This window comes from Pseudodesulfovibrio aespoeensis Aspo-2, assembly GCF_000176915.2.
GTDB lineage: Bacteria > Desulfobacterota > Desulfovibrionia > Desulfovibrionales > Desulfovibrionaceae > Pseudodesulfovibrio > Pseudodesulfovibrio aespoeensis.
Genome location: NC_014844.1, coordinates 2,000,158 through 2,115,500 on the forward strand (window position 1 = coordinate 2,000,158; position 115,343 = coordinate 2,115,500).

Sequence of the window (115,343 nt, forward strand, 5' to 3'; positions counted from 1 at the left end):
TGCAGCACGCGGCGCACGCCCAGGGTCTGGATGACCTCGGTCTCGGTGTTCTCGGGCAGGGATTCCATGTTCTCGACAAAGAACCTCCCGAGCTGATCGCGCAGCTTGTCCATCTCCGCGCCGCAGGCTTCGAGAATAGCCTCTCCCTGCTCGCCCGTGGATATGGCGTAGAGCAGGTGTTCCAGCGTCAGGAATTCATGATTGCGCCGCTTGACCTCGTTGACCGCAGCCGTCAATGCGCCTTCGAGCTCCTTGCTCAGCATCGTCATAGCTATTCACCTTCCATGCTGCACTTGAGCGGAAAACCCGCGCTCCTCGCCAGCCTGTGGACCATGTCTACCTTGGTTTCCGCCACTTCCGCGGTGTATGTCCCGCAGACGCCGTAGCCCTCGTTGTGCACCGCCAGCATGATCGCCATGGCCTGGGCCTCGCTCTTGCGAAAGACCCGCACAAGCACCTCAATCACGAAATCCATGGTCGTATAGTCGTCGTTATGCAAAAGAACCTTGTACTTCCGGGGTTCCCTGACCTCGCGTTCGTCAAACAACTCCGGGCTGGTCCGGTCACCGGTAAAAGGGTCGCTCATGGTGTCGCTCTCCGCGGGTCCTCGGTATTCTTCAGAGTCCAATATAAATTCGTTTCCACCGCCTGTCGAGGGACGAATCCTAAACTTTCCCGATTTTCACATCAAGAGAGGCCCGCTGCGCCTCGGAAAAGACGAAACTCTCCTCCGACGCGAGCCCCTGCCCGGCCCGGTGCTCCAGATTCAGGGCGTGGTAGGTGGCCTTGGTCGAGGTGGCGGGATCAAGCCCCAAGGCCGCCGCACAACCGGGCACTGTCCCCTCGCTCCCCTCTATCTCCACATAGTCGCCGAACGGCAGATGGTCGAGACATACCGTGCAGCCCAGGTGTTTCCACTTCTCCCGCACCTTCTCATAGGCAAAGGCCACGGAAAAACCCAGGGCCTCAAGGGCCGCGCGCATGGCGGCGAAATCGCCCACCGTGGTCTCAAGCTCCTCAGAGACCTTGAGGGACGAGACGATCTCCCCTGCGGGCGGGCGCTTGACCGTGAGCACGGCCTGGCCCTGCCGCCAGCGCAGCCGGAGCAGAATCCCGGCGACCTTGAGCGAGCGGTCGGGCCGGTCGAAGACCAGGTTGGACTCGAAGTACCGGCCCGATGTGTCGCCCCCGCCCGCCTCAAGCCGACGGCGCATCTCCCCGAGGTCGGCGTGCGCATATTTCAATTCGCATTCAAGGACCATTGGCTTTCTTCCTTTGACTTGCTATGACCACACCAGGACAATGCACATGGGTATGAAAATTCTCTATCTCTCGCTGGGCGGCGCAGCCGGAACCCTGTCCCGCTACTGGCTCTCCGGCGTGGCCCAGCGGCTGGCGGGCACCGCCTTTCCCCTGGGCACGTTCATGGTCAACATGGCCGGCTGCCTGTTCTTTGGCGCGGTGTGGGGATATTTCGAGAACCGCCTGCTGCCGGGGAGCGGGCTGCGCATCCTTGCCCTGAGCGGCTTCATGGGCGCGTTCACCACCTTCTCCACATACATGTTCGAGACAGCCGAGTTGGTCAAGTTCGGCCAGTACGCCCTGGCCCTGCTCAACGTGGTCGGCCAGAGCCTGGCCGGGCTGGCCCTGGTCCTGCTCGGCATCGCGCTGGGCAGGCTGCTCTAGCCTGTAACCAGACCGCACCGATAGGAGTAACGCCATGAAACTGCTGGAAAAAGCAGAGCGCATCAGGATCTACATCGGCGAAGACGACAAGCACAACGGGCGGCCCCTGGCCGATGCCATCGTGGAGCGGGCGCGGGCCATGGGGCTGGCCGGGGCCACGGTCTTTCGCGGCCAAAGCGGCTTCGGGGCCAACAGCCTGATCCACACCACCAAGATATTGCGCCTGTCCGAGGACCTGCCCGTGGTCGTGGAGATCGTCGATCATCCGGAGCGGCTCGCGCCCCTGATGGAGGCCCTGGACACCATGATGAACGAGGGCATGATCACCACCGAGCCTGTGCAGGTGGTGGCCTACCGCCACGCCGGGAAGACCGCCCGGTAAAACGTCTGCCCTAGCCGCAGGTGCGCACGATCTCGGCGGCGATATTTTGCAGCGGCATGACCTTGCGCACCCCGCCCAGCTTGATGGCCTCCTGGGGCATGCCGAAGACCACGCAGGTGGCCTCGTCCTGGGCAATGGTGTAGGCACCCGCGTCGAACAGTTCCTTCATCCCCTTGGCCCCGTCGTCGCCCATGCCAGTCATGATGGCGGCCACCACGTTGCTGCCCCCATACTGCGCGCCGGAGCGAAAGAGCACGTCCACCGAGGGCCGGTGGCGCGAGACAAGTGGCCCGGCCTTGACCTCCACATAATACCGCGCCCCGCTGCGCTTGAGCAGCATGTGCCGGTCTCCCGGCGCGATGAGGGCCTGGCCGCGCAACATGGAGTCGCCGTCCTCGGCCTCCTTGACCTTGATCCCGCAGATGGTGTCGAGCCGCCTGGCAAAGGCCGCGGTGAAATGCTCCGGCATGTGCTGGACGATGGCGATGGGCGGGCAGCCGGGCGGCTGGGCTTCGAGAAAGACGCGCAAGGCCTCGGTGCCACCAGTGGACGCACCCACCAGACATATTTTTTCCGTGGTGGTCAGGGTTTGCGGGCGGGTCATGGGCAGCATCGCGTCGGCATTGAGCTTGGGGCTGACCTTGATGGGCTGAACCGTCTTGAACTTTCTGGGGCGTGCAATGGCAGCGGCCTTGACCTTGTCGATGAGGAGGATGCTCGATTCTTCCAGGAACTTCTTGGTGCCAATCTTCGGCTTGGAGATAATTTCCACCGCGCCGTATTCCAGGGCCTTGAGGGCGTTGTCCGTGCCGTGCTCGGCCACCGAGGAGCAGATGACCACCGGGATGGGGTGCTGCTTCATGAGTTTTTGCAGAAAAGTCAGCCCGTCCATGCGCGGCATCTCGATATCCAGGGTGATGACGTCCGGCACCTCGACCTTCAGCCGTTCGGCGGCCACATAGGGGTCCACCGCCGTTCCGATGACCTCGATGCCCGGATCCGATGAAAGGATTTCCTCAAGGGTCTTGCGGACGACCGCCGAGTCGTCAACGATGAGCACGCGTATCTTTTTAGCCATGTGCACGCCTCTTGGTGTTTGATTCCGACAGCTAGCTGGACTCGACAATGATCCGGCGGACCAGGCTCGGAATATCCAGAATGAGCGCGATGGAGCCGTCGCCCTTGATGGTGGCGCCCGATATCCCCTCCACATCCTTGTAGACGCGGCTCAGGCTTTTGATGACCGTCTGATGCTCGCCGATGACCGTGTCCACCACGATGCCCACCCGGCTGCCCTCCACCCCGGTGATGACGATCTGCTCGATGGGCGGGCTGTCGCCCTCCACCCCAAACCAGTCACGCAGGTGGACGTAGGGGACGATCTCGCCCCGCAGATGGAGGATGCGCTGTCTGGAGCTCTCGTCCATGTCGCTGGCGGCCAGCTCCACGCACTCTTCCACCAGGGACAGGGGGATGACGTAGTACCCGTCGCCCACCCGCACCTGGAGACCATCGATGATGGCCAGGGTCAGGGGCAGCCTGATGGTGATGAACGTGCCCTTGCCCAGGGTGGAGTCGATCTCGATGGAACCGCGCAGTGAATCGATGGCCCGCTTGACCACATCCATGCCCACGCCCCGGCCCGACACGTTGGTGACTTCCTTGGCCGTGGAAAATCCCGGCTCGAAGATGAGCTTGAGCAGATCCTTTTTGGTCAGCTCGGCATCGGCGGCTATCAGCCCGCGCTCAATCCCCTTCTCGCGGATGATGGTCGGGTCCATGCCGCGCCCGTCGTCCTTGATGCGCACGAGCACTTCGCCGCCGGAATGCTCTGCCGAAAGGTATATGGTCCCCTGGGCCGGCTTGCCCTGCGCCTTGCGTTCATCGGGCAGCTCGATGCCGTGGCCGATGCTGTTGCGCAGCAGGTGGACCAGCGGGTCGCCCAGCCGCTCGATGACGGTCTTGTCCAATTCGGTGTCCGCACCCACGGTGACCAGATTGATCTCCTTGCCGAGACTGCCGGAAAGATCACGCACCAGCCGCCTGAACTTGCTGTAGGAGGTGCCGATGGGCAGCATGCGGATACCCAGGGTGGAATCGCGCAACTCGTCGCTCAGGCGCTCCAGCTCCTCGGCCAGCGCGGTCATGGTCGGATCGTTGCGCTCGCTGACCACCTGGGTGATCTGGGCCTGGACAATGACCAGCTCCCCCACGAGGTCCACGAGATAGTCAAGCTTGTCCGCCGCCACGCGAATGCTGGACAGGGCCTCCTGCTGCTTCCGGCTGGCGTCCTGCTCTTTGGCCTCGGCCTGCCGCCGCACGGCCTGCTCGACCTTCTCCGGCGCGACCTTGCCCTCCTCGGCCAGTATCTGTCCCAGCGGCTTCTGCTTGCTGAGGGCATCCCGGATGTCCGCCTCGGTCACGTCGCCGCTCTGGATGAGGATTTCGCCGAGCCTCGGCGCCTCCAAATCCTCGTCTTCATTAAAGGCGGCTTCATCCGCCTTGAGACGAGCCGGCCCAGCCGGGAGGGAGACGTCCAGCGCGCCGGTGACCAGCACGGGCATGCCTTCCGAGTCCGATATGTCCACAGCGAGGTCGGCATCGACAAAAAAGAAGACATCCCTGACGTTGTCCGCGGTGATGTCGGTTTTCAGGGACAGGTTCCAGCCGCCAGCCGCCGTGTCTCCCGGTCGGCCAAGGATCTGGAAGTCGCCGAGACCGCCCAACTCCACAAACAGGGACTCCAGACTGGATTCGTCCGTTTTCGTCCCGGCCTTGGGGGTCAGGGTGATCCTGTATTCGCAGAATTCCCCGGCCAAGGGTTCGTCGGACACATATGATGCCTGCACAGCCTCGGGGGGGGCTGGCGCGTCAGCCGGATCTGGTGTTACCGCCCCGGCCACGGGTTCTCCTGCGCACAGAGCCTGAAGCCCCTGCAAAATGGCCTGCCGTTCTGTGGAATCGACCTCGTCGCCCTCGGTCGCGCCGAGCAGGAGCTTGATGTAGTCGCGCGAACGCAAGGCCAGCCCGCACAGCTCCGGGGTCACGCCGAGCGCGTTGTTGCGGACCATGTCAAAGGTGGACTCCACCTCGTGAGTGAACGCGGCGATATCGTCGAACCCGAACATGGACCCGGAGCCTTTGATGGTGTGCAAGGCCCTAAAAATCTGGTTGACCAGGGCCATGTCGTCCGGGGACTCCTCCAGTTCGAGCAGCGCCCCCTCCAGTTCGCCCAGGAGGTCGTAAGCCTCTTCCTTGAATATCTGCCTGTTGAGATCGTCGGACATTCGTCTCGCTCCTCAAGAATCGTCGCTGCAAGGTGCCTTCTGGCCGGAGGAGCGCGTGAGCGCGCCCATCCCTGCGTACAGTATCACAGGAAGCGCCCTGCAAAGCCCATTATAAAGTGCGCCCATGCAAAAGAAATATCGGTTACTCCTTGCCAAGGAAGACGATTTCCGCCCTGGTCGAGGTCTGATCAAAGGGTTTGATCTTGATGGAGACCTTCTCGCCCTTGAACTCCGCTGCGCCGAGCAGGATGCCCTCGAAGTAGTCGAAGAGGCCGCGGGCTGACTTGTAGTTCATGAATAATTCCCGCCCCTTGTCCTCGTAGGTGAAGACCGGCGGCTTGATGCCAGGCTGGTCCTTGGTCAGTTGGGCATGCACGTCGTTCATGCGCATGTAAAACTCCTTGAGTGACTCCTTCTTGAAGAGGCGGGGGTACATCTCGTTGAACTGCCTGATGGAGAACTTCCCGAACTCGATGAAGAAATCACGCACCTTGATGTTGCTTTTGGCCGCAGCGATCTCGGCCATCTGGAGCAGCGCCTTGTCCGAGTAGCTTTCCGTGGGCAGGAAGACTGGATTTCCCAGCTCCTTTTGCATGAAATCATACACCGAATTGCCATATTTCTTCTTCACGAACGCCTGGGCCAGCTTGGGCAGGATGCCCTTCATCCGTTCCGCGGATTCGCGCACCTTGGAGCCGGTGCCGCCGTCCCTGAATTCGTTGGATACGTTGAGCAGTTCCTGGGCCAGTCCGGCCAGTTCGCGGGTGGCGCTGGCGGCCTGTCCGGCTGCCTCGTCCGCCTCGCCCGCGATCTCGGCGATATCCTCGATGTTGCGGCTGATGTCCTCTGCGGCAGAGGACTGCTGGTCCGCCGCCGTGGCGATCTGGGTCACCCTGCCGACCATGTCCCGGATGCTCTCCATGATGTGCTTGAGCGCCTCACCCGCCTGATTGGACAGACTGGTGCTTTCGCCGACCTGCTTCTCCGTCCTGCGCATGGCCTCGGTAGCGTGCCGCGAGCGGGCCTGGATGGTGCCGATGGCTTCCTCCACCTCCTTGGTGGCGGCCACGGTCTTTTCGGCCAGCTTGCGCACCTCGTCGGCCACCACGGCAAATCCCCGGCCAGCCTCGCCCGCCCGCGCCGCTTCGATGGCCGCGTTCAGCGCCAGCAGGTTGGTCTGGTCGGCGATATCGTTGATGACGCCGATGATCCGGCCAATCTCCCCGGCCTGGGAATCAAGCTCGCCGATCTCGTGTCCCAGCTGCTTGGCCGACTCGGAGACCTCCTTGATGGCCTCCACGGCCTTGGAAACCATGGACACGCCCTCGGCGGCTGAATCCTGCGCCCGGTCGGCGGCCTCGCTGGTGCCGCTCGCGTTTCGGGCCACCTCAATGACCGTGGCCGTCATCTCATCCATGGCCGTGGCCACGGAGGAGGTCTGGGTGCGCTGTTTCTGCGCGCCCTGGGCCTGTTCGTCGGCAGATGCCGAGAGCAGTTCCGTGGCCGAGGCCACATGCTCGGCCAGGGTGCTGATCTGCTGTCCGGCCTGGCTCATGCGCTCACGCTGGCGCTCCACCTCAAGCCGCTGGCCCACAACCTCGGCCAGATCGACAAAGGACGTGACCGCGCCGACCAATTCCCCGCCATCGTCGTGCACGGGCGCGGCAAAGCACTTGGCAGGCACCTGTCGCCCATCCCACAACGTCAGCTCGGCATCCTGCTCGCTGGCAGCCCTGGCCTTGAGCGCCTTGTCGGTCAGGGACTGCACGTCCCTGCCGTACACGGCCTGCCCGACCGAAAACCCGATCACCTGGGCGGAGGGCTTTTTCAGCAGATCAAGCAGGGCCTTGTTGGCCACAAGTATGCGCCCCTCCCGATTGCAAAGGAAGGCCGGGTTGCCAAGCCCCTTGATTGCGCGCTCGTAGAGGGATCTCTCCGCCCTGACCTTGCCGATGGACTCCGCCAGGGAGCGCAGACCGTCTCCGAGCGCATTGCGGCCAGGTCCACCGGACGCGACATCCAGGCCTTCACCCCTGGCCAGGGCATCCATGGCCTCGCGCAGCCTGCGCTCGTTGCGACACAGCCATCCCGACGCAGCCGCGGTGCAGAGGCCGACCACGGCAACTCCCGCGCCATAGGCCGCCCATCCGCCCACAGCCACAGCTCCGGCAAAGACAACGCAGGCCACACCTCCCAAAAACACAATGATGCCGCGAGGACCGGTTAGCATTGAACGCACTCCGTTTGCACGACGCCAGCACAGCGACGGATTGGGGTCATAAAAACCATGGATTACCGCGTAATTAGTACTCGCTCTCGGAACAAAAGGCAATTGCGGCGGTGGAAATGAGGGAAAAATACACAGAACGCCGGGCAGACGGATCGGCGCAATCGCGCGCGTCAGCCCAGGGTCTTCTTGCGCAGAAGCCGGATGGCACGGCCCTGGCGGTATCGCCTGATGATGATCAGGGACAGGAAGTACGTGGCCGCAGTGGCGGGGATGCCAAAGACCAACCCCCCGGCGAACATGACCATGAAGAGTTCCCAGCCCGCGTTGACGAGCTGCTCCATCTCCAGCTTGCCCGGATCAAAGATCACGCCCTCGAACGGGGTGACCGCCTTGCCGATGACAAAAAGGAAATAGTAGAACGGCACAAGGGTGGCCGCGTTGGAATAGCAGGTGGCCAGCCATGCGGCGAGCTTGTTCACCTTGAAGGCAAAGGCCAGGGCGATGACCACCACGGACTGGAACGGCATGATGGGCATGGCGCCTATGAACATGCCAAGCGCAAGGGCCGCGGCCAGGTTCTTGGGCGAGGAATTCTGCCGCATCAGACGCAGATACCAGAGCCGGGTCCAGCGCTTGGTGCCTGTCCACCAGTCCGCCTTGCGCTCCCGCAGCCGGTCGAGCCTGGTGTTCCGATCAATCCCGTTGTTTCGACGAAGTCTGGTCAATGCCTACTCCAGCACGTCGAAACGGGAAAATTTCATGACGAACCCGGCCCGGCCCTGGGTGGCGGACCGCAGGTCGGTGGAAAAACCGAACAGCCTGCCCAGCGGAGCCAGCCCCTGGACGACCTTTTGCCCCGCCCGGTCGAGCATGTTCTCGATCTTGGCCCCCTTGGAGCCGAGCAGGCCGACCACGTCGCCCACGAAATCCTCGGGCACGGTAACCTCCATCCACATGACAGGCTCAAGCAGCCGGGGCGTGGCGGCTGCCAGCGCGTCCTTGAGGGCCATCATGGCGGCCATGCGGTAGCCCACCGGGCCGGACTCGCCCTCCCTGCGCTCAAGGCCGAGCACCCGGACACGGATATCCTGCACCGGATACCCCTTGATCACGCCGCTTTGCAGACAATCGACGATGCCCTCCTCCACGGCCTGGAGCCAGGCGGCGGGCCACAGGTCGGGATCGACCGCAAAGGAGATGTCTCGCCCCTCGCCCCGTTGCAGCGGCTCCACGGACAGGCTGACCTCGCCAAAATGCGTCTCGTCCCCAAGCTCGCGCCGGAACTGGGCCGCGCCCCGCGCCTTGGCCGTCACGGTCTCCTGGTAGACCACCTGGGGTTTTCCCGCCCTGGGATCAAGCTTGTACTCGCGCTTGATCCGCTCCAGGACAACCTCCAGGTGCAACTCGCCCATGCCTGACAGGATGATCTGCCCGGTTTCCTCGTCGTGTCTGAGGTCCAGAGTGGGATCTTCGAGCAGATATTTTTCAAGCACCTCGTCGAGTTTCTCTCCTTCCTCGGAATTGCGCGGCTCGATGGCCAGCGAGATGACCGGCTTGTAGTCGGCGATCTGCTCCAGCAGGATCGGGGCGCTGCGCAGACACAGGGTGTCGCCGGTGCGGGCGTATTTCATGCCCGCCGCGCCGACCATGTCGCCGGCAAAGGCGGTCTCGATCTTCTCCCGGCGGCCCGCGTGCAGCCTGAAGAGCCGGGCCACGCGCTCATCCTGGCCCTGGGTGATGTTGAAGACGGTGTCGCCGCTGCCGAGCTGGCCGGAATACAGACGCATCATGGCCAGCTTGCGCCCAGAATCCATGGTCACCTTGAAGACCAGGGCCGAGAGCGGCTCCTTGTGGGAGACAGGGAACGCCTTGCGGCTCCCGGTTTCGGGATCAATGCCCGTGGCCGGGGGCACGTCGAGCGGGCTTGGCAGGTAGTCGCAGATGGCGTCCATGACCTGCTGGATGCCGATGTTGCGCAGGGCCGAGCCCACCAGCACGGGCACGATCTTGCGGCCAAGGGTGGCCTGCCGCAGGGCCGCTCGGATGCGCCCAGCGTCCACCTCCTCGCCGGAAAGATACAGGTCGAGAATCTCCTCGTCCTCCTCGGCGGCGGCCTCGATGAGCCTGTCGCGCCAGGGGGCGATGCGCACCTTCTCCTCGTCGGTGAGGTCGAACCGGGTGAACTCGAAACCGCTCGACTCCTGGTCGAACCGGATCCGTTTGAGCCCCACCAGATCAAACACGCCTTGAAACTCTGGCCCCTCGCCGTCGGGACACTCCACGGGCAGCGGGTTGGCGCGCAGCCTGGTCCTGATGGATTCGACCACGGCCTGGAAGTCCGCGCCGGGCCGGTCCATCTTGTTGACAAAAGCCAGCTTGGGCACCTGATAGGATTCACTCTGCCGCCACACGGTCTCGGACTGCGGCTGCACACCGCTGACGCCGCAGAACACGCCCACGGCCCCGTCGAGCACGCGCAGGGACCGCTCCACCTCGATGGTGAAGTCCACATGCCCGGGCGTGTCAATGATGTTGATCATGCAATCCCCCCACTGGCAGGAGGTCACAGCCGAGGTGATGGTGATGCCCCGCTCCTGCTCCTCGGGCATGTAATCCATGGTGGCGGTGCCTTCATGGACCTCGCCGAGGCGATGTATCACGCCTGAATAGTAGAGGATTCGCTCCGTCAGGGTCGTCTTGCCCGCGTCGATGTGGGCAATGATGCCGATGTTGCGCAGGTTGGCGAGCGTTTTGGCTGAAGGGGCATTGGATTTGCTCACGTCAGTCTCCGGTGGTCCAGGCGATGGATTGAAACTGGAAATGCTCCGGATGCAGATCGGGCCATATCCAGCACCCCTCCTGCCCCGGACCGAGGACGATCCGGGCCCTGCCCAGGGTCTGTCCGACACGCGCCGCAGGGACATAGGCCACATCCATGATGGCGTCCAGAAAACTGTCAAAGCCCTCCCCTTCATAGGAGAAGTTCTCGGCAGGCAGTTCCGGCTCGGCACCGAACACGCTGAAAACGATGTCCGGATGGATGAAGGCCAGGGCGTCGAGGTCGAAGGTGGACTCGTCGTCCATCCAGATGGCTGCGGCCCTGGTATACCGTGGCCGCCAGAAGGAAATGCGCGACGCGGCCTGCAACTCGTTGGTCTTGATGACCGCGGCCCTGGGACCGAGCACGGCCACCGCGCCGGGCCGATTGGATTCGCGAAGTTCGTTGAAGAGCCGCCGGGCCTGAAGCTCGGACATGTCCACGACCAGCTCCTGCCCGGCCAGCTCAAGCCCGGTCAGGATGGCCTTGCGCCAGGGGGTGCCGCTGCTCACGCGCACGGCCAGGACGCTGCCGACTCCGCCTGCTATGGCCGGGACCAGGGCGGCCAGCAGCCGCGATGGCGAGAGCAGGCTGCCGTCAAAGAGGACAACGGCGAAATCAACGGCATCGTGGGCCGACCGGGAGTCAAAGCCCGCGCGCCAGCGCAGCGCCGTCTCGCCGCCGGTGACCTTGCGCGGCCCGTACCAGTCGTGGAGCCGGGCGATGGCGGTCTTCATCCACGCCCGGTTGCGGTCCGAGATGTCGCTGTAGGCGCGCGCGAAGAGTTCGTCGCCGGGGACGAACTCCCTGATCCAGTCGGGAAAGGAAAATGATGGACTTCGCATACGCCGGGATGCGGCCCGCGAGGCCGCCCGTTTAGCTCGTTACAGCCACTTCTTGAGCCACAGCTTCCAGCTTCCCTGGATACGCAGCCGCTCCTCTTCGGAGAGGGTCTTCTGGTACTCGAAATAGGAATACTCCGCCCGCTTCCTGGCGTAGTCACGCAGGTCCGGCACGTCCGAAAAGTTCTCGACCACATACTGGTAGCGGTTCCAGGCCGGGCCGTATTGCTCGGTGCGCCAGAAGAAGTCGGCCACATAGACCTCGTGCTCGGCCAGAATCCTTCGTCCCTTGGTGATCATGTCCTCCGAGGCTGTGGCATACTCCGAATCGGGATAGGTCTCCCGGAGCCGGTAGAAATACTCGAGCCCCTCCTGGATGTTCTCCTGCCTGCGGTCGATGGATCTGAAGAGATTGAAGTCAGCGGAGCCTATCTGATAGAGGACATAGGGGATGGATTCATGACTTGGATGCAGCGCCTCGAACTCCTTGTAGGAGTCCAGAGCCATGAGGTAATCCGCATCGAGAAAATATGCGTCGCCCAGTGCCAGCTCGGCCCTGAGGGCAAAGGGGCTGAAGGGGAAGCGGTCCTTGAGTTTGGAGAAGTATTGCTGCGCGTCGCCGTATTCCTTGTTGCCCATGGCGTCCATGCCCGCCTCGTACAGTTCCTGAGCGGTGTCTTCGGGAGGCGGCAGAAAATAACTGTCTATCAGGGCGCAGCCCGAAGCCAGCCAAAGAAAAAGAAAAGAAGCGACAAGACGGGACGAGCGCATTCGGGCTCCTAGAGGCCAATCTGTTCGAGATATGAAAAGGCGGCGGTGGCAGCGGTGGCTCCGTCGCCAACGGCGGAGGCGACCTGTCGGCACATCTTGGAACGGATGTCACCCGCGGCGAACACGCCGGGGATGTTGGTGCGCATCTCCACGTCGGTGATGACGCCGTTGCGGTCCTTGTTCACGGCATCGGGAACAAAATCCATGATGGGCTCGAACCCCACGAAGATGAAGGCTCCGTCCACCTTGAGCAGACTCTTCTCGCCAGTGATCATGTTGCGCAGGGCCAGGGACTCGACCCCGGCGTCACCCACGATCTCTTCAATGACCGTGCTGCGCATGACCTCGATCTTCTCGTGGCGGAAGCACTTTTCCTGATAGCAGACAAGGCCGCGAAAATCCTCGCGCCGGTGGATGAGGTATATCTTGTTGACCAGCCGGGCAAGATAGAGCGCCTCCTCCAAAGCGGAGTTGCCGCCGCCGATGACGGCCACGTCGCGGTCGCGAAAGAAATTGCCGTCGCACAGGGCGCAGTAGGACACGCCCTTGCCCAGCAGCCGTTCCTCGCCGGGAACGCCGAGCTTGCGATAGCGTGAGCCGGTGGCGAGGATGATGGCCTTGGCCCGCACCCTCTCCTCCCCCACCACCACGGTGTGGTAGGGCTCGCCGAGTTCAATCCCCCGGACCTCGTCGTTGATGCGCTCAAGGGGGTAGCTCTCCAGATGCGCGGCGAACTTGTCCGCCAGCTCCCACCCCTGCAGGCCGGTGGGAAATCCCGGATAGTTCTCTATCTCGGAGGTCATGAGCACCTGCCCGCCAGGAGACAGCTTCTCCAGCATGGCGGTCTTCACGCCCGCGCGCAAAAGATAAAGGGCAGCCGTCATCCCTGCCGGGCCGCCCCCTATGACAACGGCGTCATACTCCTTCATGAACTAGAGCGCCTTCTTGGTGATCATTTCCTTGATGCTGCTTTTGGAGACAGCGCCAGTGCTCTGATCAACGACTTCGCCGCCCTTGAACAGGATCAGGGTCGGAATGGCGCGGATGCCGTATTTGCCGGGGGTCGCCGAGTTTTCGTCAACGTTCATTTTGACGATCTTGACCTGACCCTCGTATTCGACGGCCAACTCATCGATGACCGGTCCCATGGCCCGGCACGGACCGCACCAGGGAGCCCAGAAATCAATAAGAACCGGGACATCGCTCTGCAGGACTTCCTGATCGAAATTGCCGTCAGTGATCTGATTGGCCATGGAATTCTCCTTCTTTTTTCCAACTTCCGTCATCCGGAACAGACCGCGCTGGCGGGGGTGCCGGATTCGGAAGCGGCTTGGGTTCAAGCTATTTTCCTAAAATAGGTTTCCAAACGCCCCGCTGTCAAGGCGCACCCTCGCTAATTATCACTCCTTGGCGCGTTTGTCACCGCAAACAGCCCAGTCGAGGGGGACCACATGCCCTCGTGGCACCGCCTCCAGGTCGAGGGAGTGGCTGTAGCCCTCGCGGGTCAGAAGCCATCCGGCATAGGCGATCATGGCCCCGTTGTCCGTACACAGACCCGGACTGGGCAGGGTCAGGCGCACTCCGGCGGCAGACGCCACCCCGGCCATGGTCTCGCGCACCATGGAGTTGGCGGCCACGCCGCCCGCCACGATCAGGCTGCGCACCGCCCCGACCCGGGCCAGGGCGCGCTCCACCTTGATCTTCAGTGTCTGGGCCACGCTCCAGTTGAAGGAGGCGCAGACCCTGGCCAGACGTTCCCGGCGCGGTCCGGAGAGTCCAGCCACCTCCTTGGCCCCGGCCAACTCGTCAAGGACCAGGTCGGGATGCGCCGCGATATGCTTGGCCACCGCCGTCTTCAACCCGCTGAAGCTGAAGTCGAGGCTCTGGTTGTCCACATAGGGGCGCGGAAACAGGGTCGTGTCCGGCTCGCCTTCGGCCCCCAGCATGTCGATGAAGCGACCGCCGGGATAGGCGATGTTGAGCAGCTTGGCCACTTTGTCAAAGGCCTCCCCGGCCGCGTCGTCCAGTGTCCGGCCCAGCAGCTCGAACTCGACCGGCGACCGGACAAGATAGGTGTGGGTGTGCCCGCCCGACACGAGCAGCCCCAGGGCCGGAAACAGCAGTTCTTCGACCAGGCCAGGGGCCAGCAGGTGCGCCCAGAGGTGGTTGACCCCGACCAGCGGCACTCCGGTGGACAGACTCAACCCCTTGGCAAAGCTGACGCCGACGAGCAGGCTGCCGAGCAGGCCCGGCCCGCGAGCTACGGCAATGGCGTCCAGATCTCCCGCCCGCAGCCCGGTTTCGGCCATGAGTTCGTCGAACAGGCGCGGCAGCACGCGCAAATGCTCGCGCGAGGCGATCTCCGGCACCACACCGCCAAAGAGGGCGTGCACGTCGATCTGGGTGGCGAGCCGCTCGGCCACCAGCCGCCCGTCCGTGACCAGGGCCACGGCGGTTTCGTCGCAGGAAGTCTCGATGCCAAGGATGCGCATCAGCGGGATTTCTTTCCCCGGCTCTCGGCCCTGAAGATATCCTGCACCACCTTGACATCGTTGAGCGAGCCGCAAAAGAACGGGACGCGCTGATGCAGATGGTCCGGCTCGATGTCCAGGATGCGGTTGAGCCCGTCGGTGGCCATGCCGCCCGCCTGCTCCACGATGAAGGCCATGGGATTGCATTCGCAGGTCAGGCGCAGCTTGCCGCTGGGCTTCTTGGGATCGCGCAGGTCGGCGGGATACATGAAGATGCCGCCGTAGAGCAGGTTCCGGTGGATGTCCGCCACCAGGGAGCCGATGTAGCGCCCGCTGTAGGGCTTGTGCAGCGCGTTCTTGGGCGATTTGAAATAATCCAGCGCCTTCTTGGTGCCCCTGTCCCAGTACCGCTCGTATCCCTCGTTGACCGAGTAAACCTTGCCCTGTTCCGGGATGCGGATGTTGGGATGCGACAGGAGGAACTCGCCCACGCTCGGGTCCAGGGTGAACCCGTGGACGCCTTCGCCCGAGCTGAAGACGAGCATGGTCGAGGAGCCGTAGAGGATGTATCCGGCGGCCACCTGTTCGCTGCCCTTCTGGAGGACATCGCTCGACATGAGCGGACCCTGCGGCTCGCTCTTGCGCTTGAATATGGAGAAGATCGTCCCGATGCTGACGTTGACATCGATGTTGGACGAGCCGTCCAGAGGATCGAAAATGATGATGTATTCGCCGCGTGGCAAGGAATCTGGCACCTCAATGATGTCCGCGTTCTCCTCGGACGCCATGGCGCACAGGACGCCGGAGCGCGCCAGCCGGTGGATGAGGATGCGGTTGGCGTAGTCGTCGAGCTTCTTGACCTCTTCGCCCTGGACGTTGACATCGCCGGTAAAGCCGAGGATGTCTACCAGCCCGGCCTTGCTGACCGCGCGGGTGATGATCTTGGCAGAGAGGACCAGCTCATTGAACAGCCGGGTGAACTGGCCCGTTGCACCGGGTATCAGCTTCTGATGCAAGAGTATGTGCTCGGTAACTGTGACCTGCTGGGGCATCGCCATTTCCTTTGACCTGGGGTTCATCATATACTCGTTACGCCATGCGTTCATGTTAGAAGAACCACCAGGACTTGTTCCCGGCCTTGGGATCAACGCTTTCCGTGGCGTAGATGTAGCTGCTGTCGCCGATGTAGCGCACAATCCAGGTGTAGAATCTGCCGCCCGCCTCGACCTGCCCGTCCACATGATCGTGCAGCAGGCTCTCCCAGGGCAGGGCGAGCAGCGCGGCCTCGTCCACGTCCGCCCCGCGCGACCAGACGCCGCCGCCGGGGTGGATGATGATCAATTGTTCCGGCTCGGGGCTGAGGCCGAGCAGCGTCCGGGGATCGAAGCCCACACCGATGAGCCCCCGAAACTCAATGTCCTTGAAATAGGGGCGACCAATGTACAATTCCGGCCCGAGATCGGAGTAGTCCACCACGGTCAGGAGCTGGATGTCACGCCAGACGCCCTCAAAGACGAGGGGGCTCTCGATCTTCTTCACCGGGGTTTCCGGCTGCATCATGATGATGGTGCCCTCGACATCCGTGACCAGGACGCGGTGCGCCCAGGGGAACCGGGCCAGCAGCAGGTCCATCCAGTCCGCATCCGGCATGGTGTCCATGTCGTCAACAAACCGGCCCAGCGAGGTCAGCGGACCGTCCACCGGGGTGAACAGTCTGGCCAGCTTCTCCTGGTTGGGGTTGCTGAACTGGTAGCTGTCGGTGTCGATCTGCGGCGGGGGGTCGATGTAGTCCTTGGTCGAATCCCACGACTTCTTGACGTATTTGGTGGTCGATCCCCACGTGGAACAACCGACCGAAGACAGGGCCAGAGAAACGAGCAATAACAAGCAGGTATACTTCATCTATTCCCGATCATCCCGCACAGCGTCGCGCGGCAGGACGGCAGCGCGCAACGGCATGGCCGAAGGTTAATTCTGGACTCTGGCCTCGAACCGGGCGGCCAGGGTTTCAAGGGTGCTGATGAGGCGGTTCTTGGCATGCACACCAAAGGCGTCCTCGCGCTTGTGCGGCTCCGGGGCCTCTGCCCGCCGCGCCTCAAACTCCGCGATGCGGGCCGACAACTCGGTCCGCCGCTCGTCAGATACGGTTGAATGCAGCAATTCGCGGTAGATTTCAAGGGCACCTTCCACGTCACCCTGAGAGGCGAGCAGGTCGGCCATGGTCTTGGTACGGAATGAGGCCATGCCGGGCCGGGCTGATTCGCTGGCCCCGCGGCTGGTCCGGGAGGCCTCTGTCCAGGACGTTTCCAACCGCGATGTTTCTGGCCGCGATGTTTCTGACCTGGGCAGATACGATGGGGTCGGGCAGTCCGAAGGCGGCGGCAACGGCGCGCCCACCAGCCTGTCGGCCAGGGTGCCGATGCCCTCGAAGACCACATCGGTCCACTTGATGATGTTGCCGGAAAGATTCGACGACACGAGCATCAAAAAAACAGCCAGGTCGCGCTGCTGCGGCGGCAGGCTCCTGGCCCATCCCCGCCAGAAGGCGGGATAGTCGCGCAACGAGTTCGTGACCCGCTCGAGCTGGTCGTGCACCTCGTCCTCGCGCCCCAGTTCGGTCAGAAGCTCGACCAGGAGCATGCGCGCCTCAAGGTAGTCTGGGTGCCGGTCCAGCCCGCGCTTCAAGGTGATGACGGCGTCTTCGGGATTGCCATTCTCCACAAACAGTTTGGCCAGGGCAAAGAATATCCTCGACCCCGGCTCCAAGGAGAGAACTTCCTGATACCACTCAATTTTCTTGCACATCGGTTCTTTCTCCGGGCTGGTTGGCAGTCTCGTCAGGAAATATGTAAAGGATTTCGTCCTTTTTGACAAAGTTCATCCGCTCGCGAATGATTTTCTCCTGATAGGTCGTGTCGGACTTCAACCGGCGGATTTCCTGGCTCAGGTCCAGACTCTTGCCGTCCACCGCGTCGATCCTCGTCTGCAGCAGTTCGTACCGGCTCTTCAATTCGAGATAGGCGAAAACGCCCTGATCGCTCCAGATCAGCCTGAACAGCAGAAACAGATTGATGAAGACAAGCAGTGCGACAATGAGAATGCGCCCGTGCATAACCCTACTGGAGCCTGCGCCCCGGTTTCGCCACCGATCCCAGCCTCACCAGCGGCCCCTGAAGCTCCCGGAGGAAGTTGGCCGTCGCGCTCTCGATGCGCACCACGTCCTCCTCGCTCAGCTCCACCTTGTCGATCTTTTCGAGAAAGGACTTGAGCACGGTGAATTCGTCGAGCAGGGAATTGCCGTGCTCCAGCTTTTCCAGCTGGGGCTCCAGGTCCAGAATGGTCTGGAGGCAGTTCGTGATCCGAACAAGATGGTTCACTGAATTGTGATCGGTCATGATGGACACCGTCTTACTGTTCAATTCTCTTCAGTTTTTAACCACTTTTTATAGAAATTGTACAGATAATTTCCGCCGGAAAAAACCGTCAGCCCCAAGGCCGCCCAAAGCAGGCCGTGGCCCAGGGGGCGCGGATCCCATCCGAACAGGGGATAATGGAAGACCAGAAGCCCGGTGGCCAGGCTCTGGAGCAGGGTCTTGGCCTTGCCGAAATTGTCGGCGGCCACGACTTCGCCCATCTCGGCGGCCACGGCGCGCATGCCGGTGACCGCCATCTCGCGCCCGATGATGATGATCACCATCCAGGCCGGAACGCCCCACTCCGGGCCGAGCCGGACCAGCATGATCAGCACCGACCCGATGAGCAGCTTGTCGGCCAGGGGGTCGAGAAACTTGCCCAGATTGGTGATGAGGTTGTTCTGGCGGGCTATCTTGCCGTCAAAATAATCGGTCACTGAGGCGATGAAAAAGACCCCGAAAGCGCAATACGCTCCGAACCTGAACCCGAACCACATCTCCAGATACAGGAGCATGACGACCACTGGCGCGGCGAGAATCCGGGCCATGGTCAGGCAGTTGGGCAGGTTGCATACGTCCTTGTTCATTGCACCACCTAGGCGTTTGTCGAGGCGGCTTCGAAGCTCTTCTGCGCTGCCTCGGCAATGGTGTCCGCCAGTTGGATGAAGGCGCGCTTGGCAAAGGAATCCTCATCAATCAGTACCACAGGCTTGCCCATATCACCAGCCACAACCGTGGCCGGATCCAGCGGGATGGCGCCGAGGAAGGCCAGACCGTATTTTTCGGCCAGGTCCCTGCCGCCGCCCTTCTTGAACAGGTCGATGGACTCGTGGCAGTGCGGACAGACCAGCCCGCTCATGTTCTCGACCACGCCGAGCACATTGGCCCTGGCATACTGAAGGAAATTGATGGACTTGCGCACGTCGGACAGGGAGACCTCCTGGGGCGTCGTGACCACCACGCACAGGGCCTCGGGCACGGTCTTGAGCACGGTCATGGGCTCGTCGCCGGTGCCGGGCGGGGAATCGACCACCAGAAAATCCAGCTCGCCCCACTGCACGTCCGAGATGAACTGGCGAATGGCTGCGGTCTTCATGGGACCACGCCACAGCACGGCTTGATCCGGATCCTTGAGCAGCGACTCCATGGACACCACGTGCAGGTTTTCATTGTATTCCTTGGGCAGGATCAGCGAACCTCGGTCGATGTCGAGGGTCCCGGAGATGCCAAGCAGGGTCGGCACGCTGGGGCCGTGGATGTCCACGTCCAGAAGGCCCACCTTGTACCCCTTGGCGGCCAGGGCCGCAGCCACGTTGACCGAGACCGAGCTCTTGCCCACGCCGCCCTTGCCGCTCATGATGAAGAGCTTGTATTTGATCTTCTGCAGGGTGGACCTGATCATCTCGTCCTGGATCTGCATCTTGGCGCTAGGCGCGCCCTTTTCTCCGCCGCTGCCGCAGGAGGTACCGGAACTGCATCCGCTCATCTTTCTTCTCGCTTTATCTTGCTTTCGCCGCCTGGGAGCGGCCTCATACACGCATGTTGCCACGGGACACACGATCCAGCAGCAAAACGGCCATCGCTCCGGCCAGGGCCAGACCGATTGCCAGGAAAAGTTCAGCATCCACACCGCCCGGCAGGATGTTCTGCTCGCGCAGCACATGGACCTTGCCGCCGATGACCGAGGTTTCGAGCGCTTCCTTCCAGGGCCAGACCTTTCTGAGCGCCCCGATCATGAAGCCCGTGAGCACGCTCACCGTGGCCGCGTGCCATCTGTACAGAAGATAGTGCAGGACGCGCGAAAAGACAATTATCCCTGCTGCGGCCCCGCCGGCAAAGACGACAATGACCAGGAAGTTGTCCAACACGAAGGGATTCCTGAGGGTTCTCGTGACATACTCGTATTTGCCGAGCATCAGGAGCAGGAAGGCCCCGCTGATGCCGGGCAGGATCATGGCACAGATGGCAATGGCCCCGCACAGAAAGATGAACGGCAGGGTTTCGGGCGTGGACACGGGGATCATGCCCACCAACGCATAGCTGCCCGCCGTGCCGAGCGCCACCAGCCCCAGGTTGGCCGGACCAAGGGGCCTGATTTCGCGCCCGACCACATACACCGAAGCCGCGATGAGTCCGAAGAAAAGTGACCATATCTCAATGGGATGAACGTGCAGCATGTGGTTCATGAGCCGGGCCATGCCGACCACCGCCGTGAGGATGCCACACAGCAGGCAGGCCAGGAAGCGCAGGTGGACCGAGGCCAGCGCGCCAGAAAAATCCAGGGTGACAACACGGCGGACAAAGGCGAAATCAAAGGAACGGATGGCGTCCACGAGCTGGGTATAGATGCCGGTGATGAAGGCGATGGTGCCGCCCGACACGCCGGGGATGATATCCGCCACACCCATGCACAAGCCCTTGCCCCAGAGCAGGACCGCCTCCCGCATGTCGCGCGGGCCGGGGCCGGCCATGAAGGCCTTGGTCAGGGTCATCTTCGTATCGGACATCGCGCCTACCATCCGTGCTGGCCGACAAGGTCCACAAAGGCCACGTCGCCGTGTTCGGAGCGGATCACCTGCCCGCCCGCCTTCTCAAGCAGGACCAGCCGCTGCACCCGTTTCGAGTCGCCCACCGGGATGACCATACGGCCCGGATCGGCCAGTTGCTCCAGCAGCGGTTCAGGCACTTCTGGGCCGCCCGCCGTGACGATGATGCGGTCATAGGGGGCGTGTTCGGGCCAGCCCATGGTCCCGTCGTCGAGCTTGAGCTTGACCGAGAACAGGCGCATGTCCATGAACCTCTTGCGGGCGGCGAAAAAAAGATTCCTGATGCGCTCGACGGTATAGACATCCACGCCCATGTGGGCAAGCACGGCGGCCTGATAGCCGGAGCCTGTGCCGATTTCGAGCACGGTCATGCCCGGCTCCACCTGCAACAGCTCGGACATGCGAGCCACGATGAAGGGCTGCGAGATGGTCTGCCCCTCGCCGATGGGCAGGGGGCCGTCGGAGTACGCCTTGCATGCGAACGCCTCCTCGACGAAGAGGTGCCTGGGAAGCGACCGCATGGCGTCGAGGACAGCCGGGTTCGACACGCCGCGCGCCTCGATCTGTTCTCGCACCATGCGCTCTCGCGATCTCACCGGGTCAACCATGCATTCTCCTGAAAAAAGAACTCGGCGTCCCGCCCGGAACGCCTGCGGGATGCTGAACAGATTCCGCCGCCAAAGTCAACCGGACCACCGGGAACGATGCTGGCACGGCACTCCTCCTTGACACGCTCCCGGCTTTGATGTTGACTGGCGACACTCACGAACCGGAGGATATTCATGCTCAAAGTCAAGGATCTCATGACCACCCCTGTCTTCTCCCTCAAGGAGGCGGACTCCCTGCAAAGCGCCCGCGCGCTGATGGATCTCCAACGCATCCGCCACATCCCCATCGTGACTGTGGACAACATCTTCACGGGCCTCCTGACCCACCGGGACATTCTCTCCGCGACCATATCCCAGCTGGCCGAGATGGACCCGGAAACCCAGAAGGAAATCGATGCCGGCATCCCAATCCGGGAGATCATGCGCACGGATATCAGGACCGTAGACGAGGATACGTCCCTCAAGCTCGCGGCCCAGACACTGCTCAACCACAAATACGGCTGTCTGCCCGTGGTCCACGACGGCCAGCTCATGGGCATCCTGACCGAGGCGGATTTCCTGCGCCTGACCATCGACCTGATGGACGCCCTGGACAAACAGTAGACCGTTTCCCGACACTCAGCCCCCTTAAGGCCGCGCCGCGAGGCTCGGCCTTTTTGCCTCTGCGGACTCCTGCGGATTTCGTATCCACCACCCTTGTCTCCTGGCCCGGATATGTATAGAGTAACTCTAGAATTTCGCACAACGGACTGAGACCCGAACAAAGAGAGCACCAATCCAATGAAGAAAGAAGGAAGCAGGGGTTTTCCCCTGGCCCTGACGGCGGTCATAGTCATTCTTGCACTCATCGCCGGCGCTGTGATGCTTTTCAAGGACACGGCCCCGCCGGTCGTGACCATCAGCCCGGACGGGCCTGAGCTTGGTAAGGCCACGCAGGTGACGGTGGCTGCCGAAGACTCCGGCAGCGGCCTGAAGTCCCTTGACGTGGCAATCATCCAGAAAGGCAAGCGGACCGTGATCGCGACCCAAACCTTCCCTGACGGGACCATGCAGGCCGGGGAAACCATCGACCCCGCCAAGGGCGAGATCGCCGAGGGCGAATTCACGGTCGAGATCACCGCGCGCGACGCCTCCATCTACCCCTTTGGCGCGGCAGGCGTGACCACCGTCCAGAAGAACTACGTCCTCGACGCCACCCCCCCGCGCATCTCGGTCCAGTCACACACCATCAACCTCAACCAGGGCGGCAGCGGGCTGATGGTCTACACCCTGTCCGAACCGGTTGCGCAGACCGGCATCCGGGTTGGCGAGCGGTTCTTCCCTGGCTACCTGCAACCTGCGGGCGACAACACTTATTACTGCATGTTCGCCATGCCCTGGGACACCCCGCCCGCCAGCTTCAAACCGCTCATCGAAGCCACCGACAAGGCGGGCAACAGTGCCACGCGCGCCTTCAGCTACCACGCCAACGCGCGCCAGTTCCGCAAGGACCGCATCAATCTGTCCGACTCGTTCTTCGAGACCACCATTCCCGAATTCCAGGGACTGGTGCCGAACACGGGCTCGCTTCTGGACCAGTACCTCTACATCAACCGTGAAGTCCGCAAGCAGAACCGGGACAAGCTGATAGAACTCGGCAGGCAGACCTCGGCGGTCATGCTCTGGAGCGGCGTCTTCGCCCGGCTGCCCAACGCGGCCAACAGGGCGCGCTTCGCCGACTCGCGCGACTACTACTACCAGGGCAAGATCGTCGATCAGCAGACCCACCTGGGCCTTGATCTGGCCAGCCTCAAGCACGCCCCAGTCCCGGCGGGCAATACCGGCACCATCGTCTTTGCCGACTTCCTCGGTATCTACGGCAACGTGGTCGTCATCGACCACGGCCTTGGTCTGCAATCCGTCTACGCCCACCTCAGTTCCATGGAGGTCACCGCGGGCCAGTCCGTGTCCAGGGGCGACATCGTCGGACACACCGGCATCACCGGGCTCGCGGGAGGCGACCACCTCCACTACGAGATCAACGTGTCGGGCACCCCGGTCCAGCCCATCGAATGGTGGGATCCGAGCTGGATACAAAACAACATCGCCTCCAAGCTGCAATAGCCGCAAGAGACATCAAAAAAACCCCTCCCGCGAGGGGTTTTTTTCATATCCCCCTTCCCCCGCTCCCTGTTCAGGACTGATTCTTGCTGCGTTTTCCGGCAGGCAATCTTTTCCCACCCCAGGAGCGAGCATGAGCATGACCATAGATTCGACCAGCCTGTTCCCATCCGGCACGACGACCGTGCACAAAGCGCGCGGTCTGATCCGCACCGTGTCCGAAAGAGCCCTGACCATGAAGCCGGAAAAGACCGAGGAAGAACTGCAACTTGAGACCAGTTCCATTCCGACCCAGCGCCAGCTCACCCACGAGGAGGAGCTGCGCGCGCAATACCTCAAGAATCTGCTGGCGCAGATCATGTCCATGAGCGAAGCCCAGCCCACGGAAGAGCAGAAGACCCGCATCAGGGACATCGAAAAAGAGCTTGAGAAGATCACTGGCGTCAAGATGCGCTCCAGCCTTTCCAACGCCACAGAGGCCATGCCTGCCAAGACCCGGCAGGCGGAAAAGGCTGAAGAGGAGGAAGAGAAGCGCAAGCGCGAACGCCAGATGCAGGGCATCGACCCGCTGGAACTCAAACACATGTACAGACCGGATTTTTCTGGGGCCAAGGACTCCGAGTCGGGCACGCCCATGAAGATGATCCGCAACGCGGGCGCAGCCGCCTACCAGAACGCCCTGGATTCTTCGTCCGCAGGCGCGTTGCTCGGGGATTCCCCCGCAACCGGGCTGTCGCTCCTGGCCTGACCGGGCCAGGTCCGCCGCGCCCCTCTCCTGTCGGAAAGAGAGCCTTCGAACATCACTCGCAACAGCCCAAGACCACGGACACGGGGTCTTGGGGCGCACCCTCTTCAGACATGGGATCAATGACGGCAGCGGCCAGCACCCTGTCCCGCACCGCCTCGGCCATGGCGGGCGACGCGGCATGGACCACGGCCAGCACGTCTTTGGCCCGCACGCACTGCCCGGTCCGGGCGATATCGGTCAGCCCGACCGAATGATCCACGCCCTGCCCGGCTGCGGTCCGTCCGCCCCCTAGTTCCACCACGGCCAGCCCCAGGGCGCGCGTGTCCCAGGCCGCGAGACGCCCGCCGCGCGTGGCCAGGACGGGCAACGTTGTCCGCGCCCTGGGCAGGTACCGATCACAGGCCTCGATGAAGTCCACTGGGCCGCCCAGGGCAGCGACCATGCGCGAAAACCGCTCTGCAGCCGCGCCGCTGTCCAGGGCGCGCTCCAGCATGGCCCTGGCCGCGGCCTCGTCTCCGGCCAGCCCGCCCAGCGTCAGCATCCGCCCGCCCAGGGCCATGGTCACGGCATGCAGCCGGGGGTCGCGCGCCGCACAGGTCAGGTAGCGCACGGCCTCGCGCACCTCCACCGCATTGCCTGCGCACGGGGCCAACGGCTCGTCCATGGACGTGATCAGCGCGACGGTGGGCAGCCCGGCCCCGGCGGCCACGCTGACGATGCTGCGGGCCAGCGCCTCAGCCTGTTCAAAGGTGGGCATGAACGCCCCGCACCCGGCCTTGATGTCCATGACCAGCCCGTGGAGCCCGGCGGCCAGTTTTTTCGAGAGGATGGAGGCGGTGATAAGCGGGATCGACTCCACCGTGGCCGTGACATCGCGGACCGCGTAGAATATCCTGTCCGCCGGAGCCAGATCGTCGGTCTGGCCGATGATGGCCACCCCGGCTCCCAGGACCGCCCGCCGGAATTCCTCGCGACCCGGCATGGTCCGATAGCCCGGAATGGATTCAAGCTTGTCCAGGGTGCCGCCCGTGTGGCCCAGCCCCCGGCCAGAGACCATGGGCACATAGCCGCCGCAGGCCGCCACCATGGGGCCAAGCGCCAGGCTGACCAGATCGCCCACCCCGCCGCTGGAATGCTTGTCGAGCACCGGGCCGTCCACGTCCCAGGACAGCATCGCCCCGGAACGGGCCATGGCCAGGGTCAGGGCCGCGCTCTCCCGCCCGGTCATGCCCTGAAAATACACGGCCATGCCCAGGGCGGCCACCTGTCCCTCGGTGATGGTGCCATCGGTCATGCCCGCGACAAACTGGGTTATTTCCTCGTCGGACAGCGGACGGCCATCGCGCTTGGCCCGGATGATCTCCTGGGGCAGCATGGCTACTCCGGCTGGCTCGCCACCGGGAGCTCAAAGGAGTCCGGCAGCAGTTCATCCATGGTCCAGGCCACGATCTCGCCCGTGTCGCAGGCCGAGTAGACCGGAGTGTCGGGCAGCAGGAACTCGCTGAGCACCTGGCGACACGCCCCGCACGGCGAGTGGCACGTCTCGCCCGGCACATAGATGAGCAGTGCGGAGAGATCGCCCCGCCCGCGCCCGTCGGACACGGCGGCATGCACTGCGCATCGCTCGGCGCAGACCGTCAGGCCGAATGACGCGTTCTCCACGTTGCAGCCCACATACACCTCGCCGTCCTCGGCCAACAGTGCGGCCCCGACCGGAAACTCGCTATAGGGCGCGTAGGCGTTGCGCGAGGCCTCCCTGGCCTCGTCTTCCATGATTTCCAGCGTTTCCCTGGGTATGGTGATCATGTCCCCCTCCTGATGTGATGTCCGCAAACTGCGCAAAGCCGTATTGTGCCAAGGCCCGCTCACGCCGTGCCGGCGGAGTCGGACAACCGCCCGGTTCTCGCGTCGCGCTTTTTCGTTTGAATCATATTCGAGGACGCGACACCAGCATGCAAAAGGGCCGGACGGCAAAACCGTCCGGCCCTTGAATCGATATCGCAATCAATCAGACACGCGGACCGCCCTACTGGTGGGCGGGTTTGCGCTGATCTTCCTTGAGCAGTTCGTTGGCCACGGGCGGCTCGCCGTGGTGGGGACACAGGATGGTCTCCACGCCGCTCTCCAGGGCGCGGTCGATGACCTCGTCCATGGTCTTGACCGGGATGATCTCAAGGTCCTTGAGGATGTCCTTGGGCACGTCCTTCAAGTTCTTCTCGTTCTCCGACGGGATGATCACGGTCTTGATCAGCCCGCGATGGGCGGCCAGCAGCTTCTCGCGCAGGCCGCCGATGGGCAGCACGCGCCCGCGCAGGGTGATCTCGCCGGTCATGGCCAGATCGTGGCGCACCGGGATATTCAGCAGCGCGGAGATGAGCGCGGTGGTCAGGGTGATGCCCGCGCTGGGACCGTCCTTGGGCGTGGCACCGTCGGGCACATGGATGTGGATGTCCACCCGCTTGTAAAAGTCGGGCTTGAGGCCGAGCAGATCGGAGCGGGCGCGGATGTAGGAGAGCGCCGCGCGGGCCGACTCCTGCATGACATCGCCGAGCTTGCCGGTGATCTCCACCTTGCCCTTGCCGGGCATGAGCGCCACCTCGACCAGCAGCATCTCGCCGCCGAGCTGGGTCCAGGCCAGACCGTTGCACACGCCCACCTGGGCCTCGCTCTCGCACTCGCCGTAGGAGAACTTGGTCACGCCCAGGAACTTCTCCAGACCCTGCTTGGTGACATGGACAACCTTGTCGCGGTCGTTCTCCTCCACCACCTTCATGGCCGTCTTGCGGCAGATGGAGGCGATCTCGCGCTCCATGTTGCGCACGCCCGACTCGCGCGTGTAGTAACGGACGATGTCGAGGATGGCGTTGTCCGAGAACTTGATGTTCTCGGTCTTCAGCCCGTGCTGCTCAAGCTGCTTGGGCACGAGGAACCCCTTTGCGATCTCCACCTTCTCATTTTCGAGGTAGCCGGGCAGCCGGATGATCTCCATGCGGTCCTGCAGGGGCAGCGGAATGCCGTCGAGGTTATTGGCCGTGGTGATGAAGAACACCTTGGACAGATCATAGTCCAGATCCAGGTAATGGTCGTTGAAGGCGTAGTTCTGCTCCGGGTCGAGCACCTCCAGCAGGGCCGCCGAGGGGTCGCCGCGAAAATCCGCGCTCATCTTGTCCACTTCGTCCAGGCAGATGACCGGGTTGTTGTGCTTGACCCGCTTGAGCGACTGGATGATCTTGCCGGGCATGGCGCCCACATAGGTGCGCCGGTGACCCCGGATTTCGGCCTCGTCGCGCACGCCGCCAAGGGAGAGCCGCAGGAATTCGCGGTCCATGGACCGGGCGATGGACTTGGCAATGGAGGTCTTGCCCACGCCGGGCGGGCCGACAAAACAGAGGATCGGCCCCTTCATGGACTCGACCAGGGACTGCACGGCCAGATATTCGAGAATGCGTTCCTTGGGCTTTTCCAGGCCGAAGTGGTCTTCGTCAAGGATCTTGCGCGCTTCCTTGATGTTGACACCCGTGTCGTCCTTGATGTTGCCCCAGGGAAGGTCGAGCACCCAGTCCACGTAGTTGCGGACCACGGTGTATTCCGCGCTGCTCGGCTGCATGGTGCGCAGCTTCTTGATCTCCTTGCGCACGCGCTCGCGGTTCTCGTCGGACATGATCTTGGCTTCCAGCTGGGAATCAAGCTCCTGCGCCTCGGCCTGCGGATCGTCCTCGCGCCCCATCTCCTTGTTGATGGCCTTGACCTGCTCGTTGAGATAGTACTCGCGCTGGTTTTTCTCCATCTGCTCCTTGACGCGTCCCTTGACGCGCTTCTCGATGGAGACGATCTCGATCTCGCCAAGCAGCAGCTCAAAGACCCGCTCAAGCCGCCTGGACGGGTCCAGCTCCTCAAGAATCTGCTGCTTGCGCGCAAAATCTATCTTGAGATGGGGCATGACCTGATCGGCCAGCGGGCCGGGATCCTTGAGGGTGGACATGGCCAGGATGGCCTCGGGGGCCACCTTCTTGTTGACCTTGCCGAACTCGTCGAGGGACTCGTGCACTGCGCGCACCAGGGCGCTGGCCTCGGCGGTGACCGCCGCCGGTTCCTGAATGATGCTCACACGCGCGCTGGGGTATCCGCCCTCCTGGTCCACCTCATGGGCAGACCGCTTGGAGGCGGGCTCCCAGGTGGCGCGGGATACGCCCTCGAACAACACCTTTATGGTGCCGTCAGGCAGGCGAAGCATCTGCAATATCTTGCTGACCGTACCGATGGCGTACAGGTCGTCCGGTTCGGGGTGTTCTTTTTCTGGGGATTTCTGGGTTACCAGGAAAATCTGCTTGCCGAAATCGGCAACCGCAGTCTCTATCGCCTTGATCGAGGCCTCGCGGCCAACGAACAGCGGGACGATGGACCGGGGAAACATGACCACTTCCCGCAGCGACATCATGGGCAGGGTCAAGGATTCAGGGGACTTCTTGCCGTCAAAACCGAAGGTCGGCATGGATTCCTCCGAGGGTTGGACATAGGGGCCGCGTCCCCGATCAGGCGGGCTGCGGCCATTGACAGGAGTGAGGTAAGGCCCGGAGAGGGATTGTCAACCAACCCCTCTCCGCGCTCATGCCGACTTCACTTCCTGGTGGTAGAGAAGCAGCGGCTCCATGCCGTTCTCGACAACGGCCTGGTTGATCACGCACTCGCGCACGCCGGAAAGCGACGGCAGCTTGTACATGATCTCAAGCATGGACTTCTCAAGCACGTTGCGCAGGCCGCGCGCACCGGTCTTGCGCTGGATGGCCTGTTTGGCGATGGAGGTCAGGGCATTCTCGGTGAAGCGCAACTCGACCTTGTCGAGCTCGAACAGCTTGCGATACTGCTTGATCAGGGCGTTCTTGGGCTCCTGGAGGATACGCATGAGGTCGTCCTCGGTCAGATCCTGCAGAGCGGTCTGGATGGGGATACGGCCCACGAATTCGGGGATGAGGCCGAACTTGATCAGGTCCATGGGCTCGGCCAGCCCCATCATCTCCCCAAGGTCCGTTTCCCTCTTGGCCTCCACCTTGGCCCCGAAGCCCATGCCCGATCCCTGCTTGCGCTGCTGGACGATCTTGTCCAGGCCGATGAACGCGCCGCCGAGGATGAACAGAATGTTCGAGGTGTCCATGCGGATGAACTCCTGCTGCGGGTGCTTGCGGCCCCCCTTGGGCGGGATGTTGGCCTCGGTGCCTTCGATGATCTTGAGCAGGGCCTGCTGCACGCCCTCGCCGGACACGTCGCGGGTGATGGACGGGCTGTCGCCCTTGCGCGCCACCTTGTCGATCTCGTCGATATAGATGATGCCGCGGCTGGCCGCGTCGATGTCGTAGTCGGCATTCTGCAGGAGCTGGACAAGGATGTTCTCCACATCCTCGCCCACATAGCCCGCCTCGGTCAGGGTGGTGGCGTCGGCAATGGCGAACGGCACCTTGAGCACCCTGGCCAGGGTCTGGGCCAGCAGTGTCTTGCCCGAACCGGTGGGACCGATGAGCAGGATGTTGCTCTTGTCTATTTCCACCTCGTCGGGGCCCGTGTTGGCCGCGGCGTAGAAGACACGCTTGTAGTGGTTGTGCACGGCCACGGACAGGATCTTCTTGGCCTGCTCCTGGCCGATGACATACTCGTCGAGCAGTGCCTTGATCTCCTGCGGCGGCAGCAGACGGCCATCCTCGAATTCCTCGCTGACGGTCTCCTGGGCCATGATGTCGTTGCACAGGCTGACGCATTCATCGCAGATGTATACGTCAGGCCCGGCGATCAGCCGCTGCACGTCGACCTGGGTCTTGCCGCAGAATGAGCAGCTCAGGTCTGATGATTTCTTGATATCGGGCATGAAAAACCTATCCTTTGCGTCCTTCTTGCGCATCCGCTCTGGAGTGCATGACCTTGTCGATCAGGCCATACTTGACAGCCTCCTCGGACGACATGAAATAGTCGCGCTCGGTGTCATCGCGGATCTTGTCCAGTTTCTGGCCGGTGTGCCCGGCCAGGATTCCGTTGAGTTCGTCCCGCAACCGCAGGATTTCCTTGGCGTGGATGTGAATGTCCGACGCCTGCCCCTGAGTGCCGCCAAGGGGCTGGTGAATCATGATCCGGCTGTGCGGGAGCGCGTAGCGCATTCCCTGCGCGCCAGCGGCGAGCAACAGCGCTCCCATGCTGGCGGCCTGGCCGAGGCACAGGGTGGACACCGGAGCCGAAATGTACTGCATGGTGTCATAGATGGCCATGCCCGCCGAGACCACTCCGCCCGGAGAGTTGATGTACATGTAGATTTCCTTCTCCGGATCCTCGGACTCCAGAAAAAGCAACTGGGCGCAGATCAGGCTCGCCACGTGGTCGTCTATGGCGCTGCTGAGCAGGATGATGCGGTCCTTGAGCAGCCGGGAGTAGATGTCGTACGCGCGTTCGGTGCGACCGGTCGTTTCAATGACCATCGGTATGGCGACCATGAGCGTCTCCTTGGGAGCATTTTGTTGTTTATCGGCTGGCGGCATGCAAAACCTTACACGCGTTCCCGCCTGAGGGACACTTGCAAGACCGATTCCGCTCGATGTCAGGCGGATACAGTATGCGGCAATTCCCCTTGAACGACAAGGGGAAACTTCTTTCCACAGCCTGGAGTAAATAGGCATGAACCGGCTGCGGTCAAGAGGAATGTGACAAAAAAACGGCGACCCGGAGACTCCGGGTCGCCGCATGTCATCGACGATCCTGTCGGCTATTTGTCGCCCGACTTGGCAGCGGCCTTCTTGGCAGGCGCCTTCTTGGCTGCGGGCTTGGCTTCATCTTTCTTGGCGGCGGGCTTCTTGGCCGGTGCCTTCTTGGCCGGTGCCTCCTTGTCTGTCTCGCCGGTGGGCGGATCGATCTCCTTGATCTCGGCGGCGTCGTAGATCAGTTCAGAGGCCTTGTCGCACAGCAGACGGTCCTTGAGAGGCACGACGAGGTTGTTGTCCTCGTAGTATTTCTTCAACTCGTGCAGGGGCTGCCTGGTCTGCATGGCCAGCTGGGTCAGGGTGGATTCGATCTCCTCGGGGGTGATCTCCAGCCCTTCCTCGGCGGCCACGGCCAGCAGGAATATCTCGGTCTTGACGGTGTTCTCAGCCTCGGCCTTGAACTCGTCGCGGATCTGCTGCGGGGTCTTGCCCAGGATCTGCAACCCCTTGCCCTGGCGGTCGAGCCGGTACTCCAGGTCCTGCACCAGCCGGTCGATGCGATCTTCGACCATGGCGGGCGGCAGCGGGAACTCGGCAATGCCCTCGATGATGGTCGAGAGCAGCTGGCTCTGGGCCGCGGACTTGTGCATCTGCTTGCGCTGGGATGCATAGGATTCGCGGATGCCGGCCCGCATGGTCTCGACATCCTTGAATCCGGCCTTCATGGCCACGGAGTCGCTCATCTCGGGCGTGATGCGCTCCTTGACGGCGTGCAGCTTGACCTTCATGGTCACGGTCTGCCCGGCCAGATTCTGGTTGATGAAATCCTCGGGGAAGGTGATGTCGGTCTCGCCGGATTCCCCGGTGGTCATGGTCTTGAGCAGTTCCTCAAACTCCGGCAGGGCCTGCTTCTGGCCCATCACCAAGTCGAAATTCTCTGCCTTGATGCCTTCGACGATCTCGCCGTCACGGTAGGCCCCGAAGCTGACCGAGGCGACCTCGCCATCCTTGGGCGGACGGACATCCTCAATGACCTTGACCTCGGCGTTGTTCTCCAGGATGCGCTTCTCGACCTCGGCTACCTCGGCGTCATCGACAACGGCCTTGACCTCTTCGACGGAAAGCCCCTTGTACTTGGGCAGGTCGAGCTTGGGAGCCACCTCGAACGTGATGGAATAGGTGAAATCCTCTTCGCGGACCAACTCCTTGGCATCAACATCGATGCGTGACATGGGCTGCAGGCTCAGGCCGCTCATGATCTCGTTGATCTGGTAGTTGATCAAATCGGTCGTGGCTTCGCCGTACACCTGTTTGCGGTATTTGGACTCCACCACGGAAGAAGGCACCTTGCCCTTGCGGAATCCCTTGACGTCCGCCTGCATCCGATACATGGCGATCGTAGCCGTCAAGGCGGCGTTGACCTCTTCGGCAGGCACCTGAACCATGATTTTCCGTTTTACCGGAGAGATTTCTTCCACATTGTATTCCATCGCGACGTATCCTCCTGGAGCGCCCGGCGGGCGCATAATATTGCATGACATGGTGCGGGCGGAGGGACTCGAACCCCCAAACCGTGAGGTACCAGATCCTAAATCTGACGCGTTTACCAATTCCGCCACGCCCGCGAAAAGAAGGTGCTTATTAAGCAAGCATTGCCGAATATGTCAACCATCCACGCGCCGCACAACGCGCGGGCGGTCAGACTTCGATCAGTAATCGTCCCCTGACCGGATGCAGTCGATGACCCGGCACAGCTTGGCGCTCAACGACGCGACATCCTCCGCCAGCAGGCGGACCAGCGGCTCGCACCCAAATCCGCCGGGGTCGGCCACAGCCTCCACCGTCGCGGACGCCGGATGATTCCGCACCGCCTCGAACGCACCCCAGGCCTCGAACCGCCCGCCGGTCTCCCCGACATACTGCGGCCTGCCCTCCCGGTCCATCCACACGACCGTCATGTCGAGATGGTCGAGGGCGCTGCGCACCTGCGGGGTCAGGGCCAGGGTCATGGCGCAGCCCAGCTCAGGGTTCAGGCGGCGGCAGGCCAGGAGCGTGGCCGAAGTATGCGCCGATGCCCCGAACTCCGGGAATCCCGCGACCACGAGATCGCCCCGGCGCGACCCGACAATGCCGCACGAAAACGCGGCCACTTCGGAATCGTCCTCGGCATGGGGCAGGGCCACGGCCACGTTCGCCCCCACTCGCGGCACAAGGGCGTGCAGGCCGGGCATGGCGGCCAGCCGTCTGCCCAAACGGTCGAGATCGCGCAGTATGCCGGCCCGGGCGCGCTCCTTGATCCAGGGGGCCAGATGGTTGGGCGGCCCTCCGCCCTCGCCCAGACGGTAGGCGGCCCTGAGCGCCAGGTTGAGATATTTCTGGGCCCGGAGAATGGCTGCGTCCATCTCCATGCCCTGCCCCAGGCCAGTGGCGATGGCTGCCGAAAGGGTGCAGCCCGTGCCGTGGGTGCAGGCGGTATCCACCCGCTGCTGCATGAACGGCACAGGCTCGGCCCCGGCGGCCACAAACCAGTCGGTGACGGCCAGGGAATCGGCATGTCCGCCCTTGATCAGCACCGCCCGCGGCCCCATGTCGAGCAGAATCCGGGCCGCCCGGAACACGTCGTCGCGATCCCGGATCTCGACACCGGTGAAGAGTTCGGCCTCGGGCCGGTTGGGCGTGACCAGATCGGCAAGGGGAAAAATCAGATCGACCATGGCGTCAACCGCCTCGGCCTTGAGCAACTTGGCTCCGGAGGTGGCCACGCAGACAGGGTCCACCACAAGCGGAAACCGCCGTGCCGAGAGAATCGGGGCGATGGCCCTGATGATGGGTTCAGAGAAAAGCATGCCGGTCTTGGCGCCATCCACCTGAATATCATCGAGCACCGTTTGCAGCTGCCGGGCCACGAATTTGGCCGTGGGGGCCTGGATGCCGGTGACGGCCCTGGTGTTCTGGGCGGTGAGCGCGGTGATGACACTGGCCCCATAGCCGCCGAGCATGGCGATGGTCTTGAGATCGGCCTGAATCCCGGCTCCGCCCCCGGAATCGGACCCGGCGATGGTCAGGATGCACGGAAGTCTGGTCACTGTGAGCCTCCACCCCGAAAGAACGCGCACCCGTCGACACGGGCCGACGCGGCACAGGGAGAGAACCGGCGGGAAACGACCCTCAAGGAACGACGGGGCTAACCGCAGGAGAGCTTGACGTAATCTTCAATGGAAACGCCATTCCAGGCCCTGCTGACCCAATAGGCCGTGGCCCAGATCATCAGCGCCGTGGCATGAAGATCGCTGAGCCGCCGGAGTTTAACCTCAAGGTTGCTCTTGCTCGCCCCGTGCTGGATGTGCACCTTGTGCTCCTCGCACGCCTCCTCGACCCGCAGGAGCAGATAGGCCTGCTTCGACTGGTTGGGGAGCAGCTTCACCTCGCGGTGCGATTCGAGAATGGTCTTGAGCTCAGCGACGGAAAAATCGCTGGAGACGGTGCGGATGGACTTAAAGAAGACATCCACAGCCCACGGCAGGATGAATTCGGCCCCGGCACTCTTGGTCTTGAAGTAGTCCTTGAGCCATTTTTCCTGATCATGAGTAATTCTAGCAGCGACCTGGGGCATACCATCTCCTCCATCAATCCGGCGACCAACAACCTGGCAATCCGGCAAAACTTCCACCTGTGGAACCTTTAGCAGTTGCTATATATGCGAAACAAGCAAAGGAATCAAGATTTTTTCTAGAGTTGCGACGATGAAAAAAAATTTACCCGTTGAAGACTGCCCGGAGCTGACGGAACAAGGTCAGCAACAAGGCGTCAGGGGCGTCGTTGCCATCGATGTTGAGCCGGATGATCTCGGTCACAGTGTTGGCGCTCGGAGTCACGGTCTTCTTGGCCACGAGCACGACGTTCTGCTCGCGCTTCCTGCCCGTGTCCTCGGTCCTGACCACAAGCACCCAGTGCCCGTCCTGCTGCCGCCAAGAGGTCTCGACAGCCATGGACTCCGACATCTTCCGCTCGATGAGCCGAACAAAATCCTTGAGGGAAAACGACCTGCCCCCCTTGCCCTGGACGCCCAGATATTCACCCTCCGAGCAGATGACCAGCGGACTGGCCAGAAACTCGGTCGGCGGGAAATTGATGCTCTCCCCTCCCGCGCGCGAGGCCATCCTGCGCCGCAAGGCCGCAAGCTCGGCCTCAAGGGCGGAAACCTTGGTCGCATAGTCCCGCTCGACATCCCGGCGCTCTCTGCGCAACGACTCGACCTCGTCCCGCAAAGCGCGAATCTCGTTCCGGAACAGAGACTGGTTCTCCATCGCGTCAGCCATCTTCGCAAGGATGTCGCCCACCTCGCGCGAAAACCCAGGCGAACCGCCAAAGGTTTCGTGTTGATCATTTGATTGATCAGATTGCTGATCAAAACGTAACCTTCCAAATTTCAATGACAATTCTTTTTCAATTTGATCAACTGACCAGTTTTCAGTGAACATCTCGCGAATCCTCCTGAATATATCGACGACTTCCACCGGATATCGGCGACGGCGTCCATCACCACCACTTGACGGTATAAACTGTTGGAACTTATCCTTATAATAGACAACCGTAGAAGGAGGTATCTCTAACTGCCTCCCCACTTCGCGTAAACTGATGAATCTCTTGCTCATAACAAACACAGCTTTGTTGATCATTAATCTTCATGCTGTTCATAATCAAAATTTTTATTTGTTGTCAACATTTTTTTGATCAACAGTGATCAATTTTACCACAAAAAAAAGCGTGCCGAACATATCGGCACGCCTGATCATCACAGCGAAATGAATGGAAGCGCTACTGTTCCAACTCCACCCGCACAGCCTGCAATTCCTTGAGAACGGATCGCATGGCGTCCTGTTGGGCCTCGGAATCCAGTACATCGGCCAGGTAGGCGGCCTTCATGGCCATCTCGTTGACCATGTCGTGGGCAATCATCCGCTTCATCCGAACAGGGATATCCGCCTGCAGCTGGACCATGCGCTGATCCAGGCTGGAAACGTCCTCCCTAAGAGCGCCGAGGCTCTTCACCTCGTCCGTGAGCCCTGCGATGTTGCGATTCATGCCAAAAAAGAAAATCACCAGCAGCAACACGGCCAGGAGCGAAACGATCATCGCGACCTTGCTCATGTCCCTTTGCGCCTCCATTGCGCCGGAGGTCTGGTCATGGGCAGCATTTTGCGCAGAACCAGGCACTTCGCTCCTGACAGTCTCCAACTTGTGAATCTTGCCGTTCTCGGAACCCATCTCTGTCTCCATTGCGTGAATTATGGCTCAACCAAGCCCCGGAATAAACAGTCTACGACAGGCTCGCAGGCATGGCAAGGGCTTATGCCCGTCACGATATGGCTCAGTGACCAACATACGCACTTGCAGCCATGCACCTTCACATCGTGAGCTGTTGTGTTTGCGAAATCCCTGTTGACAAACAACTCTCGAATCATGCTATATAGAATCAAGTGGGCAGACCGCTTCCGATTTGAAGTGGTCTGCCACGCTGAAAGCGTCAGCAGCGCATACTGCATCCACCCCGTAACCGGACATCATGCATAAATGCATCACAGCAAAAGGAGCCCGCGCATGGAAGATCATTTGAAGGAAGCGTTGGAAATCGTCAAGGCACAGGCCAGCGTCAGGACCATGACGGAAGAAGAGATCACTTCCATGGTCCAGAAGCTTGCGGCTGGAATCAAGGCTATCGCAGAAGGCGGCGGCATCGAGATTGAGCCGGACGCGTCACTGGACCCCAAGAAGGCGATCCGCGAAAAGACCATCATCTGTTGCGTCTGCGGAAAATCCTTCAAGATTCTGACCAAGAAGCACCTGTCCAGCCACGACCTCACCCCAGAGGAATACCGCGAGAAATTTGGCTACAAGAAAAAACTCCCCTTGGTCTGCAAGTCTCTGCAGCGCGAACGCCGCAAGAAGATGAAAGAAATGAAACTCTGGACCAAGCGCGGCAAATGACCCCTCTCACGAAGCCCGGCACTGCCGGGCTTCGTCTTTCCGGGGGCAAGGGTGCGTTCCATGCCCCTGTCAGCGACCTGATCGAAGCCCCCTCTGTTTTGATGCCCCTCTTTCGCGTACTGGCATAGCCGCTCTCTGTACGCAGGCCCTGGCGAGTGTGACGGTCGGGCCGGACGGCAAGCCGGCCATTGCCATCTCGTATCTGGGGTAGTCGCCCTCTGGGGCGGCCTTTGGCCAAGGCGGCGGGGTCATGGCGCACAAACGCACAAAGCCCCGATTCTTGCGAATCGGGGCTTTGGAAAGATTTCTTGGCAACGACCTACTTTCCCACACGCTACCATGCAGTATCATCGGCGATGGAGGGCTTAACTACCGGGTTCGGAATGGGACCGGGTGTACCCCCTCCTCCTTGGTCACCAAGAAAAAGGCAGTGAGTTATTACTCGAATATATCAGTAATAGGGGGAAGAGAGAATTCCTATAATTGTCAAATAAGCCGCACGATCTATTAGTACCGGTAAGCTGAACAACTCGCGCTGCTTACACCTCCGGCCTATCAACCTTGTGGTCTTCAAGGGATCTTCAGGGACTAATGTCCAGGGAGAACTTATCTTGAGGCTGGCTTCCCGCTTAGATGCTTTCAGCGGTTATCCTATCCGAACATAGCTACCCTGCAGTGCCACTGGCGTGACAACAGGAACACCATAGGTTCGTCCACCCCGGTCCTCTCGTACTAGGGGCAGACCCTCTTCAATTCTCCTACGCCCACGGAGGATAGGGACCAAACTGTCTCACGACGTTTTAAACCCAGCTCGCGTACCACTTTAAACGGCGAACAGCCGTACCCTTGGGACCTGCTTCAGCCCCAGGATGTGATGAGCCGACATCGAGGTGCCAAACCGCGTCGTCGATGTGAACTCTTGGACGCGATCAGCCTGTTATCCCCGGCGTACCTTTTATCCTATGAGCGATGGCCCTTCCATGCGGAACCACCGGATCACTAAGACCAACTTTCGTTCCTGCTCGACATGTCTGTCTCACAGTCAAGCTCCCTTATGCCTTTGCACTCAACGGCTGGTTTCCAATCAGCCTGAGGGAACCTTTGCAAGCCTCCGTTACTTTTTAGGAGGCGACCGCCCCAGTCAAACTACCCACCAGACACTGTTTCCAAGCCGGATGACGGCATTGGATTAGATATCTAAGTAATCAAGGGTGGTATTTCAAGGTTGACTCCACGCACTCTGGCGAGCACGCTTCAAAGTCTCCCACCTATCCTACACATGATTAATCAAATACCAATGTCAAGCTGCAGTAAAGGTGCACAGGGTCTTTCCGTCCTTCCGCGGGTACCCAGCATTTTCACTGGGAATTCAATTTCACTGAGTCTCTGGTTGAGACAGTGGGGAGATCGTTACGCCATTCGTGCAGGTCGGAACTTACCCGACAAGGAATTTCGCTACCTTAGGACCGTTATAGTTACGGCCGCCGTTTACCGGGGCTTCAATTTAGAGCTTTGACCGAAGTCTAACCCCACCTCTTAACCTTCCGGCACCGGGCAGGCGTCAGTCCCTATACATCGTCTTACGACTTAGCAGAGACCTATGTTTTTAGTAAACAGTCGCCCCCCCGATTATCTGCGTCTCAAAACCGCTCATTTAGTAAATAAAATCACGGTTCTGAGCACCCCTTATTGCGAACGTACGGGGTCATTTTGCCGAGTTCCTTAACCAGAGTTCTCTCAAGCGCCTTGGTCTGCTCGACCCACCTACCTGTGTTGGTTTGCGGTACGGTACGCATGTGCTAAACTTAGAAGCTTTTCTTGGCAGCATGGAATCAACGGCTTCAGTCGGTTTAATGACACGGCATCACATCTCGGCCTTAGAGAAGAGCGGATTTGCCTGCTCCTCAAGCCTACCTGCTTGCACCGGGATATCCAACACCCGGACCGTCTATCCTTCTGCGTCCCTCCATCGCACACACATGCATGTACAGGAATATTAACCTGTTTCCCATCGACTACGCATTTCTGCCTCGCCTTAGGGGCCGACTTACCCTGGGAAGATTAACTTTACCCAGGAAACCTTAGGTTTACGGCGAATATGTTTCTCACATATTTTATCGTTACTCATGCCAGCATAATCACTTCTCATTAGTCCAGCAAACCTCACGGTTCACCTTCATCCCATCTGAGAACGCTCCCCTACCGCTCATAGTAAACTATGAACCCAAAGCTTCGGTACAATGCTTAGCCCCGTTACATTTTCGGCGCAGAATCGCTAGGCCAGTGAGCTATTACGCTTTCTTTAAAGGATGGCTGCTTCTAAGCCAACCTCCTGGATGTATCAGCAACTCCACCACCTTTCCCACTTAGCATTGATTTCGAGACCTTAGCTGTTGGTCTGGGCTGTTCCCTTTTGGCCATGGACCTTCGCACCCATAGCCTGACTGCATGACATCATCTTACGGCATTCGGAGTTTGATAGGGGTTGGTAACCTGGTGGGGCCCCTAGCCCTTTCAGTGCTCTACCTCCGCAAGACTAATCACACGCTATACCTCAATATATTTCGGGGAGAACCAGCTATCACCGGGTTTGATTGGCCTTTCACCCCTATCCACAAGTCATCCAAATCGTTTTCAACCGATACTGGTTCGGTCCTCCACTTGATTTTACTCAAGCTTCAACCTGCTCATGGATAGATCACCCGGCTTCGGGTCTACTCCGCAGTACTTGACGCCCTATTCAGACTCGCTTTCGCTACGGCTACACTTACGCTTAACCTCGCACTACAGAGTAACTCGCTGGCCCGTTATGCAAAAAGCACGCGGTCACGGAACAAGTCCGCTCCCACAGCTTGTAGGCACAAGGTTTCAGGTTCTATTTCACTCCCCTAACAGGGGTTCTTTTCACCTTTCCCTCACGGTACTGGTTCGCTATCGGTCACTAGGGAGTATTTAGGCTTGGGAGATGGTCCTCCCGGATTCCCACGGGGTTTCTCGTGTCCCGCAGTACTCAGGTACCGGCTACGCCGATTTCGATTTAAGGTACGAGGCTTTCACTCTCTATGACCAGGTTTCCCAACCTGTTCCCTTATCTAATCACGGATCGATTATGCCGGCCCTACAACCCCGCAAGGACGAATCCTCACGGTTTGGCCTCTTCCAGGTTCGCTCGCCGCTACTACCGGAATCTCTTTTGATTTCTTCTCCTGGAGGTACTGAGATGTTTCACTTCCCTCCGTTCGCCTCTCAAGGCCTATGTATTCAGCCAAGAGATACATGGATATGACTCCATGTGGGTTTCCCCATTCGGAAATCCCCGGGTCAAAGGATATTTGGCTCCTCACCGAGGCATATCGCAGCCTATCACGTCCTTCATCGCCTCCTAGTGCCAAGGCATCCACCTTGTGCCCTTAGTAACTTATTCAACTAGGAATTCTCTCTTCTTACCCTATTTAACTGTCAAAGATCTTGCGGCCTGGCTGGTGCCGACTCCCGCCTGCCCTCCTGGTGGAGGTGGAGGGGATCGAACCCACGACCCTCGGCTTGCAAAGCCGATGCTCTCCCAGCTGAGCTACACCCCCTTTTGGAGGACAAGCGTGGTGGGCCTAGATAGATTTGAACTATCGACCTCACGCTTATCAGGCGTGCGCTCTAACCAACTGAGCTATAGGCCCCTTGGCCGCGCAAGAAACAAATCGTCCTTGCAATTAAATAGCGAGTTGAGCTTACTCTATAAAGGAGGTGATCCAGCCGCAGGTTCCCCTACGGCTACCTTGTTACGACTTCACCCCAATTACCAGCCCTACCGTAGACGACTACCTCCCGAGGGTTAGTCTGCCGTTGTCGGGTAGAACCAGCTTTCGTGGTGTGACGGGCGGTGTGTACAAGGCCCGGGAACGTATTCACCCCGGCATGCTGATCCGGAATTACTAGCGATTCCAACTTCATGCAGTCGAGTTGCAGACTGCAATCCGGACTGGGATGCATTTTTTGGGATTGGCTCCACCTCGCGGTCTCGCTGCCCTTTGTGTGCACCATTGTAGTACGTGTGTAGCCCTAGGCGTAAGGGCCATGATGACTTGACGTCGTCCCCACCTTCCTCCCGGTTGACCCGGGCAGTCTCACTAGAGTGCCCACCATTACGTGATGGCAACTAGCAATAGGGGTTGCGCTCGTTGCGGGACTTAACCCAACACCTCACGGCACGAGCTGACGACAGCCATGCAGCACCTGTCACTGAATTCTCCGAAGAGCACTCCTCCGTTTCGGGAAGATTCTCAGGATGTCAAGCCTAGGTAAGGTTCTTCGCGTTGCATCGAATTAAACCACATACTCCACCGCTTGTGCGGGCCCCCGTCAATTCCTTTGAGTTTCAGCCTTGCGACCGTACTCCCCAGGCGGGATATTTAACGCGTTAACTGCGGCACCGAAGGTAACCCCCGACACCTAATATCCATCGTTTACAGCGTGGACTACCAGGGTATCTAATCCTGTTTGCTACCCACGCTTTCGCACCTCAGCGTCAGTTCTCGTCCAGTTGGCCGCCTTCGCCACCGGTGTTCCTCCAGATATCTACGGATTTCACTCCTACACCTGGAATTCCGCCAACCTCTCCGAGACTCCAGCGCACCAGTTTCAAACGCAATTCCCCGGTTGAGCCGAGGGCTTTCACGCCTGACTTGATGCGCCGCCTACGTGCGCTTTACGCCCAGTGATTCCGATTAACGCTCGCACCCTCCGTATTACCGCGGCTGCTGGCACGGAGTTAGCCGGTGCTTCCTTTGGAGGTACCGTCAGTGAAAGGGCGTATTATACCCTAACAGTTTCTTCCCTCCTGACAGCGGTTTACGACCCGAAGGCCTTCTTCCCGCACGCGGCGTCGCTGCGTCAGGGTTTCCCCCATTGCGCAATATTCCCCACTGCTGCCTCCCGTAGGAGTCTGGGCCGTGTTTCAGTCCCAGTGTGGCTGATCATCCTCTCAGACCAGCTACTCATCGTAGCCTTGGTAGGCCATTACCCCACCAACAAGCTAATGAGACGCGGACTCATCCCAAAGCGGCAGCTTATAAATAGAGGCCGCCTTTACCACATAAAGCTAAATATGCAGGATATCCGGTATTAGCAGTCGTTTCCAACTGTTATCCCGATCTTCAGGGTAGATTATCCACGCGTTACTCACCCGTGCGCCGCTCTACTCATTCTCCGAAGAGAACTTTCTCGCTCGACTTGCATGTGTTAAGCACGCCGCCAGCGTTCAATCTGAGCCAGGATCAAACTCTCCAGTTGATAAACTTGGAGAATGTGATCACTCATCTACTCGTTATTAAACGGGCTGTGATTTCGTGATCTTATTTGCTCAACTCGCTATTTAATTGTCAAAGACCATTTATTCTCGCGTCTCTATGAACGCCCTGCGCGATGCAGGAAAGTACAATCTAGATTTTTCCAGATCGCCCGTCAACCCTTTTTATCATTTTATTTAAAACGACTTTTGAGGTCAACCATTCAATTTAACTTGAGAAAGAACAAGCCGCCGGGTCATCCTGTCGGGCTTTCCCGTGCGGCGAAAGAGGTTCTAGGTGAAACGCTTCCAGAGGTCAAGCGGTTTTTTCCAGGAAAAGACGCCTTTTCTTTTCAAAGTTCTCAACATATTGATTTTAAAATGTATTTTTAACGATCTAAATCCGATTTTTTTGCACCGACGCGGTTGCTCCCCCCTTCAATTCGCTCTTTTGACCAAAGGAACCAAGTCCGATGCCCACCAACGGGTCGTCCCCTCCCCTCTCGACTCCTCGGCATTCCCAGAGAGTGCATATTATAGTAATGCACACACCAAAAACAAAGGCCCGGCTTGGCAGCCGGGCCTTGTCGTGCAAAACGGGCACTGCCGCTAGAACTCAAGGCTGTTGGGCGTCCTGGGGAACGGCATGACATCGCGGATGTTGGCCACGCCCGTGACCAGCATGAGCATGCGCTCAAAGCCCATGCCGAACCCGGCGTGCGGGGCCGTGCCAAACCGACGCGAATCCAGATACCACCAGTAGTCTTCCTCGTGAAGGCGCATCTCCTGCATCCGGGCCAGGAGCATGTCCAGGCGTTCCTCGCGCTGGCTGCCGCCGATGAGCTCGCCGATGCGCGGCACGAGGCAGTCCATGGCCGCCACGGTCCTGCCGTCATCGTTGAGCCGCATATAGAACGGCTTGATGACTTTGGGGTAGTCATGGACATAGACCGGCTTTTTGAACTGTTCCTCACACAGGAACCGCTCGTGCTCGGTCTGGAGGTCCATGCCCCACTCCACCGGATACTCGAACTCCTTTTTGGCGTTCTTGAGGATGTCGATGGCCTCGGTGTAGGGCAGCCGCTTGAAAGGCTCCTTCAGGATGTTCTCCAGGGTCGGCATGAGGTCCTTGTCCACCCATTTGGCGAAAAGATCCACGTCGTCGGGGCAGTTGTCCAGAATGTGGGTGACGAGGTACTTGATCATCTCCTCGCCCAGGTCCATGTTGTCGGCCAGATCGGCAAAGGCCATCTCCGGCTCGATCATCCAAAACTCGGCCACGTGGCGCGGCGTGTTGGAGTTCTCGGCCCGGAAGGTCGGCCCGAAGGTGTAGACATCGCCCAGGGACAGGGCGAACATCTCAGCCGAAAGCTGGCCCGAGACCGTGAGCTGCGCGGGTTTGCCGAAGAAGTCCTTGTCCGCCGATTCTGTCGAACCGGGCTCCAGGCTGGTGACGCGGAACATCTCGCCCGCGCCCTCGCAGTCCGAGCCGGTGATGATGGGCGTGTGGATGTAGAAGAATCCCTTGTCCGCAAAGAATTTGTGGATGGCCTGGGCCAGCTCGGAGCGGATGCGAAACATGGCCCCGTATTTGTTGGTGCGCGGCCTCAGATGGGCTATGGTGCGCAGAAACTCGTCGCTGTGGCGCTTCTTCTGCAAGGGGAAGGTCTCCTGGTCGGCCTCGCCCAGCACTTCCAGACCGCGGCCCCGGATCTCCCACTTCTGCCCCTTGCCCGGGGACTCCACCAGCGCGCCGGTGACGCAGACCGAGGCCCCGGTGCCGATCCGGGCCAGGGCAGCCTCGATTTCGGGCGTGTGATCGACCACCGCCTGGATGTTGAGCAGGCCCGACCCGTCGTTGAGTTCCAGAAAGGAGAACCCCTTGCTGTCTCGCTTGGTGCGCACCCACCCCTTGATGACGATCTCGTCCATGGGGCCGGTGGCGGCCAGCGCCGCTTTGATCTTTGTTCGTTTCATGGTGCACTGTCCTTGGAAGTTTTTCCCGGTTCTAGCCGGTTCAACCCGGCTTGGCAACGGTCCGCGCGGATCATTTCATCTATTGCCACCCGGTGGCAGGTAAGCTATGAGAAACCCCCGAGCGACAACGACAATCACCCTATGAGGAGCGGATGGGATTCTTCAGCAAACTGAAAAAGGTCTGGCAAAGCCCCGAGGACATAGCGCAACAGGCCCTGGACGACTACAAGCGGGAGCGCGGCCTTGACGCGCTGCCCGAACCCGTAGCGCCAGAAGCCGCGCCAGATTCGTCCGTCAAGACAGGATCGCTCCCAACCGCGCCTGCCGGGCAGGACTGGCAGACCGGCCTGACCCTGGCCCTGCGCCAGGCCGAGCCCAGACTCTCCCAGTGGCTGACCATCATCACCGAGGGCGTTGACGAAAAAAGCCCCCTGCTGTGGGAGCGGCTGGCCTTTCTCTTCAAGGCGCTCGGCGCGCCCGAAACCGAAGCGCGCGAATTCATCAGCCGTTTCGAGACTTGGCTCGACGAGATGGGCTACCAGTCCGTGGCCGACTTCAAGTCCGAATTGCAGTTCCGGCTGGCCCTGGCCCTGGAACTGGAAGACGAGGAGGACGAGCGCGACCGCCTCTTCCTCAAGCTCTCCGACGGCATCGCCAAGACCCGCGAGCAGATCACCAAACGCATCGACGGCCTGCTCTCGGCCCACTCCAGCCTGAACGACGACTTCTGGGACGAATTCGAGGAAATCCTGATCATGGCCGACGTGGGCATGGAGGCTGCGGGGCAGCTCATGGACAACCTCAAGGCGCGCGCCCGCAAGGCCGGAACCGACGACCCCGAAGACTTCAAGGAAATCCTGCGCCAGGAGCTTGAGGAGATATTCAGGTTGCCGCCGCGCATCGAGGCCGTGAACCCGCCCGAGGTGCTGATGATGGTCGGCGTCAACGGCGTGGGCAAGACCACCACCATCGCCAAGCTGGCCTACCGGGCACAGTTGCAGGGCCGCAAGGTGCTCATCGCGGCGGGTGACACCTTCCGCGCTGCGGCCATCGAACAGCTCGAAGTCTGGGCGGGCCGCATCGGCGCTGGATTCTTCGCCAAGGCCGAGGGATCGGACCCGGCAGCCGTGGCCTACGAGGCCATGGACAAGGCCGTGAGCGAAGGGTATGATCTCTTGTTGCTCGACACCGCCGGGCGGCTCCATACCAAGGTCAACCTGATGGAGGAGCTGAAAAAGGTGCAGCGCGTCCTGGGCAAGAAACACCCCGGCGCGCCCCATCGCTGCATCCTGGTCATCGACGCCACAACGGGCCAGAATGCCCTGGCGCAGACAAAACTTTTCAACGAAGCCGTGGGCTTGGACGAAATCATCCTGACCAAGCTCGACGGCACGGCCAAGGGCGGCGTCGTGGTGGCCGTGACGCTCCAGAACAAGCTCCCCATCACCTTTGTGGGCCTGGGGGAAAAGATGGAAGACCTTCGCCCGTTCAACGGCAAGGACTTTGCCAAGGCCCTGCTCACCTAACCATTTTACAAGACGGTTGAAAACGTGTCCGAAGAATTCAAGGATCGAAACGGCGTGGAAGAGGGCGAGGCGAGCTTCGCCGAACTGTTCGAGCAGTACAGCGACGGCGGCGGCGACAGCCTGAACGTCGGGGACAAGGTGTCCGGCACCATCATCCAGGTGGGCGAGAACGCCATCTTCGTCGATACCGGCACCAAGCTGGACGGCATTGTGGAGCGCGAGGAGATGCTGGACGAGGAAGGCAACTGCACCGTCAAGGAAGGCGATGTGGTCGAGCTCTACGTCGTGGGCAGCGACTCCGGCAGCATCAAGCTCTCGCGCGCCCTGTCGGGCATCGGCGGGCTGAACATGCTCGAAGAGGCCAAGTCGGGCGGCCTGCCCGTTGAGGGCAAGGTCGAGTCCACCTGCAAGGGCGGCTTCAACGTCGCCCTGATGCAGCGGCGCGCCTTCTGCCCGGTCAGCCAGATCGACAACCGCTTTGTCGAGGACGCCGAGACCTATGTGGGCAAAACCCTGGAATTTCTCATCACCAAGCTGGAGCAGCATGGCCGCAACATCGTGGTCTCGCGCCGCGCCCTGCTGGAGCGCGAAACCGCGGCGGCCACCGAGTCCTTTGTCGCCGGGACCAAGGTCGGCGACGAGGTGGAAGGCACCGTCACCCGGCTGGCCCCATTCGGCGCGTTCGTGGAGATCATGCCCGGCCTTGACGGTCTGGTCCACGTCTCCCAGATATCCCACGCCCGGATCGGCCACCCTGAGGAGGCTGTCACCGTGGGCCAGAAGATCAAGGCCAAGATCGTGGGTATCGAGCAGACGGACAAGCCGGGCCGCCTGAAGATTTCCCTGTCCATGAAGGAACTGGCCCAGGACCCCTGGGACACCATCGCCTCCACCTTTGCCGAGGGCGACAAGGTCACGGGCAAGGTGGTCCGCCTGGCCGACTTCGGCGCGTTCGTGGAGATCGCTCCCGGCGTGGACGGCCTGGTCCACGTCTCGGAGATGAGCTACACCAAGCGCGTCAACAAGCCCGCCGACTTCGTGTCCGAGGGCCAGCAGGTGGCCGTCAAGATCAAGTCCATTGATCCGCAGACCCGGCGCATCGGCCTGTCCATGAAGGACGCCGAGGGCGACCCGTGGATGGACGTGGCGGACAAGTACCGCCCCGGCCAGAAGGTGCAGGGAATCGTGGAGAAGCAGGAACAGTTCGGCATCTTCATCCAGCTTGAGCCGGGCATCACCGGCCTGCTGCCCAAGTCCGTCATCGCCCGCAGCGAAAAGCCCGCCGTGTTCGAAAAGCTCCACTCCGGCGACACCGTGGAAGTCTTCATCGGCGAGGTCAAGGCAGCCGAGCGCAAGATATCCCTGACCACGGGCGACGCGCAGGAAAACGGCGACTGGAAGCAGTTCGCGCCCAAGAAGCAGGCCGCCTCGGCCCCGTCCGGCATGGGCATGCTCGGCGCAAAGCTCCAGGAAGCCCTGGATAAAAAGAAATAGCCGCCCGATCACCTTGAGCACAAAGGCCCGGCCCGCACCATGCGGACCGGGCCTTTTCGTTTCTCAAGCCCGTCATCTGTCCGCCGTGATCACCAGGGCGGATCGGCCTGGGCGCAGAAGCCCGGCAGTTCGATGCGCTGGTGATGGAGGTGCAGGAGCGGCCCACTGCCGATTTCCTCGCCGCCCGTGGCGGCATCCGGGACGCCGTACAGGGTGTCCCCGACAATGGGATGGTCCAGGCTGGCCAGATGCGCCCGGATCTGATGGCGCGCCCCTTTCATGATCAGACAGCGGACCAGGGTGGTGTCGCGGTCGTGATCGTGGGCCAGGGCATTGACGCTGGTCCAGCGGCGGGCGTCCGCGTCCTCTTCGGCCAGCGCGCGCGTCCTGGGGCGGTCATCGGTGTCGAGCCGGTTGCGCACGCTGATCATGCCGTCGAGCCGCCCGTGCACCACGGCGAGGTAGAACTTTCTGACCCCGCCCGCCTCCTCGCTGGCGCGGTACGTCTCGGCCCCGTCAGGCCCAAGGGCCACGAGAAGCAGGCCGGAGGTGGGAAAATCGAGCCTGTTGAGCAGCACAGGGGCCGCATCCGGGAAAAGCGCGGGCAACGCAGCTTCCACACTCAAACCGTCCTTTCCGGCAATGGCTGCGGAGTGGACCCCGCCGGGCTTGTACACGGCGGCAAAAAGATCGGTACGCTCGACGACACGCAGTTCCGGGATGTCTTGGGGCATGAGGTCCGCCATCCTGTCGGTTGGAGGTGCGAGAAGGGCAAGAACCTGACCGGACCGGACCTTGTAGCCCGGCCCTCTGGCCCGGCCATCCACCGTGACCTGCCCGGCCTCGCACAGGCGACGCCGCAGCCGCAGGCCGGAACCGGGTATCAGCCCGGTCATGGCCCGGTCCAGGCGCACCCCGGCAAGTCCGGGTGCAACAATGCATGTCTCACGCTGGGGCATGCCGTTACACTACCCTCACAAGCGATTGACACGCAAGGAATTATCTCCCCTTTGACGGGGGCGCGGAAAACCCCTAAACCAGGATGGCGAAGCGCCACACACCCCGCTCACAAGGAGTCCCCATGCACGCCAGCACCCTGCCCGCCACTGTCACGACGGATCGCAACTGATGGACATTCGCGGCCTTTTCTACGTCCTTGCTGCGGCCCTGATGTGGGGCGTCATCGGCATCTTCGCCAAGGAGATCCTGGCCGAAGGCGTCTCGGCCCTGGAGATTGCCTTCTGGCGCGCCACCTTCGGCTGGCTGCTGTTCCTGGTCCACGCCCTGATCATGAGGCAGACCAGGGTCACACGCAGCGACCTGCCCGCCCTGTTCGGATTCGGCTTCATCTGTGTAACCCTCTTCTACGGCGCCTACCAGATCGCCATCCGCGACGTGGGCATGGCCCTGGCCGCCGTGCTCCTGTACACGGCCCCGGCCTGGGTGGCCTTCCTGTCATGGCTGGTGCTCAAGGAAGGGATGACGCCCGTCAAGATGGTCTGCGTGCTCATGACCATCGTCGGCGTGGCCAGCATCAGCCTCGGCCCAAAACTCATGAGCGGCGGCACGCTGGACATCAATCTCGTCGGCCTGGGCGCGGGGCTGCTGTCCGGGTTCACCTACGCCCTCTACTACATCTTCGGCAAAAAATACCTCTACCGCTACCATACCCCGACCATCTTCGTGTACGCCCTGCCCTTTGGCGCGGCCCTGCTCTTTCCATTCGTGGATTTCCAGCCCAAGTCAGGGTATGCCTGGATCATGCTCTTCCTCATGGCCGCGGTCACCGCCTATGGGGCCTTCCTGGCCTATTATGCGGGTCTCAGGCGGCTGGAGGCCACAAGAGCCTCGGTCATAGCCACCTTCGAGCCGGTGGTGGCGGCGGTCTTTGCCTACTTCCTCTTCGGCGAGACCTTCTCCCTGCCCGGCTACCTGGGCAGCTGCCTGATCATCGGGGCCGTGATCCTGGTGGTCGTGTCCGGCTCAAGACCCAGCCGGACCGTGTCGGAAGACAGCTGAGCGCGAAACCGGGGATCAATCCGTCTGCTGACGGCGCGCGCCCAGCCGCGCGCCCAATACTACAAGGTAAGGCCATGTCGGAACTCAAGCAGGTCAAGGCGTCCGCCGGATCGGGCAAGACTTTTCAGCTCACGCGCCGTTTCCTGTCCCTGCTCGACAGGGCGGACCAGAACGCCCGCCCCTTTGCCTGCGCTGGCAGACCGCACCGTGGCTATGCCTGGCCCGAGATCATGGCCGTGACCTTCACCAACAAGGCCGCCGCCGAGATGAAGGAGCGCGTGGTCAAGGGGTTGAAACTCGCCGCCCTTGACCTGGACAACGCCGGACAGCGGGCCGAGTGTTCGCCCGAGGCCGCGTCCAGGGCCATCGACGCCATCCTGCGCCGCTACCACCGGCTGAACATCAGGACCATCGATTCCCTGCTGGCCTTGCTCCTGCGCCTGTTCGCACTCGAATTCGGCATCCGCCCGGACTTCAGGATCGCCTTTGACGAGACAGACCTTTTCGACACGGTCTACGAACACTTCACCAGCCTGTGCGACACCGACTGCCCGGAGCGCGAGCTGCTTTTCGACGCCATGGAGACCATGCTCCGGGCCGAGGGGCGCAAGAGCTTCTGGCTCCAGGACAGCGTGCGCGACCGGCTGGGCAGGCTGACCACCTTCCTGCGCGATCAGTCCGGCCCCATCGAGACAGACCAGGAGACCATCAAGGGGATGCTCGCCGTTGCCCACGCCGGGTTCCAGCGCTCCGTGGCGGCCATGCGCGGGCATATCGCCGAATCAGGAATGCCTGCTCACGCCAATTTCATGAAATTCCTCATGAAGTGTGAAAGCATGGCCCTTTTTGACGAGGTGCCGGACTCCACCCTGATCCAAAAGCCCACCTTTGCCGACTGCGTGCTGGCCAAGGGCAAGGGGCTGGTGGATGCCCGGTCCGAATCCTTCTATTTCCATCTTCAGGAGGCATGGAAAACGTTTGGCGCGGACCATGCCGTGCTCTCGGGCGCGTATTTCCTGGCCCCGGCCATCGCCATTGCCCAGCGGCTGCTCAATGGGCTGGCAACCCTGCAAAAGCAGCGCGGGCTGGTCCTCGGCTCGGCCCTGGCCGGGTTTGTCAATGACCTGCTCCAGCACGGGGACGCCGTGTCAGAGGCATATTGCCGCATGGGGTGCAGGCTCCATCACCTGCTGGTGGACGAGTTCCAGGACACCAGCCGCGAGCAGTGGCAGGCGGTCACCCCCCTGGCCCAGGAGTGCCTGGCCAAGGGCGGCTCACTCTTCTATGTGGGCGACATCAAGCAGGCCATCTACGGCTGGCGCGGCGGCGACAGCGCCCTCTTCGGCGAGGTCATGACCCAGCCCGACCTCGCTTCCCTGGCCCTGACCACGGCCAGCGACACCCTGCCCGACAACTGGCGCAGCTTCGAGAACGTGGTCGCGTTCAACAACGCGTTCTTCGGCAACCTCCAAGACCCCGACCTGACACGGGAGCTGGCCGACACCATCTTCACCGCCGCCCCCGACGACTTCCGGGCCGACTTTGCCACGGACCTGACGCGCACCTTTGACGGCTGCGCCCAGTCGGTGCCGCAGAAGAATGCGGGCACCGGCGGCTATGTCCGCATGGAGCGACTGGAGGGCGGCAAGGCGGACGAAGTGGAGGAGCAGACCCTGGACGCCCTGGGTACACTCATGGACCAATTGACGGCCCGCCGCCGCTTCGGCGAGATCGCCGTGCTGGTGCGCTCCCACGATCACGCCGGGCTGGTCTGCGACCTGCTCGTGTCCAAGGGAATCCCGGTGATCACCGAGAAGAGCCTCCAGCTCGACCGCCACCCTCTGGTGCGCCAACTGGCCGCCTTCCTCGCCTTCCTCGATTTCCCGCGCGACGACGTGGCCTTCCTCACCTTTGCCTCGGGCGAGGAACTCTTCCTGGCCGAAGCGGGCATCACTCAGGCCGAATTCCACGACTGGCTCATGCGCCCGCGCAAACGCCCCCTGGGCGTCCAGTTCCGCGAGGACTTCCCGGAACATTGGCAACGGTTCATCGAGCCCTTCTACAACCAGTCCGGGCTGATGACCCCCTACGACCTGACCCGCGAGGCCATGCGCGTCTTCCGCGCCTTGGAGCGGCACCCACAGGCCGAGCTGTACCTGCGCCGTTTCCTCGAAGTGGTCCATCTGGCCGAAGAGAACGGCTACGGCTCCCTGTCCGCCTTCCTCGAATACTGGAGCGGGAAATCCGCCGAGGAGAAGGTTCCCCTGCCGGAGAACATCGACGCCGTGCGCATCATGACCATCTACAAAGCCAAAGGACTTGAATTCCCTGTGGTCATCGTCCCCTTCCACAACTGGACCGCCGACACGGACAAAGACTACGAGATTCGCCAATTCAAGGGCGCGCGCCTGCTCACCCCGCTCAAGAAGGGGCTGGGCAAGCCTTACCACGCCAGCCTGGGCCGCACCGTGCGCGAGCAGCTCAACCTGCTCTATGTGGCCTGGACCCGCGCCCGCGAGGAGCTCTACGGCTTTTTCACCGAGAAACCAGCCACGTCGCCTGCCCTGGCAGCCATGCATCTCTTTCTCGACCTGGACGGCTCCGGGCTTTTCGAGCGCGGCCAACGGCCCGCCGAGGTGACCACGACGCGCACCCATGCGCCAGCGGCCCTGCCCGCCAGTCCCCTCGCGGCCAGAACGGATCAGGATGGAGTCCGGCTCATGGGCTGGCTGCCCCGGCTGCGCGTCTACCGCCACCACCTCGACGAATACTTCTATAATGAGCGCATGCGCGGCGAGGTGGCGCACCGGGCCATGGAGCACCTGCGCGTCACCGGCCACCAGGAAGCGGACAGCGACCGGGCCGTGCGGCTGGCCATGCGCGACTTCCCGGCCCTGGACGCGCTGCCTCCGGACGAACTCGTCCGGCTTGAGACGGATCTGCGGGCCATGACCCTGTGGGCCCTCGGCCAGGACAACCTGTGCCAATGGCTGGCAACGGGGCAACGCGAACCGGAAGTGATGGACACGGACGGCAGCTTCAAGCGGCTCGACCTGCTCCACCGGGGCGAATCCACCGTTGTCGCGGACTTCAAGACCGGGCAGCCCTCGCCCAAGAACCGGGAACAGGTGTTCGACTACATGCGGATTCTCGAAGAGATGCCCGGCACGGCCAGACCGGTCCACGGCTACCTCGTCTATCTCGACCTGCGGGAAATCCACCGCGTGGAAAAGGGGGCCTAGATGCGCCACGTCACCCTCATCCCCTGGCAGGCGGACTTCATCCCGGCTCTGGGCCGGTTGCTGGCCGGGCGCGACGACTTCAGCGACCTGACCGTGCTCTTTCCCCACAACCGCCCCCGCCGCTATCTCAAGGCGTTCCTGCGCGACCACACCGCCCTGCCGCGCCCGGTCTTCCTGCCGCGCATGGTCTCCATCGCCGATTTCGTGGCCGGGCTGCGGCGCGACCTCTCGGACCAGCCCGTGGTCCAGGCCAGACAGCTCGATCTGGTGGAGATGCTGCGCACGGTGGTGGCCGACCTGCGCCGTGACGGACGCGGCCTGCTGGCCCGGCTGCCCGAGATGGACCGGGAGGCGTTCCTTCCCTGGGGCATCCGGCTGGCCCGGCTGGCCGACGACATCCTGCGCCAGGACACGGACCCGGACGACCTTGCCTACATGGACGGCGAGGTGTCGCCCTACGCCGCGGCCCTGCTCGAACAGCTCTCGGCCATTCACCATGCATACGTCACCCGGCTCTTTGCGCGCGGCTGGACCACCCCCGGCCTGGACTGGCGGTTCGCCACCAGGAACATCGCCCAGGTGGCCGGACACCTCGCGGACACGCCCATGGTGGCCGCCGGGTTCTACGCCCTGAGCGGGGCCGAGGACACCCTGTTCCGGCGACTGTGGGAAGACGATATCCTGCACCCGGTCATCCACTCGGACCCGGCCCTGGCCACGGGCGAAGAACCCCACTGGTCCACCGCCGAACACACGGCCTGGCTGCACCGCTGGCGGGTCAAGGCCGTGATCCCGCCCGGCGAGGACGTGCCCCTTTCCGGCCCGGTCATCCGTTTCTGCGAAGGGTTCGACCGCCATTCGCAGTTGGCCGCCATGGCCGATGACATGCGCGAAGCCATGGCCGCCGGGAGCGGGTTGGACGACACCGCCGTGATCCTGCCCGACGAGGGCGCGCTCATGCCCGTGCTCCACCACCTGCCCGAGGACGATCCCAACATCTCCATGGGCTACCCGCTGGAGCGCACGGCCCTGGCCCGGCTGGTGGAGACCATCCTGACCTTGCAGGAGAACCGGCTGGGGGACGGACGCTACCACTGGCGCGACGTGGTCGCCCTCATCCGCCACCCCTACCTGCGACTGCTCGGACCGGAACACAAGCCCCTGCGCACCCTGTTCCAGGTCTGGGAGGCCGCCATCCGCAGGGGCGAACGACACATCGACCCCCTGGCCTGGGAGCCGCCCTACGCGGACGAGATTCTGGATAGCGTGGACCAATCCGTGGCCGAACCGCTGCGCCGGGCCGTACTCCATCACTGCCTGACCGCCTTTGAGCCAGTGGCCTCCCTCGACGACCTGGGCGACGCCCTGGCCGGGCTGGCGGCCATGCTCCACGCCCACGGCGAGCGGCTGTGGCACACCTATCTGGTGGACGCCGAATGCCTCTTCCGCCTGACCACCTCGGTGGTGCCGCAATTGCGCGGGGCCGAGGCCAGCCCGCTGCCTCTGAGCCAACCGGTCCTGTTCTCCATGCTGCGCAGCATGATCGGCCAGGAGCGCGTCTCCTTCGAGCCCGAGCCGCTGGCCGGGCTCCAAGTGCTCGGCGTGCTCGAAACCCGGCTGCTCCATTTCCGCCGCCTCTTCATCCTCGACGCCGTGGAGGAGCGGCTGCCCGGAACCAACCCCTTTGATCCGCTCCTGCCCGACCCGCTCCGGCGGCTGCTCGGCCTGCCCGACGCCCGCCAGCGCGACCATGTGTCCGGCTACAACTTCCACCGGCTGCTCATGGGCGCGCGCGAGGCGGTCGTCTACTACCAAAGCGGCATCCAGCCCGGCCTGCTGGACCAGAAGAGCGTGCGCAGCCGATTCGTGGAGCAACTCCTGTGGGAGCGGGAAAAACGCGAGGGCAGACTCACAGAGCCGGGCGACCCGCGCATCCGGATTGTCACCTTCCCGGCAGGGACCGTGCCGACCGGGCCTGCTCCGATCCCGGCCACCCAGGCAGTCCGCGAGGCGTTGTTGCGCACCCTGGAGACACGCGGCCTGTCGCCCTCCAGCCTTGATCGCTACCTGAACTGCCCCAAGCTGTTCTATTACGCATCCTTAAGCGGCGTGCGCCCGGTCGATGAGATCGCCGAAGAGGGCGACCGCAGCGAGTTCGGCTCCCTCATCCACGACGTGCTGCGCGAATTCCTGACCCCGCACATCGGCGTCGGGACGGACCTCGGCAGCCTCGACCCCGCACCGCTTGTTGCCCTCTACGAGGAACGGCTCAAGACGAGCGAACTGTTCCGCCAGCTTCCCGTGGACACCCGCATGGCCCTGCTCATGACAGGCCGCCACCGGCTCCGGGCCTTTGTCGAGTCCCAGGAACCGGCCACCCTGACCGGCCTGGAGCAACGGCTCGAAACCACTCTGGAAACGGACGGAATGACCATCGGGTTCACCGGGTTCCTCGACCGCATCGAGCGGCGCAGCGAGGGGATCATGATCCTCGATTACAAGACCGGGGGCGTGACCGTGCCCAAAAAAACCTTCTGGGGCGACGACCCCCTGTGGGCGCGGGTGGCGCACTACGATCCTGCCGCGCCGGACCCGCTGCTGCTGACCGACCTTTCGGCCAGCCTGCGCAGCGTGCAACTGCCCGCCTATCTCTACCTCTACAGCCGCGTCCACGGAGAAATCCCGCACGACGCGGGCTTGATCAAACTGGCAGAAGACGGCAGGATCGAACGCCTCTTCGGTCCCAAATGGCCCGACGACCACCGCAGCGAGATCGTGGAGGAGATGATTCCGCACCTCCTCGCCACCCTGGTGCGGCACATGACAGGCGCCGCGGAGTTCCCTGCCCAGCCGGGCAGACAGTGCGACTGGTGCGCCTTCAAGACCCCGTGCGGACGATAGGAGAAACCATGCAATACAGTCAGGGCACCCTTGGCCGGGTCTTCACCCTGCGTCTGGAGGACGGCGAGCGAATCCCGGACACCATAGAGACCTTTGCCCGCGAGCAGGCCATCGCCTGCGGCCTGTGCCTCATGATCGGCGGCGCGGACAACGGCAACCTCGTGGTCGGTCCCAGGAACGGCGATTCGCCGGTCATCGACCCCATCCTCCACGCCATCGGCGCACCCCACGAGGTGGCGGCGGTGGGCACTCTCTTCCCCGGCGAGGACGGCGCGCCGACGCTGCACATGCACGCCGCCCTGGGGCGCGAAGGCAGGACCGCCACCGGCTGCATCAGGCCCGGTCTCGATGTCTGGCTGGTGGGCGAAGTGGTCATCATCGAGATTTCAGGAACCGACATGATCAGGCGCAGGGAACCCAAAAGCGGCCTTGCGCTGCTGTGCAAAAAATAAGGAACAGCCAATGTATTCAGCCGACGTTGTCATATGCGGGGCCGGGATTCTCGGCCTGACCATCGGCCGCGAGCTGGTCAGGGCCGGGTATCGGGACATCATCATCTTCGACAAGGAGGACGCTCCGGGCCGCCACGCCTCGGGCCGCAACAGCGGCGTGCTCCACGCGGGCATCTACTACGACCCCGGCACCATGAAGGCCAAGATGTGCCTTGAGGGCAACCGCCGCATGCAGGCTTACTGCGAGGAGCGCAAGCTGCCGCTCTTCAAGTCGGGCAAGGTCATCGTGGCCCGCGAGGCGGACGAACTGGCCACCCTGGACGAACTCAAGCGGCGCGCCGAGGCCAACGGGGCCACCGTGGAGATGCTCGATCAGGCCGGGCTGGCCGAAATCGAACCCAACGCCAGGACCGTGGAACGCGCCCTGTACTCGCCCCTGACAGCCGTGGTCGATCCCAAGGCCATCCTGGCGGCCATGCGCGACGAACTGGAGCACAGCGGCAGGGTCCGCTTCTTCTTCGACACCCGGTTCCTCGCCCCCAGGCTCGACTCGGTGCGCACCACTCAGGGCGACATAGGCTACGGGCTGTTCATCAACGCCGCCGGGGCCTACAGCGACAAGGTGGCCCATAGCTTCGGCATCGCCAAAAACCACCGTTTGCTCCCCTTCAAGGGCATCTACCGCAAGCTCAAGAAGCCCGCGGCGGACAAGATCCGCGGGAGCATCTACCCGGTGCCCAACATCAAAAACCCCTTTCTGGGCGTCCACTTCACCCGCAGCGTCCACGGCGATGTCTATGTCGGCCCCACGGCCATCCCGGCCTTCGGACGCGAGAACTACGGCGTGCTCAGCGGCATTGACAGCGAGTTCGCGGCCATTCTCCTGCGCGACCTGCGCATGTTCATGGAGAACGAGAAATTCCGGGCCGTGGCCCTGGAAGAGCCGCGCAAATACTTCTTCAAGCACTTTTTCCGCGATGCCGAGAGACTGGTCCGGCACATCGCACCGGGCGACTTCCTGTCCAGCCCCAAGGTGGGCATCAGGCCGCAGCTGGTGGACATGGAGACAAGCCAGCTGGTCATGGATTTCATGATCGAGCGGCACGGCAACACCGTGCACATCCTCAACTCCATCTCGCCCGCCTTCACCAGCTCCATGTACTTTGCCGAGCTGGTAGTCAGGGAACACATCGGGAAGGGACGGGCATCGTGAGGCCCTCGGAGCGGGGCATGAGGCGCACACCGCACCGGGCCTCCTTGACTTATGGCTGAAAGATGCACATACTTTCCTTCTATTCTCTACACGCGAGACAATGAGGTACTCCAATGAAACTTCCGAATCTCAAATTCGGTGAGTTGACTGCCAAGCTGCCCATCATTCAGGGCGGCATGGGAGTCGGCATATCCCTCTCGGGCCTGGCGAGCGCCGTGGCCAACGAGGGCGGGGTGGGCGTCATCGCCTCCTCCATGATCGGCATGCGCGACCCGCACCGGGCCAAGGATCCCGAGGGCGCGGACCGGCGCGGACTCATCGAGGAAATACGAAAAGCCAGAGCCATGATGACCGACGGTCTGCTGGGCGTGAACATCATGTGCGCCCTGACCAACTACGGCGATATGGTCCGCACCTCCATCCGCGAGCATGTGGATGTCATCATCTCCGGCGCTGGCCTGCCGCTCGACCTGCCCGGCTATCTGCGCGAAATGTCGCTGGAGCTCAAGGAAGACGTGCGCACCAAGCTGGTGCCCATCGTCTCTTCGGGCCGCGCCGCCGGCATCCTGTGCCGCAAATGGCTCAACAAGTTCGACTATCTGCCCGACGGCTTCGTTGTCGAAGGCCCCAGGGCGGGCGGCCACCTCGGCTTCAAGGCCGAGCAGTTGGAAGACCCCGACTACCAGCTCGAAAAACTCGTCTCCGAAGTCATCGAGGCGGTGACCCCCTACCGCGAGCAGCACCACAAGGACATCCCGGTCATCGCCGCAGGCGGCGTGTACACCGGCGAGGACATAGCCAAATTCCTAGAACTGGGCGCTGCGGGCGTCCAGATGGGCACCCGGTTCGTGGCCACCCACGAATGCGATGCGGACGAGCGCTTCAAGCTCGCCTACATCGAGGCTAGGCAGGAGGACGTGACCATCATCAAGAGCCCGGTCGGCATGCCGGGGCGCGCCCTGCGCAACAGCTTCCTCGACGCCGTTTCCACCGGGCTCAAGCACCCCAAGAAGTGCGTCCACAAATGCCTGCACAGCTGCGCGGAGGACAAGTCCCCCTACTGCATCGCCCAGGCCCTGGTGAACGCCTACAAGGGCAGGCTCAAGAACGGCTTCGTCTTTGCCGGGGCCAACGCCTATCTCGTGGACAAGATCGTCTCGGTCAAGGAGCTCATGAACTCCCTCAAGGACGAATTCGAGCGGTTCCGCAAGTAGACCACCGACAATGCAAACAAAAAGACCTCCGCTAACGGAGGTCTTTTTTTGCGCCCCAAGGCCCGGCCTACTCGAAGCGGCGGGCCGTGATGATGGAGATGGGGTCCACGGGCACGTCGTCAAAGCCCTGGTAGGTCTTGGTCCGGGCCTTGCTGATCTTGGTGGCCACGTTCATGCCGTCCACCACCTCGCCGAACACGCAGTAGCCGTAGTTCTCGTCCTCGGTGCCGGCGTGGTCCAGATCCGGGTTGTCGGCCACGTTGATGAAGAACTGGGAGGTGCCGCTGTGCGGGTCCGCTGTCCGGGCCACGGCCACGGTGCCGGCCACGTTCTTCAGGCCGTTGGTGGCCTCGTTGGCGATTGCGTCGCGCGTGGGCTTGGCGGCCATGGAAAAGGTCAGCCCGCCCGCCTGGATCATGAATCCCTTGATGACGCGGTGGAACAGGGTGCCGTCGTAGAATTTGTCGTCCACATAGGCGAGAAAGTTCTCCACGGTCCTGGGTGCCTTGTCGGCAAACAGCTCTATCAGAATCTCCCCTTCCGGCGTTTCCAGAAGGACCATCGGGTTTTCCATCGTCTTCTCCGTGCTGGTGTTTTCTATTTTTCCCCTTTGCCGTCCTCTTTGGCCCTGGGGTGCGCCTGGTCGTATACCTGCATGAGGTGCTGCATGTCCAGATGCGTGTAGCGCTGGGTCGTGGTCAGCCGCTCGTGGCCGAGCAGCTCCTGCACGCTGCGCAGGTCTGCCCCGGCCTCCAGCATGTGGGTGGCGAAGCTGTGCCGGAGCATGTGCGGATGCACATCCTTGGGCAGCCCGGCCAGCCCGCCGAGTTTGGCCACGATGCGGTTGGCCTGCCGCCGGTTGAGCCGCTTGCCGCTGCGCACGCTCAGGAACAGGGCCTGCTCGGCGTAGTTGTCCCCAATGAGCGCGTGGCGCTGCTCCATGTACCGCCGGATGCGCTTCACCGCCGCATCGCTCAAGGGCACGATGCGCTCCTTGGAGCCCTTGCCGGTGACGCGGATGACGTCGGAATCCACATCGTTGAGGTCCAGGCCCACGGCCTCGCTGATGCGCAGCCCGGAGCCGTAGAGCACCTCGGCCAGGGCCAGATCGCGCAGCCCTTCGGGATCGGGCTCGATCATGGCCTCCATCATGGCCACGGCCTGATCCACGTTGAGCACCTGGGGGTGCCGCTTCTCCTGCTTGGGGTTGCGGATCGTGGCCGTGGGGTCCGTGGTGATCATCCGATGGCGCAGCAGGTAGCGGAAATAGGCGCGCAGACTGGAGAGCTTGCGGCCCATGGTCGCCTTGCCCAGGCGTAGCCGGTGCATCTCGGCCAAAAAGGAGCGCACATGGTCGCGGGTGACGCGCTCCGGGTGCTCCAGCGACCGCTTGGACCGCTTCAGAAAGCCGTCGAACTGCTCAAGATCGGTCCCGTAGGAGCGGATGGTGGCCTCGGAGTAGCCCTTTTCCACCGCGAGATGGGCCAGGAAGCCGCGCAGCATCTCGCCGCCCTTATATCTGGCGTCGGTCGAGGACATAGCTGCTCTTCGGGTTTTCCTTGGCCTTTTTCTTGAGGCCCATGGCGATGGACGAGACCTCGCCGTAGTGCCTGAGCCTCCCCTCGGTATTGATGACCACGGCAATGGACACGGCCATGAGCGGGAAGACCTTGGTCTTGCCCTCGCGGTCCACAGAGGTGATGTTGCCCCGCTTGCGGTCGTCTGGGTCGTAAAAATGGGGGACAATGTCGTCAAACGCCTTGATGATCCGCTGGCAGGCGTCCTCAACCCTGTCGGGCGGCAGGATGAAGACAAAGTCGTCTCCGCCCACGTGACCGACAAAACTCATGATGCCCAGGTAGCTGCGGATGGTGTTGACGATGAGCCGGGCCGTCATCATCAGCACCTCGTCACCGCGTGAGAACCCGTACTTGTCGTTGTAGGACTTGAAATAGTCGAGATCGCAATAGGCCAGGGCGAAATCCTCCCCGGCGTCGATGAGCTGCTGGATGCGCTGGATGATGGAGGTGTTGCCGGGCAGCTTGGAGAGCGGATTGGCGTCCAGGGCGCGCATGGCCCGGCACAGGGTCAGGTTGATGCGGTCGCGCACCTCGGAGGGGTTGAACGGCCTGACCAGGAAGTCGTCCACCTCGATGACGTTCCAGTTCCACGGCGTCTCCACGTCTACCGGGTCCACGCACATGACCACGGGCAGCTGGCGGTAGACATTTTCGCTCTTGACCAGGTTGGCCACCTCCCTGGCCGGAATGTCGGCCAGCCGGTTGTCCACGACAAGCAGGTCCGGCGGATCGTTGAACAGGTGCTCGATGGCTCCGCCGCCCCGCTCGAAGACGGTAAATTCCAGCACCTCCGGCGACCACAGGGAGCGGAGCATGGCCGCCAGCGACGCGTCGGGCGAGAGCAGGAACGCGGTCTGCTTGCGCTGGAACAGAGAGTGTTCGAGGGTCTGATTCATGGGGGCAAACCTAGCACCGGTCACCCGTCCCGTCAAAGGAAGACACCCGATTGCGCCCTCCTGCCAGGGCCACGGCTAGAAGGTCACGTCCGAAACCTCAAGGAACTGGTCGGCCATCTCGTCCATGACCTTGTCGAGATCGGACATGCGGAACTTCAGCTCCATCAGGGCCTCGGGGCGCAGATAGGCAGTCTGGTCGTCGCCGGAGTTGCCGAACTCGAACAGGCGCACCAGGAAATCGCCCAGGTGGACCACGCAGGCCATGGGCTTGTAGAACTCGGCCAGATGGGGCGAGTGGTGCCGGGCCATGGCCTCGCGGATGTTGGGCGGCAGCCCCCAGTGGCGGGCCAGCCAGGCGTTGATGCGGTCGTGGCCAAAGCCCATGACGTCCTTTTCGGCCTGGAAATAGGTCATGTCCTTGTCGCGCACGGTCTTGAGAATGGCCGAGTGCAGGTCGGGCAGCTGGACAGCCGTGACCACCTTGCCCAGATCGTGCAGCAGCCCGGCCACGGCGTATTCCTCCGGATCCTCGAATCCGGCCCGGCGGGCGATGATGTTGCAGGCCGTGGCGCAGCCCAGGCTGTGCTCCCACAGCCCCTTCATGTTCAGGACCATCATGTCGAAGACCGAGGTGGAGATGATGATGCCCCGGATGACGTTGAAGCCGAGCAGGACCAAGGCGTGCTGGATGGAGCTGATGCGGCCCGGAAAGCCGTAGATGGGCGAGTTGACCATCTTGAGGACCTTGGCCGAAAGAACCTGATCGCGCGAGATGACCTTGGCGATGGCTTCGCTCGACGCGTCCGGGTCCTCCACGAGCCGGGTCACCTCCTCCAGGACATCGGGCAGGGTCGGCAGGTCCGCCACCTGAAGGATCCTGCCCTTGACGCTGGTTTTCAGATCCTGGTCCATACTATGCCTCGTCTCCGTTCTCCCCGTTGCCGTCCTGCCCCGCTTCGAGCTCCATCTCCTGCACGGCCTTGGCCTTGGCCTCCTGGGCCGCGGCCTTGATCCGAAAATACTGGGCCATGCGGTCCCTGACCCGGACCATCCACTTGTCCTGCCCGTAACGGCGGAACAGGACATCGAGCCGCTCCATGCGCTCGGCGTACTTGGTGCCGGAACCGGCCCCGCCCATGTCCACCGGATGCCCCTGCACGGTGATGCGGTCGATCTTCATGTTGGTCAGGCGCACAATGAGGCTGTCCGTCAGCTCCATGCCCTCGGCCATGATGATCATGCCGCCGTCCTTGAGCACGGGACGGGCCAGCTTCATGCCCGGACGGGCGAGGTCTATGGGGATCTTCTGCATGGGATACCGACCCTGTTATGCGTCTTGTCCCGTTTTCACGGCTGGCCCACTGTACACGGCCCGACACGCGGGCTCAAGCCCGGAGCGGGTTAAGTCTTCTACGGACAGAAACGCGAGCCCCGACGGGAAAAGTGACGGCAAAGAGGCTCACGCCCCGCCCGATGCCCCACCCTGCGCCTCTCTGGCCATGTACCACATGCCGGGCAGCTGATGGACTGCGCCGCCCACCTCAAGCATGAGCAGCACGCGGCTCACCCGCGACGACTCCCAGCCCAGGGTCCGGCCCAGGGTATCGATATGCACCCGGTCTGTCCCGTCGAGCACGGCCAGGAGCTGACGCTCCTCGTCGTTCAGCGTCATCTCAGACCGTCTGGCCGCGCCTGGGCGCTTTCTTGTCCGGCTCTCTCCGGCGTCCGCCCCGCCCGTGGCCTCTGATTCATGCGTGGTCTCCGGTGTCTTGTTGGCCGGTCGCTTGCTGCGCTTCTTCTCGGCCCGGCTCGCCCTGGCCTTGCCCCCGGGCTCCACGGCGTCCACCCTGTTGTCCGCCTCGGCCACTGGTTCGGGATCGGGAATATGGGCCAGCTCCCTGGCAAAATCGTAACGCAGGATCTCGACAATGTCCTCCGCGCTCTCGACCAGGGCCGCGCCCTGCTTGATGAGCCGGTGGCAGCCGGTGAAGGTGGGCTGGCCGAGCGGGCCGGGCAGGGCAAAGACCTCGCGCCCTTGCTCCCCGGCCAGCCGGGCCGTGATCAGGCTGCCGCTGTTGTGCGCGGCCTCGGCCACGAGCACGCCCAGCGACAGCGCGCTGATGATCCGGTTCCTGAACGGAAAATTCCCAGCCCGTGGCGTGACGCCCGGCCCGAACTCCGTGACCACCAGCCCCCTGGTTTCCAGGGCGCGCCTGACATCGTGGTTGTCATGGGGGTAATCCACGTCGAGCCCGCAGCCGAGCACCGCGATGGAGCCGCCGATGCCGGACAGGCCGCCCAGGTGCGCCTGACGGTCGATGCCCATGGCCAACCCGGATATGACGGTGATGCCGATGCGGGAGAGCTGGGAGCTGATGCGCCCTGCGGCGTCGAGGCCCAGGGCCGTGCATTCGCGCGCGCCCACCACGGCCACGCCCGGATTCTTGAGCAGGGTCAGGTCGCCGCTGGCGTAGAGCAGACACGGCGGGTCTTCGATCTCCCGAAGCGCATCGGGAAAACGGACATCGAACCAGGTGATGACCGTCATGCCCGCACGGATTGCGGCGCGGTACTCCTCCTCGGCCTTGTCGCGCCAGACCTCGGCCTTACAGGCCCGGGCCATGGACCGGGGAGCGACATCGGCAGGCCAGGATGCGGCCTCGCGCACCGCCTCGAAGGCAGACCCGTAATGTGAAAGCAGCGGCTTCCAGACCTTGGGACCAAGGCGCGGGGTGTGCCTCAGGGCAAGGCAGGCGAAGAACTCTTTTTGCAGATCCATGGGGCCACGCACCGCTTGGTGAAACAACAAGGCCGGAACCGCATGACAATGCTGAATCCCGGCCAGATGAGATGAAAAATAATCCGGGGTCAACCTCCCAGACGGGTCAGCTCCTTGCGGGCCAGGGTGGCCGGGGCGGACTTGGGAAAGTCCTCGACCAGCGCCCTGAGGTAGAACACGGCGTTGTCCGGATCGCCCACGCGGTCATAGGACATCCCTATCTTGAGCAGGGCCGAGGCCGACTTGGCGTGCTTGGGGTACCGGCTGGTGACCTCCTTGAAGGTCAGGATGGCCTGGGCGTAATCCTTTTGGGAATAATAGGTCTCCCCCTTCCAGTACAGCGCGTTGGGGGTCAGCCCGTCACTGGAGTACTTCTTGAGAAATTCATCGAACGCGCCGCGCGCACCCTCGAAATCACCGCCGTTGTATTTGGCCAGCCCGGCGTCATACGTGGCCTGCGCTCCCATTGCGGAGACCTTGGCCGGGGCGGGAGCTGCCTTGGCCGGGGCCGGGACTGGCGACCGGCTGATCACCGTGGGTTCTGGAATGGTCACCGGCGCTCCGGGAACCTCGGCCCACGGCTTTTCCTCGCCGCTTTCGGCGGCAGGTCCAGGGGTGCCAGAATCGCTGCTCACCCACCCACCCTCTTCGGGCTTGAGGTCGTCGGGTCCGGATTCGTCCGACACCCACCCCTCGCTCCTGGGTTCGTCGCCAGGGGCGGCCACCACAACCTCGCCGCCCCTGAGCACGGCCAGATCAGACTCAATGCCAGCCAACCGTCTGTCCAGAGCCTCGGCAGCGGCAACGCTCTGGTCCGCCTGCTTGCGCTGCTCCTCGCGAAAGTTGAGAAAGTTCTCTTCGAGGTTCTTGATGCGCCATTCGGTGCTCGCCTCGGTAGTGGCCGCCGTCTGTCTGGTGGCGGTACAGCCGACCGCCAGCAGGCTGAACACGGCGAGCAGGCAGAGCGTCATGTATTTCATAAAGGAATTCTCCCGTCTGGCACGTTGAATCGTTCCATGAGAGATAGGCGATCAATGGATTTTTTGCAAGGTGTCCATGCAGAGGCACCACACCCTTGCCCGGCGCGCACCTTGCGGACACGACGATTTTCAGGCAAATATGCCACGCGGCCAGCGCACGGCCCAGACCGACAAGCACCCGGAGAAGATCATGAGCATTCAAGAAAGCCTGACCCTTGTGGCCATCATGCTGGCACCGGCCTTTTTTAGCCTGCTGGGCATGGCCGCCCTGGGCAGCCCGGCGGTCGCCGTTTCCAACGAATTTCTGGCCAAGGCCAAGGGTCGGGTATTCCACGACAAATACGGCCAGCAGACAGCGGCCATGGGGCTGATTCTGCTGCTGCTTTTCCTGGTCATCCAGGCCGCGGCCCTCGGCCTGCTCCTGGTCCGGTTCCCGCAGATGGCCAGTCGCGTCTTCGAGCCGGGCTCGCTGTTCATGATCTCGTTTGCGTCCATGGGCGCGTTCTTCGTCCTTGGCCTGGCCTATTGCCTCACCTGGAGAAAAATGCGCGACGCCAAGGGCGCGCACATGCTCCTGGGCGCAGGCGCTGCTCTGGCCGCGCTGGTCGGCGTAGCCGTGACAGTTCCGGCCAAGCTGCTGATCGGCCTGCCCGCCGAGGCCATGCAGGCTCCCCTGGGCCCCCAGTCCATGCTCTGGCCCATGGCGGCCATGTATATGGTCCTCTGCGTCGCGGCAGCCGCCGGACTGAGCTGCGTCCATCTCGTTCTCAGGCGCAACAGGGACGATTACGGGCGCGACTACTACCGCTTCGCCCTCAACCTGGCCTCGCGCTGGGCGCTGGGCGCCATGCTCGTCTTTCTCACCTGCCAGGGATGGCTCTTCGCCGTGCTGCCCGACATGTTCAGGACCATGACCCTGGGCACGCCGCTCGGACTTGTCTGGGCTGCGGGCTGCGGCCTGGGCCTTGCCTGCGCCGCCCTCTGGCTGATCACGGCCAGGAGCGACACCCCGCTGCGATTCAAGGGGCTGACCATGCTCGCCGCCTGCCTGCTGTGGCTCATGCACGCCATGAATGCCACCCTGTTCGTGAACTTCATGTCCATGCTCTAGCTCATCTCCACACTCTAGATCATCTCCACGACACGCAAAAAAGGCCGGGAAGCACGCTTCCCGGCCCTCAGAACATGACAAAACCCACTCTGACAGGCGGCTGAGAAAGGTTCGAGTGCTAGCAGGCTGTTGAAAAACGGCGATCTGCTGCGTTGCTGCAAATAGATCAAATCCTCGCGTACAGGAAGTACGCTTCGGCCTTGATCTTTTTTTGCGCCTTGCATCTCACCATTTTTGAAAAGCCTGCTGTTTTGAGATTCTCAACGACCTGCTAGGCTCGAAAATAATTAGGCAGGTGTCCCCATCATAATTCTAATTGTGAAGAGCCGAAAAGAAACTGTATTTCAATGCTTATCCATTATTTTTGGTTCAATGGTCAGGTTTGCCCCAGGCAGTTCGGTTTCAAATGCCTGCCGGATGGGGCTCAACCGTGTTTCAATTTGTTCAAGAGTATATGTAGAGAAAAAGCATAGATTTAACAGTATGAATAAGTCTTTGCCTGATCTTCGGGCCTTGTAGCCACTGAATCCATCGTATTGGTCAACGTTTTCCGCCAGTATTCGGAGTATTTGATAATGCTCAGGTTCAGGAATCGTGCGATCAAGTATTTCAGGCAGACTTTCTTTGATCAGGCCATAGGCGATGACAATCATGTAGCCTGTTATGAATAATGAACCCCACCGATCAACAATACGGGCAGATATTGGATCAGGCAACCATAACGCAACCAAGAAAACACCCAAGACAACAGCTGATGCGACTGTTTTTGCGATTCGGGAAGCGATTTGAGAGGAAATGATTACAGAACTCTCCGTTTGATTGGAGCGAATAAATGCTATTGAGAAGTAGTAATTTAAAATAAGGTTAATGGTGGTTGCAATCATTGTAAGCATTAGAGTATTGGTCGACATAGGTGAACTATCATCCATGGAAATAACTTTCGAGAAAATATACATGCTGCTCAGTATAAGTCCAAAAGCCACCAGCAGGTTCGTAATTCGTTCAATTTTTCCTGTCCCATATTCAAATTCACTAAACATCCCTCTGTGAGTACGTCTTAATACCACATAAGTGATGTATTCTATCGCGAGCAAAAGTGTATATCTGATTATTTCTGACAGCGCAGTCATTGAACCGGACATCAAGCCGGCACTCGTTATAAAAAATAAAAGGATCGTGTCCAGAACAGTCGCCCAGAGTACAGCGTTCTCTTTTTCACGTTGCTGAGTGGTCAGTGTACTTGTGGAGTGACTCATCGCAAAAAGACTCCAAAATATTGCTCCAAAAGACCGATTCCCTCAAATTCTGCATAGACTGTCCGACCTACGCCGCAGAATTTTTCCACTTCATTATAGAGTTGTCCGTCCTCAATTCGCACAAGAACTCGCCCATCCCGAGGCGATTTACCCGAGATTTCAGCCGCAAAATGGTTGGAGTGCCAGATGCCTGCTGAGCCCATGACCCGGATCACCTTGCCATTCATGAAGTCTTTTCTACCGAACAAACGCATCCGAACAGGATGGTCATACTCAATCAGTTCAAGGGTTGCATCATCAACAGCGACTATAACCATGAGTTGACTTCGGTCGATGTACGATAAAAGTCGTTCCCCTTTGGTTACTTCCATACCGTTTTGAACGTCGACTTCCCATATGACGGATGTTTCCGGAAGTACCACGGTTGCTTGGGATGACCCGCTGTTAATTCCTCCTTCCTGAAGAAGAGCGGAGGGTGTCTGGGGGCTGGAAGCCGTTTCAGTTTCGCTCATGCGCCTTTTGCAGGCAAGAATATCCAATTGTAGTGTGTCGATTTGTTTCTGAACATGCAGGATGCCATCTGACAAATCACTTGGGACCATTCCCTGGACTAACATGCGTTTACGGTGTTTGAGTTGTTCAATCTCAAGTTGGGTAGTTCGTACCAGCGCTTCGCCCTTTTGGTATTCGGCCTCAACCCGGTCAGCATCCTCACCTGTTGCCACAGTCGCCTCAACAAGTTGCAGAGTGCGTTTGCGACGTTGTCTAACTTCCTTCAGAGTGGCCCTTTCTCCGATTAAGCGAGCTTCCAGAATATTAATACTTTGTTCCAAATCGCGTATAATTCTATCGAGGTATTGCGCGAGGCTGCTTTGACTTTGCTTCAGGCTCTCCTCGAGTGAAGTGAGTTCCCTTTCGAGTGTCGTATATCGCCCCATGTTGCGCTTGTTGCCGAGTATCAATGCTGGTTTATCCCCGAGGATTGAACCTGGTTCAGCTGAAAGCGAGTTCACCACACCGTCAATGGGTGCTTTTACTTCATACAGAAAAGCGGTCACTACGCCGTTGCGAACCACGAAACGGTGCATATAGTTGATGATGGATGGCAACGGAAGTAAAGAAATGAGTAAGATTACTATCCATGTCGTTTGCTTCTTGAGGATCAATGCCTTCATTTGTGCGGGGCTCCATCTGGGATGGGTGACATCTTCGTTTCTTGTCTTCCAGGATAGAAGAAGGTCATACTCTTTTAATGAGTTTTGGTTTCATGCATCGGTTGAGAAAAAGCCATCCACCGGGTCCGATGTTCATTGACGGTTAGGCCTGAATGAACACCGGCCATCGCGAAGAGTCTCCAGAGTCCCTGGCCAATCTTCGACTATAAAATTCGTCTGAATACCCGTTTGTTCGCCCCAAAGACACCATATTTCAACAAAGAGCCCGTCGGTTCACCAATGGAAGGAACAATAGTCAATGGAGGGTACGCCTTGTCTATTGCCATTTTTTAAAACCGCCGATGATTCGGCTTGCGCCGTGCCGAATGAAGCCGTCATAAACAATGCACAAGTATGAAACATAAAAGAAAAGTGGGGGCTGTGGTCATGCATTGAATCGAAAAACAAGGTATCATATCTGAGCCTTTATAGATACGGGGGTGCTGACGAACCTCTTTTTGATTGACTCAATGGAGAGGGTTTCGCGGATGTTTGGAAATTTTGGCGGTAAAAGGATGTGTGCACCAGTATTTGTTGTACTGCCGCACAGGCGTTCGCGGCCAAAATCCGAGATCCAAAAATTTCATAATCTATTACAAGAGGCTGCGAGTGTGTCAAAAACATTTTTTCGTTTCTTCAATGTTCCTTGTGGAATTGGTCAATAGGGGAAACTCAGGTAGCCCTTCCAGCAAGAGGGTTGCCATGCTTGCGGACGAAGTTTTTGCTTTGGGCTTGGGGCTCACGCTACCACGGCATGATCGCTTGGATTTCGGCTCAAAAATGGTCGCGACGCGGTACCTTTTTCTTGTTTGCATATTCCAAATTAGAAAAACCTACAGGCCGAGCCATCCTTTCCCCCTTGCCGGTTGCTTGGAAGAGGTTTTTTGAAGCAACGATACAATCGGGCCTTTATCAGCCGCCAGCGCCTTACTTGCCGAGGGCCAGGGATGCGGCGGAAGGCTCCTTTCGGCCAAGCTGGGTCGAAAGGCTGTATATCTCGTGCGGGTCCAGGATCAGGACCACCGAGCCGTCGCCCATGATGGTCGCGCCGGACAGCCCCTTGAGGTTGAAATCGTTGAGATACTGCCCCAGGGGCTTGATGACGATCTCCTGACGTTCCAGGAGCCGGTCCACCACCAGCCCGAGCCGCCTGTCGTTGTCGTGGATGACGACCATGGGCAGCACGTCGCGTTCGTCCATGGATTGAGGCAGGTCGAGCAGCTCGGCCAGCTCGATGACGCCGAGCACCTCGCCGCGCAGGGTCACTGCCTTGCGGTTGTTGACATCCGAGAGCTTCACCGTCTCGATCTTGGTGGTCTCGGAGACCGCATCCAGCGGGATGGCAAAGGTCTCGCCCGCCACCTGGACCATGAGGGCGTCGATGATGGCCAGGGTCAGGGGCAGGGTCAGGGTCAGCTTGGTGCCCTTGCCCACTTCGGACTGGGTGTTCACGCTGCCCTTGAGATTCTTGATGTTGGTCTTGACCACGTCCATGCCCACGCCGCGACCAGAGATGTCCGTGACCTTCTCCGCCGAGGAGAAGCCCGGGGCAAAGATCAGGTCCAAGGCCTCGCGGTCGTCCATGGCATTGGCTTCCTCCTGCGAGATGACGCCCTTGCGCACCGCCACCTGCCTGAGCTTTTCGGGATCAATGCCCCGCCCGTCGTCCTCCACCTCGATGGCCACCGAGTTGCCCTTGTGATAGGCCCGCAGCCAGACATGCCCCTTGGGCTTCTTGCCCGCCTGGATGCGCTCCTGCTCGTCCTCCAGGCCGTGGTCCACGGCGTTGCGCACCAGATGGACCAGCGGATCGCCGATCTCCTCCACCACGCTCTTGTCGAATTCCGTCTCCTCGCCTTCCATGATCAGCTCCACCTGCTTGCCGCTCTTGCGGCTCAGGTCGCGCACCAGTCTGGGAAAGCGCGAAAACACGGTCTGGACCGGCACCATGCGGACCTTCATGATGGTGTCCTGCAAATCGTCTGAGATGCGGGCCATGGCGTAGGTGGTTTCGGTCAGCTGCTGGGCCACCACATGCACGTCCTCGTGGCCATCCTCAAGGGCGCGGGCCAGCATGGCGTACCGGTTGCGGTTGATGATCAGCTCGCCGATGACGTTCATCAGGTGATCGAGCTTGTGGTGGTCCACCCGGATGGTGCTCGATGCCTTGGGTTTTGCCTGTTGCTGGGCTGCGGCAGCCGCGTTTTTGCTGAGGGCGTTGGTCATGGAGGTCTTTGCCGCCGGTCGGGCGGACTTTTGTGCGGGTTTTGGCGCAACCCAGGACGGCGGAGCCGCAGGGCGAGCCGGAACCGGGGCCGATACCTCGAAATCTTCTTCCAGATAGTCCTGGTCCATTTCCGGCTCCGGAGCGGGTGCCGGGATCGGTTTGGGAGCGGCGGGCCTGGACGCGGCGGGCGGCGGCGCGGCGGGCCTGGGCGCGGCAGGTTTGGCCGCCTTTTTCCCGCCGGGGACGTTGATGCCCAGAGTCGGGTCCGGAACAGGGCTGCCGGTGATGGTCTGCATCTCCTTGAGCAGCATGTCCTTGAGGATGGAAAATTCCTGGTCGAGGATGTCGAGCATCAGGCTGAAATCGATGTTGCTCTTGCGCCCCTGGTCCACGAGCCCCACTGTGCGTTCGGAATATTCCTTGATCCCGGCAAGGCCCATGTAGCCCGCAGAGTTCTGGATGGTCTGGAAGGTGCGGAACAGGCTGTCCACTATATCCGCCTGCCCGGCGTCCTCGCGCAGCATGCCAAGGGCCACGGCAGCGCTTTCGAGCTGCTGCTTGATGGTCTGGAGGAACAGGGCAACGTCCTCGGGGTCATAGTCGCCAGGGGTTGCCCCTGCGGCGACCGGTGCCTTGGCGGCAGAAGCCGCACCGGCCTGCGCCTGGGGAGCGGGGGGAGCGGACTGCGCTCCGGCCGGGGATGGCACATGGACCTCGCCCTTGATGGCGGCCAGGGCCTCGGCCACCACCGCCACGTCGCCCTCCTCGGTCACCTTCTGGAGCAATTGGGCCATGACGCTGGTGTCCACCGGGGTGACCCTGTTGGTCTCGACATCCACCTTGCCCACCAACTCCTCGATCAGATCCACCGAGGAGAGCAGCAGGTCGATGAGTCCATGGTTGCATTCCATGTCGCCCTTGCGCACCTTGTTGAGCAGGGTCTCGGCCTCGTGGGTCAGGGAGTTGAGTTCCTTGAACCCGATGATGCCGCTGTTGCCCTTGAGGTTGTGAAAATAGCGGAAGGTGTCATTGATCATCTCCTCGCTGCCGCGGGCGTCGCCTTCAAGGGCGAGCAGACAACGGTTCAGGTTCTCAATGATCTCATGCGCTTCTTCAAGAAAATCGGCTAGATGCCCCTCGCCAACCGTACTCAGGCCGTACGGGGCGTCGTCGAAGTCGGGATCGGGCAGGGGGTGAAACGATGCTGTCATGACAACTTTTTCCGTTTTGACCGCTGCGGACGCGGGTTTCGGTTCGGGCTCGACGGTCTCCAACTCCCACTGGGGCTCGATGGTCTCGTCAGGCCTGTCGTCCACCTCGACATTGGCGACCCCGACGCTGGCAACCTCTCTGGAGCTTGGCGGCCCCTCGTCGAGCTTTCCGGCCAGTGCGGCCTCTATCCTGGCGATGACCGGGGCCGTGTCCACATCGCCCTCGACCCCGCTGGTTTCCAGGTTGTCGACCATGGTGCGCAGGGCATCGGTGGCCGAGAGGATCAGGTCCATGATCCCGCCGGTCACGCGCATGGACCCCTGGCGCAGCTCGTCCAGAATGTTCTCCGCCTTGTGGGCCAGCCCGTTGATCTTGTTGAGTCCGAGAAATCCGGACGCCCCCTTGAGCGAATGCATGGGCCGGAATATCTCGTTGAGCAGCCCAAGGTTGTCGGGTGCCTTTTCCAGTTCGAGCAGATTGGGTTCGATGGTCTCCAAGTGCTCTTTGGCTTCAACAAAAAAATCGGATAAGATTTCCGGATCGAGATAGTCCTGGTTCATCAAATACCCTCTGGCAGCTGGTGGTAGTCAGTCTTCGAACCTGCGCAGCGCTCCATTGAAATGTCTCGCAATCCCCGCACGCGGGTCATCCAAGCAGCATCTTGACGTTGCGCACCAGTTTTTCCGGCTGGGCGGGCTTGACCATGTACAGGTTGGCACCCACGGTCAGGCCGGTCTGAATATCCTTGTCCTGCCCTTCGGTGGACAGGACCACGATGGGGATATCCCTGTACGCCTCCTGCTCGCGAACGGTCTTGATGAAGGTCAGGCCGTCCATGCGGGGCATGTTGACATCGGAGACGATCAGGTCCACCTCCTTGGCGCTGTAGAGCTTTTCTAGACCGTCCAGCCCGTCCTCGGCTGTGGTGACCTTGAACCCCTCCTTCTTCATGATGAAGGCGACGAGATTGCGCACCGTCTTGGAGTCGTCAACTATCAATATGTGCTTCGCCATGATTCCCCCTTGAACCTTTAACACGGCATCCGCCGTTTTATCAAATCTTCCCGGCTGCCGGATTGTGCTCCGGGCCGGGCAGGGTTTCGCCCCTGGCCGGCGGCTCGCGCCCCGGCAATCCACCAGCGCTTCCCGCCCTACTCTTCCTTCTTGTAGATGATGGCACCCGGGAAATGAATGGGCTTGAAGGCGCGCGTGATGTTGTGCAGCGACTCGGAATGCCCGATGATCAGGTACCCGCCGGGAAGCAGATTGTCGTAGAAAGAGCTGATGACCTGTTTTTTCATGGCATCGTCGAAATAGATGATGACATTGCGGCAGAACACGATCTGGGATCGCTCGACCCGCTTGATCTGCGCCCTGTCGCGCAGGTTGATCTGGCCGAACGAGACAAGCTTCTTCACCTCCGGCCTGACGGTGTTGACCCCGTCGTTCAGGTCGAAATACCGCTGGGCGATCTCCTTTGGCGTGGTGCGCAGGGTGTAGTCGTTGTACACCCCTTTGCGGGCCGATTCGAGCACCCGCTCCGAGAGGTCGTTGGCCGTGATGCGGATGTCCCAGTTGGCGATATCAGCCTGGAGCAGGGCATGGATGATCATGGCGATGGTGTATGGCTCCTCGCCCGTGGAGCAGCCCGCCGACCAGATGCGCAGCTTTCGCCCGCCGCTCTTGGCCGCCTCGACCACCTCGGTCAGCACTTTTTCCTGAAACACCTGCAATTGCGGTGGATTGCGGTAAAAGCTCGTCTCGTTGGTCGTGATGACCTCGAAGAGCTTTTTCAGCTCCGCATTCCTGGCCGCGTCGTAACGCAGGAAGTTGTAGTATTCGTCAAAGTTCCTGAGGTTGAGCTTCTTCAGGCGGTTTCCCAGCCTGTTCTCCAGCAGGTACTTGCGGTTGTCCGCAATGTATATGCCGCACTGCTCATAGATGAAATCCCTGAGGTTGCCGAACTCCTGATCAGTGATCTTGAGTTCCTTGCCCAGAGAGATGGTCTTGGAAAAAAGCGAGGACATCTGGTTCGTCTACTCCTGGGCTTCCTGAATATTGGCTATGGCTTCCTCGGCGGCGTTGACCAGTTCATACTCGTCGCTGTTGGTCAATTCGAGCAGGGAGCGGAAGGCGGACTGGCCGCCGATCCTGCCCAAGGCTTCGACTATCTTCATGATCACGAACCGGTTGGGATTGTCGAGCATTTCGATGAGCCTTGGCACGGCCTGGACCGCTCCATGCTCGCCCAGGGCGTCAATGGCGCGGATCTTGACCCAGTCGTCCCCGTCGTTCAGGGCGTTGACCAGATGCGGCACAAAGCTCTCGGTGAAACACTTGCCCAGAATCTCGATGACCGTCAGCCGAACATCCTTGCTCTCGTCGCCAAGCCTGGAGAGCACCAGGGGCTGCCAGTCGTCGCTGACATCGCACTCCGAGGCCAGGGCCTCGATGGCCACCTTGCGGATGTCCGGCACCGCGTCGTCAATGGCCCGGCACAGGATATCCAGGTTGGCCGGGACGCCGAGCTTACCCAGGGCGTAGACGGCCATCAGCCGGCGGATCGGCTCGTCGCTGGCGAACATGTCCACGAAGCGCTCGCGTACATGCGGCCCGTTGATGGCAATGCAGGCCTCAAGGGCGGCCTCCTTGACATCGTCGTACTGGTGATCGAGCAGCGGGAATATCCTGTCCACCACCTCGGCCAGCCGGAGCTTTTCGCCCAGCAGATAGACCGCGCTCTTGAGCACTGTCCCGTCGGTGTGTTCGTCCAGAATCCTGATGAAGAAATCCTTGGAATGCTCGTTGCCCCTGTCCGCGGCAACGCTGACGATCTGGCGCTGGATGGGCAGGCCCACCTGCCAGAAGGCCTCCATGAGCACAGTGCAGACCGAGTCGCCGGACCCGCAGGAATCAGGGGAGATCATGGAAAGAACCTGGACCGCCACATGGGCCACGGCCTGATCGTCGCCAAGCAGCGCCTGCCTGAGGGCGTCGGTCAGCCCGATCAGCGCGAGGCAGCCGATGATGACGCCCAGCCGCTCCTGGTCCCTGTCCTGGTCCAGCGCGCCCGCAATGCCCAGGATGCCCTCGGAGGCCTGCTCGCCGCCCACATGGGCCAGCCCCTGGATGGCCGCGTCCTGGATCTCCACATCCTCGTCGCGGAGCGCCACCAGCAGATACTGCCGGAACCGCTCGCGCTCGCTGGCGTTGAGCAGGGTCAGGGACTTGCCGCCCAGGATCTTGACCACCGCCTTGACGATCTTGTTGCGCAGCGCGGTGGGCGATTCGTCCATGCGCTTGAGCAGCATGGTCACGGCCTTGATGTCGCCCAGCTCGCCCAGCGAATCGATGATCATGGAGGCCACCAGATCCGAGGCGTGGTCGAGCGCCTTGACCAGCGCGCTGACCGAGCTTGAGTGGCCGATCTTGGTCAGGGCCTCGATGACGGAATACTGCACCCACTCCTCGTCCTCTATGGCCTTGTTCAGGCAGGAGGCGGCCTCGGGCTTGCCGAGCTCGCCCAGGCTGACGGCGGCCTGATAGCGGACATTGACCTCCGGGTCCTTGAGCAGCGCGTCACACAGGGGTTCCACCGCCATGACGTTGTCCGTGGAGCCGAGGATGTCGGCCACGAAGATGCGGATGTCGGGATCGTCGTCGTGGACCAGGGCGATCAGGGACGGCATGTCCTGCCAGCCCACCTCGCGCAGGATGTCCATGGAAAGATTGCGCACCGGGGCCTCGTCGGACCGCAGCAGCGGCAGGACGGCCTGGACGGTCTCGCTGCCGCCTATCTTGCGCAGGGAGCTGTCCGCCGCCTCCTGCACGCCCAGGTGATTGGTCTTGAGCAGCTCTGCCAGCAGGGCCACCGCCTCGACGCAGTTGTCCTCGCCCGCCCGAAAAGCCCCCTCGCGGACAATATCCTTGTCGTCGCTTTTGAGAAGGAACAGGTATTCGCTGCATTCCGCCATGTGGTCAAGCCTCCCCCGAGGTAAGGTTTCGTCAGTCAGTCCGGAGCGCGGTCACTTGTACAGATTGGCGATGATGGCATCGGCCATGTCGTCGAGATCGACGATCTCGTCCGCCAGGTTCTCGTCCACAATGGCCTTGGGCATGCCGTAGACCACGCAGGTGGAATCGCTCTGGGCCAGGGCGCGCCCGCCCCGCTCCTTGAGCTCGCGCACGCCCTCGCAGCCGTCGCTGCCCATGCCGGTCAGGATGACGCCCAGCCCGCGCTTGCCCACTGCCTGGGCCACGGAGCTGATCAGCACGTTGGCCGATGGCTTGTACAGAGCATCGGCAGGCTCGTCGGTGACCACCACGTCCACCCGGCTGACGCGCTGGTCGAGGATGATGTGCCTGCCCCCAGGGGCCACGTAGGCGAATCCGGGCCGGAGCACGTCGCCGTTCTCCGCTTCCTTGACCGTGATTTTGCTGACGCTGTCAAGCCGCTTGGCAAAAGGCCCGGTAAACGCGGCGGGCATGTGCTGCGCAATGACGATGCTGGCCGGAAAATCAGCCGGGAGCGAGGAGAGGATTTTCTGGACCACGGGCGGCCCGCCGGTGGACACGCCGATGGCCACCACGTCGCGCAGCGGCCTGCCGCCGGGAGTGACAGCCACCCTGGGCGCCTGGGGCGCAGCCGGACGCGGGGCTGCCGCGCGGCTCGGCACATGGCGCATCTTGCGCGCCGCCACGGTCTTGACACGGGCGATGAGGTCCTTCTCGATCTTGACGATGTCGAGCGAGACCTTGGAAAGCTGCTTGGGGATGAAATCGACCGCGCCCAGCTCCATGGCCTTGAGGGTGGCCTCGGCCCCCTCGGTGGTCAGCGAGCTGACCATGAGCACGGGCCTGGGCGCCTCCATCATGATGTGCCGCAGGGCGGTCAGGCCGTCCATCCTGGGCATCTCGATGTCCATGGTCACGACATCGGGGTTGAGCTTGCGCACCATCTCCAGGCCTTCCAGCCCGTCGCGCGCGGTTCCCACCACCTTGATTCCCGGATCTTTGCCAAGCATCGTGCTGATGGCCTTTCGCATGAAGGCGGAATCATCCACGACGAGAACTTTTATCACCAATCCGTCTCCTTGACTAAATCCTGGCCACAATGCTCGCAAAGCAGGCCCCGCAAGAACAGAGCCGCCCCATCCATACCCGAACCGTCCATGGACGGCCATCGATTCCATGTGACATTTTCGACATGCTCATTCAACAACATATGATAGGCGGATTTACCCCCTTTGTCCATCATTGGCACGCCCTTCGATTTTTACCTTGCCTTTTCCAAACCGCTGGGCTAATCACCCCTCTCACGCCAACGGGATGTGGCTCAGTCTGGTAGAGCGCTGCGTTCGGGACGCAGAGACCGGAGGTTCAAATCCTCTCATCCCGACCAGGAAAGACAAGGGTTTACGAGTGTCACTCGTAAACCCTTTTTCGTTTTGCTACCCTATTGCTACCCGCCTTGATTTCACGACACTACTCTTGATTCGAAACTTCTCACCTCACCCTGGCCTGGGTCAGGCTTACAAACAAAACTTCCGCACTTCATGTCGTTGGCCTCAAGTCTTTGTTTTCCGCTACTGTGATCTGTTGGACGGTCCCCAAGAACTCCCCAAGTCTTTTCACCCATGTTGAGTAGTTCGTCAGCAGAGATGGTCCCTATAAGCCCATTGAGCTTGACAGCCTGAATTATGCAGCGTGGCTTTCTAGGCATGGCTATTTCTTCTTTTTTGCGCACCCATGGCCTTGGTGATCTGCAAGAGGCTCATCACACGAATGAATGATTTTACCATCATCGACTTTTTTAACTGTCTTAGTATAGCGATTATTTCTACGATTAATCTCCATATCTACTATTACTTCGCATTCATGATCGTAGTTGTATTCCTTCCTTACAATGACCTCGCGGTATCGGCGGCCATTCTCTTTTTCGCCATATATTCTGTATTCTCTAATGTCGACTGAACCAACACCTGTTGCAGTCGCAGAAATGTTTACAAAAAATTCAGTGTGGCCGCATTTGGGGCATGATTTGCAGTCTGGCTCATTGATTTCATTCCCGCATTGTTTGCATTCTTTCATATGGCATCCTTTGTTGAAATTTTAGTTTATGACAATTGTTTTCATTTTGTATATAAATGGCTGGTGGCGTGTTTAATCTGACAACAAAAGGAAGAAGGCTAATGCAACTTTTGACAATTGGTGAGTTAAGAAAATTTTACCGGACAAAAACCAATTCACCAACCAGGTAACTGGCAACACTTCTCGGCGTTAACAGGTCGATGAAAAACACCCCTTTTCCGAAATTCATATCATTCTGCCACTGATCGCGACAAGCCGACCGTTCAGCGCGAGACGGCGGCCTACCAACCTGCTCCAGACTCGCCTTCATGATTTCGAACGTGTCGCCCAGAGTCCTCATATCGCCGTGATCGGTAGGATGCGCCTCGACTCCGATGACGGCCCCGGTGGCCAGGTTCAAGGCGTGCTCCGGCTTGTAGACCAACTGGGTACGACCGTCCTTCATGCGCGCAATTCTCGCATCCGAAGCGGTCAGCGATTCCCAGTTCTTGTTGGACAGCTTTTTGCCTGTGCGTTTACGGTCCATTCGCGACAGTCCTCGCTGGTAGGAGTCTCCATGCCACTGTCCTCGGCCATGCCGTGCAGCATCTGCCGATACCCTTCGCCAGTGTCTTTGCGAACGATGGAACGCATGGCGGCGTTGGCTTCCATGGTGGAGGCGTCCACGCCGATGCGGTCGCCCTAGACCAATCCGGCTTCGGCGATGACGCCGAGCACCCAGGTGAAAACCTCCTGATGCAGCTCCGGGAGCAGGCGGGACCAGATGCGGCTCAAGTTTGAATGGTCGGGCACGGCTTGGCCGGTGTCCAGAAGCAGGAATTCGCGCAGGGGAAGGGAGTCGGCGCAGCGCCACTCGATGCCGCGCTCGGAATCGATGCCCTCGAAGTAGCCTAAAAGACGCATGCGGAAATACCGGCCCAGCGGAATCGAAGAACGGCCTTGGCGGGAAGCGTAGAACGAGGCACGACGGTCTTCGACAAAGCGGTCGAATCCAGCCTTGGACAGGATGTCTTGAAGGCGGTCATAGAAAACATGTCCCATAGACCTCGGGATCTCATCCCAGGCCACGAACATCTTCCCCTTCCGATCACCCTGTTTGCCCAATGCCATTCAATCCTCCCGTGCTTCAGGGGATTGTCATGAATTTGCTGGAGTTTTTCAACGGTCAGTTAGAGAATATCCCCTCTGATTTCTGCCGAGGGAGACTTCAATGAGCCCCCCCGCTCGATTTAGGTGTGATAAAAAATTGCGTAGCGCAAACATCCCTGCTACCACTGCCTCATGATAAAGCACCCTTGGCAGATTCGGATGCGCGAGGCAGGGCTCACAGCTCGCGACGTCTGCAAATTCACAGGCAAGAACCCATCCACTCTAAGCAGGCAGTTCAATGAGAATCGAGTAGAGCCGTATGTGAAGTTTGTGATTATTGCGTGGGAAATAATGGATGACAAGCAAAGAAATGATTTTTACATACAGCAATGGACTAGCTAACGAGTATGACAATTGTAACTGAGACTATAGAGCTGCTGCTTCACAATGAACAATCATTATTATATCTGAGGCAGGGGCTATGAATAGGCGTATATCAGCCATAGGCAGCAATTCTGCTACTATAAGAGATGAGCACGAACGTAAGCATAAGGGTCGCTTTACCGAGCTTGATCCAGACAAGTTGCGCGGCGGCTACTACACCTCGCTGGAACTGGCGAGATGGTTGTGCGCGTGGGCTATTCGCGATCCGAAAGAATCTGTATTAGAACCAAGCTGCGGCGATGGTTCTTTTCTTGAGGCGGCAAGTGCGCGTCTTGAAGAGTTGGGGACGCACGGTCCATCTCGCGCAAACCAACTTTGTGGGGTTGAGATCATACCGGATGAAGCCGACAAGGCACGTCGGCGGCTGAGGGGCGGTCTTGGCTATCGTGCTGACGATGTGGTCGAAAGCAGCGATTTCTTTGCGTGGTGGAGTCGACCGGGGAGGTCGACGTTTGATGTAGTGATCGGCAATCCACCCTTTATTAGGTATCAGAGCTTCCCAGAACCGCACCGCAGCCGTGCGATGAGCATCATGAAGCAACAGGGCCTATTGCCGAACCGAATGACCAACATCTGGGTACCCTTTGTCGTTGCAGCATTAGCAGTGCTTAAGGAAGGCGGACGTATGGCACTCGTTCTGCCCGCAGAGCTTCTCCAGGTAAGCTATGCTGCGCAACTACGATCGTTTCTGACCGATCGGTTTAGCCGCATCGACATAATCGCCTGTAATGAACTGTTTTTTGAAAAGGCAGAACAAGAAGTACTACTCTTTCTTGCCGATGAAGCGCGCACTGCCCCCTCGGATCTCTCGGTCAGCAATCCGTGTAAAGTCAATCTTACAGAAAGCGACTCAGTCGCCGACATAGTCAAGCGAGAACCGCTGACAGTTTTACATGGCGCATTACCTAAAACAGTTTGTCATGATAGCGAGAAATGGCTGAAGTATTTCCTAAGCTCGGACGAAATTACCTTCATGCGCGCGCTTCGTGCCAGCGATAACACGACGGACCTCGGCACCTTCGCCTCGGTCAATGTCGGAGTGGTGACGGGCAAAAACCAGTTTTTTGTGTTGTGTAAAAGCGATGTCGAAGAGCTGGGACTGGAAGAATATACCATACCTCTTATCGGGCGCTCAGCGCACCTGGAAGGTGCCCTTATAGATGAGGCCGGATGGCGCATGCTCGCAGATGATGAGCAACGCGTGCATCTTTTACACCTTGCCCCCATCAACGGAACGAAACCCATGGGCGCGCTCGCCCACTATCTGCGTCTCGGCGAAGAGCAGGGTGTAGATAAAGGATATAAATGCTCAATACGTAAACCTTGGTATGCAGTACCGTCCGTTTATATTCCAGATGCATTTGTATTCCGTCAGATTTACGACTTTCCGCGCATTGTTCTGAATCGGACCGGGGCCACAGCAACCGATACGATCCACCGTATGCGCAGCAAAGGCTCCGATCCCCAGGCTATCGTTGCCAACAGCTATAGTTATCTGACGGCTGCATCGGCAGAAATCGAGGGGCGTAGCTATGGCGGCGGCGTTCTGGAATTAGAGCCGACCGAGGCTGAAAAAGTGCTTATGCCAGCTACGCTTGTCGATGCAATACCAGTTGAAGAGTGCGACGCCCTTATTCGTGCTGGACGCCTAGAAACAGTGCTCGAAGAGAATAGCAGCTGCGTCCTGCGTGGACAGATGGGGCTCTCGAAAACCGAATGTAAGATGCTACGAGATATATGGAACAAAATGCGTACCCGGCGTCTTGCCCGTCGCCGTGCTGGCAGGAAAAAGAGGAGCTAATTATGACAGACGATGCGCTCCGTGAAGAGCCCGCTACTGGCGTTACTAGCGATGAAGCCAAAGACCAATCCCGCGCCCGCGTCGCATCACTGATCGAGCGCTTCCGTCGGAACGAAGCCGACTATCGCGATGCCGGTTATAATGAGACTCAAGCGCGCACCGAGTTTATCACACCGCTGCTAGAAGCGTTCGGCTGGGATGTGCATAACCTTGGCGGCCAGCCGCTCATCTATCGCGAAGTAATCGAAGAGGCGACTGTCGAGGTAGGTGAAGAGCGGCTGACCAAGCGCCCGGACTATGAACTGCGTCTGGCGAGACAGCGCAAGTTGTTTTTAGAGGCCAAAAAACCGAGTGTTCGAATTGACCGTGATCGTGCCCCAGCATTCCAGACTCGGCGTTACGGGTACTCTGCTAGCTTGCCGATTGCTATTGTCACAAACTTTCATCAGCTCGTGGTATATGATTGTACACCTGTGCCGAACGAAACCGATGAAGCACATGTCGCACGACTTGAAATGTTCGGTTACGAAGAATTTGAAACACGCTTTGACGAATTGTGGTTATTACTTTCGCGGGAAAGCGTCTATTCGGGTACTTTTGATCAGCATTTTTCCGTCGATACAACACGCCATGGCGCGCAACAGTTTGATGATTTTTTCCTGAATCAAGTTCGCGACTGGCGGGTTCGCCTTGCGGCTGACATTCACAAGAACACCCCCGGTCTGAGTTCGGGAGAACTTACATATGCGGTGCAACTTTTCCTCTCTCGCATCGTATTCTTGCGTATTTGCGAAGACCGGGGAATCGAGAAGTACGAAAATCTAAAAAACCTTGACGGCCTAGCCACTTTCGACGGGTTGATGGATTCTTTGCGCCGTGCGGATCAGTTCTATGACTCTGGTTTGTTCCGACTGGTTGATAACGATCCGCTGGGCATTCGAATTAGCGATGATGTGCTACAAGGTATCATCGCTGAACTATATTACCCTTTGAGCCCTTACACCTTCGCTGTCGTTGAGACCAAGGTGCTTGGAGAAATATATGAGCAGTTTCTCGGCGAAGTGATCATTGTAGCGGGTAGTACTATAGAAATCGAGAGCAAACCCGAAGTCCGAGAAAGCGGCGGCGTAGTGCCAACACCGAGCTTTATTGCCGATACTATTGTCGCCCGCACTCTCGGCCCTCTTCTGGCTGGCAAATCCCCGGAGGAGCTCCTACACTTCACTGTCGCTGATATATGTTGTGGCTCAGGGATATTCCTACTCTCGGCCTATGATTACCTTCTTGGCCACTATTTGGATTGGTATGTCGCAGGCGGGCCAGGCAAACATGCCGGACGAACTATCTACCAGGTCGGGAAAAATCTTTGGCGACTGACATTCGATGAGAAGCGCCGTATCCTGCTCGCGCACATGCGCGGCGTGGATATAGACCCAAACGCGGTCGAAATCGCACAGTTCAGCTTGCTCCTTAAGCTGATAGAGGATGAAAGCGAAGCGGCACTCGAAGAATATGTGCGGCGCATGAAACACGCTGCATTGCCAGCTCTTGATGATTATATACGCTGCGGCAACTCGCTAGTAAGCACAGCGGAGTGGGAAGCCGCCTGCGGGCCGCTGCCAGCAATGCTACACGATGCAATCAACCCCTTTGGCTGGGAAGAAGAATTTGCGGACGAGATGGCAGATGGTGGCTTTGACGTGGTAGTCGGAAACCCTCCCTACATCCGAATCCAGAATATGGTGGCCTACTCGGCTCAAGAAGTTGAATTCTACCACACTACTAACGCACCCTACAGCACCGCGCAGCAAGATAATTTTGACAAGTATGCACTGTTCATTGAACGTGCGCTCGGCTTGATCAAAGATAATGGACGTCTTGGTGTGATCGTGCCGAACAAATTCATGACGATCCGTTCGGGGCGCGCACTACGCGGCCTTCTGACACGTTCACCTATACTGGAATATATCGTTCATTTCGGGAGCAAGCAGGTCTTTGGGCAAGGCATAACAAACTACACTTGCATTCTGGTGATGGATCGTAGCGGCCACGAACAGGTTCGTGTCGAGCATGCTGGCAAGTTGGAGCAATGGCGCTACGGTCGACCGGGTGAGATATTGACAGTGCCGTCCACAGAACTAAGCGATGACCCCTGGGTATTCTGCCAAGAGGATGCTCGGTCGCTGTTCGCCCGTATTCAGGAAACTGTGCCGGGCAGGCTCCACGAGTTCGCCGACATCGAGGTGGGTGTACAGACCAGTGCTGATAAAATCTATCTCCTGCGAGAAGTTCGCAGCGATGCAAATAGTATCACGATACAATGGGATGAGCGCGAGTGGCAAATCGAGCGGGGGATTCTGCGCCCCTGCCTGCATGACACACCGCTCGATGGGTTTGGTCGACCTAAAGCCAATGCGTGGATGATCTTTCCCTACGAGATTGTAAACACTCCGTCAGGCAAGCTGCGGGCACGGCTGCTGCAGCCTGATGAAATGGGCGCGCTTTACCCGCAGTGCTGGGCATATTTGAACGCACGACGGGCGGAACTTGAACAGCGCAACATCACAGGCGGAGCTAAGGCTGAGCACCAATGGTATCAGTATGGTCGCTCACAGAGCTTGATCAAATTCGACCGGCCCAAAATCATTCTCCCGGTTCTCTCACGCGAAGCCCGCTATGCCTATGATGAGACAAACACGATCATCACTGGTGGCGGAAACGGCCCTTACTATATGATCCGGGCTAAAGAAGGTGCCCCGTTTTCGACGCTGTACTTGTTGGCCATTCTGAACCATCCATTGTGCGAAGCAATGATCCGCACGAACACAAGTGTTTTCAGGGGCGGATATTATTCTCACGGCAAGCAATTTATTGAAGATCTACCAATTCCGCTGTCGGAAGAAGAAAGGGTACTACGAGAAGTTGAAGAACAAGCTGAAGGCGTTGTAGCCGCAGTTGAAGCCCTCCGCGCGGCGCGGACACCGCATGAGCGCACACGCCGTGATCGAGCCGCCAGAAATGCCAGGGCGCGGCTAGAGGGTTATATAGATGCTCTGTTCGGACTGAGTCACGAAGATGCGATAGTTGTTGATTCGGTACCGATTCCTTCTTGAAAAATAGCGGCACAATCACATTGAGAAATGAAAACTATGGCTTAATCGCAGCACAGTCTTCTATAATAACGGGATGATTCGAGCGTGACAGGTGACACTCTCGCCCCAAAATAGAGAGGCATTCTGTTCTTTCGTAAATAGGGCGAGCGGTAGGAAAGCTACACTTGCCTTCAAAGGGCTACCTCACTCATTTATGTGTAAAGTATTTTTTTAGAGATTCTCCCTATGGTCCTCCATATTTCTAAGGATTGTATGCCATGACCGGGCAATATCCGCCATCACCGCTCCCGGCCCAACAGTCTTTCGTTGATCTTCTTGACGGCAAGTTCATGCACCCGGAGTTGCCGGAAGGTGGCCTTCTTGGCTTCAACCGGTATGTTCGTCTTGCGGAGATCGTCTTTGAGGAATTGGGTAAGCTCTCGCTGGAACGCCTCCCCCTGCTCGGTGACCTTGGTAATGAGATTGTGATCCAGGCGCATGTCAAGCGGGGCCTTCTGCTTCTGGGATTTCTCGAACCCCTCATTCAGTTGTTTCATCTTGTCGTCGAAGTAGTTCACGGTCGCCGTGATCGCCAACTCTGGCTTGATCTCCTTCTTTTCGAGGTCGCGCCCAAACCGCCGGATCAGATTGAACGCCTCCAGCCTGTCCCGGTCCTTGAGGCTCGAATCATTCTTGGCCTGCTCCCGCAGGGTGTTCAGGGCCTTGGCCTGTTGCCCCTGGAATTTGGTGACATGGACCTTGGGGTTGCTCCTGGATAGAGCGCGTTCAAACTGCCGTTGCTCTTTTTCCATCCGCTCCAGGACGATCTTCACTCGATTGAGCGTGTCCGGCTTCGGTCCCTTCATGTTCGAGTGACGGGCCTTGCGTTTCGCTGGTTCCCGCGTGGCGGCATGGGCAAGCCCTCTGTTGGTCAACTCCTGGGCCAAGGTTTGCCTGACCTCAAGCAATTGGGCCGGGCCGAGCCGAAGCTTTTTCGCCTCCTTGTCTGTGTTGGTCGTTTTGACCACCACATGGACGTGCGGGTATTTGCCGTCCTGGTGGACTCCCAAGGCATACTTGAATCCCTGTTCACCAAAGTGTTTCTCGGCGGTCGCCCTAGCTGCTATGAGCGTGTGCTTGAGGTTGCTGCTCGTGATTTCGGCCTTGGCCGAAAGAACCAGGTGCACGGCATGGCGCGGCGATTTCTGCGATTGGGAATGTAAAGTCCCCTTTCATAGGGCCAGTTAACGGTAGAGACTCCCGACAGTTTTCGGGGGGGTTGCCCAGAGGGCAGGGGGTACCCCCTGCCCTCTGGGCAGCAAAATTTATCGGCGACATATTCCCCAGGGATTCATGAGGACGTCCCTCGTTGTACTCACGGATAAAGTCCTCCGTAATGGCCCGAACTTCGCTCAGGCTGTTGAACACGTACAAATCAAGCACTTCTTCTCTGTAGGTCCGGTTGAACCGCTCGATGTATGAGTTCTGGGTGGGCTTGCCAGGCTGAATGAACTCCAGATTCACGCCATGCGATTCTGCCCAGGCCGCCATGACAGTCCCCGAGAACTCCGGACCATTGTCCATTCGCAACCTTTCGGGATAGCAGCCACGCTCTTCGGCGACCCGATCCAGCACCCTTACCACTCTTCCTGCTGGCATATTGGTATCGATTTCCACGGCCAAGGCCTCACGGTTGTAATCATCTACAGCGTTGAAAGTCCTGAAGACGCGACCGCTGTAAAGGGTGTCCCGCATGAAATCGATCGACCAGCAATGGTTTGGCGCAAGCGGCTGGGCCACTGCCGTCCGAGAGGCTTGCGGAAGCCGCTTCTTGGCCTTGCGCTTCAGGTTCATTTTCAAGAGGCAGTAAACCCTCCAAACCTTCTTGTGGTTCCAGGGCTTGCCCTGCTGTCGAAGGACGTTGAAAAGTTTACTGAAGCCCCATGTAGGCTTTTTCTCGGCCAGTTCAGTCAAGGCTGCGATGACATCGCTATCGTCCCGCGGGTGCGGCTTGTAGGCGTAGTAGCTCCTACTGATGCCCATGGCCGCGCAGGCCTTGCGCGAGCTCAGCTCAAACGCGTTGACCATGTGCGTGACAACTTCCTTGCGTTGAACTGGCCTCAGAGTTTTTTTTCGATTACATCCTTGAGCGCCATGTTTTCCAGGCTGAGGTCGGCGAACATCTGCTTGAGCTTACGGTTCTCCGCTTCGAGATCCTTCATCCGTTGGATATCGGATGCCTCCATGCCGCCATACTTTGACTTCCACTTGTAGTACGTGGCGCTGCTCACGCCGTGCTCGCGGCAGACATCGACGACAGTCCGTCCGCCTTCCACTGCCTTCAGGATCTTGACGATCTGGTACTCACTGAACTTCGATTTACGCATACAAAACTCCTGTCCCATTTTGGGCCAGAAGTCTCTACTTGGCAATGGACCTAGTTTACGGGGACTTTACAAGTGGCCTCTGGGCTCTTGATAACCACGAGTTTCGGATGTAGATGTCGTTTCCGCGAGCCTCACACGGTTTTTTTTGGGCGGGCAATGCCTGAAATCGAGCCTGTGAGATACGGACTGGGGTTGCGTTGTGGCGGTCCCCGGCTTGCGGCTCGAATGGGACGTGTTTCGGGTCTCTCACCCCGCATGGAGCGAGTCAGGACGTAATGCTTTTTAATTCAGTCGGTTTTGTGGCGTTTTTCCTGGCAACGGCCTGGTTGCATTTTGTTGTTCCCCGCAGGTTCAGCTGGATTCCCCTGCTCGCGGCAAGCTATTTCTTTTACATGTCATGGAAGGTGGAATTCGCCTTTCTGCTCCTCGCCTCCACCCTGGTCAACTATGTCGGGGCCATGCGCATGTCCGCGCTCCCGACCAAGGCAGGGCGAAAGAAGTACCTCCTGATCTGCCTGTTCTTCAATGTGGGACTGCTCGGCGTCTTCAAGTATTTCGACTTCTTCAGCCGCTCCCTGGTTGAGATGTTCCGCGCCGGGGACATCGCCCTTGACCCGCCGCTGCTCAACCTGCTGCTGCCAGTGGGCATATCCTTTTTCACGTTCCAGGTTACGAGCTATGTGATCGATGTCTATGAAGATCGAATCCAGGCCGAACGCCATGCAGGCCGCTTTGCCCTGTTCGTGGCCTTCTGGCCGCAGTTGCTCGCCGGTCCCATAAACCGGGCCGCACTGCTCATGCCGCAGCTCAGGGAGGAGCACGCCTTTCAATACCGTCGGGTTGTGGACGGGCTGCAACGCATGCTCTGGGGACTCTTCAAGAAAACGGTCATCGCCGACACCCTCGCCCTGCACGTCAACCATATTTTTGACCACGCCGGCGAATCGCACGGGCTTCCGGTCGTCTTTGGCGTGTTGTTCTACACCATCCAGATATATTGTGATTTTTCGGGCTATACCGATGTGGCCCTGGGCGCGGCGCAGATCATGGGATTCACCCTGACCGAGAATTTCGACCGGCCCTATTTTTCACGCTCGGTCCGCGAGTTCTGGCAGCGGTGGCACATCTCGCTGTCCACCTGGTTCAGGGATTATGTCTACTTCCCCCTGGGCGGCAACCGGGTGGCTGCGTGGCGCTGGCATTGCAACATAGTGATCACCTTCCTCCTTTCCGGCCTGTGGCACGGGGCCGGGTGGACATTCGTCATCTGGGGAGGCCTGCACGGAGTCCTTCTGGTGCTGGAGAACATGACCGGGGGATTTCAGAAAAAACTGGCCGACCGGCTTGCTCCGGCCCGCGACTCATTCCTGAACACCGCCATTCAGGTGGGCCTGACAATGGCACTGGTCAGCCTGGCCTGGGTCTTCTTCCGGGCCAACTCCGTCGGGCAAGCCGTGACCGTCATCAGCAGCATGGTCCCCATCGATGCCCAAGGCGGTCTCTCCGGGTGGAACCCGGCGATCCTTGGCGTGCGGACCTTCCTCTTTCACCTGTTTCTGGTCCTTTTCCTTGTGGGCGTGGAACTCACCGGCCAACCCGGCACGCTCCGGGCACGGGTGGCCCTCTGGCCGCTTCCGGCGCGCTGGTCGCTCTATGTGGCCGGGGTCTGGGCCGTAGGCATTTCAACCGCGTTCGGCGTGCACCAGGAATTCATCTATTTTCAATTTTAGCCGGATCAGTCTGGAATGTATGCGATTCATGCCTAATACTGACATACTGCGGTTCCTCCTCAAGGGAGTGGTCTTCGCCGCACTGAACGGAATGATCCTGGTCGGCCTGCTCCGTTTCTTTTCCGGGCAGCACCGGGATATCCGGCTTTCCTATGCCCAGAGCGAATCCAACCTCCTGACCACCGGCGGCAACGATCATTACGGGGCGGTCCTGCTCGGCACGTCAAGGGGACGTGTCCTGTCCCGCGATGGCAACCACCAGCAACTGGAACGGATTCTCGGTCGCCGCGTGGCCAATCTGTCAAAGGGCGGGGGCGGCGGACTCATGCCTGCCTATCTCCACCTTTCCCATTTCTTTGACCGTGGAAACAGGACGGACCACGTGGTCTATCTGGTCGATCCCTGGGTGTTCTTCTCGGAAATCAACAATGAAGAAAATGACTTTTTCCTGAGAGACGAGCCTTTTGAACTGAACATCCTGGGGAAGCTGATCCGTGGAGGCTATCCGACAAACCGGATTTACTCCTATCTGCAAATGATCATGGTCACAGACTGGGAAGGGGTTTCCCGGTATGCCGCGCCGGGATTGACCGATGGCACGCTCCGGCAGATCGACCCGATGACAATGGAAAATGCCCGGCAGCATTACCTCTCGAAATATGACCTGCGCAATTTCGCGAAATACAGCCGGTACGTGGAACGCATCAACGATCTGGTCATACAAAACGGCGCTGACGTGACCTACATAATGGTCCCGATTCTCATGCCTGATTTCCCCGGCGCAGAGGAGGTTGACCAGCTCCTGACCCAGGTCGCGGCACGGACCGAGGGCGTCACCTATTACAACTGCATCTCGGCCATGCATGATCGGCGCTTTTTTTATGACCACATGCATTTCAACCGGGACGGCATTGCGCTCTTTGCCGAGAAGGTTCTTCTGCCCGCACTCCAGGGAGAGGCCCCGATCCTGGCCGGCTGTCGCTAGGGAGGATCAGGGAGCGGTGCGCAGCTTCCGTTGCGCCTGATAGAGTGAGGGGAGGGCCAGCCCCGGACGGTTGAGCCCTTCCACCGTCATCCACTGATCGCTCCGATCCGAAAACGAATCGCCCAGGCTGACCCGGCCCGTCTCGCGGCGAACCCCGACATAAAAGGCCTGCGGCAGATGCTCGAACATGGTTGCCGGTGTGCCCGACGAAGTGCTCGCATAGGCCCAACTCTGCACAAAGGCATCCCCCTCCCACTCTCTGGCCCCGCCCGGAGTCCCCGGCCCAATGACGTTCCAGAACACGTTTCGCACCCCGCCGTGGGGCATCACGCTCAGATCACCGCCCGGACTGACGTTGAACCCGTGCATGGAGTCAAAGAGATTCTCGTAGGGAAAGAAGCCGTGAAAATCTATGGCGGGCCTGGGTCTTCCGTCTGACACATCGCCTTCGTACAGGGCGGTGCAATCCGTGAACACGTTGCCTGAGGCCATCATGGTCACGGTCACTGAATGGACGAGACGGCTCCGGAACACGGCCCGGGTGACCAGATTGTCATTGCTCCATCCCACGGTGACACCCGCATGACCATCGATCCCCTCGAAATTGATGTCCTGAAGGGTGATATGGGCTGCGTGGCTCAGGATGCACCCCTGAGTCAGATCCTTGAACGTCACGTCGCGGACCCATCCGTCCACCGCGTTGCTGATCCATATGCCGTTCCAGAGGTAATCCTGTTCCTTGGCAGTGCGCACCGTGACGCCATTCTCCTCATACGGCTTGTGGTGGCGATATCCGCCGGGCCATGCGCTTTCAATGCGCAGGTGCTCGATGCCCACACCGTGAAGCCCCTGGAAGGCGTATATTCGAGGCGCATGGCTTACGCGTTGGTCGAAACGGGCCGGCTTGGCCATTCGCACGGTTGTGGCATCGAGCACGCTCTCGATCCGGGTTATCCAGGAATGACGGCGAGCGACCGGACCAAAGGTGTCAGTCTGCTCCGGCACAAGCCGGTAGGGACGGGTCAGCTGGGCCGGAAGGTCGGGGGCATCAGGCGCAGGCGGGATCAGAGCGGCATCCTGCGCCCCGCCCGCATCGTCCTGGCATCGGACCACCACCATCATGCCCGGTCGAAGCAGGTCACTGTTCGAGACCGAGACCTCATATTGCCCGCGGGAAACATCCTGGGTGAAGACGGCCAGTTCACGCCCCGTCTCATTGCCCATGACGGCTATGGCCGCATGGCGGCGGGCCTCCTGATCGCTCGGCACGCTGCCCAGCCGCCGCACCCCCTCCTCGGGACCGGGAGCCCCAAGATAGACAGTGCTTCCGCCCGGCCCGGAGCCGCGTCCACGAAGGATCACGTTGTTATGGGTAATCCGCAGATAGGGCATATCAGGGGTGGAGTGGACCAGCACACGCCCTCTTGGCAAAAGCACCACCCCGCCTCCTGCCGCCCCGGCAGCATCCAAGGCAGCCTGGATCGCGGCAGTGTCGTCAACGGCGTCGTCAGGAATTGCATTGAACGGGGGGGCAGTGACATCATAGACTGGTCCCAAAGGTTCGGGAAGGGGCGAGTCTCCCATGGCGTAGCCCGCGCGGGAAAAGTCCGGGAGCTGGTTTCTCACAGGACCGTCTTGCAGAGAGTCCGTCCAGACCGCAGGCGTCCAGGAGCCTTCCGGGACAGCGGTCGGCAAAGCAACGGATGCAGCCGGTTCAAACCGAGCCTGCTCGCACCCGCCCAGGCAGACGAAGAGCCCCGCGAGTATCAGTCCCAGGGCCAGGCCCGCCGGGCCATACACAGTAAGATGGGTGTTCATTGGGCGCATTTTCAATACCTAACCTGAGCGATTCTCCAGCCTGATGCTGCATCCATGCTGACATATCATCTTGTTTTTGTTTATAATCACATCCAGCCATACCCTCATGATCGTTTCACCCATTTGGTGGATGGCCGGCTGTCCAAACGCAAAGGAATCAAAGCAAAAGTCATCAACGATGTCCAGGTCGCAAGCGGCTGCCTGACAGGTCGGGCCGGGCGCACTCTCTTCTGTAGTGAGAGCATACACCTGACACTGCCTGTTCTTCCCCAAATTCCCCGCCTCCACCCTTACCCTTTACTCTGATTCCCTGGAAGAGTTTATCAGCGGACTCCCCCCCCCGCCCCGCTCCAAAAGGGCGTTTTTCAGGTCATTTTGGTGACATACGCCCAGGCGTTTACGCGGATTCGGAAAACAGCCAGTAATTCTTGATAGTTCGGCTGTAACATTTCTGTTGACTTATTTCGCTCTTAGGCAGATTTAGCTTTCTTCAGGATCGTCATCAGTTCCTGACCGTTCATTTCCCGTTTTCATTGAAAAAAATTGCATTGACGCCAAAGGAATAACCGCAATGTATATGAGCAAGGTATCATCCGCTCGCCAGGCCAGCGGCGGTGCCATCGCGACCGAACGTCCGGACTATGGCATGGAGCCGCTGCACGACTACGCGCCCATCTGGATGAAAGGGTTTCTGGCCATCAGCCTGATCGTTCTCATCTCCCTGCTGGTGTTCAATTCTCTTGTGTATGTGGGACGGCTGCACCTCTCCCTGGCCATGCCCCTGAGCACCCTCTGGCGGGCCGGGGTCTACTTCCTGGTGGTCATGAATCTGGCCATGCTGGCGTGGCGCGTCCTGCTGGTGCTGCGCTACCGCCCGGCGGCCCCCTGCGCCGATGCCGAGCTCAAAAGCTGCACGGTGATCATCCCGGCCTACAACGAAGGCCCGCAGGTGCTTGAAACCCTGCGCAGCGTCATGTCCAGCGATTTTCCGGCAGACAGGCTCCAGGTGATCTGCGTGGACGACGGCAGCAAGGACGACACCTGGCTGTGGATGGTCAAGGGCGGCGAGGAGTTCGGCGACCGCGTCGAGCTGATCCGCTCGCCCATGAACCAAGGCAAGCGGCACGCCCTGAACCACGGATTTCTGCGCGCCACGGGCGAGGTCCTGGTGACCATCGATTCGGATTCCGTGATCGAGCCGACCACCCTGCGCAGCATGGTCAGCGTCTTCTGCCGCAACCCGCGCGTCGGGGCCGTGGCTGGCAATGTCCGGGTGCTGAACACGGGCGAGGGTGTCATCCCCAAGATGCTCGACGTGGCCTTCACCTATTCCTTTGATTTCATCCGCGCCGCCCAGAGCACCTTCAACACGGTCATGTGCACCCCCGGTGCCCTGTCCGCCTACGATGCCGCCCTGGTGGCCAAGGTGCGCGAAAAATGGCTGCACCAGACCTTCATGGGCCAGCCCGCCAACATCGGCGAGGACCGGGCCATGACCAACCTGATCCTCAAGGAGCAGCGGCTGGTCCACTTCCAGAGCGATGCGGTCGTCTTCACCAATGTCCCGGTGGAATACAAGGGGCTGTGCAAGATGATGCTGCGCTGGGCCCGCTCCAACATCCGCGAAACCATCGCCCTGTCCCGCTTCGGCTTCACCCGCTTCCGCCCCGAGCCTGTGCTCGGCGCGCAGGTGGACCTCGCCCAGCAGTGGGTGCGCATGGGTGCCAACGAGATGCTCAAGGCGGGACTGATCGCCTCCCTGATCACCTGGCCCGGCGTGACGCTCTACGGCCTGCTCGGCGGCATTTTCGTCGCCTCGCTCATGCCCGCCTTCTTCTACCTGATCCGGCACCGGTCCCTGGCCTGTCTCTGGGCCTTCCCCTACTCCATGTTCATGCTCTTCGGCCTTTCCTGGATCAGCCTCTACGCGCTGATGACCCCCCACAAGAACGGCTGGCTGACGCGCAACCTCGCCACCCAGGATTTCCGGATGCAGGAACCCCGCTGGCGCGACGATGTCGCCTAGCAGGGCCGTCCGCTGACGGACTTCCCCTAGACCTTGCGCCCCTCGCCGGCTTCCCGCTGGCGAGGGGTTTTTCTTTGTCTTGGTAGATTGTCGAACCAGACCGTTGCCAGAGGCCGGGCAGAAAAGCGGTTTCAGCGTTTGCCCGCGATCCGGGAACTGGCGTAGGGTATGATGCAAACCGAACCAGAGAAGAACCCCAGGTCTCTCTCTTCGCAGCACAACCGTGACCACGGTCAGACCCAGAAGCGCGGCCCGCACAGGGACCATGCCCATGACTGCCAAGATGATCACGAATCGGCGCAACGCGGGCCTGACCGGGTCGCACCCGGCCCGCATCGCGGCGCAGGCGAGCATTCAGACAAGGGCATGGCGCAAGGCCGATACACGAAAGCGGACCCTGCCGGGAATGGAATGACGAACGCGGAGAGTTCACAGGCATCGGGACGATTCCGTCCCATCAGGCGGATCGGTGCCTGAACAGGCCGATCATCGTTTCCGCCTTGAATCGAGGGGTGGAGAGCGGCGGGCCGGGTCATCCGGCCCGCCGCTCCCGCCAGAGGGGGCTATGCGGTTACAGGGTGAGGGTTTGAACTAGTTGCCGACCCCCTTACTTCATGTCCACGGCCTTGACCCATATGACAGCGTCCTGGGACAATTCCTTGCCGTCGTGCTGGGTGTCGGGGCCGATGCCCAGGGCGGCGAAGCCCCACCAACCGGCCTTGGGGATGCCGAAGGTAATGTAGCCGTTGTCGTCGGAGAAGATGGTCTGGGTGACAAAGGCGTCGTGCGGATAGGTGACCGAGGAGGCCTCGGGCAGGGAGTTGGTCTTGAGGTCGGGCATGTGGCTCAGGTACTCCACCTCGACCTCGGCACCGGCCACGGGCTTGCCCTCGGAGAGCACCTGCGCCTTGAAGACGTTACCGGTCCACAGACTGTAGGGCTTGATCATGGGCACGATCTCGCACGGCAGGCCGACGGGGGCAGCCCAGTTGCCGGGCACGCCGCCCACGTTCATGATCACCTTGGTGATCTGCTGCATGTAGACGCCTTCCTCTTTCTCAAAGTAGTAGCCCGGCTTCATGACCAGGACGTAATCGCCCATGGAGCGGACTTCCTTCCTGGGGATCACGCCGCCAAAGGCCGGGGCCTTGGAATGGGGGTTGGTCCACTCGATCTGCTTGAGGTAGCCTTTGAGATCGATCTTCTTGGGCTCGGAATCGCCGCGCTGGAACATGGCGTAGAACTCCTCGACACCGCCCATGTCCATCATGTGCCCGGCCTCGGCAGGGTGGGTGAACACGATGCGGACATCCATGTCCTCACCCTGCTCAAGGGCGATCTCCGGGGTGTAGACCATCATGAAGTGGGCAAAGGCGGAGCTGACCACCGTAAGAACGCAGACGGCTGTCAGCAGCATGATGAACCGTTTTTTCATGAAACCTCTCCTTGTGATGAAATTGAGTTTTATTCTCATTATAATGCCAAAAAAAGGGGCGCAGACGGCAACGCCGCCTTGCGCCGCCATTCCCTACTCCACGATGTCCGCGCCGTTGATGACCACGGTGTGTCCCTCGCCCGCGTCAAAGACCACAGTGTAGCCGCCTTCGGGCTTCTTGAAGGAATACTCGCTGTCCTGGCTCATCTTCCCCTCCATGAGGGTTTTGCCGTCCGGTGCCTTGACCGACATGCCAACCCCGGAGGCCGAGGAGCCGTCCGAGAACCCGCCCTCGCAGGTCACAGTGCCATCGCCGTTGTCAAAGCAGCTCATGAGCGGGCTGTGGGCATACGCCTGGCCGGAGATGGCCAGCAGGCAGGCCAGCAGGCCAAAGATCAACAATTTTCTCATTTTCACGCTCCTCCTTACGAGCAATTGTCCTTGCACAGTTTCTCTCCGGCCACGGAAATGGGCCGGGATTCTTCCCCTATCGGTATCATGGCCATGACCAGGGTGGTGGCCACGCACAATGCGTAAAACGCCCACATGGCCTGCATGCCGCTGAGTCCGAGCAGGCTGCCGCCGGTGAAGACCAGCGTGGCCACAAACAGGCCGAGCAGCGACTGGTAGCCGATGGAGAACAGCATCCACTTGGTGGAGTTGGACTGGTGGCGCACCATGATCGAGGTGGGGATGCACGGCGGATACAGGGCCATGAAGAGCATCAGGGCCAGGGCATGCAGCGGGGTGAATCCGACCTCCCCTTCCCGCATGCTCACCTCGACGGACTGGTTGGTGCCGTCGTGGCCGTAGATGGCCCCCAGAGTGGCCGCGCTGTTCTCCTTGGCCGCAAAAGCGGACAGGAGCGCGATGTTGATGCGCCAGTTGAACCCGGCATACTGGGTGACCGGCTCGATGGCCCGGCCCAGCACGCCGAGGAAGCTGCCCTCGAAGCGCTCCGCGCGGATTTCCCTGCGCAGTTGCTTGCGGGCCGAAGTAACGCTCTTGAGCGCCTTGTTAAGCGCCTTACCGTCCTCGCCCACGCGGCGGACCACGGCGAAATAGACCGGGTTGGCCTGCTCGAAGCGCGCGTTGATGACGTTGGACGCCTCCTGGTCGGTCACGCCGACCTTGGCCTGTTTGAGGGCCTCGTCATAGAGGATGATGCCGGTGACATCCACCGGCGTGATCACGCCCTTGTACTGCGTCTTGTCCACCTGGGCCATGAACTTGGTGACAACAGCGTCCTGCTCGGCCTTGAAATGAGCCGTGCGGTCGCTGCTCAGGCCGGGGAAGTTGATGAGCACGAAGACGACCACGGCCACGGCGGCCACCACGGTGACGATCTTCTTCATGAAAAGCCAGGTGCGCTCCACGGCGCGGCGCAGCACGCCGTCCAGGGTCGGCACATGGTAAGGCGGCATCTCCATGATGAACGGCGCGTTCTCCTTCTTGCGCAGCACCGTCATGGACAGCGCCTTGGCCACGGGCAGGGCCATGAACATGGTCACCGTGGCGATGAAGAACATGGCCAGCCCGCCCGCCTCGGGAAAATAGGCGTCTATGAGGATCAGATAGAGCGGCACCTTGGCCAGGCAGTTCATCATGGGCACGATCAGGATGGTGGCCAGCCGGGCGCGCTCGTCCGGGATCGCCTTGGTGGCCATGACTCCGGGAATGGCGCAGCCGCCCACATAGACGCCGCCGAGGATCATGGGCAGCGTGGACTGGCCGTGCAGCCCGAACCGCCGGAACAACCGGTCGAGAATGAACGCCATGCGCGGCATGTAGCCCGAATCCTCGAGCACGGCGATAAAGGCGAAGAGCAGGATGAAGATGGGCAGATAGTTGAGGATGGCCGTCATGGACTTGACCACCCACTCGCCCAGGGAGCGGACCAGCGGATCCTCGGCAAATCCCGCTGTGGGCAGGATGTCCGAGACAAAGCTCTCGATGCTCCCCCACAGGGGCCAGACTTTGACCGCCAGCCAGCCGCCAAAGACGATGGATATCTGGTACAGGGCGAGCAGGATCAGGATCAGGATCACGGGCCCGAAAAAGCGATGGCAGATGAACCGGTCCGCCCTGTCCGACAGCGAACTCGGCCTACCTGCCTCGACGGCCACCACTTCGCTGGCGATGCGCCCGGCGGCGGCGTGCCGGGCAAAGGCGATGTGCCGCTCTGCCTCGCGCCCCTCGCGCTCCTGAAACGCTGTCCTGGCAGAGGCCACCATGTCGAGCACGGTCTGGGGATCGGGGTGGATGCGGCGCAAGAGGACCTCGGCCTCGCTGTCCGCCTCCAGCAATTTCACGGCCAGCCAGCGCACGGGGTACTGCGCGCTCAAGGTCGGCTCCCCGGCCAGCACGGTCTCAATGGCGTGAATGTGCGCTTCGAGGGAGCCGTAGTCGATGGAGAATGGAGCCTCGGCCTTTTCGGCATGGGCGTGCTCAACCGCGATGCGGATATCCTCCTTGCCCTGCCCCTTCTTGGCCACGGTCGGCACCACCGGGATGGAGAGCAGCGCTTCGAGCCGGGCCAGATTCACGCTCTGGCCGCGGCGTTCGGCCACGTCCATCATGTTCAGGGCCAGGACCGTGGGCACCTCCATTTCAAGGAGCTGGATGGTCAGGTAGAGGTTGCGCTTGAGGTTCGAGGCGTCGGCCACGTCGATGACCACGCCGGGATTGTCGTTGAGCAGGAAATCGCGCGTCACCCGCTCCTCGAGGGAATAGGAGGTCAGGCTGTAGGTTCCGGGAAGGTCCACCAGCTCGACGCGCATATCGCCCAAAGTGAAGAATCCGGTCTTCTTCTCCACGGTCACGCCCGGATAGTTGGCCACATGCTGCCGCGCGCCGGTCAGCATGTTGAACACCGTTGACTTGCCGCAGTTGGGCTGACCCGCAAGTGCGACCAGAAGGCTGCCCGAACTCATTGCCGCTCCACCTCCACATGCCGGGCCTCGTCATGCCGGATGCTGATATTGTACCCGTCGAGATGGAGCACCACCGGATCGACCAGGGGTGCGTTGCGCACCACCTCAATACTCGCGCCCGGGCAGAATCCCAGGTCCATGAGCCGCTGTCCCAGCGCCCCGCCTGTGCGCAGATCGATCATCACGCACCGCGAGCCGGGCTTTATTTCGTCAAGAGTCATGGGTACCTTTCCCTGGCCCGGAATGACCGGACCCGTTTTCAAATGACATCGGAATGCCGCCTGATGTGTCAGGCCACCAGCACCTTCTCGGCCACGCCGCGCTCGACGATGATGCGACCCTCGCCCACGGAGACAATCATGGGACCACTGCCGTTGTTGAGCACGTCCACCTCGATGCCCGGAATAATCCCCATGGATTCGAGCCTGGTCCTTGCCTTGAACCCGGCGTCCACGGCCACCACGAAGGTGGTCTCACCGCTCGCCACACCGGCCAGCGTCCTGCGCAACAACATCGTTACCCCCTGCACGTTCAGTTCTCGGTTGCAATTGATAATGAATTTCGGTATCAGAGATAGACCCTGGGGCACTAGAGGTCAACAAAAAAACGCTGTTGACATTTGATCTCAAATCCGCCCTGATTTCTCGCATTGCAGGCCTGACGGACGACATGACGTGTCATTATGGAAACACACGACCAACACAACCGACAGAGACATGAAGTGAACGAGGCTCTCAAGACATTCAGACATTACCTGGCAGCCAACAGTCTCAAGCTGACCCAGCAGAGATTGCTGATCTTCAAGGTGTTTCAAAGCCAGGACTCGATGCTGACCTGTGAAGGACTGCTTGAAAGGGTCACGGAGATGGACGCGGGCATCAGCCGGTCCACCGTGTACCGAACCATCAAGCACCTGCACGACGCGGGCGTTGCCCGCTGCATCCGCTTGAGCGACGGCACCACCAACTACGAACCCATGGTCGACCACCACAGCAGGATGATCTGCGAGCGGTGCGGCAGGCAGATACCGCTGGTCAACCCCTACCTCGACTGCCTGCAGCGGGAGACCGCCCGGCAGCAGGGATTCACCCTGTTCCGCTTCGAGACAGTGCTCCATGGCCTGTGCCATGCCTGCACCCACGCAGACAACGACCACCCGGACTGCGCATTGTGCGCCTCCGGCAACGATTCACGGGAGAAGCCATGACCATTCGATGCTCCATCGCCAGCAAGGAAGACCCGCGCGCCTTTCTCAGACGCGGCATCAACTCCATGTTTGCCGCCGGCACGAACCAGGAGGAGACCGCCCCGCCGGTGGACACCGGGTCTGATCGGAAAAAACTGCCTGCGCCCACACCCACGGCCAAATGACCCCGTCTGGCGCAAAAAGAAAGCCGGGCCTTTTCAGGCCCGGCGTTGGAGCGATCCGCCGCGTGTGTGTGGGGGAGGGGAGACGGCGGGTCGCCCGAACAAGGTCAGGACCGGGCCGTATCAGCGCAGCCTGGGCACAGTCCGAAAAGAAACATGCGGTGACGGGTCAGAGTGAAACCGTATTCCACGGCCAGGGCCTCCTGCCTGCGCTCAATGGCCGCGTCAACGATCTCGACCTTCCTGCCGCACACGAGGCAGACAAGATGGTCATGGTGTTCATGCCCGTAGCGGTGCTCGTAGAGGGTCACCCCCTCGCCCAGGTCAAAGGCGTCGGCCAGACCTGAATCCACCAGCAGCTTGAGGGTCCGGTAGACCGTGGCCTGCCCGATGTCAGACATCCGCCTGCCTACCCTTTCGTAAAGCTGCTCTGCCGAAAAATGCCCCTCGCTCTCCAGAAAGGTCTCCACGATGGCCTTGCGCTGAGGGGTCAAGCTCAATGAATTGCTTCTCATGAAATCCAGAAACACCTGCTGGGCCGACTTCATCTCTTCTCCTTGTCCCTTGGTATCCGCATCCGGAGTGTCCGGCGTGTCCTCAAAACCCGACGGCAGCGAGAAACCGCGCCGAAACAACGCCCGAGGCAATGTGTTTTCTGGTGGTGTCGGTCAGTTCGAGCTCGCTGATGATATCGAGCGGCGCGCTGTCGTAGGCGGCTGTCAGGACCAGCTCGAAATCGCGGCGGAGCCGGACAAAAGCGTCGGCCACGTCGGAGAATCCGCCGCCCGGCCCGCGCCACGGCAGGGTCAGGGTGTCCTCGAATGATTTGCGCACATGGCTCGGCGTCATCAGCCGGTGCCAGCCAAGGGGTGCTCCGCCCCGCTCATCCTGGCCGGGATGGCAATACGACCTCCAGGCGGACGGCGGTGTGACAATGGCCTTTTCCAGCACCACCTGGGGCACGGCCAGCTCGATCTCGAAAGGTTCAAGCTCGATCGAGTACTTGAGCACGGGCCGGTGATAGCCCCGCCGCTTGGTGATTTCCCACTGAATCTTCATGCACTCTCCTCCCTTGCCGCCACTTCGATGATCTCGCCGAAGGGCGGGATGTTTCCGCCGCCGCCGACGCGCGCCCAGAGCACCGGATAGTCCGGCTCGCGCTCCGGGAAACGGGGGCATTCCATGTCCGTGAGGTAGACGAGGCAGGCCGGGTCCACGCCCTCGCCCTCCACCCAGTCAAAGACCGGGCGATAGTCCGTGCCGCCGCCTCCCACCGGGTCGATCTCAAGGGGCAGGTCGGCCCGACTGAAGGTTCGTGCCGAGGTCAACCGCACGTCGCAGCAGACCACATGGACCGTGGTGTCATAGGTTTCGAGCAAGCCTGAAAGCTCTGCCGCGAACTGGTCCATCTCCCGGTCGCCCACGCTGCCCGAGGTGTCCAGGGCCAGGACCACCTCCGGCAGTTTGCGGTGCGACAGGGAGGGCAGCACAATATTCATGTGGAGAAAGCGCCTGTTGGGCGGGGTCCAGCTGTAATCGTCCCTGGCCCGCTCGCTGATGAACCGCGACAACAGCTCGCGCCAGTCGAGCCTGGGGGCGAGCAGGTCGCGCACCAGCCGCGCCAGACCACCGGGCAGGTCGCCCGTCTCTCTGGCCTGCCGCGCGGCATCGGCCAGGGCTATCTCCCATTCCTGGTCCGTCTCGTCGCCGGACTGGCCGCCCCCGGTTTCATGGCCCGATGCGTCGCGCACCTCGCCGCTGCCGCCCGGATCGCCGGGCTGATCCAGACGGGTTTCTGCGGCTTCATCACCGGTCTCCCCGGGCTCGCCGATCTCGCTGTCTTCGGCAATGGCCGCCGCGCTGTCGCTGGCCTGCGCAGAATCGCCCTCTCCGCCTTCATCGCCCGCCCTGCCCGGCCTGCCCATCGCGTCGCGGTTCTCCTCCTCGCCCATTTCACGCCCTTCGCCCGCCTCGTCGGACGGCATGCCGTCGCCGCCCCGGCTGGCGGCCAGCTCGGCATACACGGCGTCGGCGCTCATGCCCTGGTAAGCGGGATTGTCCAGGTGTCCGGGCGGCAAGGTGAAACCCGCGTCGAGCAATATCCAGTTGATGGCGTGGTCGCAGGCAGCGTTCCACAGCCCGGCATCACGCCCGTTGCGGCGCACATGGTGCTGGCAGGCGGGATGCATGACCGTATGGGCGAGCATGCCAAGCACCTGGGGCTCGCTCAGCCCGGCCACATAGACCGGGTTGTAGGCAAGGGTGCGGCCATCGGTCCAGGCGGTGCGGCAGGCCAAGTCCTCGCGGGGGACCATGCGCATGCACAGGGAGCCGAAAAAAGGGTGGTCCAGCAGCAGCGAGGTCCGCGCCCGGATCACTTTCTTGTACGCCGTGCCGCTCATTTAGAATAACACGTCGGAGTTGGCAGTGGCCCAGTGCGAAAAGGCCGGGCACTCGACCACGCAAGGGGCGGTCCTGACCGAATCACGCACCAGGAGCACGGCGAACTCGGCGGGCAGCCGCGAGGCATAGGCGATGATGCTCTCGGCAGTGTCTGCCCCAGCCTTTCTGGCCAGCGCGCCGCACAGGGCGTAGAGTGTGGCCGGTTCTTCCGGGATTTCGGCCAGGTCCGGGCGTTCGATGACCGCGTCCGGGTCGGGCAGCTGCCGATAGATGCGGGAGAATCCCACGAACTCGGCAGCCGCGCCAGGGCCAACGGCGCCGCGCAGCAGGTCCGCCTCCACCTCCGGGTCCGGTCCGGCTGCCAGGACGCGGGCGGCGAACTCCCAGGACCGAGGCGAGGGGAACGCCTTGTCGTCGCGCCTGGGATCAAAGCTGTGCAGGAGGTTTGGCCGATAGCGTACAAAGGCGCGAACCTCCTCGACCAGCCCCTGTCCGGCGGCCCAGTCGAGCCACTGGTCCACATCCACGTCAAAGTCGAGGTGGACAAAGCGGTTGGACAGGGCCGAGGGCATCCTGTGGGTCACGGCCCGGTCGCCCTCGCGGTTGCCCGCTGCGATCACGGTCCACCCTTCGGGCAGCTCGTATTCGCCCACGCGCCGGTCCAGGATGAACTGGTAGCAGGCGGCCTGAACCAGGGGCGGCGCGGCGTTGAGCTCGTCGAGAAAGAGCACGCCCCGGCCCGACACGGGCAGGAAGGCGGGCGGGCACCAGCGGGCAGTACCATCCGGCGAGACCGTGGGGATGCCGCGCAGATCCACGGGGTCGAGCAGCACGGCCCGCAGGTCGGTCAGCTCGCACTCAAGCTCGGCGGCGACCTGGGCCACCACCTGGCTCTTGCCCACGCCGGGCGGCCCCCAGATGAACACGGGCTGACGGATGGGGATGAGCGTCCGCAGGGACGCCTTTATCTGACTTGGGGTCATTGATTGCCTCTCATTTTGCAGGGATGGCCGGTCAATCCACGTACTCGACGAGATTGAACCGGAGGTTGCGCACGTCTTCCATGAACTCTTCGCCGCACTCCATGGCGGTCTCGTTCTCCTCGTGGTAGCGCCAGTTGACCACGATGTTGCGGCCCTTGGCCGCCTCGGAATCGAGCATGTCAAAGAGGTCCATGAAGGTCTTGGACGACGAGCTGTTGAAATAGAGAATCTCCATGTTCAGCTCCACCCGATCGTCCCGAACCCGATCGAAAAAACTCTCAAGCCAGTCAAACACCGGTCCGTAGAAGCCGGAGCAGTTCTCCGGATAGGATTCGCCCCTGATCTCCAGGATGCGGGTTACGGGGTCGAAATCTATGTGCGGGGACGACTTGGTCGCCTGTACGCTGAAACGTGTCATGGCAGAACTCCTACTGGGCGACTACTTTCATGGAAAAGAACGAGGTCTCGCAATCCAGGGGTACGAAGTCGTAGTCCATGGGGCGGGACGATTTGCGGGCCATCTCGATAAAGCCGAGGCCCGCACCCTTGGACTCCTCGCCGGGCCGACTCCTGCGACGCTCGCGGTAATAGGCCTTGAGATCGTTGCGGCCCATGGCCCTGAGGGTTTCCAGCTGGCTGGTCAGCCTGTCCACGTCCTCGGCGCGCACCTTGTTGCCGCAGGCCACGAAAAAGCTGCCGTCACTCTCACGGCCCACCACCACCTGGCCGTGGGCCATCTCGCCCAGGCTCGCCGTGGCATGGTTGTGCCGCTCCGACGAATAGCGAACGATATTCTGCATCTGCTCGACCAGGATGGAGAAGACCCGCTGCACGCTGTCCATGCCCGCGTCCTCGGCGCGCATCTTCTCGCGCATCAGTTCGGCCAGCCCCTCGACCACGGCCTGGGAGACCGGGCCATTGAAGTAGAGGATCGTGCCTTTTCCTCTCATTTCTTCGTAATATTTGTACAAATTTGATGCCATGAGCCCCTCCATGCTAGACTTCTAAACCGAGCACAGTCATGTCGTCGCGGCGGCTCTCGCCGCCCTGGTATTCGGACAGGCACGCCATGAGCGCATCGCCCTGCCCGGTGATGGGAGCGGTCCGGTGCTCCTCGATGAACCGCATCAGCCGACTCCGGCCAAAGGGCAGCCGCCTGGGCCCGCCCACCTGATCGACGATGCCGTCGGTGGCCATGTAGAACCTGGCTCCGGGCGCCAGGGCCACCTCGACATCGGTAAAAACGAAATCGCGCGGCGACCGGACATAGCCGAGCCCGCAACGGTCCCCCCTGATGCGCCGGGCCTTGCCCCCCTCGACCGCATACAGGGGCGAATTGGCCCCGGCAAAGACCAGCCTGCCGGAACCGGGCGAGACATGGCACAGAGCGCAGTCCATGCCGTCATCCGAGCGGGTGCCCTTCTCGTTCTGGCCCAGGGCGTCCTTGATCAGCCGGTTGGTCCGGGCGAGCATGCCCGACGGCGAGGCGTCGCCCTCCCGCAGAGCTTTTTCGAGCAGCGACTGCACGATCAGGGTCATGAATGCGCCCGGCACGCCGTGGCCGGTGCAGTCGATCACCCCGATGAAATATCCATCGCCCCACGGCTTGAACCAGTAGGAGTCGCCGCCCACCACGTCACGCTGGCGCCAAAGCAGAAAATGGGCGGGCACAACCCCGGCCAGCGCGCGCTCGTCGGGCAGGAAGGCGGCCTGGATGTGCGAGGCGTAGTCGATGCTCTCAAGGATCTGGTTGCGCGCCTCGGCCAGGGACTGCAAGGCCGACGAGAGCCTGCGCTGGCGGCTGGCGATGGCATAGCCCATCCAGTGCATGTTGCGCTTGAGAGACACGAAATCATGCCCCTCATCATCGTCCGGGGGCGGCTCGGTCACCCCGTACTCGCCGCGCTTGAGGAGCTGGCACTGGGCATTGAGCTCGAGGATGTTGCGCAGGGCGATGACATGGCTGAGCCACTTGGCCAGGGGCACCACCAGGATGATGCCGACCACCAGGAAGCCGACCATGAAGTTGGTGACCGTCTCACGGGCGCCAGAATGGTAAATCACGAGGGTGGTCAGGGGAAAAACCACCATGGCCGCCAGCAGGAGCGCGGTCATCTTGCACTCCACGCTCAAAGCCGACACGGCATGCAGCAGACCGGTCACGACACGCACGGCTCAGGCCTCCCCGTCGTCGCAGGCAACGCCCCTGACCGAGCGGGGGCAGACGGATCGGCGGTATGTCTCCACCCGGTCACGGCCATTCTTCTTGGCCGCATACAGGGCGATGTCCGAATACTTGAGCAGCGAATCAAGGCTGTCCTTGGACTCCTCAAAGGACGCCAGCCCCATGGACACGGTCATGGAGACCGGTCCGCGCGGGGAATCCACGACCGCCCGGCGGATAGTCCTGGCAATGCGCACGGCAACGGCGCAGGCGTCTTCTGCCGAGGTGTCGGGCAGCATGACCGCGAACTCCTCGCCGCCGAGCCTGGCGGCCACATCCACCTCGCGCACGGACTCCCCGATCACGCGGGCCAGCTCCATGAGCGCCACATCGCCCACATCATGGCCATGGGTGTCGTTGATGGCCTTGAAATGATCCACATCAAGCATGATGAGCGACAGCTCGCCACCGCTCCGGCGCGCGCGGTTCAATTCGCGCCCGGCAAGCTCCATGAAATATCCCCTGTTCCACATCCCGGTCATGCTGTCGGTCCTGGCAAGGCGGCACATCTCCTCGATCATCCGCTTGCGCTCGGTGACATCCACCAGGACGCCCACCACGCCCGCCCGAACACCCTTGGCCTCGTCGCCACCCACCATGCTGGCGCTGATCTCGACCCACAGGCTCTCATCACCCGGACCGCAGACGCGCACCTCGTAGCGGCGGGCATCGCCAGCGGCGAGCAACGCCTCGTACAGATGAAAATCCTCATGGTCGCAAAAGATGCGATGCAGCTCGCCCACGGTCCGGATAAAGGATTCCGGGCCCTGGCAGCCAAACATGGCAGCCATGGCCGGGTTCACCTCCACGAACCTTCCGCCCTCGTCGCACCGGTAGATGCCCTCGGTCACATTCTCGAAGATGCTGCGGAACTTGTGCTCGCTCAGGGCGAGATTGCGATTGAGATCATTGAGGGTCTGCTGCATCCGATCGCCCATGGTGACCAGTCTGCGGCTCTGGCGGACAAGCTTCTCATACTCCCGGACCAGCGAGGCGAAGACGGGCGAGGAATGCCCATTGTCAGCAGTTTCCCGGACAGCCTCCCTGGCCATCTCAAGCACTCGCTCCTCTCGCGTGAAAACTTCTTTATGCATGATCACCCCTGGCGGCATCGCCGCTTGGCAATCGTGATATTGAAATTCATTTTCATTGTCAACGCATAATCAGGGATGGGGGTTCTGCGGCTCTTGCGGAATCCAGGCGGAATCCAGGCAGCAGCGACCGGAGGAGCCAAACGCGAGCCAGACAGCGGCTGCCAAAATGGAATACGAAGTCAGCGGTCGGTCAACCCGATATATTCATTGGGAAACAACGATGGATCGCCAGATACCGCTTCACTTGCAGACACAAAAAACGTATGATGATAGTTATGAATCGCAGAAGCCAAAAACCGGGCCGCAAGGGTCGCATGGTCGCGCTCCTCTGGTGTGCGAGTCTCGTCCTGCTCCTGGCCCCGCTGCTCCGCCCTGTCCCGGCGCACGGTGCGGACATCGTCGAGGTTCTGTCCACGGGCCAGTCTTGGGATTTGTTCACCAACCCCGACGGCACGGGACTCTACCATGAGATTCTGAACGCGGTCTTCGCCCTCCACGCCATTCCGGTGCGGCACGAATACGCCACTTCCGACCGGGCCGAAGAGCTTGTCCGCCTGGGGCAGGCCGACATGATGATCTGTGACGATATGGTCAGCCCGCCTCTGGTCATGGCCCGCCACCCCATGTACGAGAATGCCTACCATGTGTTTTTCAGCCGCGGTCGAATCCCGGACTGGCAAGGCCCGCAGAGCCTGCTCGACCGACTGGTGCTGAGTCAGCCCGGATACTACGTCCAGGAGAACTTTCCAGTGCCAGTGCGGATCAAGTATGTCGCCAACGGCGCCCAGGGGCTGGGCATGGTCCTCCTTGGCCGGGCCGACGCCTATGTAGACGACATGGCCTTCATCAGAAAGTCCATCGCCGAAAACACCATTCCCTTCGACATGCTCGACTACGAAATCAGACAAGTGGGAGTCCGCTCGTACCACCCGCTCTTCAACACCTCCCCGCGCGGCCAGGCGATCATGGAGCTGTATGACGAGGGCATGAGGACCCTGCACCAGAACGGCGGCCTGAAGGCCATCTACGAGAAATGGGGGCACCCCTACCCCGACTTCGACAAGTATTGAGCCAGACCGGCCCACACGGCTGCTGATATGACTTCTCCTTTTCCCTTTTTTTGACTATGTTGGGCAGGCCTGTGCCTTTTGCCAGGCAACCTCAACACCGCAGGGAAAGGACGCCATGCCCGCCATATCCACATCGATCTTCGAACTGCTCAAGATCGGGCCAGGCCCGTCAAGCTCGCACACCATCGGCCCCATGCGGGCCGGATTCGACTTCATGGAAAGCGTCCGCCAACTCCCTGACGCGGATCGCCAGAGAGCCGGGACCGTGGAAATCCGCCTGTTCGGCTCGCTCTCGGCCACCGGCAACGGGCACGGCACACCGCGCGCCATCATGGCCGGGCTGCTGGGCCACGAGCCCGACACCTGCCTGCCCAATGTCCTCGAGGAGTTCGACGACAGCCAGCGCCCCTTTGACCTCGACCTTGGCGGCAAGACCCTGCCCTACCACACCCGCGACATCATCTTCGACGCGGTGCAGCACGACTACCCGCACAGCAACACCATGATCTTCCGGCTCCTGAATGGGGCGGAGGTGGTTTTCGAGCGCATCTTCTTTTCGGTTGGCGGCGGCTTTCTGCGCTGGCCGGGGTGGGAAGAGCCCAAGCGCGGCCTCCCGGCCTACCCCTACGAAACCATGACCCAGCTCAAGACCCACCTGCGCGCTCACTCCATGCGCCTGCACGAGCTGCTGCTGGCCAACGAGCAGGCCATCACAGGCATGACCGAGGAGCAGATCTACGCCGGGCTCGACCGGATCACCGAGGTCATGGAAGGGGCCGTGGAGTGCGGCATCGTCACCGAGGGCGTGCTGCCGGGCACCATCGGGCTGCAGCGCAAGGCCCCGGTCATGTACAACCGGGCCAAGAGCGAATATTTTCAGGGTTCGGGCTTCCTCAAGGCGGTCAACGCCTATGCCCTGGCCGCCTCGGAGGAGAACGCGGCCGGACACTGCGTGGTCACCGCGCCCACCTGCGGCGGCGCGGGCGTGCTGCCCGCCATCCTCCACACCCTCAAGCGGCACATGGGAGCCACGCAGGAAGAAATTCGCCAGGGTCTGCTTGTGGCCGCCTGCATCGGGTTCCTGGCCAAGCACAACGCGTCCATCTCCGGGGCCGAGGTGGGCTGCCAGGGCGAGGTGGGCGTGGCCTCTGCCATGGCCGCCGCCTTCCTGGCCTACGCCCGCGGCTACCGTTTTCAGGTCACGGAAAACGCGGCGGAAATAGCCATGGAGCACCATCTCGGCCTGACCTGCGACCCGGTGGGCGGCTATGTCCAGATCCCGTGCATCGAGCGCAACGCCATGGGCGCGGTCAAGGCGTTCAACGCCTACCTCATCGCCTCGACCCTGGACGAGTCTTACCAGAAGGTGGATTTAGACAAGGTCATCCAGGCCATGGCCCAGACAGGCCACGACATGTCGCGCAAGTACAAGGAGACCTCCCTGGCCGGGCTGGCCATGAGCATGACCGAATGCTGACCAAGGCATCATGGTGCAAGAAATGATGGTGGCCAACTGATTCCTCCGAGACCAGCCATTTGACAGAATATTATTCGGCGGCCACCAGTTCCGCCTGAACCATCATTGCCCACAGGCGAAAATTCTGCTAGGAGACCTCTGGCCTTGTGGCTGACCACTTTTATTGGGGAGCGACCGTGATTTCTTTCAAAAATGTAAATAAATGGTATGGGGATTTCCAGGTCCTCAACAACATCAATCTCGATATCAAAAAAGGCGAGGTGGTCGTCATCTGCGGTCCGTCGGGCTCTGGCAAATCCACCCTCATCCGGTGCATCAACCGGCTTGAGCCGATCCAGGACGGCACCATCACCGTGGATGGCATGGCCGTGTCCGACCCCGCCACCAACATGACCCTGCTCCGGGCCGAGGTGGGCTTCGTCTTCCAGCAGTTCAACCTCTACCCGCACATGACGGTGCTGGACAACATCATCCTGGCCCCGACCATGGTCAGGCGCATGAACAGGGGCGACGCCACGGCCATCGCCATGGACCTGCTCAAGAAGGTGGACATCCCGGACAAGGCCGGGGCGTATCCGTCCCAGCTCTCGGGCGGCCAGCAGCAGCGCGTGGCCATCGCGCGCGGGCTGGCCATGCAGCCCAGGATCATGCTCTTTGACGAGCCCACGTCCGCCCTTGACCCCGAAATGATCAACGAGGTGCTCGACGTCATGAAATCCCTGGCCCGAGAGGGAATGACCATGATCTGCGTCACCCACGAAATGGGCTTTGCCCGCGAAGTGGCCGACCGGGTCATCTTCATGGACGGCGGCTTTCTCATTGAGGAGAACACCCCCGAGGAATTCTTCAGCAACCCCAGAAGCGACCGGACCAAGGATTTCCTCAGCAAGATCCTCAGCCACTAGGCTTTTTGGATACGTCCGGGCGGGTACGGTGCGCGCCTGGGTCTTCGGACGAACTCAACGATTGAAGGAGTGGAAATGAGAGTCCTCAAAATCAGTGTTCTGGCCGCCCTGCTTGTCATGGCCGCCACCGTGGCCTTTGCCGGTCCCACCTACGACCGGGTCATGTCCACCAAAGTCGTCAAAGCCGGCATGTCCAACCAGGGCATCCCCGGCGGTTTCATCAACGACAAGAACGAATGGGTCGGCTTCGACGTCGACATGGCCACCGAGATCGCCAAACGCCTCGGCTGCACCCTGGAAAAGGTCGTGGTCAACAACAACACCCGCGTCTCCTTTGTCCAGACCGATCCGCCCAAGGTCGACATGGTCCTGGCTAACATGACCCACAAGCGCGAGCGCGACCAGAAGATCGATTTCTCCATCACCTACTTCTTTGACGGCCAGAAGTTCCTGGCCAAGAAGGGTGCGGTCAAGGACGTCAAGGATCTGGCCGGGATGAAGGTCGGCTCCATGCAGGGCACCACCTCCATCGTCAACGCCACCGAATACCTGAAGAAGCTCGGCAACCCCGACCCCAAGGTCATCGGTTACGACGGTGAAATCGCCATGTTCGAGGCCCTGCGCTCCGGTCGCGTCCAGGCCATCTCCACCGACTCCACCATCCTGCTCGGCTACGCTGCAAAGGTTCCCGGCCAGTTCGAGCTGGTGGGCGACTTCATCTCTGACGAGCCTTACGGCATCGGCCTGCCCCAGGATGATTCCGCATGGCGCGACATCATCAACTTCACCATCCAGGACATGTGGAAGGATGGCACCTACATGACCATCTACAACAAGTGGTTCGGCCCTGACACCGACTACCCCTTCCCCATGACCGAAAAGATTGAGCTGTGGCCCTAAGCTGATTGCTTGAGCCAAACCTGGTCCCGGAGCACCCTGCTCCGGGACCTTTCTTCAGGGAAACGCATGTTCAAGAGATATATCGAGAAAATCTGGATCCAGAATATCACCCTGCTGGCATTGTTCGGTCTGGTGACCTATTATTTCGCCTTTGTCTTTGAATTCAAATACGATTTCAACTGGGCTGTCTTCACCACCGAAGGTCAGTACGGGCACATGGGCAAGCTCATGCTCGACGGCCTGGGGCTGACCATCACCATCACCATTTACTCCGCAGCCATAGCCCTTGGCCTGGGCACCATCTTCGGTCTGGCCCGGCTCTCCAGCTTCAAGCCGGTCTACTGGTTCGCCACCAGCTATGTGGAGCTTTTCCGCAACACGCCGCTGCTCATCCAGCTCTTTTTCTGGAATTTCGCCCTGCCCTATGCCTTTCCCGAGGAAATCCGCATCCAGCTCTTTGATATGAATTTCGAATTCTGGACAGCGACCATCGGCTGCGGCATCTTCACCGGCGCCTTCATGGCCGAGATCATCCGGGCCGGAATCCAGTCCATCCCCAAAGGGCTCCTGGAGGCGTCCTATTCCTCCGGTCTGAACTTCAGCCAGACCCTGCGCAAGATCATCCTCCCCCTTTCCTTCAGGGAGATCATCCCGCCCCTGGGCAGCGAATTCCTCAACAACATGAAGAACACCTCCCTGGCCATGACCATCGGTGTTGCCGAGCTCTGCTGGTCCATGCAGGAGGTCTATTCCCTGACCTACCACACCTTCGAGGCCATGACCGTGGCCACGGCGGTCTATAGCTGCCTTTCCCTGTCCATTGCAGGCATCCTGAATCTGGTGAACATCCGGCTCAAAATCCTACCCAAGGGCCAGGAGCCTTTCCTGCGCAAGATCGCGGACTTCATCTTCCTGCCCCTGAACCTCCTCGGCAATGGCCTTGAGCATATCCTGTGGCATTTCCGCAAGGCACCCGATGCGACAAAGACGCTCTCCCTCATGCGCCGGATGCTGCGCTTTTCCGGCAAGGGGTTGACCCTTTCCTCCAAGGGGCTCTTTGTGGCTGTCCTTGCGTATCTCACCTACAAAACCGGTCTGGCCGTAGCCGGATTCAATTTCGAAATCATTTGGAGCAACCTGCCGACGCTGCTCATCTGGCGGTTTCCCGATGGCGATCCCACGGAATTCTTCCACGGCCTCGGCGGTCTGTCCGGCTCGGTCCTCATCGCCGTCATCTCCATCATCGGCAGCTTCTTCATCGGGCTTCTGGTAGGCATGGGCAGGACGGCAAAGAATCGGATCTTCCGGATTCCCAGTACCGTGTACATCGAATTCGTCAGGAGCATCCCGCTCATTCTGGTCATCTTCTGGACCAATACCGTCATCTTCGGCATCGTCTTCAAGATCGACATCCAGACCTTCTGGGCCGGCACCATCGCCCTGACCTTCTTCTTTGCCGCCTATATCGCCGAAACCGTGCGCGGCGGCATCGAGAACATCCCGGTGGGCCAGGTGGAGGCGGCCACGGCTTCGGGCCTGGGCTACTTTCAGATCATGCGCAAAATCATCCTGCCCCAAGCCCTCAAGCAGATGCTCCCCGCCCTGGTGGGCATGTTCATCGCCGCCTTCAAGGACACCTCGCTGGTCTATATCATCGGCGTCACGGAGCTGACCCGGGCGGCCTACGCCATCAACAACCGGATCATGATCTACCCCTTTGAAATCTTCACCACCGTGGCCATGCTCTACTTCGTGCCCAGCTACCTCATGAGCCAGTACGCCAAACGGCTGGAACGCAAACTCAGCCCCGAGAACGTCAAAATCGAGATGTAGCCCCCGTGGGCACACGGAAAACCAAAGGAGACACCCATGAGCAAGACCATCATGCAACGCCTAAGAAAAGGCGAAGACCTCGTGGCTGAACTGGGCCGCGTCTGTCGCGAAAACGGTATCACCCGCGGCTCCATCCAGGTCATCGGGGCCATGGAGCAGGCCCGGCTGGGCTACTACCACCAGGACGCCCGCAAGTACGAGACCCACGCCATCGACCACCATGTCGAGATCCTGGCCGGGATCGGCAATGTCTCGCTGCTCGACGGCGAGACCTTTGTCCACCTGCACCTGACCTTGAGCGACGCCGCCTGCCAATGCCTGGGCGGCCACGCCATGGAGGGCAACATCATCTTCGCCGCCGAGGCCATCATCACCGAGATCCCCGGCGAGGCCCTCAACCGCGTCTTTGACGAACCCACCGGCCTCAAGCTCTGGGGCTGATCACACCGCAACTCCCCAACCAGACCACAAGCCCTCCCCGGCACCCGCTGCGGAGGGCTTTTTCATGCCCTGCCAGCGGGAAAACTTCGGTCGCCCGTGCGCAAATTCTGTACACTCGCGAAACAAAGCCAATAACATTCCTAGCAAATACAGGTGATTAAAACTTGGCATACCCTTTGCGACACTCCAGGCGACACAGTCCATCAACACCCGGAGGATTCCCATGCATCGCATCCTGCTCACTATCGCCGCCTGTTTCCTGATTCTGGCCGCCACCCCGGCCCTGGCCGCGCCCCCCGCGCCTGCGGACATGCGCCTCGCGCCGCCGCCGTCCATGCAGGCCACCAAGGCTCCGGTCGATTTCTCCCACGACCGGCACGGCAAGGCCGCAATCGACTGTGCCACCTGCCACCACACCTGGGACGGCAAGGGCGCCATCGCCAGCTGCGCCGCAGCGGGCTGCCACGACCAGCCGGGCAAGAAGGAGTCCACGACCTTCTACGCCGCCTTCCATGCCAAGGATTCCACGGCCAGTTGCCTCGGCTGCCACAAGGACATGGTCAAGCAGGGGCGCAAGGCGCCTGTGGCCTGCAAGGATTGCCACGCCAACTAGAGACCGGACGCACGGGTCGGGCAAGCCAGGCACCATGACATAACAGGGCCGACACGCACTCTGTGCGCGTCGGCCCTGATTCGTTGCATTCCGTGGCCGGACTGGTGTCCGGCAGCGAACGCTAGATGTTCGCCAGTACGGCCTCGGCCATTTCCGTGCAGCCCACGAGGCGGCAGCCCGGCTGCATGATGTCGCCGGTGCGGTAGCCCTGTTCCAGGGCCTGCTCCACGGCGGATTCGATGCAGTCCGCCTCCTCGGCCATGGCAAAGGAGTGGCGCAGCATCATGGAAACCGAGAGGATGGTGGCCAGGGGGTTGGCCTTGTCCTGGCCCGCGATGTCGGGCGCGGAGCCGTGGATGGGCTCGAACAGGCCGGGGTTGGCCTCGCCCAGGGACGCGGACGGCAGCATGCCGATGGACCCGGTGATGGCCGCGGCCTCGTCCGAGAGGATGTCGCCGAACAGGTTGCCCGTGACCATCACGTCGAATTGGGACGGGTCGCGCACCAGTTGCATGGCCGCGTTGTCCACATACATGTGCGACAGCTCGATGTCCTCGTAATTCCTGGCGTGCTCATCAATAACCACCTCGCGCCAGACCCTGGACACGTCAAGCACGTTGGCCTTGTCCACGGAACAGACCCGGCTTGAGCGCTTGCGCGCGGCCTCGAAGGCGACCCGCGCGATGCGCCGGATCTCGTGCTCCCGGTAGACCATGGTATTGAAGCCGAAGCGCTCGCCGTCCTGCATGCCGTCGAACCTCGGCTCGCCGAAGTAGATGCCGCCGGTCAGCTCGCGCACGACCATGACATCAAGCCCGCGCGCCACGATGTCCGGGCGCAGGTAGCAGGCTTCGGTCAATTGCTTGAACAACGTGGCCGGGCGCAGGTTGGCGAAGAGCTTCAGCTCCTTGCGGATGCCGAGCAGCCCTTTTTCGGGCCGGATGGCCGGGTCGATGGTGTCCCACTTGGGGCCGCCCACAGCGCCCAGCAGCACGGCGTCGGAATCCTTGCATTTGGCCACCGTGTCCGCCGGAAGGGGCACGCCCGTGGCGTCGATGGCGCAGCCGCCGATGAGCGCCTCGGTGGTTTCACATGCGCGGCCATGTTTGGCCGCCACCTTGTCGAGCACGCGCATGGCCTGGGCCACGATCTCGCGGCCAATGCCGTCTCCGGGCATAACGCAAATCTTCATGATTCTCTCCAGTGATTTTTCCGGTTCGTCCTGCGCCGCTAGGCGAGCCTGCGCTTGGCGTATTCCACGAGTCCGCCCTCATCCAGGATGTTCTGCATGAACGGCGGCACGGGCGCGCAGGTGATCTCGTCGCCGGTGGTCAGGTTCCTGATGACGCCGGTGGCGGTATCGACCTCGATCCGGTCGGTGTCCCTGATCCTGGCGATGTCGTCGCCCACTTCGAGCAGCACCAGACCCATGTTGAAGCCGTTGCGGTAGAAGATGCGGGCAAAGCTCTTGGCCACCACCACCGGGATGCCCGCGCCGAGGATGGAGATGGGCGCGTGCTCGCGCGACGAGCCGCAGCCGAAATTGTCCCCGGCCACGATGATGTCGTTGGGCTTGACGCGCTTGACCCAGCCCGCCTCAAGCCCTTCCATGCAGTTGGCGCCCAGCGTGGCGGTATCGGTGGTCACCAGGAAACGGGCCGGGATGATGGCATCGGTGTCTATGTGATCGCCCACCATGTGGGCGGTTCCGGTCACTTTCATCGTCTCTCTCCTAGAGTTTTGCGGGGTTGATGATCTCGCCCGCGATGGCGCTGGCCGCAGCCACCCAGGGGTTGGACAGGAAAACCTCGCTTTCGAGGGAGCCCATGCGGCCCTTGAAGTTGCGGTTGGTGGTGGCCACGGTGCGCTCCCCGCCAGCCAGGATGCCCATGTGCCCACCCAGGCACGGACCGCAGGTGGGCGGCCCGACAATGCACCCGGCGTCCATAAAAATCTCCATCAGCCCTTCCTTCATGCACTGCTTCCAGATGGTCGGCGTGGCGGGCAGGATGATGCAGCGCACCTTGGGATCGACCTTGCGGCCCTTGAGGATGGACGCGGCCTCGCGCATGTCCTCGATGCGCCCGTTGGTGCAGGAGCCAATGACCGACTGGTGGATGCGCAGCCCCGAGGTCTCGTCCACAGGCTTGACGTTGTCTGGCAGGTGCGGACAGGCCACCTGCGGGGCCATGGAAGTCACGTCGATCTCCACCAGCCGCTCGTAAACCGCGTCTTTGTCCGGGGTCATGGCCACATCGCCCAAGCGGCCCGCCTGGGCCGTATAGGCCAGGGTCTTGGCGTCCACCGGGAACAGGCCGACCTTGCCGCCCGCCTCGATGGCCATGTTGGCCATGGTCATGCGGCCCTCCACGGTCAGATTGTCCACGGCCTCGCCGGAAAATTCCAGGGCCTTGTAAAGCGCTCCGGCCACGCCGATGCGCCCGATGAGGTTGAGGATGTAATCCTTGCCCCCGACATACTGGCCGGGCTTGCCGGTCATGTTCACCCGGATGGTGGGCGGCACCTTGAACCAGGTCTCGCCAAGGGCCATGGCCGCGCCGATGTCGGTGGAGCCCATGCCCGTGGCAAACGCGCCCAGACCTCCGTAGGTGCAGGTGTGCGAGTCCGCGCCCACCACCACGTCGCCGGGGCCCACAAGGCCCTTCTCGGGCAGCAGGGCATGCTCCACGCCCACCTCGCCGCACTCGTAGTAATGGGTCACGCCCATGGCCTCGGCGAACTCGCGCACCACCTTGACCTGCTCGGCGGAGTCGATGTCCTTGTTGGGGGTGAAGTGGTCGCAGACCAGGGCGACCTTGTCCCGGTCAAAGACCTTATCGGCTCCCATGGCCTTGAACGACTTGATCGCCAGGGGGGCGGTGATGTCGTTGGCCAGGACCATGGACACGCGGCACTGGATGATCTGCCCTGCTCCGGTGATCTCCTGATCCGTATGTCCCTGCAGGATTTTCTCGGCTAAAGTCTGACCCATCACTTATTTCTCCTCTTTGGCTTTTTCCAGCCTGTTCAGTGCATTGATCATGGCCAGAGCGCTCGCCCT

General features: G+C 60.9%; 98 protein-coding genes, 4 tRNA genes, 3 rRNA genes and 3 pseudogenes (2 of these 108 only partly in view). 31 read left to right on the forward strand and 77 right to left on the reverse strand.

Going from position 1 to position 115,343, the window contains the following annotated elements; all coding sequences use genetic code 11:
* The 3 genes from clpA to DAES_RS09095 all read right to left on the reverse strand — a co-directional run.
* Positions 1-263: the 5' end (the start) of an ATP-dependent Clp protease ATP-binding subunit ClpA gene (gene clpA / locus DAES_RS09085; RefSeq protein WP_083808695.1), read on the reverse strand. 2,062 nt of this gene lie to the left of the window's left edge; 263 of the gene's 2,325 nt are visible here — the first part of the coding sequence; its start codon is at positions 261-263; its stop codon lies beyond the left edge, outside the window.
* Positions 264-271: 8 nt separating this feature from the next.
* Entirely contained in the window at positions 272-586 is a 315-nt protein-coding gene (locus DAES_RS09090) for an ATP-dependent Clp protease adaptor ClpS (RefSeq protein WP_013514739.1), read from the reverse strand.
* Positions 587-665: 79 nt separating this feature from the next.
* Positions 666-1,262: a class IV adenylate cyclase gene (locus DAES_RS09095; RefSeq protein ID WP_013514740.1), complete on the reverse strand. Its 597-nt coding sequence runs from the start codon at positions 1,260-1,262 to the stop codon at positions 666-668.
* 46 nt (positions 1,263-1,308) lie between these two features.
* On the opposite strand from DAES_RS09095, the gene crcB reads away from it, so the two are divergent.
* Together crcB and DAES_RS09105 are read left to right on the forward strand one after the other, a co-directional pair.
* Positions 1,309-1,686, forward strand: a complete 378-nt coding sequence (gene crcB / locus DAES_RS09100) for a fluoride efflux transporter CrcB (protein WP_013514741.1) — start codon at positions 1,309-1,311, stop codon at positions 1,684-1,686.
* A gap of 34 nt (positions 1,687-1,720) precedes the next feature.
* Positions 1,721-2,068, forward strand: a complete 348-nt coding sequence (locus DAES_RS09105; protein ID WP_013514742.1) for a DUF190 domain-containing protein — start codon at positions 1,721-1,723, stop codon at positions 2,066-2,068.
* Between the two features lie 10 nt (positions 2,069-2,078).
* Here DAES_RS09105 and DAES_RS09110 read toward each other — a convergent pair whose 3' ends face one another.
* From DAES_RS09110 to DAES_RS09200, 19 genes are all read right to left on the reverse strand, one after another.
* A complete protein-coding gene (locus DAES_RS09110; protein ID WP_013514743.1) occupies positions 2,079-3,146 on the reverse strand; it encodes a protein-glutamate methylesterase/protein-glutamine glutaminase in 1,068 nt (355 codons plus the stop codon).
* A gap of 31 nt (positions 3,147-3,177) precedes the next feature.
* A complete protein-coding gene (locus DAES_RS09115) occupies positions 3,178-5,355 on the reverse strand; it encodes a chemotaxis protein CheA (RefSeq protein WP_013514744.1) in 2,178 nt (725 codons plus the stop codon).
* A gap of 142 nt (positions 5,356-5,497) precedes the next feature.
* A complete protein-coding gene (locus DAES_RS09120) occupies positions 5,498-7,543 on the reverse strand; it encodes a methyl-accepting chemotaxis protein (RefSeq protein WP_236608393.1) in 2,046 nt (681 codons plus the stop codon).
* 212 nt (positions 7,544-7,755) lie between these two features.
* Positions 7,756-8,310 (reverse strand): DUF2062 domain-containing protein, encoded by a 555-nt coding sequence (locus tag DAES_RS09125; protein ID WP_013514746.1) that lies wholly within the window; start codon positions 8,308-8,310, stop codon positions 7,756-7,758.
* Positions 8,311-8,313: 3 nt separating this feature from the next.
* Entirely contained in the window at positions 8,314-10,323 is a 2,010-nt protein-coding gene (gene fusA, locus DAES_RS09130; RefSeq protein ID WP_275074300.1) for an elongation factor G, read from the reverse strand.
* Positions 10,324-10,366: 43 nt separating this feature from the next.
* A complete protein-coding gene (locus tag DAES_RS09135) occupies positions 10,367-11,248 on the reverse strand; it encodes a hypothetical protein (protein ID WP_013514748.1) in 882 nt (293 codons plus the stop codon).
* A 39-nt stretch (positions 11,249-11,287) separates the two neighbouring features.
* Positions 11,288-12,016: an outer membrane protein assembly factor BamD gene (locus tag DAES_RS09140; RefSeq protein ID WP_013514749.1), complete on the reverse strand. Its 729-nt coding sequence runs from the start codon at positions 12,014-12,016 to the stop codon at positions 11,288-11,290.
* Between the two features lie 8 nt (positions 12,017-12,024).
* The gene (gene trxB, locus DAES_RS09145; protein ID WP_013514750.1) at positions 12,025-12,945 is read right to left on the reverse strand and encodes a thioredoxin-disulfide reductase; all 921 of its coding nucleotides are present in this window, start codon (positions 12,943-12,945) and stop codon (positions 12,025-12,027) included.
* Positions 12,946-12,948: 3 nt separating this feature from the next.
* On the reverse strand, positions 12,949-13,269 hold the full coding sequence (gene trxA / locus DAES_RS09150; RefSeq protein ID WP_013514751.1) for a thioredoxin: 321 nt from the start codon (positions 13,267-13,269) through the stop codon (positions 12,949-12,951).
* Positions 13,270-13,416: 147 nt separating this feature from the next.
* On the reverse strand, positions 13,417-14,508 hold the full coding sequence (tsaD, locus tag DAES_RS09155; RefSeq protein WP_013514752.1) for a tRNA (adenosine(37)-N6)-threonylcarbamoyltransferase complex transferase subunit TsaD: 1,092 nt from the start codon (positions 14,506-14,508) through the stop codon (positions 13,417-13,419).
* Entirely contained in the window at positions 14,508-15,539 is a 1,032-nt protein-coding gene (gene fbp, locus DAES_RS09160) for a class 1 fructose-bisphosphatase (protein ID WP_013514753.1), read from the reverse strand. The genes tsaD and fbp overlap by 1 nt, the downstream gene beginning before the upstream one ends.
* Before the next feature lie 55 nt (positions 15,540-15,594).
* Positions 15,595-16,389, reverse strand: coding sequence for a hypothetical protein (locus DAES_RS09165; protein ID WP_013514754.1), 795 nt, complete (start codon positions 16,387-16,389; stop codon positions 15,595-15,597).
* Positions 16,390-16,455: 66 nt separating this feature from the next.
* Positions 16,456-17,292: a tetratricopeptide repeat protein gene (locus tag DAES_RS09170; RefSeq protein ID WP_013514755.1), complete on the reverse strand. Its 837-nt coding sequence runs from the start codon at positions 17,290-17,292 to the stop codon at positions 16,456-16,458.
* Positions 17,276-17,599 carry an FtsB family cell division protein gene (locus DAES_RS09175; RefSeq protein ID WP_013514756.1) on the reverse strand — a complete coding sequence of 108 codons (324 nt, stop codon included), beginning with the start codon at positions 17,597-17,599 and terminating at the stop codon, positions 17,276-17,278. The genes DAES_RS09170 and DAES_RS09175 overlap by 17 nt, the downstream gene beginning before the upstream one ends.
* A gap of 4 nt (positions 17,600-17,603) precedes the next feature.
* Positions 17,604-17,882, reverse strand: coding sequence for a hypothetical protein (locus DAES_RS09180; protein WP_041271718.1), 279 nt, complete (start codon positions 17,880-17,882; stop codon positions 17,604-17,606).
* A 20-nt stretch (positions 17,883-17,902) separates the two neighbouring features.
* Positions 17,903-18,487 (reverse strand): CDP-diacylglycerol--glycerol-3-phosphate 3-phosphatidyltransferase, encoded by a 585-nt coding sequence (gene pgsA / locus DAES_RS09185; protein WP_013514758.1) that lies wholly within the window; start codon positions 18,485-18,487, stop codon positions 17,903-17,905.
* A gap of 8 nt (positions 18,488-18,495) precedes the next feature.
* Positions 18,496-19,386, reverse strand: coding sequence for an Mrp/NBP35 family ATP-binding protein (locus DAES_RS09190; RefSeq protein ID WP_013514759.1), 891 nt, complete (start codon positions 19,384-19,386; stop codon positions 18,496-18,498).
* A gap of 43 nt (positions 19,387-19,429) precedes the next feature.
* Positions 19,430-20,407: a DUF368 domain-containing protein gene (locus tag DAES_RS09195; protein WP_013514760.1), complete on the reverse strand. Its 978-nt coding sequence runs from the start codon at positions 20,405-20,407 to the stop codon at positions 19,430-19,432.
* A gap of 5 nt (positions 20,408-20,412) precedes the next feature.
* Positions 20,413-21,054 (reverse strand): protein-L-isoaspartate(D-aspartate) O-methyltransferase, encoded by a 642-nt coding sequence (locus DAES_RS09200; RefSeq protein ID WP_013514761.1) that lies wholly within the window; start codon positions 21,052-21,054, stop codon positions 20,413-20,415.
* Between the two features lie 174 nt (positions 21,055-21,228).
* On the opposite strand from DAES_RS09200, the gene DAES_RS09205 reads away from it, so the two are divergent.
* The 3 genes from DAES_RS09205 (at position 21,229) to DAES_RS09215 (ending at position 23,902) form a co-directional block, all read left to right on the forward strand.
* A complete protein-coding gene (locus DAES_RS09205; protein WP_013514762.1) occupies positions 21,229-21,657 on the forward strand; it encodes a CBS domain-containing protein in 429 nt (142 codons plus the stop codon).
* A gap of 177 nt (positions 21,658-21,834) precedes the next feature.
* Entirely contained in the window at positions 21,835-23,157 is a 1,323-nt protein-coding gene (locus DAES_RS09210) for a M23 family metallopeptidase (protein ID WP_013514763.1), read from the forward strand.
* A 130-nt stretch (positions 23,158-23,287) separates the two neighbouring features.
* Positions 23,288-23,902 (forward strand): hypothetical protein, encoded by a 615-nt coding sequence (locus DAES_RS09215; RefSeq protein WP_013514764.1) that lies wholly within the window; start codon positions 23,288-23,290, stop codon positions 23,900-23,902.
* A 52-nt stretch (positions 23,903-23,954) separates the two neighbouring features.
* Here the strand turns inward: DAES_RS09215 and deoA are convergent, their stop codons facing one another.
* The 12 genes and pseudogenes from deoA to DAES_RS09270 all read right to left on the reverse strand — a co-directional run bounded on the left by deoA (position 23,955) and on the right by DAES_RS09270 (position 35,847).
* Positions 23,955-25,277 carry a thymidine phosphorylase gene (gene deoA / locus DAES_RS09220; protein WP_013514765.1) on the reverse strand — a complete coding sequence of 441 codons (1,323 nt, stop codon included), beginning with the start codon at positions 25,275-25,277 and terminating at the stop codon, positions 23,955-23,957.
* A gap of 2 nt (positions 25,278-25,279) precedes the next feature.
* A complete protein-coding gene (locus DAES_RS09225) occupies positions 25,280-25,708 on the reverse strand; it encodes a cytidine deaminase (protein ID WP_013514766.1) in 429 nt (142 codons plus the stop codon).
* A gap of 220 nt (positions 25,709-25,928) precedes the next feature.
* Positions 25,929-28,394, reverse strand: coding sequence for an endopeptidase La (gene lon / locus DAES_RS09230; RefSeq protein ID WP_013514767.1), 2,466 nt, complete (start codon positions 28,392-28,394; stop codon positions 25,929-25,931).
* 114 nt (positions 28,395-28,508) lie between these two features.
* The gene (gene clpX / locus DAES_RS09235; RefSeq protein WP_013514768.1) at positions 28,509-29,759 is read right to left on the reverse strand and encodes an ATP-dependent Clp protease ATP-binding subunit ClpX; all 1,251 of its coding nucleotides are present in this window, start codon (positions 29,757-29,759) and stop codon (positions 28,509-28,511) included.
* 7 nt (positions 29,760-29,766) lie between these two features.
* Positions 29,767-30,375 carry an ATP-dependent Clp endopeptidase proteolytic subunit ClpP gene (gene clpP / locus DAES_RS09240; protein WP_013514769.1) on the reverse strand — a complete coding sequence of 203 codons (609 nt, stop codon included), beginning with the start codon at positions 30,373-30,375 and terminating at the stop codon, positions 29,767-29,769.
* A gap of 269 nt (positions 30,376-30,644) precedes the next feature.
* Positions 30,645-32,069, reverse strand: a complete 1,425-nt coding sequence (gene tig, locus DAES_RS09245; protein WP_013514770.1) for a trigger factor — start codon at positions 32,067-32,069, stop codon at positions 30,645-30,647.
* A 50-nt stretch (positions 32,070-32,119) separates the two neighbouring features.
* Positions 32,120-32,204: transfer RNA gene (locus tag DAES_RS09250), tRNA-Leu, on the reverse strand.
* 84 nt (positions 32,205-32,288) lie between these two features.
* Positions 32,289-33,665: a bifunctional hydroxymethylpyrimidine kinase/phosphomethylpyrimidine kinase gene (gene thiD / locus DAES_RS09255; protein ID WP_013514771.1), complete on the reverse strand. Its 1,377-nt coding sequence runs from the start codon at positions 33,663-33,665 to the stop codon at positions 32,289-32,291.
* Between the two features lie 98 nt (positions 33,666-33,763).
* Positions 33,764-34,192, reverse strand: coding sequence for a hypothetical protein (locus DAES_RS09260; RefSeq protein ID WP_013514772.1), 429 nt, complete (start codon positions 34,190-34,192; stop codon positions 33,764-33,766).
* A 142-nt stretch (positions 34,193-34,334) separates the two neighbouring features.
* Positions 34,335-34,898 (reverse strand): MerR family transcriptional regulator, encoded by a 564-nt coding sequence (locus DAES_RS17945; protein WP_236608512.1) that lies wholly within the window; start codon positions 34,896-34,898, stop codon positions 34,335-34,337.
* A 126-nt stretch (positions 34,899-35,024) separates the two neighbouring features.
* Positions 35,025-35,258: pseudogene (locus DAES_RS17950) on the reverse strand (MerR family transcriptional regulator); the annotation flags it as partial.
* A 139-nt stretch (positions 35,259-35,397) separates the two neighbouring features.
* A complete protein-coding gene (locus DAES_RS09270) occupies positions 35,398-35,847 on the reverse strand; it encodes a hypothetical protein (RefSeq protein ID WP_013514774.1) in 450 nt (149 codons plus the stop codon).
* Between the two features lie 333 nt (positions 35,848-36,180).
* Between DAES_RS09270 and DAES_RS09275 the strand changes: the two genes are divergently transcribed.
* Positions 36,181-36,567, forward strand: a complete 387-nt coding sequence (locus tag DAES_RS09275; RefSeq protein WP_013514775.1) for a MucR family transcriptional regulator — start codon at positions 36,181-36,183, stop codon at positions 36,565-36,567.
* A gap of 306 nt (positions 36,568-36,873) precedes the next feature.
* Here the strand turns inward: DAES_RS09275 and rrf are convergent.
* The 6 genes from rrf to asnS all read right to left on the reverse strand — a co-directional run bounded on the left by rrf (position 36,874) and on the right by asnS (position 43,825).
* Positions 36,874-36,988: ribosomal RNA gene (gene rrf / locus DAES_RS09280) — 5S ribosomal RNA — on the reverse strand.
* A 65-nt stretch (positions 36,989-37,053) separates the two neighbouring features.
* Positions 37,054-39,991 (reverse strand): 23S ribosomal RNA (locus tag DAES_RS09285).
* 81 nt (positions 39,992-40,072) lie between these two features.
* Positions 40,073-40,148 (reverse strand) — tRNA-Ala (locus DAES_RS09290).
* Between the two features lie 16 nt (positions 40,149-40,164).
* Positions 40,165-40,241 (reverse strand) — tRNA-Ile (locus DAES_RS09295).
* Positions 40,242-40,301: 60 nt separating this feature from the next.
* Positions 40,302-41,853: ribosomal RNA gene (locus tag DAES_RS09300) — 16S ribosomal RNA — on the reverse strand.
* The 16S, 23S and 5S rRNA genes sit together here with 2 tRNA genes alongside, the layout of an rRNA operon.
* Before the next feature lie 604 nt (positions 41,854-42,457).
* The gene (asnS, locus tag DAES_RS09305) at positions 42,458-43,825 is read right to left on the reverse strand and encodes an asparagine--tRNA ligase (protein ID WP_013514777.1); all 1,368 of its coding nucleotides are present in this window, start codon (positions 43,823-43,825) and stop codon (positions 42,458-42,460) included.
* 152 nt (positions 43,826-43,977) lie between these two features.
* Here asnS and ftsY point away from each other — a divergent pair, with 152 nt between their 5' ends.
* Positions 43,978-45,351 carry a signal recognition particle-docking protein FtsY gene (gene ftsY, locus DAES_RS09310; RefSeq protein ID WP_013514778.1) on the forward strand — a complete coding sequence of 458 codons (1,374 nt, stop codon included), beginning with the start codon at positions 43,978-43,980 and terminating at the stop codon, positions 45,349-45,351.
* 24 nt (positions 45,352-45,375) lie between these two features.
* Entirely contained in the window at positions 45,376-46,845 is a 1,470-nt protein-coding gene (locus DAES_RS09315) for a 30S ribosomal protein S1 (RefSeq protein WP_041271398.1), read from the forward strand.
* 89 nt (positions 46,846-46,934) lie between these two features.
* On the opposite strand, the gene DAES_RS09320 is transcribed toward DAES_RS09315, so the two are convergent.
* Positions 46,935-47,804, reverse strand: a complete 870-nt coding sequence (locus tag DAES_RS09320; protein WP_013514780.1) for an RluA family pseudouridine synthase — start codon at positions 47,802-47,804, stop codon at positions 46,935-46,937.
* 169 nt (positions 47,805-47,973) lie between these two features.
* On the opposite strand from DAES_RS09320, the gene DAES_RS09325 reads away from it, so the two are divergent.
* The 6 genes from DAES_RS09325 (at position 47,974) to DAES_RS09350 (ending at position 57,886) form a co-directional block, all read left to right on the forward strand.
* Positions 47,974-48,864 carry a DMT family transporter gene (locus tag DAES_RS09325; protein ID WP_013514781.1) on the forward strand — a complete coding sequence of 297 codons (891 nt, stop codon included), beginning with the start codon at positions 47,974-47,976 and terminating at the stop codon, positions 48,862-48,864.
* 74 nt (positions 48,865-48,938) lie between these two features.
* Positions 48,939-52,106, forward strand: coding sequence for a UvrD-helicase domain-containing protein (locus DAES_RS09330; RefSeq protein WP_013514782.1), 3,168 nt, complete (start codon positions 48,939-48,941; stop codon positions 52,104-52,106).
* Positions 52,107-55,007 (forward strand): PD-(D/E)XK nuclease family protein, encoded by a 2,901-nt coding sequence (locus DAES_RS09335; protein WP_013514783.1) that lies wholly within the window; start codon positions 52,107-52,109, stop codon positions 55,005-55,007.
* Between the two features lie 8 nt (positions 55,008-55,015).
* Positions 55,016-55,459 carry a PPC domain-containing DNA-binding protein gene (locus tag DAES_RS09340; protein WP_013514784.1) on the forward strand — a complete coding sequence of 148 codons (444 nt, stop codon included), beginning with the start codon at positions 55,016-55,018 and terminating at the stop codon, positions 55,457-55,459.
* Positions 55,460-55,469: 10 nt separating this feature from the next.
* Complete coding sequence (gene lhgO, locus DAES_RS09345; protein ID WP_013514785.1) at positions 55,470-56,672, forward strand: L-2-hydroxyglutarate oxidase; 1,203 nt, start codon at positions 55,470-55,472, stop codon at positions 56,670-56,672.
* Between the two features lie 113 nt (positions 56,673-56,785).
* Complete coding sequence (locus tag DAES_RS09350) at positions 56,786-57,886, forward strand: NAD(P)H-dependent flavin oxidoreductase (RefSeq protein ID WP_013514786.1); 1,101 nt, start codon at positions 56,786-56,788, stop codon at positions 57,884-57,886.
* A gap of 67 nt (positions 57,887-57,953) precedes the next feature.
* Here the strand turns inward: DAES_RS09350 and DAES_RS09355 are convergent, their stop codons facing one another.
* The 7 genes from DAES_RS09355 to ybgF form a co-directional block, all read right to left on the reverse strand.
* Positions 57,954-58,460 carry a peptidylprolyl isomerase gene (locus DAES_RS09355; RefSeq protein ID WP_013514787.1) on the reverse strand — a complete coding sequence of 169 codons (507 nt, stop codon included), beginning with the start codon at positions 58,458-58,460 and terminating at the stop codon, positions 57,954-57,956.
* A gap of 23 nt (positions 58,461-58,483) precedes the next feature.
* Complete coding sequence (xerC, locus tag DAES_RS09360) at positions 58,484-59,425, reverse strand: tyrosine recombinase XerC (RefSeq protein WP_013514788.1); 942 nt, start codon at positions 59,423-59,425, stop codon at positions 58,484-58,486.
* A complete protein-coding gene (locus DAES_RS09365; protein WP_013514789.1) occupies positions 59,400-60,362 on the reverse strand; it encodes a GGDEF domain-containing response regulator in 963 nt (320 codons plus the stop codon). The genes xerC and DAES_RS09365 overlap by 26 nt, the downstream gene beginning before the upstream one ends.
* 75 nt (positions 60,363-60,437) lie before the next feature.
* Positions 60,438-61,274, reverse strand: a complete 837-nt coding sequence (locus DAES_RS09370) for an HDOD domain-containing protein (protein ID WP_013514790.1) — start codon at positions 61,272-61,274, stop codon at positions 60,438-60,440.
* 1 nt (position 61,275) lies between these two features.
* The gene (locus DAES_RS09375; protein ID WP_013514791.1) at positions 61,276-61,674 is read right to left on the reverse strand and encodes a hypothetical protein; all 399 of its coding nucleotides are present in this window, start codon (positions 61,672-61,674) and stop codon (positions 61,276-61,278) included.
* A 147-nt stretch (positions 61,675-61,821) separates the two neighbouring features.
* On the reverse strand, positions 61,822-63,141 hold the full coding sequence (gene dprA, locus DAES_RS09380) for a DNA-processing protein DprA (RefSeq protein ID WP_013514792.1): 1,320 nt from the start codon (positions 63,139-63,141) through the stop codon (positions 61,822-61,824).
* Positions 63,142-63,230: 89 nt separating this feature from the next.
* Positions 63,231-64,121 carry a tol-pal system protein YbgF gene (ybgF, locus tag DAES_RS09385; protein ID WP_013514793.1) on the reverse strand — a complete coding sequence of 297 codons (891 nt, stop codon included), beginning with the start codon at positions 64,119-64,121 and terminating at the stop codon, positions 63,231-63,233.
* A gap of 190 nt (positions 64,122-64,311) precedes the next feature.
* Between ybgF and DAES_RS09390 the strand changes: the two genes are divergently transcribed.
* A complete protein-coding gene (locus DAES_RS09390; RefSeq protein ID WP_041271722.1) occupies positions 64,312-65,232 on the forward strand; it encodes a hypothetical protein in 921 nt (306 codons plus the stop codon).
* Positions 65,233-65,576: 344 nt separating this feature from the next.
* On the opposite strand, the gene DAES_RS17330 is transcribed toward DAES_RS09390, so the two are convergent.
* From DAES_RS17330 to DAES_RS09420, 7 genes are all read right to left on the reverse strand, one after another.
* On the reverse strand, positions 65,577-66,488 hold the full coding sequence (locus DAES_RS17330; protein WP_013514795.1) for a cation diffusion facilitator family transporter: 912 nt from the start codon (positions 66,486-66,488) through the stop codon (positions 65,577-65,579).
* Entirely contained in the window at positions 66,485-67,663 is a 1,179-nt protein-coding gene (locus DAES_RS09395) for an HlyD family secretion protein (protein WP_013514796.1), read from the reverse strand. Before DAES_RS09395 ends, DAES_RS17330 begins: the two co-directional genes overlap by 4 nt.
* A gap of 966 nt (positions 67,664-68,629) precedes the next feature.
* Positions 68,630-71,701, reverse strand: coding sequence for a chemotaxis protein CheA (locus tag DAES_RS09400; RefSeq protein ID WP_013514797.1), 3,072 nt, complete (start codon positions 71,699-71,701; stop codon positions 68,630-68,632).
* A gap of 85 nt (positions 71,702-71,786) precedes the next feature.
* Positions 71,787-72,155: a response regulator gene (locus DAES_RS09405; protein WP_013514798.1), complete on the reverse strand. Its 369-nt coding sequence runs from the start codon at positions 72,153-72,155 to the stop codon at positions 71,787-71,789.
* Between the two features lie 137 nt (positions 72,156-72,292).
* Positions 72,293-73,168 (reverse strand): CheR family methyltransferase, encoded by an 876-nt coding sequence (locus tag DAES_RS09410; protein WP_013514799.1) that lies wholly within the window; start codon positions 73,166-73,168, stop codon positions 72,293-72,295.
* Positions 73,169-73,177: 9 nt separating this feature from the next.
* Positions 73,178-75,115, reverse strand: coding sequence for a HEAT repeat domain-containing protein (locus tag DAES_RS09415; RefSeq protein WP_013514800.1), 1,938 nt, complete (start codon positions 75,113-75,115; stop codon positions 73,178-73,180).
* 51 nt (positions 75,116-75,166) lie between these two features.
* On the reverse strand, positions 75,167-76,222 hold the full coding sequence (locus tag DAES_RS09420; protein ID WP_013514801.1) for a protein-glutamate methylesterase/protein-glutamine glutaminase: 1,056 nt from the start codon (positions 76,220-76,222) through the stop codon (positions 75,167-75,169).
* A 243-nt stretch (positions 76,223-76,465) separates the two neighbouring features.
* Here DAES_RS09420 and DAES_RS09430 point away from each other — a divergent pair.
* A tRNA-Pro gene (locus DAES_RS09430) sits at positions 76,466-76,542 on the forward strand.
* Between the two features lie 323 nt (positions 76,543-76,865).
* On the opposite strand, the gene DAES_RS17615 is transcribed toward DAES_RS09430, so the two are convergent.
* Both DAES_RS17615 and DAES_RS18125 read right to left on the reverse strand, forming a co-directional pair.
* Entirely contained in the window at positions 76,866-77,231 is a 366-nt protein-coding gene (locus DAES_RS17615) for an FmdB family zinc ribbon protein (RefSeq protein ID WP_157864834.1), read from the reverse strand.
* A gap of 271 nt (positions 77,232-77,502) precedes the next feature.
* A pseudogene (locus DAES_RS18125) lies at positions 77,503-78,341 on the reverse strand (transposase); the annotation flags it as partial.
* Between the two features lie 460 nt (positions 78,342-78,801).
* Between DAES_RS18125 and DAES_RS09450 the strand changes: the two are divergent.
* Both DAES_RS09450 and DAES_RS09455 read left to right on the forward strand, forming a co-directional pair.
* Complete coding sequence (locus tag DAES_RS09450; RefSeq protein ID WP_013514803.1) at positions 78,802-80,565, forward strand: Eco57I restriction-modification methylase domain-containing protein; 1,764 nt, start codon at positions 78,802-78,804, stop codon at positions 80,563-80,565.
* A 2-nt stretch (positions 80,566-80,567) separates the two neighbouring features.
* The gene (locus DAES_RS09455) at positions 80,568-83,678 is read left to right on the forward strand and encodes an Eco57I restriction-modification methylase domain-containing protein (RefSeq protein WP_013514804.1); all 3,111 of its coding nucleotides are present in this window, start codon (positions 80,568-80,570) and stop codon (positions 83,676-83,678) included.
* Between the two features lie 278 nt (positions 83,679-83,956).
* Here the strand turns inward: DAES_RS09455 and DAES_RS09460 are convergent, their stop codons facing one another.
* Together DAES_RS09460 and DAES_RS09465 are read right to left on the reverse strand one after the other, a co-directional pair.
* Positions 83,957-84,844, reverse strand: a complete 888-nt coding sequence (locus tag DAES_RS09460; protein WP_157864835.1) for a relaxase/mobilization nuclease domain-containing protein — start codon at positions 84,842-84,844, stop codon at positions 83,957-83,959.
* Positions 84,845-84,968: 124 nt separating this feature from the next.
* A pseudogene (locus tag DAES_RS09465) lies at positions 84,969-86,044 on the reverse strand (IS3 family transposase); the annotation flags it as partial.
* Positions 86,045-86,319: 275 nt separating this feature from the next.
* On the opposite strand from DAES_RS09465, the gene DAES_RS09475 reads away from it, so the two are divergent.
* Together DAES_RS09475 and DAES_RS09480 are read left to right on the forward strand one after the other, a co-directional pair.
* Positions 86,320-87,774, forward strand: coding sequence for an MBOAT family O-acyltransferase (locus DAES_RS09475; RefSeq protein WP_013514806.1), 1,455 nt, complete (start codon positions 86,320-86,322; stop codon positions 87,772-87,774).
* Between the two features lie 28 nt (positions 87,775-87,802).
* Positions 87,803-88,759 (forward strand): hypothetical protein, encoded by a 957-nt coding sequence (locus DAES_RS09480; protein WP_013514807.1) that lies wholly within the window; start codon positions 87,803-87,805, stop codon positions 88,757-88,759.
* A 6-nt stretch (positions 88,760-88,765) separates the two neighbouring features.
* Here the strand turns inward: DAES_RS09480 and DAES_RS09485 are convergent, their stop codons facing one another.
* Positions 88,766-90,196, reverse strand: a complete 1,431-nt coding sequence (locus DAES_RS09485; RefSeq protein ID WP_201764301.1) for a right-handed parallel beta-helix repeat-containing protein — start codon at positions 90,194-90,196, stop codon at positions 88,766-88,768.
* A gap of 958 nt (positions 90,197-91,154) precedes the next feature.
* On the opposite strand from DAES_RS09485, the gene DAES_RS09495 reads away from it, so the two are divergent.
* A complete protein-coding gene (locus tag DAES_RS09495; RefSeq protein WP_201764302.1) occupies positions 91,155-92,603 on the forward strand; it encodes a glycosyltransferase family 2 protein in 1,449 nt (482 codons plus the stop codon).
* Between the two features lie 223 nt (positions 92,604-92,826).
* Entirely contained in the window at positions 92,827-93,018 is a 192-nt protein-coding gene (locus DAES_RS17620; protein WP_157864837.1) for a hypothetical protein, read from the forward strand.
* A gap of 192 nt (positions 93,019-93,210) precedes the next feature.
* Here the strand turns inward: DAES_RS17620 and DAES_RS09500 are convergent, their stop codons facing one another.
* The 5 genes from DAES_RS09500 to DAES_RS09520 form a co-directional block, all read right to left on the reverse strand.
* Complete coding sequence (locus tag DAES_RS09500; RefSeq protein ID WP_013514810.1) at positions 93,211-94,038, reverse strand: DUF4198 domain-containing protein; 828 nt, start codon at positions 94,036-94,038, stop codon at positions 93,211-93,213.
* 93 nt (positions 94,039-94,131) lie between these two features.
* Entirely contained in the window at positions 94,132-94,449 is a 318-nt protein-coding gene (locus tag DAES_RS09505; RefSeq protein WP_013514811.1) for a hypothetical protein, read from the reverse strand.
* A 14-nt stretch (positions 94,450-94,463) separates the two neighbouring features.
* Complete coding sequence (gene feoB, locus DAES_RS09510; protein ID WP_013514812.1) at positions 94,464-96,971, reverse strand: ferrous iron transport protein B; 2,508 nt, start codon at positions 96,969-96,971, stop codon at positions 94,464-94,466.
* Positions 96,968-97,192 carry a FeoA family protein gene (locus DAES_RS09515; RefSeq protein WP_013514813.1) on the reverse strand — a complete coding sequence of 75 codons (225 nt, stop codon included), beginning with the start codon at positions 97,190-97,192 and terminating at the stop codon, positions 96,968-96,970. The genes feoB and DAES_RS09515 overlap by 4 nt, the downstream gene beginning before the upstream one ends.
* Before the next feature lie 68 nt (positions 97,193-97,260).
* Positions 97,261-97,485: a FeoA family protein gene (locus tag DAES_RS09520; RefSeq protein WP_013514814.1), complete on the reverse strand. Its 225-nt coding sequence runs from the start codon at positions 97,483-97,485 to the stop codon at positions 97,261-97,263.
* A gap of 207 nt (positions 97,486-97,692) precedes the next feature.
* Between DAES_RS09520 and DAES_RS09525 the strand changes: the two genes are divergently transcribed.
* Complete coding sequence (locus tag DAES_RS09525) at positions 97,693-98,178, forward strand: Fur family transcriptional regulator (RefSeq protein ID WP_013514815.1); 486 nt, start codon at positions 97,693-97,695, stop codon at positions 98,176-98,178.
* Positions 98,175-98,342: a hypothetical protein gene (locus DAES_RS17625; protein ID WP_013514816.1), complete on the forward strand. Its 168-nt coding sequence runs from the start codon at positions 98,175-98,177 to the stop codon at positions 98,340-98,342. Before DAES_RS09525 ends, DAES_RS17625 begins: the two co-directional genes overlap by 4 nt.
* Before the next feature lie 104 nt (positions 98,343-98,446).
* Here DAES_RS17625 and DAES_RS09530 read toward each other — a convergent pair whose 3' ends face one another.
* The 8 genes from DAES_RS09530 to DAES_RS09565 are packed head-to-tail and all read right to left on the reverse strand — an operon-like array spanning position 98,447 to position 105,043.
* Positions 98,447-98,887 carry a Fur family transcriptional regulator gene (locus DAES_RS09530; protein ID WP_013514817.1) on the reverse strand — a complete coding sequence of 147 codons (441 nt, stop codon included), beginning with the start codon at positions 98,885-98,887 and terminating at the stop codon, positions 98,447-98,449.
* Between the two features lie 49 nt (positions 98,888-98,936).
* Positions 98,937-99,398, reverse strand: coding sequence for a hypothetical protein (locus DAES_RS09535; protein WP_013514818.1), 462 nt, complete (start codon positions 99,396-99,398; stop codon positions 98,937-98,939).
* Positions 99,395-100,741, reverse strand: a complete 1,347-nt coding sequence (locus DAES_RS09540) for a vWA domain-containing protein (protein ID WP_013514819.1) — start codon at positions 100,739-100,741, stop codon at positions 99,395-99,397. Before DAES_RS09540 ends, DAES_RS09535 begins: the two co-directional genes overlap by 4 nt.
* Positions 100,742-101,725, reverse strand: coding sequence for an AAA family ATPase (locus tag DAES_RS09545; RefSeq protein WP_013514820.1), 984 nt, complete (start codon positions 101,723-101,725; stop codon positions 100,742-100,744).
* Positions 101,726-101,756: 31 nt separating this feature from the next.
* A complete protein-coding gene (locus DAES_RS09550; protein ID WP_013514821.1) occupies positions 101,757-102,143 on the reverse strand; it encodes a DUF1987 domain-containing protein in 387 nt (128 codons plus the stop codon).
* A 10-nt stretch (positions 102,144-102,153) separates the two neighbouring features.
* On the reverse strand, positions 102,154-102,708 hold the full coding sequence (locus DAES_RS09555) for a SiaB family protein kinase (RefSeq protein ID WP_013514822.1): 555 nt from the start codon (positions 102,706-102,708) through the stop codon (positions 102,154-102,156).
* 13 nt (positions 102,709-102,721) lie between these two features.
* On the reverse strand, positions 102,722-103,897 hold the full coding sequence (locus DAES_RS09560; protein WP_013514823.1) for a PP2C family protein-serine/threonine phosphatase: 1,176 nt from the start codon (positions 103,895-103,897) through the stop codon (positions 102,722-102,724).
* A 3-nt stretch (positions 103,898-103,900) separates the two neighbouring features.
* Complete coding sequence (locus DAES_RS09565; protein WP_173358453.1) at positions 103,901-105,043, reverse strand: sensor domain-containing diguanylate cyclase; 1,143 nt, start codon at positions 105,041-105,043, stop codon at positions 103,901-103,903.
* A 275-nt stretch (positions 105,044-105,318) separates the two neighbouring features.
* Here DAES_RS09565 and DAES_RS09570 point away from each other — a divergent pair, with 275 nt between their 5' ends.
* The 7 genes from DAES_RS09570 to DAES_RS09605 all read left to right on the forward strand — a co-directional run bounded on the left by DAES_RS09570 (position 105,319) and on the right by DAES_RS09605 (position 112,282).
* A complete protein-coding gene (locus DAES_RS09570; protein ID WP_157864839.1) occupies positions 105,319-106,113 on the forward strand; it encodes a substrate-binding periplasmic protein in 795 nt (264 codons plus the stop codon).
* 115 nt (positions 106,114-106,228) lie between these two features.
* Positions 106,229-107,590, forward strand: coding sequence for an L-serine ammonia-lyase (locus tag DAES_RS09575; RefSeq protein WP_013514826.1), 1,362 nt, complete (start codon positions 106,229-106,231; stop codon positions 107,588-107,590).
* A gap of 176 nt (positions 107,591-107,766) precedes the next feature.
* Positions 107,767-108,495: an amino acid ABC transporter ATP-binding protein gene (locus tag DAES_RS09580; protein WP_013514827.1), complete on the forward strand. Its 729-nt coding sequence runs from the start codon at positions 107,767-107,769 to the stop codon at positions 108,493-108,495.
* 75 nt (positions 108,496-108,570) lie between these two features.
* Positions 108,571-109,395, forward strand: coding sequence for an ABC transporter substrate-binding protein (locus tag DAES_RS09585; RefSeq protein WP_013514828.1), 825 nt, complete (start codon positions 108,571-108,573; stop codon positions 109,393-109,395).
* Positions 109,396-109,461: 66 nt separating this feature from the next.
* On the forward strand, positions 109,462-111,228 hold the full coding sequence (locus DAES_RS09590) for an amino acid ABC transporter permease (protein WP_013514829.1): 1,767 nt from the start codon (positions 109,462-109,464) through the stop codon (positions 111,226-111,228).
* Positions 111,229-111,264: 36 nt separating this feature from the next.
* The gene (locus DAES_RS09595; protein ID WP_013514830.1) at positions 111,265-111,669 is read left to right on the forward strand and encodes a PPC domain-containing DNA-binding protein; all 405 of its coding nucleotides are present in this window, start codon (positions 111,265-111,267) and stop codon (positions 111,667-111,669) included.
* Positions 111,670-111,892: 223 nt separating this feature from the next.
* A complete protein-coding gene (locus tag DAES_RS09605; RefSeq protein ID WP_013514831.1) occupies positions 111,893-112,282 on the forward strand; it encodes a cytochrome c3 family protein in 390 nt (129 codons plus the stop codon).
* A gap of 121 nt (positions 112,283-112,403) precedes the next feature.
* On the opposite strand, the gene leuB is transcribed toward DAES_RS09605, so the two are convergent.
* The 4 genes in view from leuB to DAES_RS09625 are tightly spaced (at most 38 nt apart) and all read right to left on the reverse strand, a layout consistent with a single transcriptional unit that may run on beyond the window.
* A complete protein-coding gene (leuB, locus tag DAES_RS09610; protein ID WP_013514832.1) occupies positions 112,404-113,474 on the reverse strand; it encodes a 3-isopropylmalate dehydrogenase in 1,071 nt (356 codons plus the stop codon).
* A gap of 38 nt (positions 113,475-113,512) precedes the next feature.
* Entirely contained in the window at positions 113,513-114,004 is a 492-nt protein-coding gene (locus DAES_RS09615) for a 3-isopropylmalate dehydratase small subunit (protein ID WP_013514833.1), read from the reverse strand.
* Positions 114,005-114,014: 10 nt separating this feature from the next.
* Positions 114,015-115,274, reverse strand: a complete 1,260-nt coding sequence (leuC, locus tag DAES_RS09620) for a 3-isopropylmalate dehydratase large subunit (protein ID WP_013514834.1) — start codon at positions 115,272-115,274, stop codon at positions 114,015-114,017.
* Positions 115,275-115,277: 3 nt separating this feature from the next.
* Positions 115,278-115,343 carry the final stretch of a 2-isopropylmalate synthase gene (locus tag DAES_RS09625; RefSeq protein WP_013514835.1) on the reverse strand. The gene runs 1,470 nt beyond the window's last position, so only the last 66 of its 1,536 coding nucleotides appear in the window; its start codon lies off the right edge, out of view; the stop codon is at positions 115,278-115,280.

What these genes read in the sequence shown, in the direction of transcription:
- DAES_RS09090 (WP_013514739.1), bottom strand. Translation starts at nt 586, where the DNA reads ATGAGCGACCCTTTTACCGGTGACCGGACCAGCCCGGAGTTGTTTGAC.
- DAES_RS09095 (WP_013514740.1), bottom strand. Translation starts at nt 1,262, where the DNA reads ATGGTCCTTGAATGCGAATTGAAATATGCGCACGCCGACCTCGGGGAG.
- crcB (WP_013514741.1), top strand. Translation starts at nt 1,309, where the DNA reads ATGGGTATGAAAATTCTCTATCTCTCGCTGGGCGGCGCAGCCGGAACC.
- DAES_RS09105 (WP_013514742.1), top strand. Translation starts at nt 1,721, where the DNA reads ATGAAACTGCTGGAAAAAGCAGAGCGCATCAGGATCTACATCGGCGAA.
- DAES_RS09110 (WP_013514743.1), bottom strand. Translation starts at nt 3,146, where the DNA reads ATGGCTAAAAAGATACGCGTGCTCATCGTTGACGACTCGGCGGTCGTC.
- DAES_RS09115 (WP_013514744.1), bottom strand. Translation starts at nt 5,355, where the DNA reads ATGTCCGACGATCTCAACAGGCAGATATTCAAGGAAGAGGCTTACGAC.
- DAES_RS09135 (WP_013514748.1), bottom strand. Translation starts at nt 11,248, where the DNA reads ATGCGAAGTCCATCATTTTCCTTTCCCGACTGGATCAGGGAGTTCGTC.
- DAES_RS09140 (WP_013514749.1), bottom strand. Translation starts at nt 12,016, where the DNA reads ATGCGCTCGTCCCGTCTTGTCGCTTCTTTTCTTTTTCTTTGGCTGGCT.
- trxB (WP_013514750.1), bottom strand. Translation starts at nt 12,945, where the DNA reads ATGAAGGAGTATGACGCCGTTGTCATAGGGGGCGGCCCGGCAGGGATG.
- trxA (WP_013514751.1), bottom strand. Translation starts at nt 13,269, where the DNA reads ATGGCCAATCAGATCACTGACGGCAATTTCGATCAGGAAGTCCTGCAG.
- tsaD (WP_013514752.1), bottom strand. Translation starts at nt 14,508, where the DNA reads ATGCGCATCCTTGGCATCGAGACTTCCTGCGACGAAACCGCCGTGGCC.
- fbp (WP_013514753.1), bottom strand. Translation starts at nt 15,539, where the DNA reads ATGCCCCAGCAGGTCACAGTTACCGAGCACATACTCTTGCATCAGAAG.
- DAES_RS09165 (WP_013514754.1), bottom strand. Translation starts at nt 16,389, where the DNA reads ATGAAGTATACCTGCTTGTTATTGCTCGTTTCTCTGGCCCTGTCTTCG.
- DAES_RS09170 (WP_013514755.1), bottom strand. Translation starts at nt 17,292, where the DNA reads ATGTGCAAGAAAATTGAGTGGTATCAGGAAGTTCTCTCCTTGGAGCCG.
- DAES_RS09175 (WP_013514756.1), bottom strand. Translation starts at nt 17,599, where the DNA reads ATGCACGGGCGCATTCTCATTGTCGCACTGCTTGTCTTCATCAATCTG.
- DAES_RS09180 (WP_041271718.1), bottom strand. Translation starts at nt 17,882, where the DNA reads ATGACCGATCACAATTCAGTGAACCATCTTGTTCGGATCACGAACTGC.
- pgsA (WP_013514758.1), bottom strand. Translation starts at nt 18,487, where the DNA reads ATGAACAAGGACGTATGCAACCTGCCCAACTGCCTGACCATGGCCCGG.
- DAES_RS09190 (WP_013514759.1), bottom strand. Translation starts at nt 19,386, where the DNA reads ATGAGCGGATGCAGTTCCGGTACCTCCTGCGGCAGCGGCGGAGAAAAG.
- DAES_RS09195 (WP_013514760.1), bottom strand. Translation starts at nt 20,407, where the DNA reads ATGTCCGATACGAAGATGACCCTGACCAAGGCCTTCATGGCCGGCCCC.
- DAES_RS09200 (WP_013514761.1), bottom strand. Translation starts at nt 21,054, where the DNA reads ATGGTTGACCCGGTGAGATCGCGAGAGCGCATGGTGCGAGAACAGATC.
- DAES_RS09205 (WP_013514762.1), top strand. Translation starts at nt 21,229, where the DNA reads ATGCTCAAAGTCAAGGATCTCATGACCACCCCTGTCTTCTCCCTCAAG.
- DAES_RS09210 (WP_013514763.1), top strand. Translation starts at nt 21,835, where the DNA reads ATGAAGAAAGAAGGAAGCAGGGGTTTTCCCCTGGCCCTGACGGCGGTC.
- DAES_RS09215 (WP_013514764.1), top strand. Translation starts at nt 23,288, where the DNA reads ATGAGCATGACCATAGATTCGACCAGCCTGTTCCCATCCGGCACGACG.
- deoA (WP_013514765.1), bottom strand. Translation starts at nt 25,277, where the DNA reads ATGCTGCCCCAGGAGATCATCCGGGCCAAGCGCGATGGCCGTCCGCTG.
- DAES_RS09225 (WP_013514766.1), bottom strand. Translation starts at nt 25,708, where the DNA reads ATGATCACCATACCCAGGGAAACGCTGGAAATCATGGAAGACGAGGCC.
- lon (WP_013514767.1), bottom strand. Translation starts at nt 28,394, where the DNA reads ATGCCGACCTTCGGTTTTGACGGCAAGAAGTCCCCTGAATCCTTGACC.
- clpX (WP_013514768.1), bottom strand. Translation starts at nt 29,759, where the DNA reads ATGCCCGATATCAAGAAATCATCAGACCTGAGCTGCTCATTCTGCGGC.
- clpP (WP_013514769.1), bottom strand. Translation starts at nt 30,375, where the DNA reads ATGGTCGCCATACCGATGGTCATTGAAACGACCGGTCGCACCGAACGC.
- tig (WP_013514770.1), bottom strand. Translation starts at nt 32,069, where the DNA reads ATGGAATACAATGTGGAAGAAATCTCTCCGGTAAAACGGAAAATCATG.
- DAES_RS09260 (WP_013514772.1), bottom strand. Translation starts at nt 34,192, where the DNA reads ATGCCCCAGGTCGCTGCTAGAATTACTCATGATCAGGAAAAATGGCTC.
- DAES_RS17945 (WP_236608512.1), bottom strand. Translation starts at nt 34,898, where the DNA reads ATGGCTGACGCGATGGAGAACCAGTCTCTGTTCCGGAACGAGATTCGC.
- DAES_RS09270 (WP_013514774.1), bottom strand. Translation starts at nt 35,847, where the DNA reads ATGGGTTCCGAGAACGGCAAGATTCACAAGTTGGAGACTGTCAGGAGC.
- DAES_RS09275 (WP_013514775.1), top strand. Translation starts at nt 36,181, where the DNA reads ATGGAAGATCATTTGAAGGAAGCGTTGGAAATCGTCAAGGCACAGGCC.
- asnS (WP_013514777.1), bottom strand. Translation starts at nt 43,825, where the DNA reads ATGAAACGAACAAAGATCAAAGCGGCGCTGGCCGCCACCGGCCCCATG.
- ftsY (WP_013514778.1), top strand. Translation starts at nt 43,978, where the DNA reads ATGGGATTCTTCAGCAAACTGAAAAAGGTCTGGCAAAGCCCCGAGGAC.
- DAES_RS09320 (WP_013514780.1), bottom strand. Translation starts at nt 47,804, where the DNA reads ATGCCCCAGCGTGAGACATGCATTGTTGCACCCGGACTTGCCGGGGTG.
- DAES_RS09325 (WP_013514781.1), top strand. Translation starts at nt 47,974, where the DNA reads ATGGACATTCGCGGCCTTTTCTACGTCCTTGCTGCGGCCCTGATGTGG.
- DAES_RS09330 (WP_013514782.1), top strand. Translation starts at nt 48,939, where the DNA reads ATGTCGGAACTCAAGCAGGTCAAGGCGTCCGCCGGATCGGGCAAGACT.
- DAES_RS09335 (WP_013514783.1), top strand. Translation starts at nt 52,107, where the DNA reads ATGCGCCACGTCACCCTCATCCCCTGGCAGGCGGACTTCATCCCGGCT.
- DAES_RS09340 (WP_013514784.1), top strand. Translation starts at nt 55,016, where the DNA reads ATGCAATACAGTCAGGGCACCCTTGGCCGGGTCTTCACCCTGCGTCTG.
- lhgO (WP_013514785.1), top strand. Translation starts at nt 55,470, where the DNA reads ATGTATTCAGCCGACGTTGTCATATGCGGGGCCGGGATTCTCGGCCTG.
- DAES_RS09350 (WP_013514786.1), top strand. Translation starts at nt 56,786, where the DNA reads ATGAAACTTCCGAATCTCAAATTCGGTGAGTTGACTGCCAAGCTGCCC.
- DAES_RS09355 (WP_013514787.1), bottom strand. Translation starts at nt 58,460, where the DNA reads ATGGAAAACCCGATGGTCCTTCTGGAAACGCCGGAAGGGGAGATTCTG.
- xerC (WP_013514788.1), bottom strand. Translation starts at nt 59,425, where the DNA reads ATGTCCTCGACCGACGCCAGATATAAGGGCGGCGAGATGCTGCGCGGC.
- DAES_RS09365 (WP_013514789.1), bottom strand. Translation starts at nt 60,362, where the DNA reads ATGAATCAGACCCTCGAACACTCTCTGTTCCAGCGCAAGCAGACCGCG.
- DAES_RS09370 (WP_013514790.1), bottom strand. Translation starts at nt 61,274, where the DNA reads ATGGACCAGGATCTGAAAACCAGCGTCAAGGGCAGGATCCTTCAGGTG.
- DAES_RS09375 (WP_013514791.1), bottom strand. Translation starts at nt 61,674, where the DNA reads ATGCAGAAGATCCCCATAGACCTCGCCCGTCCGGGCATGAAGCTGGCC.
- dprA (WP_013514792.1), bottom strand. Translation starts at nt 63,141, where the DNA reads ATGGATCTGCAAAAAGAGTTCTTCGCCTGCCTTGCCCTGAGGCACACC.
- ybgF (WP_013514793.1), bottom strand. Translation starts at nt 64,121, where the DNA reads ATGAAATACATGACGCTCTGCCTGCTCGCCGTGTTCAGCCTGCTGGCG.
- DAES_RS09390 (WP_041271722.1), top strand. Translation starts at nt 64,312, where the DNA reads ATGAGCATTCAAGAAAGCCTGACCCTTGTGGCCATCATGCTGGCACCG.
- DAES_RS17330 (WP_013514795.1), bottom strand. Translation starts at nt 66,488, where the DNA reads ATGAGTCACTCCACAAGTACACTGACCACTCAGCAACGTGAAAAAGAG.
- DAES_RS09395 (WP_013514796.1), bottom strand. Translation starts at nt 67,663, where the DNA reads ATGAAGGCATTGATCCTCAAGAAGCAAACGACATGGATAGTAATCTTA.
- DAES_RS09400 (WP_013514797.1), bottom strand. Translation starts at nt 71,701, where the DNA reads ATGAACCAGGACTATCTCGATCCGGAAATCTTATCCGATTTTTTTGTT.
- DAES_RS09405 (WP_013514798.1), bottom strand. Translation starts at nt 72,155, where the DNA reads ATGGCGAAGCACATATTGATAGTTGACGACTCCAAGACGGTGCGCAAT.
- DAES_RS09410 (WP_013514799.1), bottom strand. Translation starts at nt 73,168, where the DNA reads ATGTCCTCGCTTTTTTCCAAGACCATCTCTCTGGGCAAGGAACTCAAG.
- DAES_RS09415 (WP_013514800.1), bottom strand. Translation starts at nt 75,115, where the DNA reads ATGGCGGAATGCAGCGAATACCTGTTCCTTCTCAAAAGCGACGACAAG.
- DAES_RS17615 (WP_157864834.1), bottom strand. Translation starts at nt 77,231, where the DNA reads ATGAAAGAATGCAAACAATGCGGGAATGAAATCAATGAGCCAGACTGC.
- DAES_RS09450 (WP_013514803.1), top strand. Translation starts at nt 78,802, where the DNA reads ATGAATAGGCGTATATCAGCCATAGGCAGCAATTCTGCTACTATAAGA.
- DAES_RS09455 (WP_013514804.1), top strand. Translation starts at nt 80,568, where the DNA reads ATGACAGACGATGCGCTCCGTGAAGAGCCCGCTACTGGCGTTACTAGC.
- DAES_RS09475 (WP_013514806.1), top strand. Translation starts at nt 86,320, where the DNA reads ATGCTTTTTAATTCAGTCGGTTTTGTGGCGTTTTTCCTGGCAACGGCC.
- DAES_RS09480 (WP_013514807.1), top strand. Translation starts at nt 87,803, where the DNA reads ATGCCTAATACTGACATACTGCGGTTCCTCCTCAAGGGAGTGGTCTTC.
- DAES_RS09495 (WP_201764302.1), top strand. Translation starts at nt 91,155, where the DNA reads ATGAGCAAGGTATCATCCGCTCGCCAGGCCAGCGGCGGTGCCATCGCG.
- DAES_RS09500 (WP_013514810.1), bottom strand. Translation starts at nt 94,038, where the DNA reads ATGAAAAAACGGTTCATCATGCTGCTGACAGCCGTCTGCGTTCTTACG.
- DAES_RS09505 (WP_013514811.1), bottom strand. Translation starts at nt 94,449, where the DNA reads ATGAGAAAATTGTTGATCTTTGGCCTGCTGGCCTGCCTGCTGGCCATC.
- feoB (WP_013514812.1), bottom strand. Translation starts at nt 96,971, where the DNA reads ATGAGTTCGGGCAGCCTTCTGGTCGCACTTGCGGGTCAGCCCAACTGC.
- DAES_RS09515 (WP_013514813.1), bottom strand. Translation starts at nt 97,192, where the DNA reads ATGACTCTTGACGAAATAAAGCCCGGCTCGCGGTGCGTGATGATCGAT.
- DAES_RS09520 (WP_013514814.1), bottom strand. Translation starts at nt 97,485, where the DNA reads ATGTTGTTGCGCAGGACGCTGGCCGGTGTGGCGAGCGGTGAGACCACC.
- DAES_RS17625 (WP_013514816.1), top strand. Translation starts at nt 98,175, where the DNA reads ATGACCATTCGATGCTCCATCGCCAGCAAGGAAGACCCGCGCGCCTTT.
- DAES_RS09530 (WP_013514817.1), bottom strand. Translation starts at nt 98,887, where the DNA reads ATGAAGTCGGCCCAGCAGGTGTTTCTGGATTTCATGAGAAGCAATTCA.
- DAES_RS09535 (WP_013514818.1), bottom strand. Translation starts at nt 99,398, where the DNA reads ATGAAGATTCAGTGGGAAATCACCAAGCGGCGGGGCTATCACCGGCCC.
- DAES_RS09540 (WP_013514819.1), bottom strand. Translation starts at nt 100,741, where the DNA reads ATGAGCGGCACGGCGTACAAGAAAGTGATCCGGGCGCGGACCTCGCTG.
- DAES_RS09545 (WP_013514820.1), bottom strand. Translation starts at nt 101,725, where the DNA reads ATGACCCCAAGTCAGATAAAGGCGTCCCTGCGGACGCTCATCCCCATC.
- DAES_RS09550 (WP_013514821.1), bottom strand. Translation starts at nt 102,143, where the DNA reads ATGACACGTTTCAGCGTACAGGCGACCAAGTCGTCCCCGCACATAGAT.
- DAES_RS09555 (WP_013514822.1), bottom strand. Translation starts at nt 102,708, where the DNA reads ATGGCATCAAATTTGTACAAATATTACGAAGAAATGAGAGGAAAAGGC.
- DAES_RS09565 (WP_173358453.1), bottom strand. Translation starts at nt 105,043, where the DNA reads ATGCATAAAGAAGTTTTCACGCGAGAGGAGCGAGTGCTTGAGATGGCC.
- DAES_RS09570 (WP_157864839.1), top strand. Translation starts at nt 105,319, where the DNA reads ATGAATCGCAGAAGCCAAAAACCGGGCCGCAAGGGTCGCATGGTCGCG.
- DAES_RS09575 (WP_013514826.1), top strand. Translation starts at nt 106,229, where the DNA reads ATGCCCGCCATATCCACATCGATCTTCGAACTGCTCAAGATCGGGCCA.
- DAES_RS09585 (WP_013514828.1), top strand. Translation starts at nt 108,571, where the DNA reads ATGAGAGTCCTCAAAATCAGTGTTCTGGCCGCCCTGCTTGTCATGGCC.
- DAES_RS09590 (WP_013514829.1), top strand. Translation starts at nt 109,462, where the DNA reads ATGTTCAAGAGATATATCGAGAAAATCTGGATCCAGAATATCACCCTG.
- DAES_RS09595 (WP_013514830.1), top strand. Translation starts at nt 111,265, where the DNA reads ATGAGCAAGACCATCATGCAACGCCTAAGAAAAGGCGAAGACCTCGTG.
- DAES_RS09605 (WP_013514831.1), top strand. Translation starts at nt 111,893, where the DNA reads ATGCATCGCATCCTGCTCACTATCGCCGCCTGTTTCCTGATTCTGGCC.
- leuB (WP_013514832.1), bottom strand. Translation starts at nt 113,474, where the DNA reads ATGAAGATTTGCGTTATGCCCGGAGACGGCATTGGCCGCGAGATCGTG.
- DAES_RS09615 (WP_013514833.1), bottom strand. Translation starts at nt 114,004, where the DNA reads ATGAAAGTGACCGGAACCGCCCACATGGTGGGCGATCACATAGACACC.
- leuC (WP_013514834.1), bottom strand. Translation starts at nt 115,274, where the DNA reads ATGGGTCAGACTTTAGCCGAGAAAATCCTGCAGGGACATACGGATCAG.